The sequence below is a fragment of the Salibacterium aidingense DSM 18341 genome, from assembly GCF_000429685.1.
Lineage (GTDB): Bacteria > Bacillota > Bacilli > Bacillales > Marinococcaceae > Salibacterium > Salibacterium aidingense.
The window spans coordinates 1-115,343 of the sequence record NZ_AUCI01000014.1; the positions used below are offsets into that span (position 1 = coordinate 1).

101 protein-coding genes and 1 pseudogene (1 of these 102 running past the window's edge) are annotated in these 115,343 nt (G+C 46.6%); 79 read left to right on the forward strand and 23 right to left on the reverse strand.

Going from position 1 to position 115,343, the window contains the following annotated elements:
- Positions 1-352 precede the first annotated feature (352 nt).
- On the reverse strand, positions 353-874 hold the full coding sequence (locus tag G475_RS0113955; protein WP_026701817.1) for a DUF2529 family protein: 522 nt from the start codon (positions 872-874) through the stop codon (positions 353-355).
- Between the two features lie 184 nt (positions 875-1,058).
- On the opposite strand from G475_RS0113955, the gene G475_RS0113965 reads away from it, so the two are divergent.
- From G475_RS0113965 to G475_RS0114020, 11 genes are all read left to right on the forward strand, one after another.
- Entirely contained in the window at positions 1,059-1,421 is a 363-nt protein-coding gene (locus tag G475_RS0113965; protein ID WP_026701818.1) for a response regulator, read from the forward strand.
- Between the two features lie 288 nt (positions 1,422-1,709).
- Positions 1,710-2,573 (forward strand): class II fructose-1,6-bisphosphate aldolase, encoded by an 864-nt coding sequence (gene fba, locus G475_RS0113970; RefSeq protein WP_026701819.1) that lies wholly within the window; start codon positions 1,710-1,712, stop codon positions 2,571-2,573.
- Between the two features lie 162 nt (positions 2,574-2,735).
- Complete coding sequence (fsa, locus tag G475_RS0113975; RefSeq protein ID WP_026701820.1) at positions 2,736-3,374, forward strand: fructose-6-phosphate aldolase; 639 nt, start codon at positions 2,736-2,738, stop codon at positions 3,372-3,374.
- A 135-nt stretch (positions 3,375-3,509) separates the two neighbouring features.
- Complete coding sequence (locus G475_RS0113980) at positions 3,510-4,796, forward strand: UDP-N-acetylglucosamine 1-carboxyvinyltransferase (RefSeq protein WP_026701821.1); 1,287 nt, start codon at positions 3,510-3,512, stop codon at positions 4,794-4,796.
- Between the two features lie 18 nt (positions 4,797-4,814).
- The gene (gene glpX / locus G475_RS0113985) at positions 4,815-5,780 is read left to right on the forward strand and encodes a class II fructose-bisphosphatase (RefSeq protein WP_026701822.1); all 966 of its coding nucleotides are present in this window, start codon (positions 4,815-4,817) and stop codon (positions 5,778-5,780) included.
- 344 nt (positions 5,781-6,124) lie between these two features.
- Entirely contained in the window at positions 6,125-7,405 is a 1,281-nt protein-coding gene (rho, locus tag G475_RS0113995; protein WP_026701823.1) for a transcription termination factor Rho, read from the forward strand.
- 165 nt (positions 7,406-7,570) lie between these two features.
- Positions 7,571-7,816 carry a type B 50S ribosomal protein L31 gene (locus tag G475_RS0114000; RefSeq protein ID WP_026701824.1) on the forward strand — a complete coding sequence of 82 codons (246 nt, stop codon included), beginning with the start codon at positions 7,571-7,573 and terminating at the stop codon, positions 7,814-7,816.
- A 275-nt stretch (positions 7,817-8,091) separates the two neighbouring features.
- Positions 8,092-8,712 (forward strand): thymidine kinase, encoded by a 621-nt coding sequence (locus tag G475_RS0114005; protein WP_026701825.1) that lies wholly within the window; start codon positions 8,092-8,094, stop codon positions 8,710-8,712.
- A 436-nt stretch (positions 8,713-9,148) separates the two neighbouring features.
- Positions 9,149-9,703: an RNA polymerase sigma factor gene (locus G475_RS0114010; RefSeq protein ID WP_233275787.1), complete on the forward strand. Its 555-nt coding sequence runs from the start codon at positions 9,149-9,151 to the stop codon at positions 9,701-9,703.
- Positions 9,700-10,539, forward strand: a complete 840-nt coding sequence (locus G475_RS0114015) for a hypothetical protein (RefSeq protein WP_026701827.1) — start codon at positions 9,700-9,702, stop codon at positions 10,537-10,539. Before G475_RS0114010 ends, G475_RS0114015 begins: the two co-directional genes overlap by 4 nt.
- A gap of 82 nt (positions 10,540-10,621) precedes the next feature.
- Complete coding sequence (locus tag G475_RS0114020; RefSeq protein ID WP_026701828.1) at positions 10,622-11,047, forward strand: hypothetical protein; 426 nt, start codon at positions 10,622-10,624, stop codon at positions 11,045-11,047.
- 480 nt (positions 11,048-11,527) lie between these two features.
- On the opposite strand, the gene G475_RS0114025 is transcribed toward G475_RS0114020, so the two are convergent.
- The gene (locus G475_RS0114025) at positions 11,528-12,856 is read right to left on the reverse strand and encodes an FAD-dependent oxidoreductase (RefSeq protein WP_026701829.1); all 1,329 of its coding nucleotides are present in this window, start codon (positions 12,854-12,856) and stop codon (positions 11,528-11,530) included.
- Positions 12,857-12,929: 73 nt separating this feature from the next.
- The gene (locus tag G475_RS25155) at positions 12,930-13,424 is read right to left on the reverse strand and encodes an NAD(P)H-dependent flavin oxidoreductase (RefSeq protein WP_084414128.1); all 495 of its coding nucleotides are present in this window, start codon (positions 13,422-13,424) and stop codon (positions 12,930-12,932) included.
- A 107-nt stretch (positions 13,425-13,531) separates the two neighbouring features.
- On the opposite strand from G475_RS25155, the gene G475_RS26435 reads away from it, so the two are divergent.
- The 40 genes from G475_RS26435 (at position 13,532) to G475_RS27265 (ending at position 51,693) form a co-directional block, all read left to right on the forward strand.
- The gene (locus G475_RS26435; RefSeq protein ID WP_051302533.1) at positions 13,532-15,559 is read left to right on the forward strand and encodes an S-layer homology domain-containing protein; all 2,028 of its coding nucleotides are present in this window, start codon (positions 13,532-13,534) and stop codon (positions 15,557-15,559) included.
- Between the two features lie 169 nt (positions 15,560-15,728).
- The gene (gene prfA, locus G475_RS0114040) at positions 15,729-16,802 is read left to right on the forward strand and encodes a peptide chain release factor 1 (protein WP_026701830.1); all 1,074 of its coding nucleotides are present in this window, start codon (positions 15,729-15,731) and stop codon (positions 16,800-16,802) included.
- A complete protein-coding gene (gene prmC, locus G475_RS0114045; protein WP_026701831.1) occupies positions 16,803-17,666 on the forward strand; it encodes a peptide chain release factor N(5)-glutamine methyltransferase in 864 nt (287 codons plus the stop codon).
- An 85-nt stretch (positions 17,667-17,751) separates the two neighbouring features.
- On the forward strand, positions 17,752-18,417 hold the full coding sequence (gene spoIIR / locus G475_RS0114050) for a stage II sporulation protein R (RefSeq protein ID WP_026701832.1): 666 nt from the start codon (positions 17,752-17,754) through the stop codon (positions 18,415-18,417).
- A 134-nt stretch (positions 18,418-18,551) separates the two neighbouring features.
- Positions 18,552-19,589, forward strand: coding sequence for an L-threonylcarbamoyladenylate synthase (locus G475_RS0114055; RefSeq protein ID WP_026701833.1), 1,038 nt, complete (start codon positions 18,552-18,554; stop codon positions 19,587-19,589).
- Positions 19,590-19,647: 58 nt separating this feature from the next.
- The gene (locus tag G475_RS0114060) at positions 19,648-20,190 is read left to right on the forward strand and encodes a manganese efflux pump MntP (protein WP_026701834.1); all 543 of its coding nucleotides are present in this window, start codon (positions 19,648-19,650) and stop codon (positions 20,188-20,190) included.
- Positions 20,191-20,259: 69 nt separating this feature from the next.
- Positions 20,260-20,712, forward strand: a complete 453-nt coding sequence (locus G475_RS0114065) for a low molecular weight protein arginine phosphatase (RefSeq protein WP_026701835.1) — start codon at positions 20,260-20,262, stop codon at positions 20,710-20,712.
- A gap of 6 nt (positions 20,713-20,718) precedes the next feature.
- Positions 20,719-22,023, forward strand: a complete 1,305-nt coding sequence (locus tag G475_RS0114070) for a methyl-accepting chemotaxis protein (protein ID WP_026701836.1) — start codon at positions 20,719-20,721, stop codon at positions 22,021-22,023.
- Positions 22,024-22,060: 37 nt separating this feature from the next.
- A complete protein-coding gene (rpiB, locus tag G475_RS0114075; protein WP_026701837.1) occupies positions 22,061-22,501 on the forward strand; it encodes a ribose 5-phosphate isomerase B in 441 nt (146 codons plus the stop codon).
- 112 nt (positions 22,502-22,613) lie between these two features.
- On the forward strand, positions 22,614-23,168 hold the full coding sequence (locus tag G475_RS0114080) for a TIGR01440 family protein (protein WP_026701838.1): 555 nt from the start codon (positions 22,614-22,616) through the stop codon (positions 23,166-23,168).
- A gap of 129 nt (positions 23,169-23,297) precedes the next feature.
- The gene (glyA, locus tag G475_RS0114085) at positions 23,298-24,539 is read left to right on the forward strand and encodes a serine hydroxymethyltransferase (RefSeq protein ID WP_026701839.1); all 1,242 of its coding nucleotides are present in this window, start codon (positions 23,298-23,300) and stop codon (positions 24,537-24,539) included.
- 479 nt (positions 24,540-25,018) lie between these two features.
- On the forward strand, positions 25,019-25,648 hold the full coding sequence (gene upp, locus G475_RS0114090; RefSeq protein WP_026701840.1) for a uracil phosphoribosyltransferase: 630 nt from the start codon (positions 25,019-25,021) through the stop codon (positions 25,646-25,648).
- Positions 25,649-25,792: 144 nt separating this feature from the next.
- Positions 25,793-28,057, forward strand: coding sequence for a S8 family serine peptidase (locus G475_RS25165; RefSeq protein WP_051302535.1), 2,265 nt, complete (start codon positions 25,793-25,795; stop codon positions 28,055-28,057).
- Between the two features lie 440 nt (positions 28,058-28,497).
- Positions 28,498-28,737, forward strand: coding sequence for an AtpZ/AtpI family protein (locus G475_RS0114110; RefSeq protein ID WP_026701841.1), 240 nt, complete (start codon positions 28,498-28,500; stop codon positions 28,735-28,737).
- Positions 28,734-29,102 (forward strand): ATP synthase subunit I, encoded by a 369-nt coding sequence (locus tag G475_RS0114115; protein WP_026701842.1) that lies wholly within the window; start codon positions 28,734-28,736, stop codon positions 29,100-29,102. Before G475_RS0114110 ends, G475_RS0114115 begins: the two co-directional genes overlap by 4 nt.
- A gap of 101 nt (positions 29,103-29,203) precedes the next feature.
- Positions 29,204-29,932 carry a F0F1 ATP synthase subunit A gene (atpB, locus tag G475_RS0114120; protein WP_026701843.1) on the forward strand — a complete coding sequence of 243 codons (729 nt, stop codon included), beginning with the start codon at positions 29,204-29,206 and terminating at the stop codon, positions 29,930-29,932.
- 51 nt (positions 29,933-29,983) lie between these two features.
- Complete coding sequence (gene atpE / locus G475_RS0114125; protein WP_026701844.1) at positions 29,984-30,196, forward strand: F0F1 ATP synthase subunit C; 213 nt, start codon at positions 29,984-29,986, stop codon at positions 30,194-30,196.
- A gap of 93 nt (positions 30,197-30,289) precedes the next feature.
- Positions 30,290-30,781, forward strand: a complete 492-nt coding sequence (gene atpF / locus G475_RS0114130) for a F0F1 ATP synthase subunit B (RefSeq protein WP_051302537.1) — start codon at positions 30,290-30,292, stop codon at positions 30,779-30,781.
- Positions 30,778-31,320, forward strand: a complete 543-nt coding sequence (locus tag G475_RS0114135) for a F0F1 ATP synthase subunit delta (RefSeq protein ID WP_026701846.1) — start codon at positions 30,778-30,780, stop codon at positions 31,318-31,320. Before atpF ends, G475_RS0114135 begins: the two co-directional genes overlap by 4 nt.
- Positions 31,321-31,339: 19 nt before the next feature.
- The gene (gene atpA, locus G475_RS0114140; protein ID WP_026701847.1) at positions 31,340-32,848 is read left to right on the forward strand and encodes a F0F1 ATP synthase subunit alpha; all 1,509 of its coding nucleotides are present in this window, start codon (positions 31,340-31,342) and stop codon (positions 32,846-32,848) included.
- A gap of 78 nt (positions 32,849-32,926) precedes the next feature.
- Positions 32,927-33,787 (forward strand): ATP synthase F1 subunit gamma, encoded by an 861-nt coding sequence (atpG, locus tag G475_RS0114145; protein WP_026701848.1) that lies wholly within the window; start codon positions 32,927-32,929, stop codon positions 33,785-33,787.
- A 38-nt stretch (positions 33,788-33,825) separates the two neighbouring features.
- Entirely contained in the window at positions 33,826-35,238 is a 1,413-nt protein-coding gene (gene atpD, locus G475_RS0114150) for a F0F1 ATP synthase subunit beta (RefSeq protein ID WP_026701849.1), read from the forward strand.
- A 28-nt stretch (positions 35,239-35,266) separates the two neighbouring features.
- A complete protein-coding gene (locus tag G475_RS0114155) occupies positions 35,267-35,668 on the forward strand; it encodes a F0F1 ATP synthase subunit epsilon (RefSeq protein ID WP_026701850.1) in 402 nt (133 codons plus the stop codon).
- 1,282 nt (positions 35,669-36,950) lie between these two features.
- The gene (locus G475_RS0114160) at positions 36,951-37,181 is read left to right on the forward strand and encodes a DUF1146 family protein (RefSeq protein WP_026701851.1); all 231 of its coding nucleotides are present in this window, start codon (positions 36,951-36,953) and stop codon (positions 37,179-37,181) included.
- A gap of 468 nt (positions 37,182-37,649) precedes the next feature.
- A complete protein-coding gene (murA, locus tag G475_RS0114170; RefSeq protein WP_026701852.1) occupies positions 37,650-38,978 on the forward strand; it encodes a UDP-N-acetylglucosamine 1-carboxyvinyltransferase in 1,329 nt (442 codons plus the stop codon).
- A 116-nt stretch (positions 38,979-39,094) separates the two neighbouring features.
- Positions 39,095-39,220, forward strand: a complete 126-nt coding sequence (locus G475_RS27910) for a hypothetical protein (RefSeq protein ID WP_267880108.1) — start codon at positions 39,095-39,097, stop codon at positions 39,218-39,220.
- Entirely contained in the window at positions 39,217-40,209 is a 993-nt protein-coding gene (gene spoIID, locus G475_RS0114180; protein WP_026701853.1) for a stage II sporulation protein D, read from the forward strand. Before G475_RS27910 ends, spoIID begins: the two co-directional genes overlap by 4 nt.
- Before the next feature lie 701 nt (positions 40,210-40,910).
- On the forward strand, positions 40,911-41,792 hold the full coding sequence (locus G475_RS25170; protein ID WP_035711279.1) for a M23 family metallopeptidase: 882 nt from the start codon (positions 40,911-40,913) through the stop codon (positions 41,790-41,792).
- Between the two features lie 483 nt (positions 41,793-42,275).
- On the forward strand, positions 42,276-42,458 hold the full coding sequence (locus tag G475_RS0114190; RefSeq protein ID WP_026701854.1) for a hypothetical protein: 183 nt from the start codon (positions 42,276-42,278) through the stop codon (positions 42,456-42,458).
- A 106-nt stretch (positions 42,459-42,564) separates the two neighbouring features.
- Positions 42,565-42,867 carry a DUF4212 domain-containing protein gene (locus G475_RS0114195; protein ID WP_026701855.1) on the forward strand — a complete coding sequence of 101 codons (303 nt, stop codon included), beginning with the start codon at positions 42,565-42,567 and terminating at the stop codon, positions 42,865-42,867.
- A 32-nt stretch (positions 42,868-42,899) separates the two neighbouring features.
- Positions 42,900-44,561 (forward strand): sodium:solute symporter family protein, encoded by a 1,662-nt coding sequence (locus tag G475_RS0114200; RefSeq protein ID WP_026701856.1) that lies wholly within the window; start codon positions 42,900-42,902, stop codon positions 44,559-44,561.
- On the forward strand, positions 44,545-46,482 hold the full coding sequence (locus G475_RS0114205) for a DUF294 nucleotidyltransferase-like domain-containing protein (protein ID WP_035711280.1): 1,938 nt from the start codon (positions 44,545-44,547) through the stop codon (positions 46,480-46,482). The genes G475_RS0114200 and G475_RS0114205 overlap by 17 nt, the downstream gene beginning before the upstream one ends.
- Positions 46,483-46,500: 18 nt before the next feature.
- Positions 46,501-47,163 (forward strand): 3'-5' exonuclease, encoded by a 663-nt coding sequence (locus G475_RS25175; protein ID WP_035711282.1) that lies wholly within the window; start codon positions 46,501-46,503, stop codon positions 47,161-47,163.
- 174 nt (positions 47,164-47,337) lie between these two features.
- A complete protein-coding gene (spoIIID, locus tag G475_RS0114215) occupies positions 47,338-47,616 on the forward strand; it encodes a sporulation transcriptional regulator SpoIIID (protein ID WP_026701858.1) in 279 nt (92 codons plus the stop codon).
- 240 nt (positions 47,617-47,856) lie between these two features.
- Positions 47,857-48,861: a rod shape-determining protein MreB gene (mreB, locus tag G475_RS0114220; RefSeq protein WP_026701859.1), complete on the forward strand. Its 1,005-nt coding sequence runs from the start codon at positions 47,857-47,859 to the stop codon at positions 48,859-48,861.
- Positions 48,862-48,886: 25 nt separating this feature from the next.
- On the forward strand, positions 48,887-49,717 hold the full coding sequence (locus tag G475_RS0114225; protein ID WP_026701860.1) for a flagellar hook-basal body protein: 831 nt from the start codon (positions 48,887-48,889) through the stop codon (positions 49,715-49,717).
- A gap of 48 nt (positions 49,718-49,765) precedes the next feature.
- A complete protein-coding gene (locus G475_RS0114230; protein ID WP_026701861.1) occupies positions 49,766-50,608 on the forward strand; it encodes a flagellar hook-basal body protein in 843 nt (280 codons plus the stop codon).
- A gap of 33 nt (positions 50,609-50,641) precedes the next feature.
- Entirely contained in the window at positions 50,642-50,929 is a 288-nt protein-coding gene (locus G475_RS0114235) for a DNA-directed RNA polymerase subunit beta (RefSeq protein WP_051302539.1), read from the forward strand.
- A gap of 143 nt (positions 50,930-51,072) precedes the next feature.
- Positions 51,073-51,504 (forward strand): 3-hydroxyacyl-ACP dehydratase FabZ, encoded by a 432-nt coding sequence (fabZ, locus tag G475_RS0114245; protein ID WP_026701863.1) that lies wholly within the window; start codon positions 51,073-51,075, stop codon positions 51,502-51,504.
- Between the two features lie 18 nt (positions 51,505-51,522).
- Positions 51,523-51,693 carry a hypothetical protein gene (locus G475_RS27265; protein ID WP_156911711.1) on the forward strand — a complete coding sequence of 57 codons (171 nt, stop codon included), beginning with the start codon at positions 51,523-51,525 and terminating at the stop codon, positions 51,691-51,693.
- A gap of 287 nt (positions 51,694-51,980) precedes the next feature.
- Here the strand turns inward: G475_RS27265 and G475_RS0114255 are convergent, their stop codons facing one another.
- Both G475_RS0114255 and G475_RS0114265 read right to left on the reverse strand, forming a co-directional pair.
- Positions 51,981-53,600 (reverse strand): response regulator transcription factor, encoded by a 1,620-nt coding sequence (locus G475_RS0114255; RefSeq protein ID WP_026701864.1) that lies wholly within the window; start codon positions 53,598-53,600, stop codon positions 51,981-51,983.
- 357 nt (positions 53,601-53,957) lie between these two features.
- Positions 53,958-55,748, reverse strand: coding sequence for a sensor histidine kinase (locus tag G475_RS0114265; protein ID WP_156911713.1), 1,791 nt, complete (start codon positions 55,746-55,748; stop codon positions 53,958-53,960).
- A gap of 152 nt (positions 55,749-55,900) precedes the next feature.
- Between G475_RS0114265 and G475_RS0114270 the strand changes: the two genes are divergently transcribed.
- Complete coding sequence (locus G475_RS0114270) at positions 55,901-57,517, forward strand: MGH1-like glycoside hydrolase domain-containing protein (RefSeq protein WP_026701866.1); 1,617 nt, start codon at positions 55,901-55,903, stop codon at positions 57,515-57,517.
- A gap of 36 nt (positions 57,518-57,553) precedes the next feature.
- Here the strand turns inward: G475_RS0114270 and G475_RS0114275 are convergent, their stop codons facing one another.
- The 6 genes from G475_RS0114275 to G475_RS26440 all read right to left on the reverse strand — a co-directional run bounded on the left by G475_RS0114275 (position 57,554) and on the right by G475_RS26440 (position 65,238).
- Positions 57,554-58,843, reverse strand: coding sequence for a Gfo/Idh/MocA family oxidoreductase (locus tag G475_RS0114275; protein WP_026701867.1), 1,290 nt, complete (start codon positions 58,841-58,843; stop codon positions 57,554-57,556).
- A 37-nt stretch (positions 58,844-58,880) separates the two neighbouring features.
- Positions 58,881-59,753 (reverse strand): glycoside hydrolase family 43 protein, encoded by an 873-nt coding sequence (locus tag G475_RS0114280; RefSeq protein ID WP_026701868.1) that lies wholly within the window; start codon positions 59,751-59,753, stop codon positions 58,881-58,883.
- 28 nt (positions 59,754-59,781) lie between these two features.
- A complete protein-coding gene (locus G475_RS0114285; RefSeq protein ID WP_026701869.1) occupies positions 59,782-60,624 on the reverse strand; it encodes a carbohydrate ABC transporter permease in 843 nt (280 codons plus the stop codon).
- Positions 60,625-60,626: 2 nt separating this feature from the next.
- On the reverse strand, positions 60,627-61,517 hold the full coding sequence (locus tag G475_RS0114290; protein WP_026701870.1) for a carbohydrate ABC transporter permease: 891 nt from the start codon (positions 61,515-61,517) through the stop codon (positions 60,627-60,629).
- A gap of 65 nt (positions 61,518-61,582) precedes the next feature.
- A complete protein-coding gene (locus tag G475_RS25180) occupies positions 61,583-62,890 on the reverse strand; it encodes an ABC transporter substrate-binding protein (RefSeq protein WP_051302542.1) in 1,308 nt (435 codons plus the stop codon).
- 689 nt (positions 62,891-63,579) lie between these two features.
- Positions 63,580-65,238 carry an S-layer homology domain-containing protein gene (locus tag G475_RS26440; protein WP_051302544.1) on the reverse strand — a complete coding sequence of 553 codons (1,659 nt, stop codon included), beginning with the start codon at positions 65,236-65,238 and terminating at the stop codon, positions 63,580-63,582.
- A gap of 288 nt (positions 65,239-65,526) precedes the next feature.
- Here G475_RS26440 and G475_RS25190 point away from each other — a divergent pair.
- Both G475_RS25190 and G475_RS0114315 read left to right on the forward strand, forming a co-directional pair.
- A pseudogene (locus G475_RS25190) lies at positions 65,527-66,304 on the forward strand (ZinT/AdcA family metal-binding protein).
- Between the two features lie 107 nt (positions 66,305-66,411).
- Positions 66,412-67,461: a C40 family peptidase gene (locus tag G475_RS0114315; protein ID WP_233275788.1), complete on the forward strand. Its 1,050-nt coding sequence runs from the start codon at positions 66,412-66,414 to the stop codon at positions 67,459-67,461.
- A 245-nt stretch (positions 67,462-67,706) separates the two neighbouring features.
- Here the strand turns inward: G475_RS0114315 and G475_RS0114320 are convergent, their stop codons facing one another.
- From G475_RS0114320 to G475_RS0114335, 4 genes are read right to left on the reverse strand one after another with little or no spacing between them, the layout of a single operon-like run.
- A complete protein-coding gene (locus tag G475_RS0114320) occupies positions 67,707-69,173 on the reverse strand; it encodes a tripartite tricarboxylate transporter permease (RefSeq protein ID WP_026701873.1) in 1,467 nt (488 codons plus the stop codon).
- A gap of 18 nt (positions 69,174-69,191) precedes the next feature.
- Positions 69,192-69,647: a tripartite tricarboxylate transporter TctB family protein gene (locus tag G475_RS0114325; RefSeq protein WP_026701874.1), complete on the reverse strand. Its 456-nt coding sequence runs from the start codon at positions 69,645-69,647 to the stop codon at positions 69,192-69,194.
- Between the two features lie 21 nt (positions 69,648-69,668).
- A complete protein-coding gene (locus tag G475_RS25195; RefSeq protein ID WP_035711285.1) occupies positions 69,669-70,715 on the reverse strand; it encodes a tripartite tricarboxylate transporter substrate binding protein in 1,047 nt (348 codons plus the stop codon).
- Positions 70,716-70,734: 19 nt separating this feature from the next.
- On the reverse strand, positions 70,735-71,373 hold the full coding sequence (locus G475_RS0114335) for a GntR family transcriptional regulator (protein WP_026701875.1): 639 nt from the start codon (positions 71,371-71,373) through the stop codon (positions 70,735-70,737).
- A 213-nt stretch (positions 71,374-71,586) separates the two neighbouring features.
- On the opposite strand from G475_RS0114335, the gene G475_RS0114340 reads away from it, so the two are divergent.
- The 4 genes from G475_RS0114340 (at position 71,587) to gucD (ending at position 75,700) form a co-directional block, all read left to right on the forward strand.
- Positions 71,587-72,489, forward strand: coding sequence for a dihydrodipicolinate synthase family protein (locus G475_RS0114340; protein WP_026701876.1), 903 nt, complete (start codon positions 71,587-71,589; stop codon positions 72,487-72,489).
- Positions 72,490-72,568: 79 nt separating this feature from the next.
- A complete protein-coding gene (locus G475_RS0114345; RefSeq protein ID WP_026701877.1) occupies positions 72,569-73,576 on the forward strand; it encodes a dihydroxyacetone kinase subunit DhaK in 1,008 nt (335 codons plus the stop codon).
- 15 nt (positions 73,577-73,591) lie between these two features.
- Positions 73,592-74,236: a dihydroxyacetone kinase subunit DhaL gene (dhaL, locus tag G475_RS25200; protein ID WP_035711287.1), complete on the forward strand. Its 645-nt coding sequence runs from the start codon at positions 73,592-73,594 to the stop codon at positions 74,234-74,236.
- A 12-nt stretch (positions 74,237-74,248) separates the two neighbouring features.
- Positions 74,249-75,700 carry an alpha-ketoglutaric semialdehyde dehydrogenase GucD gene (gucD, locus tag G475_RS0114355; RefSeq protein WP_026701878.1) on the forward strand — a complete coding sequence of 484 codons (1,452 nt, stop codon included), beginning with the start codon at positions 74,249-74,251 and terminating at the stop codon, positions 75,698-75,700.
- 168 nt (positions 75,701-75,868) lie between these two features.
- Here the strand turns inward: gucD and prpB are convergent, their stop codons facing one another.
- Genes prpB through mmgD form a run of 3 tightly spaced genes read right to left on the reverse strand, consistent with a single transcriptional unit; the run spans position 75,869 to position 79,360 of the window.
- Positions 75,869-76,777, reverse strand: coding sequence for a methylisocitrate lyase (gene prpB / locus G475_RS0114360; RefSeq protein WP_026701879.1), 909 nt, complete (start codon positions 76,775-76,777; stop codon positions 75,869-75,871).
- A gap of 13 nt (positions 76,778-76,790) precedes the next feature.
- Entirely contained in the window at positions 76,791-78,218 is a 1,428-nt protein-coding gene (locus G475_RS0114365; RefSeq protein ID WP_026701880.1) for a bifunctional 2-methylcitrate dehydratase/aconitate hydratase, read from the reverse strand.
- 26 nt (positions 78,219-78,244) lie between these two features.
- Complete coding sequence (gene mmgD, locus G475_RS0114370; protein ID WP_026701881.1) at positions 78,245-79,360, reverse strand: citrate synthase; 1,116 nt, start codon at positions 79,358-79,360, stop codon at positions 78,245-78,247.
- Between the two features lie 122 nt (positions 79,361-79,482).
- Here mmgD and G475_RS0114375 point away from each other — a divergent pair, with 122 nt between their 5' ends.
- The gene (locus tag G475_RS0114375; protein ID WP_026701882.1) at positions 79,483-80,352 is read left to right on the forward strand and encodes a LysR family transcriptional regulator; all 870 of its coding nucleotides are present in this window, start codon (positions 79,483-79,485) and stop codon (positions 80,350-80,352) included.
- Positions 80,353-80,587: 235 nt separating this feature from the next.
- Here the strand turns inward: G475_RS0114375 and G475_RS27270 are convergent, their stop codons facing one another.
- Both G475_RS27270 and G475_RS0114390 read right to left on the reverse strand, forming a co-directional pair.
- Complete coding sequence (locus G475_RS27270) at positions 80,588-80,755, reverse strand: hypothetical protein (RefSeq protein ID WP_156911717.1); 168 nt, start codon at positions 80,753-80,755, stop codon at positions 80,588-80,590.
- A 114-nt stretch (positions 80,756-80,869) separates the two neighbouring features.
- Positions 80,870-82,150, reverse strand: coding sequence for a DUF2254 domain-containing protein (locus G475_RS0114390; RefSeq protein ID WP_026701883.1), 1,281 nt, complete (start codon positions 82,148-82,150; stop codon positions 80,870-80,872).
- Positions 82,151-82,352: 202 nt separating this feature from the next.
- On the opposite strand from G475_RS0114390, the gene G475_RS0114395 reads away from it, so the two are divergent.
- Positions 82,353-83,882 carry a C40 family peptidase gene (locus G475_RS0114395; RefSeq protein ID WP_169728527.1) on the forward strand — a complete coding sequence of 510 codons (1,530 nt, stop codon included), beginning with the start codon at positions 82,353-82,355 and terminating at the stop codon, positions 83,880-83,882.
- Positions 83,883-84,277: 395 nt separating this feature from the next.
- Complete coding sequence (locus G475_RS0114400; protein WP_026701885.1) at positions 84,278-84,733, forward strand: hypothetical protein; 456 nt, start codon at positions 84,278-84,280, stop codon at positions 84,731-84,733.
- A gap of 32 nt (positions 84,734-84,765) precedes the next feature.
- Here G475_RS0114400 and G475_RS26445 read toward each other — a convergent pair whose 3' ends face one another.
- Entirely contained in the window at positions 84,766-85,398 is a 633-nt protein-coding gene (locus tag G475_RS26445) for a helix-turn-helix domain-containing protein (RefSeq protein WP_051302546.1), read from the reverse strand.
- Positions 85,399-85,569: 171 nt separating this feature from the next.
- On the opposite strand from G475_RS26445, the gene G475_RS27275 reads away from it, so the two are divergent.
- The 14 genes from G475_RS27275 to G475_RS25220 all read left to right on the forward strand — a co-directional run bounded on the left by G475_RS27275 (position 85,570) and on the right by G475_RS25220 (position 101,792).
- Complete coding sequence (locus tag G475_RS27275) at positions 85,570-85,731, forward strand: hypothetical protein (protein WP_156911719.1); 162 nt, start codon at positions 85,570-85,572, stop codon at positions 85,729-85,731.
- A gap of 166 nt (positions 85,732-85,897) precedes the next feature.
- Positions 85,898-86,467: a hypothetical protein gene (locus G475_RS0114415; RefSeq protein WP_026701886.1), complete on the forward strand. Its 570-nt coding sequence runs from the start codon at positions 85,898-85,900 to the stop codon at positions 86,465-86,467.
- Positions 86,468-86,799: 332 nt separating this feature from the next.
- Positions 86,800-87,816, forward strand: a complete 1,017-nt coding sequence (locus tag G475_RS0114420) for a LacI family DNA-binding transcriptional regulator (RefSeq protein ID WP_035711288.1) — start codon at positions 86,800-86,802, stop codon at positions 87,814-87,816.
- A gap of 120 nt (positions 87,817-87,936) precedes the next feature.
- Entirely contained in the window at positions 87,937-88,995 is a 1,059-nt protein-coding gene (locus G475_RS0114425) for a TRAP transporter substrate-binding protein (protein WP_026701888.1), read from the forward strand.
- 48 nt (positions 88,996-89,043) lie between these two features.
- Complete coding sequence (locus G475_RS0114430) at positions 89,044-89,553, forward strand: TRAP transporter small permease (protein ID WP_026701889.1); 510 nt, start codon at positions 89,044-89,046, stop codon at positions 89,551-89,553.
- Positions 89,554-90,834, forward strand: a complete 1,281-nt coding sequence (locus tag G475_RS0114435) for a TRAP transporter large permease (protein ID WP_026701890.1) — start codon at positions 89,554-89,556, stop codon at positions 90,832-90,834. It abuts the gene before it with no gap.
- A 29-nt stretch (positions 90,835-90,863) separates the two neighbouring features.
- Positions 90,864-92,363, forward strand: coding sequence for a UxaA family hydrolase (locus tag G475_RS0114440; protein ID WP_026701891.1), 1,500 nt, complete (start codon positions 90,864-90,866; stop codon positions 92,361-92,363).
- Between the two features lie 12 nt (positions 92,364-92,375).
- The gene (locus G475_RS25210) at positions 92,376-93,887 is read left to right on the forward strand and encodes a tagaturonate reductase (protein WP_051302548.1); all 1,512 of its coding nucleotides are present in this window, start codon (positions 92,376-92,378) and stop codon (positions 93,885-93,887) included.
- Positions 93,884-95,140, forward strand: a complete 1,257-nt coding sequence (locus G475_RS0114450; protein ID WP_026701892.1) for a glucuronate isomerase — start codon at positions 93,884-93,886, stop codon at positions 95,138-95,140. The genes G475_RS25210 and G475_RS0114450 overlap by 4 nt, the downstream gene beginning before the upstream one ends.
- Entirely contained in the window at positions 95,140-95,358 is a 219-nt protein-coding gene (locus G475_RS0114455) for a hypothetical protein (RefSeq protein ID WP_026701893.1), read from the forward strand. The genes G475_RS0114450 and G475_RS0114455 overlap by 1 nt, the downstream gene beginning before the upstream one ends.
- A 312-nt stretch (positions 95,359-95,670) precedes the next feature.
- A complete protein-coding gene (locus tag G475_RS0114460; RefSeq protein WP_026701894.1) occupies positions 95,671-96,339 on the forward strand; it encodes a GntR family transcriptional regulator in 669 nt (222 codons plus the stop codon).
- A gap of 28 nt (positions 96,340-96,367) precedes the next feature.
- Complete coding sequence (gene ilvD / locus G475_RS0114465) at positions 96,368-98,035, forward strand: dihydroxy-acid dehydratase (protein ID WP_026701895.1); 1,668 nt, start codon at positions 96,368-96,370, stop codon at positions 98,033-98,035.
- A gap of 315 nt (positions 98,036-98,350) precedes the next feature.
- On the forward strand, positions 98,351-98,671 hold the full coding sequence (locus G475_RS26850) for a four-helix bundle copper-binding protein (RefSeq protein ID WP_084414134.1): 321 nt from the start codon (positions 98,351-98,353) through the stop codon (positions 98,669-98,671).
- Positions 98,672-99,716: 1,045 nt separating this feature from the next.
- Entirely contained in the window at positions 99,717-101,792 is a 2,076-nt protein-coding gene (locus G475_RS25220; protein ID WP_051302552.1) for a copper-translocating P-type ATPase, read from the forward strand.
- 192 nt (positions 101,793-101,984) lie between these two features.
- On the opposite strand, the gene G475_RS26450 is transcribed toward G475_RS25220, so the two are convergent.
- Both G475_RS26450 and G475_RS0114495 read right to left on the reverse strand, forming a co-directional pair.
- On the reverse strand, positions 101,985-104,060 hold the full coding sequence (locus tag G475_RS26450) for a S8 family peptidase (RefSeq protein WP_051302555.1): 2,076 nt from the start codon (positions 104,058-104,060) through the stop codon (positions 101,985-101,987).
- A 405-nt stretch (positions 104,061-104,465) separates the two neighbouring features.
- Positions 104,466-105,512 carry a C40 family peptidase gene (locus G475_RS0114495; RefSeq protein WP_026701897.1) on the reverse strand — a complete coding sequence of 349 codons (1,047 nt, stop codon included), beginning with the start codon at positions 105,510-105,512 and terminating at the stop codon, positions 104,466-104,468.
- A gap of 459 nt (positions 105,513-105,971) precedes the next feature.
- On the opposite strand from G475_RS0114495, the gene G475_RS0114500 reads away from it, so the two are divergent.
- The 4 genes from G475_RS0114500 to G475_RS0114530 form a co-directional block, all read left to right on the forward strand.
- Entirely contained in the window at positions 105,972-106,817 is an 846-nt protein-coding gene (locus G475_RS0114500; protein WP_026701898.1) for a DUF6612 family protein, read from the forward strand.
- Between the two features lie 659 nt (positions 106,818-107,476).
- On the forward strand, positions 107,477-111,958 hold the full coding sequence (locus tag G475_RS0114505) for an S-layer homology domain-containing protein (protein WP_026701899.1): 4,482 nt from the start codon (positions 107,477-107,479) through the stop codon (positions 111,956-111,958).
- Between the two features lie 1,012 nt (positions 111,959-112,970).
- On the forward strand, positions 112,971-113,231 hold the full coding sequence (locus tag G475_RS0114515) for a hypothetical protein (RefSeq protein WP_026701900.1): 261 nt from the start codon (positions 112,971-112,973) through the stop codon (positions 113,229-113,231).
- An 839-nt stretch (positions 113,232-114,070) separates the two neighbouring features.
- Positions 114,071-115,343, forward strand: partial view of a hypothetical protein gene (locus G475_RS0114530; RefSeq protein ID WP_026701901.1) — the 5' portion only. It continues 473 nt past the right edge of the window; only the first 1,273 of its 1,746 coding nucleotides appear in the window; it begins with the start codon at positions 114,071-114,073; its stop codon lies off the right edge, out of view.

Genomic DNA, 115,343 nt, shown 5'->3' on the forward strand with positions numbered 1-115,343 from the left:
GGGTTCCTCCTTTTGATGAATTTTCGTGTTATTTCAAAGGGTACCCTACCTTTTTTTATGCTTTCAAGTCTTACACAAAATATTTTACGTCATCCCTTTTGAAGGGGGAAGCGGACATTTGTGCCGTTATTTCCCCTTTTCAGCGTAAAAGAAGCGCTCCACAGCCCGGATAGCGGAACAAATGTCCGAAAACGCTGTCACAGGCCAGTTATTCCGCCATTTAAAGGAATAAATGTCCGCAAGAGACTCCGCCCTGGAGCTGCCTTTCTCTATCTCCCATCAGCACGAAATCGTCCTCCGGTATCCTTATCGGGACGCCACGAAAAAGGTTCCGCTTGTAGTTCTGTCTATGTCACCCCAACTCATCAAGCATTTCTTTCATATTTAGGAAAAGGAGTTGTCCGGCAAAAAGGGTGCACAGAGCGGAAGGATCCCCGGTCCGCTCCCCATTTTCATCAGGAACAATGCCCCCCTTAACATGAGTCTGCAGCCAGACATCGGTAGGTTCAAGAGTGATGCTGAGGTCTTCTTCCGGAAAAGGAGCCACGATGACAACCGGCACTTCCTGATGCATGAGAGGTTCGAGAACGGCTGTTAATTGTCTTTTTTCCCCGGGACCGGCCAATAAGAGCACCCGGTCTGCCGCGGCAGGTGGTTCTTCCGAATAGGGCGTGAAATACCACGTGTTTTCCGGAGCGTCAGGATGAGAGGCCAATATGGAAGCAATTCCTTCTAAGGAAGAAGTGCTGTAAATCAACAGCCTTCCTGCCCCTCCAGGTCCTTGTGCCAAAAGCCTGGCGCCGTTTTCTACGGCCTCTTCCTCTGCTAAAATGTTTTGAAAAGCCCCCTGCAGTTGAGTAGCGAATATTTTCACACGGTTTCCCGCCTTTCTGGAATCTTTTAGGTATATGGTAAACGAGATTGTTCCTGCTGTAAAAAATGAAAAATACAGGGGCGGAGAAGGAAAAAAGATGCTAAATATGGAACCAGTATAGACATGAGAAAATGAGCGGCATACAGAAAAAGACGGTTTCTAGAGAAAAAGGGGGAAGGTTCAGATGAAAAAGATATTGATAGTAGATGACCAGTATGGAATAAGGGTGTTATTACAGGAGATCCTGCAAAAAGACGGGCATGAAATTTTACAGGCCTCTAATGGAGTGCAGGCTCTGGATTTATTGGAGGAAGAGGATCCGGATCTCTTGCTGCTTGATATGAAAATCCCGGGGATGGATGGTGTGGAAATCTTACAGCAGCGTTCCGAACGCCAACTTGCCCCGGATACAATGGTTATCCTAATGACGGCATACGGAGAGCTGAGCATGATGAAAGAAGCGGAAAACCTCGGGGCTGCTTCGTATATTTCCAAACCTTTTGATATTGATCAAGTCAGAGAAGAAATTCATAAGTATCTCACCTAAAAAAACTGGAAAATTTCTTCCTTTCAGCACGAACCCTGCAGAAAAAAGAATGAAAGCGATAACGTGGCGGCAGTGCCATAACTTTTACCCGGGGGGCGGATGAAAATCTGTTATTATATGCTATAATGAAGCAAGGAACTAATGGGAGATCGTTGTTTTGTGCCTTGTTACATATAACATTGCCGGAGAGGTTCCGCATGGAACAGAATATCGCGTCGTACTACGAGGTACGCTGCTGGGAGATCTACCTCCATTTAGTCCCAATGTCAACGGAAGGAGGGCTTTGTCATGCCGCTGGTATCGATGAAAGAGATGCTGGACGAGGCAAAAGCAAACCACTATGCGATAGGCCAGTATAATTTGAATAATATGGAGTTTATCCAAGCGATTCTGCAGGCGGCCGAAGAAGAAAAATCTCCGCTGATCTGCGGAGTATCAGAGGGAGCTGCCCGCTATATGGGTGGTTTTAAACCAGTAGTGGATATGGTAGAAACGTTTATGGAAGCCTACAATATAACGATACCTGCTGCCATTCATCTGGATCACGGCTCTAGTTTTGAGAAGTGTGTGGAAGCGATCCGTGCCGGTTTCACCTCTGTTATGATTGATGGTTCCCATTATCCGCTGGAAGAAAATATTGCGTTAACAAAGCGTGTGGTGGAAGTCGCTCATTCCGTCGGAGTGTCTGTCGAAGCAGAACTTGGACGAATCGGCGGTCAGGAAGACGACGTTGTGGTGGAAAATGCAGAAGAAACGTATGCGATTCCGTCCGAATGTAAGCAGCTGGTCGAACAGACTGGAGTAGACTGCTTTGCTCCTGCCCTTGGTTCGGTTCATGGCCCTTATAAAGGCGAACCCAATCTTGGATTCGACCGTATGAAAGAAATTGACAGCTTTGCAGGTGTTCCGCTTGTACTGCATGGAGGTACAGGTATTCCTGCCGGTGATGTGCAGAAAGCAATCGGCTTTGGCCATGCTAAAATCAATGTGAATACGGAAAGCCAAATTTCCTCGGCCGCAGCTGTTCGCAAGACACTGGAGCAAAAGCCGGAACTTTATGACCCGCGCAAATACATGGGTCCTGCCCGGGATGCAGTAAAAGAAACCGTTCAGGCGAAAATGCGTGAATTCGGTTCTTCCAATCGTGTGTAACAGCCGCTGTAAGAAGTGAAAAAGGAAGAGTTAATAGTGCCATTCGACAGGAGTGGACCTGTTAACTCTTTCCTTTATCCCGGTGCCGATTGTCCATGCCCGCACTTCTGTGAGCGGGAAATAACGGGAAGCTAACTTTACGAAAAAAAGGGAGGGCCACCTATGAAGTTTTTCATTGATTCAGCAAACATGGAACAGATCAAGGAAGCCCATGATCTGGGAATTTTATCTGGAGTCACCACCAATCCCAGTCTGGTAGCGAAAGAAGGCGCTGATTTTCAGGAAAGGCTGAAAGAGATCACAAGTCTGGTGAAAGGTTCCGTGAGCGCAGAAGTTATTTCCACCCAGGCAGACGGCATGCTTGCAGAAGGGCGGGAACTGGCTCAGGTTGCCCCCAATATAACTGTAAAAGTCCCTATGACTGAAGAAGGTTTGAAAGCGGTTAAGGTGTTCTCCGAAGAGAATATTAAAACAAACGTAACCCTTGTATTTTCTGCAGTTCAGGCCCTGCTGGCTGCAAGAGCGGGAGCTTCGTATGTATCTCCTTTTTTGGGCCGGCTGGACGACATAGGGCATAACGGTCTCGAGCTGATCAGCGAAATTTCCGGCATTTTCAACGAACACGATATTGCAGCGGAAATTATTGCCGCCTCAATCCGCCATCCCCTGCATGTATCGGAATCAGCGAAAAGAGGAGCTCATATTGCCACTCTTCCTTTAAATGTGATTCAGCAGCTCGTCAAACATCCATTGACAGATCAGGGAATTGAGAAATTTTTAAGCGATTGGGAGAACCGCTGATTTTTCACCGAATAAAACGCGAGGGATAGACCCTCTGGAGGGTCTATCTGCTTCTGATATTGTCTATACTAAAGAATATCCCTCTTACGATCGGATAATGACATCACAAGACAAAGGATGAGGAAGTGAACGCTCATGGAAAAGTTGATGGTTGAAGGAGGACATCCTTTATATGGAAGCATACATATCAGCGGCGCTAAAAACAGCGCAGTAGCGTTGATCCCCGCAGCTATCCTGGCGGATTCAAACGTCTCGATAGAAAACCTTCCTAAGATCTCTGATGTAGAAACACTGGCTTCCTTATTGGAGGACATTGGGGGTTCTGTAACATATGACGGGACCCTTATGAGTATTGACCCCCGCAGTATCATTCCAATGCCGCTTCCAAACGGTAGAGTAAAAACGCTTCGTGCTTCCTACTATATGATGGGGGCGATGCTGGGTAAGTTTAAACGGGCCGCCATCGGCCTCCCCGGGGGATGTAACTTAGGACCCCGTCCGATTGACCAGCATATCAAGGGGTTTGAAGCATTAGGAGCGAAAGTGACAAATGAGCATGGGGCCATTTACCTGCGTGCGGAGAAGCTGACCGGAGCCCGTATTTACCTTGATGTTGTCAGTGTTGGAGCAACGATCAATATTATGCTGGCAGCGGTGAAAGCAGAAGGACGGACCACCATCGAAAATGCAGCAAAAGAACCCGAGATTATTGACGTAGCTACCCTGTTGACAAGCATGGGCGCGAAAATAAAAGGGGTCGGAACAAATGTTATACGGATAGACGGGGTTAAAGAATTAAATGGGTGTGCTCATTCTATCATCCCGGACAGAATTGAAGCCGGCACCTACATGATTGCAGCAGCTGCTATGGGAAAAGAAGTACTAATCAACAATATCATTCCCGACCACTTGGAATCTCTTATGGCAAAGCTTCGGGAAATGGGAGTTAACATTGAAACAAAAGATGAACAGATGAGAATCGGCACGTCTCCCGAGCTGGCTAGCGTTGATATAAAAACCCTGGTTTATCCGGGTTTTGCCACGGATCTGCAGCAGCCGGTTACCGCCTTGTTAACAAGAGCGCAGGGGACAAGTGTAGTAACGGATACGATCTACACGGCAAGGTTTAAGCATGTAGATGAACTGCGCCGGATGGGGGCAGAGATTAAGGTGGAAGGCCGATCTGCCTTAATTCATGGAAAGGCCTCCCTTCAAGGGGCTAAGGTAAAAGCAAGTGATCTTCGAGCTGGTGCTGCCCTGGTTGTAGCAGCATTGATGGCAGAAGGTGTGACGGAAATTACAGGGTTGGAGCATATTGACCGGGGTTATGAAGACCTGGAGGATAAATTATTGGCGCTGGGCGCCAGGGTATGGAGAGAAGAGCTTACGACAGAAGAAATAGACCAAGTAAAAAGTTCGTAATTTTGGGAGGGGAAACTGTTGGAAAGAAGTTTATCAATGGAACTGGTACGTGTTACAGAAGCAGCGGCTTTATCCTCAGCACGCTGGATGGGACGTGGAAAAAAAGAAGAAGCCGATGATGCTGCCACAAGTGCGATGAGAGATGTTTTTGACACCATCCCCATGAAAGGGACGGTCGTGATCGGAGAAGGAGAAAAAGATGAAGCACCGATGCTTTATATTGGTGAAAAATTAGGGACCGGCTTCGGCCCGAGAGTAGATGTAGCGGTGGATCCGGTGGAAGGTACCGATATCGTAGCCACCGGCATGGAAAACGCCCTTACTGTCATTGCCGTTGCTGATCAGGGATGTCTCCTGAACGCACCGGACATGTATATGGAAAAGATCGCGGTTGGGGCGGAAGCTGTCGGTAAAATTGATATAGATGCCCCGGTACTTGATAATCTGCAGGCGGTAGCCAAAGCGAAAGGCAAAGATGTGGAGGATGTCGTTGTTACGATGTTAAATCGTGAGCGTCATGCCAGCTTGGTTCAAGAGGTACGGGATGCAGGTGCCAGGATCAAGTTTATTCAGGCAGGCGATGTGGCCGCGGCTATTAATACAGCATTTGATGAAACCGGCATTGATATTCTGCTTGGTTCCGGCGGGGCACCGGAAGGCGTTCTCTCAGCCGTTGGATTGAAATGTCTGGGAGGCGAACAACAGGGCAAACTGCTCCCCAAAGACGAACCAGAACGGATCCGCTGTGAACAGATGGGAATTGCTGATGTTTCACGGGTGCTGTATATGGAAGATATGGTGGGAGGAGACGATGCAATCTTTGCAGCCACCGGGGTTACGGACGGCGGCCTGCTGCAGGGTGTCCACTACAAAGGGGCCAATGCGACGACTCAGTCCCTTGTAATGAGGGCTCAGTCGGGGACCGTGAGATTTGTAGACGGCACCCATAATGTAAAGAAAAAGCCGGAATTTGTGATCAAGTAACCAACGGAGTTCAGCGGAAAAACTGCTTTTCATCCCGGGAAAGCAGTTTTTTCTCTGTAAGAATAGACACGATTCTTTGTTATTTCCCAGAATTCATTGTTGCTATTCCAGGAAAAACGTGTTTACAATATGTGATAGACGGGAAATATAGAATGATAAAGTCAACCCCCCTCTCATGAATATTTTGGATCCGGGTCTTTTTATGGCGCGGGCCGCTGCCCCCACCCCAAAGAGCAAAAGGTTATCCATATAAAGATGAAAACTCCTATCTATTATCGATTCACAGGAAGGAAAGAAACATAGATGAATATTGATTTCACATTGCAGAAAAGTGGTGACGTTGATTGAGTGTTAACTTAGCGGAATTAGAAAATAAAACGCTGAAGGAATTATATGCTCTGGCCAAAGAGTATAAAGTTTCCTATTATAGCAAATTAACAAAACGAGAGTTGATCTTTGCTATTTTAAAAGGCCAGGCAGAAAAAGACGGATATATGTTTATGGAAGGAATTCTGGAAATTATTCAGACCGAAGGATATGGATTTCTCCGGCCTATCAATTACCTCCCCAGCTCGGAGGATATTTATATATCGGCCTCTCAGATCCGGCGGTTTGATTTAAGAAATGGAGATAAGGTATCTGGTAAAGTCCGTCCTCCCAAGGATTCTGAACGCTATCACGGACTGTTGATGGTGGAAGCAGTCAACGGGGATGACCCGGATTCTTCCAAAGAACGCCCTCATTTTCCTGCCCTTACACCACTTTATCCGGAACACAGAATGAATTTGGAAAATAAACCGGGACGAGCCGGCACTCGCATTATGGATATGGTCACTCCTGTCGGGTTTGGCCAGCGCGGCCTTATTGTCGCCCAGCCTAAGGCAGGGAAGACCTCTTTGCTGAAAGAAGTCGCAAACAGTATCACGGAGAATCATCCTGATACGGAATTAATTGTGCTTCTTATCGATGAACGCCCGGAAGAAGTAACTGATATTGAACGATCGGTAGATGGGGATATTGCCAGTTCCACCTTTGATGAAGTGCCGGAGAATCACATAAAAGTTTCGGAGCTTGTATTGGAGCGGGCTATGAGGCTTGTCGAGCACAAGAAAGATGTGGTTATTTTAATGGACAGTATTACACGCCTGGCACGGGCTTATAACCTAGTCATTCCGCCAAGCGGCCGAACCCTCTCCGGCGGGATAGACCCAGCTGCCCTGCATCGCCCAAAACGCTTTTTTGGGGCAGCGCGGAACATTGAGGAAGGCGGAAGCCTGACCATTTTAGCCACCGCATTGGTGGAAACCGGGTCCCGCATGGATGATGTTATCTATGAAGAGTTTAAAGGTACCGGCAATATGGAACTTCATCTGGACCGCCGCCTTGCGGAACGCCGCATTTTCCCGGCCATCGACATCCGCCGTTCCAGTACGAGAAAAGAAGAACTTCTGCTCTCCAAGGAACATCTCGAAAACCTATGGGCGATGCGTAAAACGATGAATGATTCCCCGGACTTTATCGATCACTTTATCCGCAAAGTCAAGCAGACGAAAACCAACGATGAATTTTTTGAAGAACTGGAAAAAGATAAGCAGAAAGGAAGAACAGCAAACCGGCGCGCCTGATGGAAAGTGAAAGAAGTGGTTGAAAAAAACCAGTGCGCTTGTTATAATCTCGTTATGTGTGACATCAAACTCTGACGAATGGATAGAGTGTATGCCGACAGAGAGCCGGATAGATACGATCATTCCGGCTGCTTTGCACCATCAGAGCAAAAGGAGTGAAAACAAATGAAACAAGATATCCATCCGGATTTCCAGAAAGTCGTATTCCTGGATACAAGTACAGGCTTCAAATTTTTGAGTGGTTCTACCAAATCCTCCGATGAAACGATTGAGTGGGAAGACGGTAATACGTATCCGCTGCTGAAAGTAGAGATCAGCTCCGACTCCCATCCGTTTTACACTGGAAAACAGAAGATGGCAGATGCGGGCGGACGCATCGACCGTTTCAAGAAGAAATACAACCTCGATTAATAGGTTCGAACAGGCAGGGGACCACCTCTCTTGCCTGTTTTTTTATGAAATGAAGCCAGCGTGAAAGCGGCCTGCGGCCTGATACGTCTTCTTCGGCCATGCATTAATTAAAAGAAGACAGCGTGATATTTTTCATGCCGGGCTTAAGGAGAGAAGGAGAAACAAGCAGCGGCGCGCAGCAGAAATACATAGAAAAAAGGACCTATTGATTACATAATGGAATTCGGAGAAAATAATAAAAAGACACATAACGGGATGTAGTAAGGGGAACGAATATGTATATGGTTAGAAAAGAGGGCTGGATGGAAGTCATCTGCGGCAGCATGTTTTCCGGCAAATCAGAGGAACTCATCCGCCGGATCCGCCGGGCGGCTTATGGAAATTTAAACGTGGTAGTATTTAAACCGGCGCTGGATGACCGATACAGTGAAGAAGAAGTTGTTTCACATAATGGAACGAAAATCTGGGCGAAGGCCGTGGCTCATTCGGGAGATATTGCTCCCATGCTGGAAGACGGGGTGCAGATGGTGGCAGTAGATGAAGCCCAGTTTTTTGACAAGGAGATTGTGGCGGTGGCTCAGCAGCTGGCAGATGACGGTATTCGTGTCGTACTCGCGGGGCTGGACCAGGATTTCCGGGGAGAACCATTTACCCAGGTGCAGGAACTGATGGCTGTAGCCGAAGAAGTAACAAAATTGCAGGCGGTCTGTCCGTGCTGCGGCTCGCCGGCTTCCCGGACGCAGCGTCTGATAGAAGGGCGTCCCGCTCATTTTGAGGATGAAATCATACTCGTCGGAGCGGACGAAGCCTATGAGCCCCGCTGCCGCCACTGTCACGAAGTCCCCGGCAAACCAGAACCCGGGCGCTCTGTTGTCAAAAAACAAAAATCGGGATAACCAAAACTTCCGCTGCGGCATACAGCGGAAGTTTTTTTGATAGGAGGGACAGGGAAGGGCGCTAATGGCTGTCCTTTAAAAGGAGGGAGGACGGGAAAATCTAAGCGCCCGGAAAAAATGATCAATAAATCAATTTGAAAGATATTTGGCGAACCGTCTGTCTGTGACAATCCCATTTTCGAAAATAGTTGGAAAAAGTAACGCTTAGAACGTGCGTTGGCATCCCTTTTAGTCACAGGATTCTCAATAGGGATGGTTAACCCCAAGTTAATCGTCACCACGACAGCTGTTAAGGGAAATTGTCATTCTTAGCAAGTGCAGTGCGGGAATTCACTGAAGAAAACGGCGTCCTGTTAAATATAATATCTGTGGGAAAATGGCAGAATGAAATATTTTTGTTACGTTTTGCTGAATCTCCACGTCTCACAAGGAGAACATGAAAAACGGAGGGACTGTGATGACGGATCATGAATTGGTGGAACAGGCACGCTCCGGAAATGACGAGGCGTTTCAGGATTTAATTGAAAAGCATTACCGCACGGTGCAGAAATTCGCATTTCAAATCGGAGTGCACCGCACGGATGTAGAAGATATCACACAGGATGTCTTTTTAAAAGTATACCGGTCGCTCTCCTCATTTACGGGGAAAACACTTACGACCTGGCTGTATTCCATAACCCTGAATGCGGCCCGCGATCACATGCGCAGAGAGAAACGACAGCGCCGCAACGTGGAGGTTATGAAGGGAAAACAACCAGCGAAACCTTATGCTGAGCTTGGTTCCAGGGAGGCCTCCTGGGAATTACACGATATGCTGCTTCGACTGGAAGAAAAATACCGGATTCCGCTCATTCTTCATTATTTTCATGACCAGTCATTTAAGGAAATTGGGGACGTGATCGGGAAATCGGAGTCTGCTGTGAAAACACGAGTCATGAGGGCACGCAGACAGCTGAAAAAAGAATGGGAGAAAGTAGGTGTTGAGGCATGAGACAGTCCTGGGAAGATCAGATGAAACAGTTAAAAGAAGAATATGACCACATGCCTGATGAAACAAATCCGGAACAAATCTGGGATCATGTGCAGTCTGCCAGGCGCACCAGAAAACGCCGTGCTCCCTGGATGGGTGCGATTGCCGGAGTGGTGGCAGCGGCGTCCATCGCTGGTTTATTAGTAATGTCTCAAACCACCCTCCCGCCCGATGATCGAGGCGCAGGAGAGGTAGCGTCCGATGACCGGGAACCGGAAGAAAAGACCGATGTCCCTGATCCAGAATCTGAGCAGGAAGAGGACGTGGCAGAGCAGCCTCCTGGAGAGCCCGAAAATGAGCCTGCTAATTCAAACAGGGAGCCGGAAAAAGAAATAACGTACCTGATTGAAGGAACCAATGATACAGGAACATTTCAACTTTTGGAGGAACCCGGTTTTTCATTCACCACCTACATTCCTGAATTTTTTGAAACAAACGTTACGGAAGAAGGGAAATTGGCTGTATATGCTGCGTTTTCAGCAGATCAGGAGCCGACGGAGGAACCGGTGTGGACGATAACCGAACACACGGATGGCAGCGCCCTTGAAACAAAGGCAGAGGAAATTCTAACCCGTTATGCCCAACAAGAATGGGAGCTTGCCAATCAGCAGTCAAACGACCTGGAGTACGGTGATTATGCAGCCACATTCGAAGGAGAAACAGGGGAGAGAAGTACCGTCATTCTGCTGCAGCACGATGACACGATTGTCGAATGGGAACAAAGCTATCCCGTGGAAATGGGGGATGGATTAAGTGCGCGCCAGCAGGTGGTCATGGATGAATGGGAATGGAAATAATCAGTGCTTCGGCGCCGGAATGAATCCAGTCAACATGGAAACCCTAAGAGTACAAAACCTTTAATAGAAAGGGAGGGTATCCATGAAGAGTTTATTCCTCATCATGACAGGAATCGCGATATGTGTTACCTCCGCCTGCAAGCAGGATTATTCTCCGGAAGCAGGGGGGACAGCTGCCGAGCAGTTGAGAGGGCCGGGACCTGCTCAGATACAGTCGGAGGAAAAGGGAGTTACTCCCTCCGATTATAATCAGGGACCGGGAGATGTATCCATGACAACCAAGAAACAGAATCAGGGCAATGACAAAGCCAGGGTAAGAGCCATTGCGGAAAACCTTGGTTTCTCTCCGATGTATGTTACGTTTGGAGGCCGTCATGCCTATGTGTACACCAATTCAGATCAATCCTGGAGCAAACAGGAAAAGAAGGAAAAGCAGCAGGAGCTGAAGCAGAAGTATAAACAGGAGCTGCCGCGCTATCAGGTGCATGTCAACGTGTTAAACGGATAACGAAGAGAGAGTGTCCTAAAGGCAAGGAAACTCTAAAAGCTTTTTTAAAAATGATCATAGGCGTCCAGGAGATCTGCCGTGAATTATGGAGGACACGAGCCAATAAAATGAATCTCTTAGTGTCCTCCAGCTTAGCTTTTGAACCCATCAATAGAGAGAAAAGAAGAAGGGCCGGCCTCCAAAGGCTTTTGGCAGCCACGAGACGAAAAAAGGGAAGACTACTGGTCTCCAACCTCCCATGGAACCTATTAGAACAAAATCATTCCGCTGTACTGTCCTCCAGGTTTCCCTGTAGGCTCCCCGTCAGATCGGTCGGATGGTTTGACCTGTACTGACAGATCTCAGCCCATTACAAACAAAAAGTGTGTCCAGACTGCACTTGAATTTCATTATCAAAGCAAGTAGATATATGCTCCCCTTGTAGTGTTTAAGACAAGGAGGAGCGTTTTTCTTAAGGAGGCTGCCGCATTGATGAAGCGGTTATTTGGCACGTCGTACCGTCTGCTGCAGTGGATCCCATACGCCGTTATAAGGAGGGGCGTAGGACAAATCGAGATCTTCAAATTCATTTAAGGTCATGCGGTGGAATAAAGCGGTGGCAAGCACATCGATTCGTTTGGCCGCGCCTGATTCTCCAATCACCTGGCCGCCGATAACTTCATCCGTATCGGTCCGGTAAAGGATTTTCATGTGAAGCGGCTTTTTGCTTTCGAAATAACCAGCGATATCGGTGCCTTTGTGGACTACAGTATCATATGGAAACTTCATCGCTTCGGCTTCTGCTTCATTCAGCCCGGTTTTGGCAAGAGTGAGCCGGAAAAAGCGTAAAATCGAGGTGCCGACGATCCCTTGAAACGTTTTGGGACGCCCCGCCATATTCTGACCGGCCACCCGCCCCTGTTTATTGGCATGCGTGCCGAGCGGAACGTAATCATCTTTCTCTTTCATTCGGTGATACTGGACCGCACAGTCCCCGGCAGCATAGACATGTTCAATATTGGTTTCCATGTAAGCATTGACTTTAATCGCTCCATTGTTCAGCCGATTGATCCCGGTATGCTGTAAAAAGCCAGTGTTGGGTCTGATTCCTGTGGCCACAATAACCAGTTCTGTCCTGTAGCGGTTGGTTTCAGTTTGTACAGCCTCAACTCTTTCTTCTCCTTCTATTACTGTTACTGATTCTTCCAGGCACAACTCGACTCCGTGCTCTTCTGCTTCCTCATGAACCAGCGGGGACATGTCTTCGTCGAACATTTTGGCCGCCCGGTCATTGCGTTCAATCAGCCGAACCTTCCGTCCTGTTTCCTTGATGTTTTCTGCCACCTCGAGTCCGATGTAACCTCCGCCGATAATCGTAACATCCCGCACTCCCGCAAGATCATCCACAATCCCTTCAATGTCCGGGATCGTTTTTAAAGCGTGAACTCCTTTTAACTCACGTCCCGGCCAGGCTGGAATCACAGGAGACCCGCCGGTTGCCACCAGCAGTTTATCATACGGTATCTCAAACGACTGCCCGGATTCCAGGTTTCGCCCGGTAACCAGCTTTTTTTCGATATCTACGGCTTCCACATGATAAAAGACTCTCGCATCAATGCCGTATTTCTCCCGAAACGTGCTTACTTCCCGTGCGATAAGCTTATCCGTGCTTTCCACTTCCCCGCCGATGATATAGGGCAGCCCGCATTGGGCGTACGAATAGATATTTCCTGATTCGAGGGTAGTGATGTCCGCTTTTTCTGTGTTCCTTACAATCTGCATCGCCGCACTCATCCCGGCAGCATCCCCGCCGATTATGACGTATTTCATAAGAAAACCCCTTTTACTATATGTACTGGTCTCAGTATTCCCTGCCTAAAAAAATAGAAACATATCATGATTTTTATGTTGAAAAAAGGGTTATCTTTTTTGTTAATGTATGCTGCAGTGGGTAAGGAAGGAAAGAGTCATGATAGTGTTTCATATTTCTAATAAAGGCAATGTTGATCCCTCTGGCCGGTTTGCCGCTAAATGCTGACGTGACTACCGGTGCCTTTTCTGAACTGTTCAAAATCGCTTCTTTATGCTTGAAATGGGCGCCGCTTTCCTCGCTTGTAACAAAGGCAGTTCCCATTTGTGCCGCATCAGCTCCCAATGCAAAGGCAGCCAGCACCCCTCTGCCATCCATGATTCCGCCAGAGGCGATGACCGGAATGCGGATGTGATCGACCACCTGGGGAACAAGCGCCATGGTTCCAATCATCGTTTCTTCCAAGGAGCCTGAAAAAGTACCGCGGTGACCGCCTGCTTCACTTTCTTGAACTACCACCATATCCATCCCTCTCTCCTGATTAAGCAGCGCTTCGTCGACCGTTGTTGCTGTGCCGATTACTGTGATACCGTTAAATAAAAATAAAGGGCTCGGATGTAAAAACGTTCAATGATAGATATAGGAAGGAACGAAGAGATGTTAGAATTGGTTAAGAAAGAAGGGAGAGATGGGGAATGAAAAAAAGGAAAGCGCTGCTGTTTAGTTTGACAGCTGTAGGAATATGGTTTGCTGTTCCTGAAAAGGAGATGGAGGCAGCATTTTCAGATGTAAACAAAGATTTTTGGGCCGAGGAAAGCATCGAATATTTAAATGAAGAGGGTATTATTGGAGGGTATCCGGACGGAACATTCAGGCCGGGAGAATCCATCACCAGGATTCAGGCAGCATCAATGATGGTGAAAGCTTTGAATTTGGAAACTACTGGCCGTTCTGCCCCGGATTACGAAGATATTTCAGTTGGATATGCCCGTAGCGGCATTGTAGCTGCCGTGAATGAGGAAGGAATAATGAGCGGAAACGGAAATCAATTTCGTCCCGGAGAGAAGATAACCAGAGCACAAATGGCGGCCGTTCTTCGTCGTGGTTTTGAGCTGGGGGAGTATTCCGAAATTTTGTTTACTGATATAGACCGCTCCTATTGGAGTTTCACTGATATTACCACCATCGCCTATCATGGTATTACAACAGGTTATGAGGATGGAACATTTCGCCCCGGAAATGAAACCACGCGAGCGCAATTTGCTGTATTTCTGGATAATGTAATGAATCTTGGAGAAAACAGCGCCGGAAATTATGATGGCATCTATCCGCTTCAAGGAGGGGAAGTGAGCAGAAATGGCTGGACATACACCATTCGGAATCATGAATTAGTCCGGTATACAGAGGAAGAAGAAGAAAAAGAAGTGATTCTGTCAGACGAAGAGGTGACCGGGGATTATTTTCACGATGGCGGTGACTGGGATGCAAATGACGCAGATGGCTTAACAGAGGGGACTCCTTTAACGATAAAGGGAGATTGGATCTACTATACCATTCATTACCGGACCGGCACGCATTCCGGTAATAAAAATTTCCACCTGTACCGTGTTCGGACCGATGGTACGGAAAAAGAACAAATACTGAATGAACCGGTAGATCACTATTACATTGCTGATCGTCATATTTACTATATTGGCTATGAAGATCACAGGGAAATGCAGGACTCGTACTGGAAGCGGGCCCGCCTGGATGGATCAGCACGTACAAAGTTGACTTCCCTGCAGCCGGAAGAACGCCAGTACTATTTTGATAAACATGCCAATAATAAATATGCCCTGGAAGCAGATGGCGATAGTGTGTATTACAGCACGGAAAGTGCTATTTTTCAAATGAATCTAAACGGACAGAAACAGCAGCGTCTGATAAATGTGCCAGGCCGGGATATGCTTCTTCATAAGCGCAGCTTGTATGCAGGGTCGTATCGTGGGTTTTATAAAATCAGCCCTGATGGCAGCGGACATGAACAGCTTTCCGATGAACCTGTCCTGGATATAGCAGAAATAGGCGATTGCCTGATCGTGTTAACAGAAAATAAAGTGTATTCTTACGAGGAAGAAACGTCCGAACTGAAAATCGTGGACGAACTTCCCGTGCCGGCGACAGACTTTTCAAGAAGAGATGTGGCACTGGAGAGAACCACGGGAAACAATGCCCTTCTGTATTTTGTGAATAGTAATGGAAAAGATCCTTTTTACCTTATTCAAGAAGGAGAAGTGACTAGTTCTATTACGATGGAAGAAGGTTTTTTCCAGAATGTACTGGCTAAAGAACGAGGAAATTATTATTTCACATTTGGCGCAGAGAGCGAAGGAATGATTTACAAAGCAGAAGGCTCTACAAAGCAATGGAAATCACTTGGAACGATCAGAGATGATCTGCTCCATCTTTATCAGGATGATACCTTTATTGCGGTTGGAAAAACAAAGGCTGATGAACCGAATTTAACAATTATCGCCGATGCCGTAAACCAGGAGCCAAAAACCTTCGAGGTATCTCTCCCGCTTGTTTCAGCCAGAAGGATAGAAGGATTGGAGAAAGACGGTCAAATAATAACCTTCCAACTGTTGGGAGCAGAAGAAACAGAGCAGCAAATGCGCGACCGATATGAGATAACTTTTGATCTTGCTTCAGGAGAGCTTATGAAAATGGAAAAAAGAGAATAGGCATAGGCGGTTCATTTGTATAATGGGGGATAGAATATGGGTTACATGTTCGTACCAATCCACCGTAAAAAAATGAGCACTCTCCTCAGGAACGGAAGGGCATTTTGACGGGGAAGCGGCATTATACTATAATTAGAATGTTATGCAACCGATAAAGAGGTGAAAGCTTGTGTTAGAACGTTTACAAGCCGTGGAAGACCGTTATGAACAGTTAAATGAATGGCTGAGCGATCCGGATGTCGTGAACGATACGACGAAATTAAGAGAATACTCGAAAGAGCAGGCGGAAATTTCGGAAATCGTCCAGAAATACCGTGAATATAGAGACACAACCACGCAGCTGAAAGACGCGAAAACGATGCTGCAGGATAACCTTGATGAAGAGATGGAAGACATGGTGAAGATGGAAATTGAGGAGCTTTCAGAGAAAAAGGAAGAACTGGAAGAAACGCTCCGTATTCTCCTGCTTCCCAAAGACCCGAACGATGATAAAAACGTTATTGTTGAAGTCCGCGGGGCAGCCGGCGGCGATGAAGCTTCTTTGTTTGCGGCCGATCTGTATAAAATGTACAGCCGTTTTGCCGAGAAAAACAACTGGAAAGCAGAAGTCATTGAATCGACGCCGACCGAACTCGGCGGCTTCAGTAAAATCATTTTTATGATAAACGGAGAAGGCGCTTATTCTAAAATGAAGTATGAGAACGGCGCCCACCGGGTACAGCGGGTGCCGAGCACGGAATCGGGCGGCCGCATTCACACTTCTACAGCAACGGTGGCTGTCCTGCCGGAAGCCGAAGAAGTCGAGGTCGATATCCAAGAAAAAGACATTCGTGTCGATACCTTTGCTTCCAGCGGTCCGGGCGGACAGAGCGTCAACACGACGATGTCAGCGGTACGGCTTACTCATGAACCGACAGGGATCGTTGTTTCCTGTCAGGATGAAAAATCGCAGATCAAAAACAAAGATAAAGCGATGAAAGTGTTGCGTGCCCGTATTTATGACATGTACCAGAAAGAAGCGGAGGCGGAATACGCAGAAAACCGTAAATCTGCGGTTGGTACCGGGGACCGTTCTGAGCGGATCCGGACGTACAATTTTCCACAGAGCCGTGTGACGGATCACCGCATCGGCCTGACGGTCCAGAAGCTTGATCAAGTGCTGCAGGGTGAACTGGAGCAAATCATTGAAGCGCTCATCGTCGAGGAGCAGGCAGAAATGATGGAAGAGGCAGGCGAAGCATAAATGAAGCCGGCATATGTCTACGAAGCCCTCAACTGGGCTTCTTCTTTTTTAGAAAAAAAGGGGCGGGAGCCAAGAGCGGCAGAACTGTTGATGAAACATCATCTGGATAAAGACTGGACCGACTTCCACCTATCCCGGCGTGATAAACTGTCAGCTTCTGCATGGGAGGCGTTTGCCGAAGATGTGAGGCAGCACGGCAAAGGCGTCCCCATCCAGCAATTGATGGGGTATGAAGAATTTTACGGCCGCCGCTTTCATGTGAACAGCAGCGTCTTGATACCAAGACCGGAAACAGAAGAATTGGTGCAGGGGGTCCTCGAGTGGATTCGAAAACAAAACCTTTCCACCCTGCAGATAGCAGATATCGGAACAGGCAGCGGGGCGATCGCCACTACCCTGGCCCTAGAGGCTCCCAATACGACGGTGGAAGCGGTAGAACTGGAGGAGAAAGCCCTCGCTGCAGCGGAGGAAAATGCATCCGATTTGGGAGCAAAGGTAACTTTTTTTCAAGGGAATTTGATGGATCCCCTCCTCCAAACCGATAAAAAATACGACGTTATCGTTTCCAATCCCCCTTATATTCCAGAAAGGGAATGGCATCACCTTGACCCGCTCGTACGGGACTATGAACCGAAACAGGCTTTGGTGGGAGAGGAAGAGGGGCTGGCCTGCTACAGGAAAATAGCTGCTCATCTGCCGGCCCTTTTGCAGCCCCGCGGACTGGCAGCTTTTGAAATCGGGGAACGGCAGGCGGAAGCGGTCGCGGCGATCCTGCAGACAGCACTTCCCGCAGCCGACATCGAGGTTCGACGGGATCTTAACGGAAAACAGAGAATGGTATTTTGCGAAAGAAATGACGTATAACGCGTGGGGAATTTGTCGAGCGATTCTGCGTTTATAACCACCGGGCCCTGTCCACAATGACTCATGAAAGGACGGTGTTCTCCTCATGCGTTATAAAGCACTTATTTATTTATTTTTTCTTGTTCTAATCTCCTGGCTGCAAATGGAGCAGCAACAAAATGCAGCCGCATCGAATACAGGGGTCCAGGCTATTCCCGAAGAAGCCATCCGCCTCCGGATTCTTGCTCATGACAATTCACCGGAAGAACAGCTGATCAAAACAGAAGTCCGTGATGCTGTTAACGTAAAAATACGTTCGCTGGTGGAAGAAGTGAAGGAAAAAGAAGAGGCAAGATCTACAATCCGCAGCGCCCTTCCGGAGCTCGAGGGTATTATCCGTGAAGTACTTGAGGATCACGACCGGGCCTCCCGTTCGTTTTCTATCGATCTGAAAACAGATGTGGAATTCCCTACTAGAATTTACGGACCGCTCGTCTATCCAGCCGGCTCCTATGAAGCACTTGTTATATCTATCGGCAAAGCCGAAGGAGCTAATTGGTGGTGTGTGTTGTTCCCCCCGCTTTGTTTTCTATCCGCTGAGGATGGAGAGGGTGTGGAAAATTCGGCTCCGTCTGTGGAAAAACCAGAGGAAAAACAGGAGGATGTGGAAAACCCTGAGAGTTCTGTGGAAGAAAACGGAGAATATTCATTTTTCATTGTGGAAAAGTGGAACAGCTGGTTTGGGGATAAGGAAGAGCAGAGAATTAAATGATTGTTATAACAGGCGTTATGAGAATTATCCACAACTTTGGAGGAGGTTGTGGGTATTTTTTCGTGTTTGCCTGATTAAAGGATTTATTCTTATAATAATAGGGGTCATTGGAACGAGCAGAAAGGGGTCTTACGGTGAGTTATAAACAAACAAACTTATGGAATGTGGATAATTGGAAGGAAGAACAGCCGCTTCCCCCTGAAGTAAAGGAAGCAGGGCTGTGTATAAAAAACGGAGAAACAGTAGCTTTTCCGACGGAGACGGTGTACGGTCTCGGGGCAAACGCTTTAAGTGACGCGGCTGTGGATAAAATATATCAAGCCAAGGGCAGGCCGGGAGACAACCCACTTATTGTTCATATTGGAAAGAAAGAACAGTGGAATGATTTGTGCTCCAGTATCCCGGCCATGGCCGAAACACTGGCGGAAGCTTTTTGGCCGGGACCGCTCACCCTGGTTGTTCCGCGAAGCAGTACTGTATCGGATAAGGTCACGGCCGGTCTTTCTACAGTTGGGATACGGATGCCGGATCATATAGTCGCACGCGCTTTAATTAACACGGCTGGTGTCCCGGTGGCCGCGCCAAGTGCCAACCGTTCAGGACGTCCCAGCCCAACAAAAGCCGAACACGTTCATTATGACCTGAATGGAAGAATTGCCGGGATTTTGCAGGGCGGAGAAGCGGGGTATGGACTTGAATCCACCGTGGTGGATTGTACAGGCGGACAGGCGGTTATTCTGAGGCCGGGCGGGGTAACCCTGGAGCAGATTACCGAGGTTCTGGGGGACGATCTTGTTTTTCAGAAAGAGCATTCTGAGAAAAGAGAAGCCCCGAAAGCCCCGGGAATGAAATACCGGCATTATGCCCCGTCTTCGCCGCTGGTATTAATGGAAGGCGATATGCACGGGCGGCTGATAGAGGAAAAAAAACAGGGAAGCAAAGTAGGAGTAATGGCTGTCGAGGAAAACAAACCGGCCTATCAGAACGAGGCCGATGTCTTTATTTCCCTGGGTTCCCGGCATGATCTTCGTGAAATCGCTTCGCGCTTATACGATAGCCTCCGCACCGCAGATCAAAGTCAGGTGGACATGATATTTTGTGAAACCTTTCCAGAAACAGAAATCGGAGCAGCCATCATGAATCGTTTACGGAAAGCGGCTTCCAGTTCCTGAATGTTCCGGCCCGGACATGCATAAAGTGTATAAGCATGTCTGGAAAGGAGCGCATCAAATGGAAGGCTGGATCGTGTTAAGTGGAATCGCTGCTGCGCTGAGCATGGATGCTTTTTCTATGTCTCTGGCCGTGGCAATGAACCAGACAAAACATATCAATAGGATGAAAACAGCGCTTACCGTTGGTTTTTTTCATATGGTCATGCCGTGTTTTGGGCTGTTTGGCGGGCGCTGGATAGCAGCATCCTTTGAAAAAGCTGCATTAATGACAGGGGGCTTTCTTCTTCTTATCGTAGGATTACAGATGGTGTGGTCTGCTTCCAGGAAGGGAGAGGAAAGTGAAGTTCCTATTGTCCCAAGAGGGATCGGTATTTTATTTTTTTCGCTGCTGGTCAGTCTGGACAGTTTTTCGATCGGGATCACCCTCGGCATTCTTCAGACCTCCTGGATGAAAGTGCTCGTCCTGTTCGGATTGTTTAGTGCATTTTTTACATGGACAGGGCTTGTGCTCGGGGGAAGACTGCAAAGCATGTTTGGCAGCTTAGGAGAGATTGCCGGAGGGATGATACTGCTTGGACTTGGTTTAAAACTTATCCTTTAAACGGCATACCCTGCCAGATGTGATAAAATAATGAATAAATAAGACTATCGTTAAAGGAAGGATTCGAGCATGATTCATGTGCTGTTTGTCTGTACCGGTAATACGTGCCGCAGCCCGATGGCAGAAGCTCTGCTTCAGGCAAAAGGAAAAGAAAATATAGAAGTGTTATCTGCAGGAGTCGCGGCCCAGCCAGGCATGCTTGCCTCCAAGGAAACCATAGAGATTTTAAAAGAAAGGGATATCTCCTTTCGCCATGCCGCCAGACCGTTGACGAAGGAACGGGTGGAGTGGGCGGATATTATACTGACGATGACAAAAAATCATCACGAAATGGCCGTTCAACATTTCCCGGAAGCAGCCGATAAAATATTTACCATGAGAGAGTTTGCCGCGGATACAGAGAACGAAAAAGGAGACATCAAGGATCCGATTGGCGGAACGATGGAAACGTATCGGAGTACCGCCAAAGAAGTGGAGCAGCTCATAGAAGCGGTACTTGAAAAACTGGAAAAGGAATGGTGACGGCTTGTGAAGGGAAAGCGAAAAAAATACTCATTCAGTATTCGGAAAAAACTGGTCCTTGGTATCAGCGTTTTATCCATTGTGACGTACGGGACCAGTGCTTTTTTCATTTTTGTATTAGGGGACATGCTCCCGGAAGCTTTAGGAATTTCTAATGATTTATTTATTGTTACTACCCTTGTGCTGGGATGGCTGTGGAGCGGTATATTAGCGTTTGCCTCCGCCCCGCTGATCACACGGCCGTTAAAACGCCTTGAAACTTCGGCCAGAAAGGCGGCGGCGGGTCATTTGGAAGACGATGTGCAGGTCATCAAATCAGATGACGAATTCCGGGCTCTCGGCCTGGCCTACAATGACATGCTGGAAAACCTGCGAACCATGGTTAACGATATTGAAAATAATTTTACTGAAACGAATAAACAAGTATTGGAGATAACGAAAGCTTCGGAGGAGGCCTCCGCTCAGGCGGAAACCATTACCGGCACCGTCCATGATATTGCTTCGGGGGCGGAAAATTCCGCGAATGCAATACAGAATACAGCCGAATCCATGGAAGAAGTGACGGACCTCGCCGGTCAGGTGCAGGCCAAAGCCCGGAATTCCCAGGAATCTGCAGCACAGATGGTGACGACCCTTGATGAGAACAAACAGGTGATTCATTCTCTCGTAGAAGGGATCAAGCAGCTGGAAGAGGACAATAAGGAATCACGCTCTGCTGTGAAATCCCTCGATCAGCAGGCCCAGAAAATCGGAGAAATTATTGGACTGGTCGGCGATATCTCGGATCAGACCAACCTGCTTGCTTTAAACGCATCTATTGAAGCGGCCCGGGCCGGTGAATATGGAAAAGGGTTTGCTGTGGTGGCAGACGAAGTTAGAAAACTGGCTGATGAAAGTGCGAAAGCAGTACAGGACGTCCGCGGCTTAATTCAAAGCATCCAGTCAGAAGTCGGAAATGTAGTAGGAAAAATAGAAAACCAGATGGAAGTAGCCAGCCGCGAGTCGCAGAAGGGCAGCGAAACAAACAGTGCCTTTGAACAAATGGAAAGTTCCGTGCAGACGGTGGCTTCGTCGGTAGAACAAATAACCGGGCTGATTGACCGCCAGATGGAGGCTATTGAACAAACGTCCAGGGAATCTCAGGAAGTAGCTGCGATTGCCGAACAAACCTCGGCGGGAGCCATGGAAGTGACGTCTGCAGCAGATACCCAGTCTGAGATCATAAAAAACAGTGCCGGCACCGCCGAATACCTTTCCCGGGAGTCCGAAAAATTGAAAAAAACGATTGATAAATTTACAACATCAGCCTAACGTGAGAACATAAGAGAAAAGACAGGAGGTTGGTCGAATGAAATTAGCAATCGGCTCGGACCATGCTGGTCATAAATTAAAAGCAGAAGTCGTAAAAATCCTCAAAGAAATGGAGATAGAAATCGAAGATCACGGCTGCAATTGTGAGGATTCGGTGGATTATCCGGATTATGCCGCGCCAGTTGCGGAAAGTGTTGCGGCAGGCACCGTGGATAAAGGAATATTAATTTGCGGGACTGGTATCGGCATTTCCATTTCTGCGAACAAAATAAAGGGGATCCGCTGTGCCCTTTGTCACGATGTGTTCAGCGCCAAAGCATCAAGGGCCCATAATAACAGCAATATTCTTGCGATGGGAGAGCGGGTCGTGGGACCCGGCCATGCCGGAGAAATCGTGAAAGCATGGCTCGACACAGAGTTTGAAGGGGGCCGCCATGCCGACCGAGTGGAGAAAATGATGGCGATGGAGGAAAAATAAACAAGCGGGGCCGGCCTCGGGCCCTGCTTTTTTGTATCTTTAGCCGCTTTCAGGGCCGAATTATTCCGAGCCGTCCGGATGTGTGGTATCTTAGAAATAAGAGGTGATCCAGATGAACGATCAAATGAAAGAGTGGCAGACGTCTCTTCAATCATGTCTGGAACTGCTGCGTGAACGGTCGGTACTGGATAACACTAAATTATTGGTGATTGGAGCCAGTACAAGTGAGGTGATAGGCAGCCAGATCGGTTCTGCCGGTTCAGAAGAAGCAGCAGAAGCACTATATGATGTGCTGGCCGCCTTTCAGCAAAAGACAGGGGTTCATCTTGTCTTTCAGGGCTGTGAGCATATCAACCGCGCCCTGGTCATGGAAAGAGCGGCAGCCACGGAATTCCGCTGGGAGGAAGTCACCGTTATCCCGCACCGCCGGGCCGGAGGTGCCATGGCAGCCCACGCTTATGCTTCGCTTTCCGACCCGGTTGTTGTGGAACACGTTCAGGCTGATGCAGGCATTGATATTGGCGATACCTTCATCGGCATGCATCTGAAACATGTAGCCGTACCAGTCCGGGGAAGCGTCTCTTCCATTGGAGAAGCGCATGTTACGATGGCTGTCACAAGACCGAAACTGATTGGCGGAGCACGCGCTAGATACCCAGAAGCTTAATATTTTTATGATTTTTTTAAATAAAATACGGGTTTAAGGAAAATATTCATGTTACAATACCCTATGAATGATGTTAAGGACTTGAAAAAACGAAAGAGAGAGTTCAAGGAGAGAAAGGAGTTACCTCTGATGGAAACAATCAAAACCCAGGATCCGGGAGTATATGCCGCCATGCAGGATGAACTGCAGCGCCAGCGTGATAAAATCGAATTAATCGCATCTGAAAACTTTGTCAGCCAGGCGGTGATGGAGGCGCAAGGTTCGGTGCTGACCAATAAATATGCGGAAGGCTACCCGGGGCGCCGCTACTACGGCGGCTGTGAGTACGTCGATGTGGTGGAAGACCTTGCCCGCGACCGGGCCAAAGAATTGTTCGGAGCAGAACATGTAAATGTTCAGCCTCACTCCGGGGCTCAGGCAAACATGGCCGTTTATTATACGGCACTGGAGCCGGGGGATACCGTACTCGGCATGAATTTGTCCCACGGCGGCCATCTTACTCACGGCAGTCCTGTTAACTTTAGCGGCGTGCAGTACAATTTTGTGGATTACGGAGTAACAAAAGAAGATCAGGTGATCGACTATGATGCGGTCCTCGAAGCGGCCAAAGAACATCAGCCAAAACTGATCGTAGCCGGGGCCAGCGCGTACCCCCGTTCCATCGACTTTAAAAAATTCCGTGAAATTGCGGACGAAGTCGGAGCCTACTTAATGGTGGATATGGCTCATATTGCAGGACTGGTGGCAGCAGGGGTTCACCAGAATCCAGTCCCGCATTCTCATTTTGTAACCACAACCACTCATAAAACGCTGCGTGGTCCCCGCGGAGGACTTGTCCTGTGCGAAGAACAGTTTGCCAAAAAGATTGACAAAGCTGTCTTTCCAGGACTTCAGGGCGGACCGCTGATGCACGTGATTGCTGCCAAAGCAGTTGCCTTTGGGGAAGCGCTGCAGGATGAATTCAAGACATACTCCGAAAACATCGTGAAAAATTCAAAGCGTCTTGGTTCCGCCCTCCAGCACGCCGGCATCGATCTTGTCTCCGGCGGCTCCGACAATCATTTGCTGCTGCTTGATCTGCAAAGCCTCGGCATCACTGGTAAAATTGCTGAAAAAGCACTGGATGAAGTTGGCTTAACCACAAATAAAAACGCTATTCCATTTGATCCGGAAAGCCCGTTTGTCACCAGCGGCATTCGAATAGGAACAGCAGCGGTGACCTCCCGCGGTTTTGGAGAAGAAGAAATGGATGAAGTTGGGGCTGTAATGGCGCTCACATTGAAAAATCATGATCACGAAGAAAAGCTAAAAGAAGCAGCCGAGCGCGTCGATGCCCTCACCGCCAAATTCCCCATGTACCCGAATCTATAAGATAACAATAGGCCGAACGATTCTGATGAATCGTTCGGTTTGTCTTAGGGCGTCGGGGCAACGCGGGCCCTTGGAAGGACAGAGATGCGCTGTGCTGAGCAGGAAGGCGCGTTTAGAGTCTCCTGGGTTGCTGCCAGCTGATTATTGGTCGGACATTTATTCCTCTATTGCTTCGATTTCCCCCATTTTGAAGGCGGGATGGGACATTTATTCCGTTATTTCCTCTTTTTAGCTTAAAAAAAGCGCTCCGGAGCCCTGATAGCGGAAAAAATGTCCGCAAGGGGCCTCGCCTTTAATTTTCACTCTGACCTGTATCCTGTGAAGCACAGTTTAAAAAAATAATCAGAATCGTGGGGCTTTTCCTCACCTCTTGAAGGGAATTTTGTTTTTCTGTAGAATTTCAAAAGAATGGTGTGGTGCGTTTCCAGCACCATTATTATATACCGGGAGGATTCCGGCACAAAGGAGCTAAGCATTATATGGGAAAAGTACATGTATTAGATCATCCGCTGATTCAACATAAGCTGACTTTTATTAGGGATGTTTCTACAGGAACGAAAGAGTTTCGGGAACTCGTGGACGAAGTGGCGACCCTGATGGCTTTTGAGATTACGCGTCATCTCCAGCTTCAGGAAGTGACCGTGGAAACTCCGGTAGGTCCAGCTCAGTCCCATACGCTCGCCGGGAAAAAATTAGGGGTTGTCCCGATTTTACGGGCGGGCCTCGGAATGTCAGACGGCATTTTAAAGCTGATTCCGGCTGCTAAAGTGGGTCACGTAGGATTATATCGTGATCCGGAAACATTAAAGCCGGTGGAATATTATGTGAAGCTTCCCAGCGATGTCGAGGAACGAGAATTTATTGTAGTCGATCCGATGCTGGCGACGGGAGGCTCTGCGGTAGATGCCATCGCAAGCCTGAAAAAACGCGGTGCAACAAATATTAAATTAATGTGTTTGATCGCCGCACCGGAGGGGACGGAAGAAGTGCAGCAGGCCCACCCGGATGTGGATATTTACCTGGCTTCGCTTGATGAAAAATTAAATGAAAAAGGTTATATCGTACCGGGGCTTGGAGATGCAGGAGACCGCCTCTTCGGCACGAAATAAGACAAAAAATGCTTCAGCTGAAGGCTGGAGCTTTTTTGTGTAATAAGAGCGGCGGTCTTTCTGCAAAGGCGGGAAAAGCAGCCTCTGTATAAATCTGTCTCAATGCTGCAACCTAAAACCAAGAGACAGACAGGAGGCAGAGCTATGGGAGCAGAAGCCAGGAGAAAGATCACCACCGTATGTTTGGCAGCATGGATTGTGATCACTTGTTGGGCGGCCGGCGGTCAAAACGCGGAAGCCGAAGAAGAAGCGGCGCTTATAGTAGCGGTCGAGGAAAACGCGTCCTTGGCTGAAGTGCGGCAGAACATGGAAAAGGAAATTCCCGGATTAACCGTGAAGACCACTTATGAAAAAGGCTTCCGGGGCTTTGCCGTAGAAATACCCGGGAATCAAACAGGCGGTTTAAATAAGATAGAAGGAATAGAAAGAACAGACCCTGCGGTAGCTTACGAAACAGAAATAAATGACAGTGTTCCATTTATAGGGGCAGAAGCTGTTCGCGGAGCGTTGGAGGAAAGAGGGGCCAGGCTGACGGGAAAAGGGATAAAAGTTGGTATTATTGATACTGGGATCGATTATAATCATCCGGACTTACACAATAATTATAAGGGCGGGTACGATTTTGTGGATCAGGACAGGGACCCGGTAGAGGGAAAATCTTCAGACGGCGAAGAGCCCACCGTGCATGGAACCCATGTAGCTGGAATTATAGCTGCCAACGGCTCCGTCCGCGGCGTGGCCCCGGAAGCAGACTTATATATGTACCGGGCTCTTGGCCCCGGCGGCCAAGGGTCGACGGAGCAGATTCTGGCTGCTGTCGAAAAAGCAATTGAAGATGAAGTAGATGTGTTGAATCTATCTCTGGGGAGTCCGATCAACGGGCCGGACTGGCCGACGAGCAAGGCCCTGGATAAAGCAGCCGAAGCTGGAATAGTGGCTGTGACTTCAAGTGGCAACAGCGGTCCGTCCATGTGGAGCGTCGGCTCGCCGGGCACGTCAAATAAAGCTATCTCGGTGGGAGCTTCCATCCCGCCGCTTCGCATGCCAAAGCTGACACTGTTTGAACAGCCTGAGCTTTCGATTGATCTCCAGCCCGTACAGGGGACGGCCCCGTGGGAATTTAAACGGGATCTCCCGCTGGTAGACGGGGGGCTGGGTCTGAAAGAAGACCTGCAAAATGTGAGAGGGAAGGCCGTTCTGATTGAACGCGGAGGGATCCCGCTTGTTCGCAAGATTGTAAACGCGAGAAAATCCGGCGCCGATGCGGTGATCATTTATAATAACGTCGCCGGCGGTTTTTTAGCGAAAACGAACGAAGTTCAGCCACTGCCGGCGATCACCATAGCAAAGGAAGAGGGAGAAAAGTTAAAGGAGGCTGTCCAAGCCAACAACGAAGATTATGCTCCAGTACTGCGGACTATTTTGGAAGAAGAAACGGATCATATGGCTTTTTTCAGTTCCAGAGGGCCCGTTACCCAATCGTGGGCGATTAAACCGGACATTGTTGCTCCCGGAGTGGATATTGACTCTACGGTTCCTCAAGGCTACCTTTCCTTAAATGGAACGAGTATGGCTGCCCCGCATATTGCCGGCGCAGCAGCTTTATTGAAACAGGCTCATCCGGAGTGGGAACCGGAACAGGTTAAGGCGGCTCTCATGAATACGGCAGTCACGTTAACAGACGAAGAAGGCAGTGCGTATCCGCCGTTTGTTCAGGGAGCGGGCAGAGTAGATCTTGCCAGGGCTGTGAAAGCCGATACGCTGATTCAGCCCGGCACCCTCTCATTTGGGGTCTGGTCTCTCGGAAAAACAGAAACGGCCCATGAACAGAAAATACTGGTGGAGAATCATTCAAACCAAACCCGCACGTATTCTTTCCAGGTCGATAGAGAACCATTTTTGGGGGTGCGCTGGCAATTGCCGGCAAGTGTTACGATTCCGCCGGGCGAAACAAAAGAAGTAACGATACAGGTGGACATTGACGCGGGGGCTGTGGACTATGATCATCTGCACGGGACAGTACAGGTACGGGGCGGCAGAGAGCCGGTGGAAGTCCCTTATCTGTTGTTTATTAATGAACCCGGATACCCAAGAATCGGCGCGTTTGAACTGCAGCCCTCTTCTGGTTCCGGCTTTCAGTATGAAGCCTATATGCCGGGAGGGGCGGAAGAGTTCCAAATCGCCCTTTATGATCCAGATACCTTTGCCTACGAAGGGATCCTGGATCAGGAGGAAAATGTGGAATCCGGATTGTTCAAAAAGAAACTAAAAAAAGAAGACATTGACGTGCCGGAAGGGTTGTACCGCGCGGTGGTTTATGCAAAATCCGGAAATAAAGAAGAAACCCTTGAAACATTCGTTCAATTAGAACGAAAAACCTTGAACCGCTCCCCGGCACCCCGCTCCTAACAGTTTTCTATATTTCCGCATAAGTTCAAGGCGTCCTTTGCTCTGCCTTGAATTTATGCCGTTTGTAAACTTTTCAAAATAAAGAAAAAAATGGAATAAATCAGCACAGTCTACAATAAATTTGCAGCTATTGGAACTGTTTATTTTCTTGTAAAAATTGTCACTTAATTGCCACAAAAGAAAAACGGGAAAAGCCTATTATGACAAGGACTTTTTCTGTATTAAGGATTGACAGAAGGGGTTGGCTATTGTACGATGACAAAGGGTATGTGAGAGGGTTTACATATTTCGATACTTGCTGATAAGAATGAACGAATTAGCTGACATCGATCTCTGTACAAAACGGATGCTGCCATTTTTCGGCATTTTCTGTTACACGGCCCACTACAGGAAATACCCTTTTCCGGGCTGCCGGGATGTTATGGCGAATGGAGGGCGACATGGCAGACAAGCAAAAGTCTCCAAAACCGTTCCAGTCTGCGGCTTTAACATCAGCCGTGTTGTCGTATTTAGTTGGGCCTCTGTTAATCGGGGTCTTTGGCGGCAGATGGCTCGATGATCAATGGGGCACAGCCCCCTTATTTATGGTCATTGGTCTCCTGGCAGGACTTGGAGGCGGAGTATACGGACTAGTCCGTCTGCTCAACCGTTATCTGGGAAACGGGGACGACCAGAAATGAGCACCTTTGCAGCAGAGACGAGGCGTTATGTTCAGTTGACGTTGTATGTATTAGCGTTGTATGTGGTCGGATGGGGGTTTACTCCATACAGCAGCTTTTTTGCAAGTTTGGTTCTCGGGGCGGTTATCGGCCTTTTTAATATGTGGAGTATGTACCGCGATGTAAAAAAAATTGGAGACGCCGCCGAGAAACAGAAGAAAGCTTTTACCATAGGATTGTTGGCAAGGCTCGCCACAGGAGCGCTTATAGCAGCTCTTTTCCTGCAATTTCCTGAACACTTTCACCTTGCAGGACTTGTTACCGGCATAATGACACCATACATTATCATTCTTCTTCACTCCTTGTTTAAAAAAAAGACCACATAAACATGGACAACCCTTTTCATCGATGACAAACAAAGAGCGAAGAAGCGGCAACAGGGATAGGAAATCAGCATGCCAGTATATAGTAAGGGGGGTAATATGCAATGGACCATGAATCACCAATAGTCCATGATCTGTTTGGGATCTCCGGGTTTCATATCAATCTGTCGAATGTTCTCATGCTTACAATAGCTGCACTTATTGTATTCTGTATCGGTTTTTTCAGTGCCAGAAACTTAAAGATGAAGCCAACCGGGATACAAAATGCATTCGAATGGATTATCGACTTTATAAAGAACACCATTAACAGTACGATGGATTGGAAAACCGGCGAGCGTTTTTTCGGGCTGGGCATCACTATCTTTTTACTCATCTTTGTGGCCAATATGCTCGGTATTCCATTTATGCTGGTCAACCAGGAAACCCATGAATTGTGGTGGAAATCGCCGACGGCCGATCCTGTGATTACGATGACGTTTGCTGTCATGGTTATCGTTCTTACTCATTTTTACGGTATAAAAATGAAGGGTATGAAAGAATACGGCAAGGATTATTTGAGGCCGGTTCCCTTCCTTTTACCACTGAACATTTTAGAGGAATTTGCCAACACGCTGACCCTGGGAATGCGGCTTTTCGGTAACTTGTATGCGAAGGAAATTCTTCTGACGCTGCTTACCAGCGTAGGGGGAGCCAGTCTGCTTGGGGCCCTTGGTGCCGGAATTCCGATGATTGCCTGGCAGGCATTCAGTATATTCATTGGTGCCATTCAGGCGTTTATCTTTTTAATGCTTACCATGGTCTATCTGTCACACAAGGTTTCAGATGAACACTAAAGGATGGAATATCATTATTCATTTATATTTAAATTAAGGGAGGATATTTAAATGGGATTATTAGCAGCAGCAATTGCAGCAGGTCTAGGAGCAATCGGTGCAGGTATTGGTAACGGGTTAATCGTAAAAGGTACATTAGAAGGGGTAGCTCGTCAGCCGGAACTAAAAGGTACGCTTCAGACACTCATGTTTATTGGTATTGCCCTTGTTGAGGCCCTTCCGATCATCGCGATCGTTATTGCATTTATCGTTATGGGGCAGTAGAGCGGCACCGTCAAATGGTTAATGTTAATGGCGAAGTCCGTAGAGCGACGCTTCGCCATTCCTTTTGTATAACAACCGAAAGGAGTGAATTCCGTGCCAGAAGTCATTTATTGGGGAGATGTAGTATTTTCTCTTGTAACCTTTATTATCCTTCTGCTGATCCTCCGCAAATACGCGTGGGGACCTATTATGAACATGATGAAGGAACGGGAAGAACATATTGCTTCTGAAATTGAAACGGCCGAGAAAAACCGTCAGGACTCAGAAAAATATTTAGAAGAACAGCGCCGGGAAGTGGAACGCGCGCGCGATGAAGCGCAGTCCATTATAGAGAATGCGAAAAAGACCAGTGAAAAACAGGGAGAAGACATTATTGCCCAATCGAGAGCAGAAGCTGAGCGTCTCAAAGAAAATGCACAGGCCGATATTGCCCGTGAAAAAGAGCAGGCTATAGCCGAATTGCGCGAACAAGTTGGAACCCTCTCTGTGATGATTGCATCGAAAATCATCGAAAAAGAGCTGGACGAAAAAGAACAGGAACAGCTCATTGAAGATTATGTCAAAGAGGCAGGCGACCGGCTATGACAAGAGCAGCAGCAAATCGGTACGCTCAGGCCCTGTTTGAACTTTCAAAAGAAAAGAACATGCTGGAGCAGCATCGTTCTGAACTGACAGCGGTGAAGGAAGTATTTACGGAAAATAAGGAGCTTCTTGAACTGCTTGAACACCCAAAGGTAACGAAAGAGAAGAAGGAAACTCTGCTTAACGATGGGTTTGCTGCTGTCAGCGACTCAGTACAGCGGCTTCTTATGCTTATGCTGGAAAAGAAAAGAATCGATTCCGTGGTTTATATGATAGACAAGTTTGAAGAACTGGTGGACGAAGAGTGGAAAGTAGGGCACGCTCTTGTGACTACGGTTAAACCACTTTCAGAAGAAGAGCGGGACATGATTTCTAAAACATTCGCTGAAAAAGCCGGCAAAGACACCCTTTATATTAAAAATGAACTGGATCCTGATCTGATCGGCGGTCTGAAAGTTCATCTGGGAGATATGATTTTTGACGGCAGTATAAAAGGTCAGCTGAATCGAATGGAACGTAATCTGGTCTCCGGAAAACGATAGAGGATAGGGGTGAACGTTAATGAGCATTAAATCGGATGAGATTAGCTCTCTCATAAAGCAGCAGATTGAAAATTTTCAATCTGATGTCAAAGCGAACGAAGTAGGAACTGTCATCCAGATTGGTGACGGGATTGCGCGTGCTCATGGCCTGGAGAACGTCATGGCCGGGGAACTGGTTGAATTCTCTAACGGCGTCATGGGAATGGCGCAGAACCTGGAAGAAAATAATGTTGGTATTATTATTCTTGGACCATATACAGACATCCGCGAAGGCGATGAAGTAAAACGGACCGGACGTATAATGGAGGTACCGGTCGGCGAAGAACTGCTGGGGCGCGTTGTAAACCCGCTGGGGCAGCCTTTGGACGGCCAGGGTGCAATTGAAACCACAAGAACCCGACCGATCGAAAGTCCGGCGCCCGGGGTCATGGACCGTAAATCTGTGCATGAACCGCTGCAGACAGGTATTAAGGCCATTGACTCCATGATTCCAATCGGCCGCGGCCAGCGTGAATTGATTATCGGGGACCGCCAGATTGGGAAAACATCTATTGCCATGGATACTATTATCAATCAGAAAGAGGAAGATATTCTCTGTATTTATGTTGCGATCGGCCAGAAAGAATCCACGGTTTCCGGAGTGGTGGAAACGTTCCGTCAGAAAGGCGCCCTGGATTACACGATTGTTGTTAACGCAGGGGCTTCCGACCCCGCACCGCTTCTATACCTTGCGCCGTATGCCGGGGTTTCCATGGGTGAAGATTTTATGTACAACGGAAAGCACGTACTTGTCGTTTATGATGACCTGACCAAGCAGGCAGCGGCTTATCGTGAACTTTCTCTCTTGCTCCGTCGTCCGCCGGGACGTGAAGCATTTCCAGGGGACGTATTCTACCTGCATTCCCGCTTGTTGGAACGTTCCGCGAAATTAAGTGATGAAAAAGGAGCCGGATCGTTAACCGCGCTTCCATTTATTGAAACCCAGGCCGGGGACGTTGGTGCTTATATTCCAACAAACGTCATTTCCATTACCGACGGTCAGATATTCCTGCAGTCCGATTTATTCCACTCTGGTGTCAGACCTGCGGTGAACCCGGGAATTTCAGTATCCCGTGTCGGCGGTTCCGCCCAAATCAAAGCGATGAAAAAGGTCTCCGGGACTCTGCGTCTGGATCTGGCATCCTTCCGTGAATTGGAAGCTTTTGCTCAGTTCGGTTCTGATCTTGATGAATCTACGCAGGCGAAACTCTCCCGCGGGGAACGTACCGTTGAAGTGCTGAAGCAGGGACTGCATCAGCCGCAGCCGGTAGAAAAACAGGTGGCTATATTATACGCCCTCACAAGCGGCTTCCTGGATGACATTCCGGTAAAAGACATTCAGCGTTTTGAGTCTGATCTTTTTGTTTACCTGGATTCCAACCATAAGGAACTGCTGAATTCGATCCGCGAAACCGGCCAGCTTCCTGAAAGCGAAGACTTCAATAATGCGATTGAAGGATTCAAAAAGACATTTAATGTATCGAAATAACAGCGGGGAAGCACGCTTCTCCGCCCACTCCTAACGTTTGTTCAGCGGTACCAGTGTAAAAAAAGGTGGTGAAAACAGGTGGCCTCTTTACGTGAGATTAAAAACCGCATTGGCTCAACAAAGAAAACGAAACAAATCACCAAGGCAATGGAGATGGTTTCAGCAGCAAAGCTGAACCGGGCTCAAACCAATGCGCAGGCTTATGAACCTTACACGAAAAAGATCCGGGAAGTGGTAGCCGGTATTGCATCCGGTAATTCCGGTGCCAGCCATCCGATGCTGGAAGAAAGGCCCGTGAAAAAAACAGCATATATTATGATGTTTTCCGACCGGGGTTTGGCTGGGGGTTATAATGCCAGTCTGCTTCGCTCTTTTCTCGATAAGATTGAAGAGCGGCATAATTCCAAAGAGGAATACGGTGTTATCGTTTTAGGCCGGATCGGAAGGGATCTCCTCAAAAAACGCGATATCCCGGTGTTTGACGAAATTAGCGGACTTCCGGATGAGCCTTCTTTTCAGGATATTAAAAATATTACACGGCTGGCAGTGAATATGTTTGCGGAGGAAGAAATCGACGAACTGTATATGTGGTATAACCATTTCGTCAGTGCGATACAGCAGGTAGTTACCGAGACAAAACTGCTTCCGTTGATAGATCTGTCGGAAGACACAGAAACCACGTATAGTTACGAATATGAACCTTCCGAAGATGCCATTTTAGAACAGCTGCTGCCACAGTACGCAGAAAGTTTGATTTATGGGGCGCTGCTTGATGCCAAGGCTAGTGAATTCGGTGCCAGAATGACAGCCATGAGTTCGGCAAGTGATAATGCGGATGAGATTATAGATAACCTGACGCTGTCTTATAATCGGGCGAGACAAGCTGCGGTCACCCAGGAAATCAGTGAAATTGTCGGCGGCGCAGCTGCCCTTGAATGATAGTTTGGTTGCACAAGACTTAGATAGGAGGGAAAAATATGAGCAAAGGACGCGTTACCCAGGTTATGGGACCGGTAGTTGACGTTAGTTTTCAAAGCGGCGAACTGCCGGAACTGAATAACGCTCTAACTGTTTCCCAGAAAGGGCAGTCCGAGGACATTAAAGACGTAGAAGTCGCCCTTGAAGTTGCGCTGCATCTAGGAAACGATACAGTACGCACGGTTGCCATGGGTTCCACAGACGGACTGATCCGGGGAGCAGAAGTAACAAATGAAGGCGGCCCTATTTCTGTTCCCGTAGGGGAAGAAACCCTTGGACGAGTATTTAACGTACTCGGGGAAACAATTGATGAAAGAGAACCAATTGGACCGGAAGTGAAAAAGGATCCTATCCACCGGGAGGCTCCAGCCTTTGACGAGCTGTCCACAGAGACCGAAATTCTTGAAACTGGAATAAAAGTCGTTGATCTGCTTGCTCCATATGTTAAAGGTGGTAAGATCGGCTTGTTCGGCGGTGCCGGTGTTGGAAAGACCGTTTTGATTCAGGAATTAATCAATAACATTGCCCAGGAACACGGCGGTATCTCCGTTTTCGCAGGGGTCGGGGAACGGACCCGGGAAGGGAACGACCTATACTTTGAAATGCAGGAGTCCGGGGTTATTAATAAAGCAACCATGGTGTTTGGTCAAATGAACGAGCCGCCTGGTGCCCGTATGCGTGTTGCATTGACAGGTCTAACCCTCGCGGAACATTTCCGTGATGTCGACGGGGCCGACGTACTGCTCTTTATTGATAATATCTATCGTTTTACACAGGCCGGCTCAGAGGTTTCCGCCCTGCTTGGCCGTATGCCGTCAGCGGTTGGTTACCAGCCGACGCTTGCAACAGAAATGGGGCAGCTGCAGGAACGTATTACTTCCACCAAGAAAGGGTCTGTTACATCGATCCAGGCTATCTATGTACCGGCAGACGACTACACAGACCCAGCCCCGGCCACTACCTTTGCCCACCTGGATGCTACGACAAACCTGGAGCGCCGTTTGACAGAGATGGGGATTTATCCAGCGGTGGATCCGCTCGACTCCACCTCGCGGGCCCTGGCTCCTGAATATGTTGGAGACGACCATTATCAGGTGGCTCAGGAAGTACAGCAGACTCTTCAAAAATACAAGGAACTGCAGGACATCATCGCAATTCTTGGTATGGATGAATTGTCAGAAGAGGACAAACTGGTGGTACACCGCGCACGCCGTATCCAGTTTTTCCTTTCTCAGAACTTCCACGTGGCGGAACAGTTTACAGGACAACCCGGCTCCTATGTACCGGTAAAAGAAACAGTACGCGGTTTCCGTGAAATATTGGACGGCAAGCATGATGATGTTCCGGAAGATGCTTTCCGCCTCTGCGGCCCGATCGAAGACGTCACGGAAAAAGCCAAGGCGTTGTCCTAAGCGGGAATGCGGATAAGGAGGATTAATCATGTCGACGATAAATGTCAATGTTGTCACTCCTGATGGCGCGATTTATGAAGGGGACGTAGAAATGGTGAGTGCTCGTTCTCAAAGTGGCGAACTGGGCATTCTCCCGGGACACGTCCCACTGGTAGCACCGCTTTCGGTAGGCGCCGTCCGCCTTAAATATGAATCAAGAATCAATCTTGTTTCGGTAAGCGGCGGCTTTATTGAAGTTCGTCCGGACAGCGTTACGATTCTCGCTGAAGCGGCTGAAAACCCGTCGGAAATTGACGTCGAACGTGCCCAACGAGCGAAGGAACGGGCAGAGGACCGGCTCGACCGTGCCACGCAGGAAGATATCGACTTTAAAAGAGCACAGCTTGCACTAAAACGAGCCTCAACCAGACTCGATGTAGCAGGCAGATAATGGATAAATTCATATCATAAAGTACAAAGGCTGCATTACAAACTCGTCCTGCCCCGCCTTTGTGCTCCGCCTCGTGCAGGCCCAAACCAAATGGTGTAAGCCGCGTTCGCCAACTCCCGCTCATGGGAAATCGGGAGTTTTAAGGACGCTTGAAATCGGGGGGAATATCAAAAAGCTGTTCCACGCTTGTATGATAGCGCCAGGAACAGCTTTTTTTTGAAGAAATGGAGAAGCAGTGTCCTCCAGGATGCCCATGGAGCCCGTTAATTCAATATAGTTCCATTGTAGCGTCCTCCAGTACCTCCGGCTGATCCAGCAACAGCTCTGTCCATCAGCTGATGACAGCCTCCACTGCGACAGAGGTAAGCACTGCAAACAAAAGCTGCCCGGGTTTCTTCGTCGTTTTTTATAAGGTACCTATTTTCCACATGTGGTCGCCATATACGACAAAGGCTCCCTTTCTATTCTGTATTTTTTCGGGATATTTCTCGGGAAATAATAAACGGCTTTGGGGTAAATAAGGCTGCGGGTATTTTTGAAGAAGAGACGAGTAAAGGGACAAAGGCATGCACGATGTAAACAATGGAAAAAATAATTTTTTCATGCTGCAGGGCTTCTTTTTTTATGTCTCCCTACATATGTTCCATTGTATTGATATACGCACGAAATATGGTAATATTTTCCTTTCCATAATACACAGTGTCTGCATAAATAAAGAAATATCTAGAAAATTTATTATTTTCCCTGCCTTCCCAGCATATTCTTTGTAGAATTGATACCCTTATGCATTATCTCATATTTCCGGGAAGCTCAGACTTTTTCCATAACCAAAGCAGCTATCTTTACATTTTTTACGTATTCATGTCTTCCCTTTCTATGGGAAGGGACTAAATACCTACGAACATAAGATTGGAAAAAGAGGTGAAATCCTTGAAAATATAGGGTTTATAAACCGTTCTCATTTTTAATTTGATATTACAACTAAGTTACAACTTTGCTCTTGAATGTAATATAAATTTAAAAAATATTCATTTTATATACAAACGTCTGTTTATTTTTATTATAATGGTGGTATATCTTTTGTGTCATGGTAATGAAGACTAAAATTTTGCTGAAAATTCCGGAGTTCACTTTTATTACAAATCTCTATATGTAAGATTTAAACAATTCATGGTATAATGAGTTGATGTGATTGATGGGTAAAAGGGCTCTTTTTATTTTCAGGAAAATGCCCTATGATACATTTCGGACTGTCAAACAAGGCGGTTAAGGAGTTTTCAAAATGAATCCTGAAGGGCAGGAAGCGGTCTTACATATTACTGTGAATCTTATCTTTTTAGTGATTGTCTGGTGGAGTTTACAATCCTTTCGATTTGATGTTTTTGTCCGCAACCCGGAAGGACCGAAAGCGAAACTGCTTATGGTGCTTGTTACCATCGCGGTCAGCCACCTGGTCAGTTCGTTTTTTATTGAATATTTACAGGGGTCCTTAATGTTAAGGTATCTTTTTTAAGATGCCCCTTCATCTTCCATGTATGTCCTTCTTTGCAACGGTGAAAATGAATAATAAGAGGATATATGATGGAAAAGGTGAATCCCGGTAAGTATGTCAATGTTTGTCCGTTTACAGGCAAAGTTTTCATGAAAGCCGCTGAACTTTTGCTTGTATTCATTTTTACTGCTTTTTTTTGTCGAAGAAAGAAGATTTAAGAAGAATCGGGTCGGGAAATAAAGGCACCAGGTTAAATGAATGTGTAACCCCTGATGAAATACAACGACTCATAAATGGCAGCTTCCACAGGATACAGAAGAATGGGCACCCGTTTCCTAATCGGACAGGGCACGCCTAATTGGACTAATGAATATGTATAAAACAAAGTGATTTATCCTGCCTGTATCAAAAGATAAAAGCTGAGCAGGAGACCCAGTTTTTATTTTCAGAATCAATATAGAACAATAAACGGACGCGGAGGGGAATACGTTGGAAAAAATATTAGTAAAAGGAGGGAAGCGGCTGAAAGGAAAGGTAAAAGCAGAAGGAGCAAAAAATTCTGTACTTCCGGTGATAGCCGCTTCTCTCCTTGCTGAAGAAGGAACGAGCACTATATATGATGTCCCAACTTTAGCTGATGTATTTACAATGAAAAATGTACTGACCTATATGGATGCGGATGTGACTTTTGATAACGGAGTATTCACTTCGAACGCAAGCGGGTCACTGACAACAGAAGCTCCGTTTGAGTATGTTCGTAAAATGAGGGCTTCCTTTTTAGTAATGGGACCGCTGCTTGCAAGAAAAGGCTGCGCTCATATTGCGCTCCCCGGCGGCTGCGCTATTGGATCCCGCCCCATTGACCAGCATTTAAAAGGATTTGAAGCAATGGGGGCAACGGTGGAAATCGGAAATGGCTATATTGAAGCCAAAGTGAAAGGCCGGCTGCAGGGAGCCCGGATTTATCTGGATTTCCCAAGTGTAGGAGCCACGGAAAATATAATGATGGCTGCTACCTTGGCTGAAGGCACCACCATTCTGGAAAACGTGGCAGAGGAGCCGGAGATTGTTGATCTTGCCAATTATTTAAACGCGATGGGCGCAAAGGTTCGCGGAGCCGGCACCGGCACGATCCGGATTGAAGGGGTCGAACGAATGCAGGGCGCTGTTCATTCCATCATCCCTGACCGGATTGAAGCGGGATCCTTTATGATCGCCGCAGCGATTACCGGCGGCGAGGTGTTTGTTGAAGGAGCGATTCACGAGCATATCCGTCCGCTTGTGGCTAAACTTCGGGAAATGGGCGTGATCATTGAGGATCATGATAATGGTATGAACGTTATCGGACCGGATATTTTACGTCCTGTTGATTTAAAAACAATGCCGCATCCCGGTTTCCCAACTGATATGCAGGCCCAGTTTATGGCTCTGCTAACCCAGGCCAAAGGTACGGCTGTTATCACAGAAACCGTGTTTGAAAACCGCTTTATGCATGTGGAAGAATTCCGCCGTATGAATGCGGATGTAAAGATTGAAGGAAGAGCAGCTATTGTAAGCGGGCCGACCCGCCTGCAGGGAGCCGAAGTGGCAGCGACCGATCTTCGCGCCGGTGCTGCACTGATCATTGCCGGCCTGGTGGCAGAAGGGGAAACAGCGTTAACCGAACTCAGACATCTGGACCGCGGTTACGTGGACTTTCACAAAAAACTGCAGAGTCTGGGAGCAAGAATTGAACGGGTCGAAGTAGCAGAAACCTCCGACATGGATGAAACAGCCGCCGCCACAGAACAAGAAGTACTACGAACCGTTAACAATTAAAAAATCAAACAGCCAGCTGCTATATAGCAGCTGGTTTTTTTTGTTTTGTGGAAATGATTACGTTCCTGCTGCTTTTGTAAAAAAGGCTCTGCCGGTGGAGGGAAGTGGAAAGACTCATGAAAATAACGGAATATTATAAAAGAACGACAGCTGCTTCGATGGGCGGTCATACCTTCAGGGAACGCGGCATACAGATAAAAGGTGTCGGCAGTATGTTTAGGAACAGGAGGCTGTTTGCATGAAAAAGGGAGTTCTTGTCTCCGTGCTTCTCATTACCCTTTTTTTTCTTATCCCCGTGTTGTTTGTGGGACTTCCGGATAAGAGTGAAAAAACATGGACTGAATCCGGGGAGACGGCAGAGGATTCAGAGCAAAAGCCATTAACTCAGCTGGAACAAGAAGAAAGGGAAAAAAGCATACCGGTCTTCCGGAGTGAGACAGAAACGGTCGAACAAATGAATTTAGAAGAATATGTAGCCGGGGTAGTGGCCTCGGAAATGCCGGCAGAATTTGAAATGGAAGCACTGAAAGCCCAGGCGCTGACGGCAAGAACCTATGCCGCCAAACAAATGGCTTCCCCCGCTGAAATTAACCTTCCAGAAGGAGCTTTGGTGACAGATACTCCCATGCATCAAGTATATCAAAGTGAAGAGGAACTAAAGGAAAAATGGGGAGAAGACTATGAGTGGAAGATGGATAAGGTGAAAGAAGCTGTACTTGCCACAGCAGGGCAGGTGTTAACGTTTGAGGGACAACCAATTACAGCAGCTTTTTTTTCAACGAGCAATGGGTATACGGAGAATGCGGAGGACTACTGGCAAAACTCTGAGCCTTATTTGCAAAGTGTGGAAAGTCCCTGGGACAAAGGATCTCCCCGTTACGAAAACGTAACACGAATTCCGGTGGAAGAACTGGAGCAGACCCTGGGTGTTTCTCTGCAAAACGGCGAAGCAGGAACGATTCTAAGCCGTACCGATGGAAATCGGGTGGAAGAACTGGAACTGGGGGATCAAACGTTTAACGGGCGGGAAATTCGCGAGAAGCTGGAACTGGACTCAGCAGATTTTTCGATCACCCGCGAAGGCAATAACGTGATTTTTTCAACCAAAGGCTGGGGTCACGGGGTCGGGATGAGTCAGTATGGCGCGGATGGAATGGCGAAAGAAGGAAAAAATTATAGAGAAATCGTAAAGCATTATTATAAAGGCGTGGAAATATCCAGTTTATCGTAGGGAAAGCAGAAGTCTAAGTAACGTTCGTGCCCACGGCAAAGGAGACACGGCGATCCAAAGGGAGCCGATGTCGCTCTTGTGCTCTGGAGTGCAAAGGAGACACAGCCATCCGAAAGGAGCTGATACGACGCTTGTACGCTGGAGTGCAAGAGCGGCGAGTACAAGAGCCGAAATCGCCCTTGTGCTCTGGCAGTCAACTTCTAAGTGACAAGGACGGTGGTTAAGCGGGGTTCTCAACGGCCGTTTTTCGAAGGAATTGGCACAGTTCAAAGAGGTATCGGACATTCTCTGGATCAAAATGTCTATAAATAGCTGTATTAGAGACACAAGATGGAAGAAAGAAGATAAAATGGCTGATTGTGAGATATAAAGGACAAAATAAAAAGCCAACGCTTGCCAAATGGCATTAATATTCGTTTATTGAACACTTTCAAATCGCTCCTGTCTCGAAACACCAATCGTGTAAGCCAGGAAGGTTTCAGCTCGCCGTGTTGAGGTTCCGCTGACGTACAGGTTTTAATAGAAGAACCTTTATTCAGGCGGACGCCTTGCGCTTTTCTTATGAAAAACAGCTAAGGAGAGCAAATTCGGCCGTTTCCATCCTTACAGAAGAAACCAAATAACAAAAATTTCTTATAATTTTAAAGGAAAAGGTATAATTTTCCTCGCACCTGATCACAATGGGTGCTGAGGTGATAATTATGAAAGATAAAGAAAAACAGCAGTCTGCTGCCCGCGAAACCAAAGGAGCGAAAAGCAAGCTGCGGAAATGGTCAAAAAATAAATGGTTTTGGCCGGCGGCTTACTTGAGTGCCTGTGCTGTTCTGTTAGGTACTTACTTCCTTATTCAAAGTCCGGCAGGAACAGATCAGGCAGAAGAGGAACAAGAGCCGATTGGAGAAGAAGAAGACTTTGCAGGTGGTAATGGCGAGACAGGCGAAGAGGACAGTATGCCGACTGCTTCCGGGGATGAGACGATGCAAATGCCGGTTACTGATGAAGAGAGTGTAGATATCATAGGGTATTATTACGATCATGATGCAGCAGCTGAAGAACAACAGGACGCTCTCGTGTATTATAATAATATGTACTATCAGAACAAAGGCATTGATATCGCCGGCAGCGACGGCGAATCATTTGAAGTTACAGCAGCAGCTACTGGCGAGGTTGTGAATGTAGAAGAAGACGAAATTCTTGGACAGGTCGTAGATGTTAAGCATACTGAAGATATTGTCACATCTTACAGCAGTCTCGAAGATGTAAAAGTGGAAGAAGGAGATACGATTACGCAGGGGTCGGTTCTTGGAATGGCGGCAAAAAATTTGTATAACAGTGACGCTGGGGTTCATGCCCATTTTGAAATCCGCAAAGACGGCGATCCGCTTAATCCAAACGATGCGTTTCATCAGTCTCTCCAGGCATTAAGCACCTCTGACAATAATGAGGAAGAACTTGCTCAGGATGAAGAGGCTAATCCGGATGAAGATTCCTCCACCCTGGAAGAATTCCCGATTTTAGACGGAGATGAAGAAGGGGAAGAGGGAGAGAAAGAGAAAGAAGAAGACAAAGATACCGAAGAATAATGATCGAAAAGGGCCGTGCCAAAAAGGACGGCCTTTTTTTTGTTAGATAAGATAGTTTAAAAAGTTGGTGTTTTCGAGAGCCAGCTTCAGCGCCCATAGAGTCCGAATAGCGGCACAAATGTCCGAAAAAGATGCCACAGCCCGTTTATACGGCCACTTAACGGAATAAATGTCCGCATCGTCCATACAAAGGCAAGGGCAGGATCTTCCGGGGGTATGCCTGATGGGCGGTTGCTTTTAGGGATTTTACCGGTCTGAGTCCCCGTCAGAGTTCCATTCTCTTATCTTTGTTTACATAAAAAACGAAGTGTATCAAAAAAGTGAACTTTTTGTTAATTTTTTAGAAAAAATTAGTTGACGATACCACAGAAAATTTGAAATAATGTGTATTATAACAAACAACAAACTGATTAGAAACAGTTAGCCGGTAAACGAACCTTTGCCAAACTGTATAGTCCTTCATAAAAAGAGAGGTGTAGATAGATGGCGATACTTATCAGTTTCTGGGTGTTGGCGATTGCTTCGATAGTCGGCATGATCAAGTGGAAAAAACCACTGTTATTAACTGTCCCATTTGCAGCAATGGGAATTTACCTCCTTATCCAAATTATAATGGTTCCCCTTCCATTCTGGGACACCATTCAGATGATATTTGGATTAAGGTAATGTTACAAGGCATTTTTGAAAGCGATTACAAATAAGGAGGGATGCAGTTTATAAGGGAGTGGACGTCCGTAGTAAGAGATTAACATACTAAATGGAGGTGTTTACGTTGAAAAAAGTGGAAAAGGATGTGGCAGAGGCGTATTTCCGCACAAGGACCCTACTAATTATTGTATTTTTGAGTATCGGTTTCCTGGTGTCATTTGGTGTGGCAGCATTTGCTGAATTTTTCTCCCAATTCAAATTTTTAGGAGTGGAGTTCCATTATTATATGGGCTCGCAGGGGGCTGTCATTGTCTTCATATTATGCCTGTTTTTAAATGCCATATTAAGTGACCGTATCGATAAGAAGTACGGAATAGATGAAACAGCAAATACAGCAATCAGTAATAGAAAAACCAGCGAAGAATAACTGCTTAAAAAACAAAAATGGGGGGAAATTTAATGGATTCGCAGATGCTGGTATCATTAGGTTTAATTTTAGCAACGTTTGCATTATATATTGGCATTTCGGTATATAATAAAGCAAAAGCTACTTCCGATTTTTACGTGGCAAGCCGCGGCATCCCGCCTTTGTGGAACGGGATGGCGATCGGCGGGGACTGGATGAGCGCTGCCTCCTTCATTGGTATGGCAGGTACTCTGATGGCGCTTGGTTATGATGGTCTTGCCTATATTATGGGGTGGACGGGGGGCTATCTGCTGCTTACCTTCTTATTAGCCCCGCAGCTTAGGAAATACGGCCGGTTTACGGTGCCTGAATTTATTGGGGACAGGTTTTTGAGTAATACAGCACGGTTGATCGCTGCCATTGCGACCGTTATTATTAGTTTTACTTATATTATCGGGCAGTTGTCCGGTTCCGGGGTGGTTATAGGAAGACTGTTTAATATCCCGGCGATGTACGGCACGATGATCGGGGTGGTCATCATTGCGATTTATGCCACCCTCGGCGGAATGAAGGGGGTAACCTGGACACAGGTCGCCCAATACCTGATTTTGATCATTGCCTATATTATTCCCATTATATTCATGTCTCTGCAGGTTACTCAAAATCCCCTGCCCTGGCTCACATATGGAACGGTGGTAGATGAAATTGGGCAGATTGATCAAGAGCTGGGATTGTCAGAATATTTCGCTCCTTTTGCCGAAAGTGATAAAAGTCAGTTTATTGCCCTATTGTTTACTTTAATGGTTGGCACATCAGCGCTTCCGCACGTCATTGTCCGTTTCTTCACGGTAAGTACAATGAAAGCGGCGCGCTGGAGCGGTGCGTTTGCCCTGCTTTTTATCGGGGTTCTTTACTTGTCGGCACCGGCGTATGCCGCCTTTTCCCGGTTCATTTTGATGACACAGGTGGCCGGAAGCCCGATGGATGAACTGCCGGGCTGGACACAGAGCTGGATTAATACGGGGCTTCTGGAAACGGCGGATCAAAACGGGGACGGTATTTTACAATGGACAGAGCTTTCCGTTGGGGAAGATATCGTGGTCATGGCAACGCCGGAGATTGCCAACCTTGGAATGTTTGTGATCGGACTTGTGGCTGCCGGAGCTATGGCTGCTGCCTTATCGACGGCAGGCGGCTTGTTAATCACTATCTCGTCTTCCTTTGCGCATGACATTTACTACCGTCTCTTGAAGCCGGATGCAACAGATGCCAAACGGTTGAGAGCGGGAAGAATTGCGATTGTCCTGTCTACCGTTATAGCTGGTCTGGTCGCCCTGGATCCTCCGGGAGTTATCACTCAAATTGTGGCCTGGGCCTTCGCGCTGGCGGGCGGAACATTCTTCCCCGTATTGTTCCTTGGAATCTGGTGGAAACGAATGAACACCCAGGGAGCCATTGCCGGCATGCTGATTGGTCTGGCCAGTACGCTCACTTATATTTTCCTGGCGATGAATGGTATCATGCTGTTTGGCATTCAGGATACAGGGGCCGGCTTAATCGGCGTACCAATCAACTTCCTGGCCTGCGTTCTTGTTTCCAAAAATACACCGGCCCCGCCGCAGCATCTTCAGGATGATGTCATTGATCTGCGGTATCCGGAACAAATGACCTACAAAGATGGTGAGGTATGGATGAACGATGGAACAGGAAATTAATCCGTATTTTAAGCAAGTGAATCAACATCCCTTATTCAGCGGCACAAGTGCCGCTGAATTTGGTGATTTAATGGAACGCTGCCAGCTCCGGGAATATCAAACGGCCGAAAAAATTTTATATTCCCAAAGCCCGAGAGACGGCTTTCTTTTGATGCTGGAAGGCGTAACTGAAGTGTATGTGTCCTTTCACGAAAATGATAGGAAGAATGAAGTGCTGGAAGTGCTTGAACCAGGTGAAATTATTGGTTTTTCCAGTCTTGCTGATTTTCTGGGGGAACCGGCAGTTAGGGAGAACCCATACACGGTCGAGGTACAGGCGGTGGAAAAAGCCGTTTGTCTGCACATTCCAAATGATGTCCTGCAGGCCGTCTGGCATCGGGAAGAAGTACGGGATTATGTGCTTCGACAGGTATCGGTTCGTCTCCGGGATATCTACACGTCGCTTGCGGAACAGGTTCACTTAGCCGCCAGGTGGGGAGAAAGCGATCCCTTTATTCAGCGGGTACAGGACATGATGACAACGCCTCCGGTGATTGTTTCAGAATCCACTCCTGTATCCGAAGCAGCCGAGAAAATGATACAGAAAAGTGCCAGTTCCATTATTGTGGAGGCAGATTCTGGGGAGATGACTGGGATCATTACGGAAAAGGACTTGGTACAGCGGATCGCAGCTTCGCAAAAAGCAGGAACAGAGACCGTGGCATCTATCATGAGCCGGGAACCATACGTTATAACCAGACAGGCCTATTATTATGAAGCGATGTCAAGTTTTTTAATGAACGGAGTTAAGCACCTGCCTGTTACGGACGATTATAATAGCAGCAAAGTGGTCGGCGTGATCACCCTTTCTGACTTATTAAAAAATAAAAACCGCGGCAAATTCGATATTCTTAAAGAAATTGAGACAGCGGATGCCGCGCATCTTCCGGATATTAAATATGCTATTTACGATATTCTGGAGACCCTGCTGCACGATAGGATCCCAGCTCTGCATATTCTCAGAGTGGTGACCAGGCTGTATGACCGGCTGGTCCGGCAGTGCGCAGATATAGCAGAAAGAGAAATACGGAAGAAACACGGAGAGCCTCCCCTGCCTTACGCATTTTATTTAATGGGAAGCGGCGGCCGCGGCGAACAATTTATGCTTTCTGATCAGGACCATTTTCTCGTCTACGGAGAACCCGGGAATGAAGAGGAAAAACGGGAAGCAGAGCAATATTTTCGTGCCCTTGGAAATGAAATTGTCCTTTATCTGGAAAAGGCTGGCTATAAGCGCTGCGATGGCAATATGATGGCTAGTGAATCGAATTGGAGGGGGTCCGTTTCTGATTGGGGGGACCGTCTTCGGATATGGGGGCTTAGGGCCACCAACCAAAACATTCTGCTTGGCCATAATTTCCTGGCCTTTCGGTTTTTATACGGAAATCGGCACCTTCATCAGCAGTTTCTTACTGCTGTGGAGCAGCAGTTTGAACGTTCCAGGATCTTTTTATACCGGGCGGCGGGACAGGAAAGACTTCAGCCTGTCCCTTCCCTGGATCACCCTGTTCGTGCGTTATTCCGGGTAAAAAGACATCACATCGATATAAAAAAACATGCACTTTTCCCTTTTCATCACTGCCTTCAGATTCTTGCCGCCCATCATAATATCTTTGGGAAAATGCCGCTGGACATGATAGAAGCCCTCCAGGAAAAACATGAAATGGAGGAGACATTTGCAGAAGACCTGAGATTCGCTTACGAAACAGTGATACGAATACGAATGGAACAATCGTGGAGCCGGTACCAGCGAAAAGAAGGAAATTCAAGTGAGATCCTCTTTACGCAGATGAAAACCAGTGACAAAGAAGCTCTCATTATCGCCTTAAAAACACTGCGTTCTTTGCAGACAAAAGTGTTAACTACGTTTGGGATGACATAATAAAGGAGTCGGCAGACCATGTTTTGGAAAAAAAGAAATCTCCCTTACAGGTTAAATAAACAAATACCGCTGAACACCCTTTTAGAAGACATGACATTTACGGTTTTTGATACGGAAACGACTGGATTTGCCGTGAGCGGCGGGGACCGGCTGATTGAAATTGGCGCTGTGCAGGTGAAGGGTCTGCAGATGACAGAACATACTTTTCAGACATATGTCAATCCGGATCGCGATATTCCCCGGGAAATAATGGACCTCACCGGCATTCGACAAACCCATGTGAAGGATGCGCCCCGTTCTCTCGAAGCGGTAAATAGGTTTTACCAGTTTGTGGAAGATAACCAAAGCCAAGGATGGATTGGCCATTATCTGGCCTTTGATCTCATGGTGCTGAAAAAAGAACTGCAGCGCTGGCAGCATACATGCCAAGAACCAATAGGTGTGGATACCCTCGATATCATTGGTTATTTAAATCCCTCATGGGATATGAGGGATCTGACTCATTATGCGCGTCAGTTTGGTGCTAATATATACGAACGCCACAGCGCGCTTGGGGACGCCCTGACTACCGCTTCCTTGTTTATTGAATTATGTTATCATCTCAAATACCGCAACAAGCAGACCCTCGGTGATTTATTAGAGGCAGCGGGAAAAAATTCCGGAAAAACCACTTCTTATTAAACCCTATCCAATGCTCACCAGCAAGGGATTGGGCGGGCATCTCTTCAGAATTTTTCGGTTATTAAAAAATTTATATCCTTTAACCCCTTGTCCTATCAGACTTTTTGGTATATCTGCCGCCTCTCTTTAATAAACTGTACTAATTCACCAAGAATGCAGTAGGAGGCGAGTGGTGTGCATGATTACATCAAAGAACGGACCATCAAGATGGGCAGGTATGTTGTCGAAACTCGCAAAACCGTTCGAACAATAGCTAAAGAATTTGGAGTCTCGAAGAGCACTGTTCATAAAGATTTAACAGAAAGGTTGGCGGATATTAATCCGGAGCTTGCAGAAGAAGTGAAACATGTGCTGGAGTATCATAAATCCATTCGTCATTTGCGAGGAGGAGAAGCGACAAGAACCAAATATGAGAAGGACCGTCAGACTCTGGAAAAGGAGCCCTCCCTCTAAACCTACCCGGTGAAGGCTGTCTTAAAAGAACAAGCCCCTTTCTTTTAGACAGTCTTTGTAAATCAATTCTTCGACATTAGCATTTGATATATTCCGCTTTTCGCAAAAATATGATAAAATAACAATTTAGAGACTAACGTCTTATAGAACGAAGCATGAACGGTGTCTTTTTATGCAATACTAAGCAGAAAAGCGTCGGCTCATCATATGCGGTTGTAAATCGATAGGAGGAATGAGGGCATGTTTGGCAGGGATATTGGCATTGATTTGGGAACAGCAAATGTGCTTATACATATAAAAGGACAAGGTATTGTATTAGATGAGCCTTCCGTCGTAGCTATTGACAGGCAGAGCGGCAGCGTCATGGCTGTGGGGGAGGAAGCGTTTCGCATGGTTGGCAGAACACCTGGAAATATTATAGCGACAAGACCAATGAAAGACGGTGTTATTGCCGACTTTGATCATACCGAAGCAATGCTGAATCATTTCCTTGTAAAGGTCAATGCCAAGAGTATGATGTCGAAACCGAGAATACTAATATGCTGCCCAACCAATATTACATCAGTGGAACAAAAAGCGATTATAGAAGCGGCGGAAAAGAGCGGCAGCAGGAATGTATTTATTGAGGAAGAGCCGAAGGTTGCCGCGGTCGGAGCAGGAATGGATATATTCCAGCCAAGCGGAAACATGGTCGTGGATATCGGAGGAGGCACAACGGACGTTGCCGTGTTATCGATGGGATCCGTTGTAACGGCTAATTCGATAAAAACAGCCGGTGATCAATTTGACCTGGATATATTGAACTATATTAAAAAGAATTACAAGTTATTAATCGGCGAACGCACAGCGGAAACAGTGAAAAAAGAGGTGGCTACCGTGGCACCGAATGGTCCCGGCCGCGAAATGGAAATCCGCGGACGTGATATGGTGAATGGCCTTCCCCGTACGATTGCAATCGATTCCCGGGAAATATTTGAAGCATTGATGGAATCTGTGAATCATATTGTCCAGGCCGCGAAAAACGTATTGGAACAGACCCCTCCCGAATTGTCCGCTGATATTATTGACCGCGGCGTAATTCTGACCGGAGGCGGAGCTCTTCTGAACGGGATCGATGAGCTGCTTGGTGAAGAGCTTAAGGTTCCTGTCATTATTGCGGAAGAGCCAATGAATTGTGTTGCGAACGGCACAGGCATTATTTTAGAAAACCTGGATAAAATGTCGAACAAAAAAGTGAAGATTTAAAAGCGGGAAGAAAGGGGTTCTATCCATGCTCAGAGGTTTTTACGGTGCAGCTTCAGGTATGCTGGCCCAGCAGCGGCAGACGGAAAGACTGTCAGATAACATGTCGAATATTAACACGCCGGGGTATAAAGAAGATCAAGGCTCTAACCGTACATTTCCAGAGATGCTGATTCAGGCACAGAACCTGGATCATGTGCCGGGCCGCCGTTCTACTCCGATTGGAGAATTGGCCACGGGTGTTTATATGCAGGACCGCTCCCAGAACTTCAGTCAGGGGGACCTGCGGGAAACAGAAAACCAGACGGATGCGGCTCTTTGGCAGGAAGCTCTTCCAGAAGGAGAGGAAGGAGAACCGGGAGCTTTATTTTTTAGAGCTGTGAATGCAGATGGAGAAGAGCGTTATACCAGAAATGGAAACTGGGCTGTGGATGGACAAGGGTTTCTTACGACGAGTCAAGGCAACTATGTCCTTGGAGAAGACGGAGACCCCCTAAATGTCGGCAATGAGAATTTTACGATAGCAGCGGATGGAACCGTGACCGATGAAGAGGGAGAAGAAATCGGCCAGCTGGCTGTTGCATACGCGGAAAATGCCAATGATCTTGTCAAAGAAGGCGGCGGTCTTCTGCGTTTGGAAGGGGAAGAGGAAGGAGCTGTTCTTCCCAGTGCCATCGGCAATGAAGAGATCGACTATCAGGTGAACCAGGGCTTTTTAGAACGGTCTAATGTGGATCCGGGCGAAACGATGACACAGCTTATGAATTCGTACAGAATCTTTGAGTCCAATCAGCGGATGCTGCAGACCTACGATCAGAGCATGCAGCGTGCAGCAAACGATATTGGCAGATTAGGTTAAACACGAGTACTTTGCGTTGGGTATTATCTATAGAGGAGGACAAGCATCATGTATGCATCCGTTTTATCATCGGCCAATACGATGGGACAGCTTCAGCAAAAGCTGGACGGCATTTCCAACAATTTGGCCAACAGCGATCGGACCGGCTATAAGCGGAGGGAGACTACGTTTTCGGACATGTTATTTCAACAGGTAAACAACCAGACGGATCCCCGAAATGATGCGGGCAGAATAACTCCCGGCGGGCTGAGGACCGGCACTGGAGCGGCAGTGGCCCAAACGGCGCTGCGCCTGGAACAGGGCAGTATAAAAGAGACAGAGAGAGAATTGGATTTTGCCATTACGGAACGAGACCAGTTTTTCCAGGTAGAATCGATGGCGGACGGGGAAGCTGAGACCCAGTATACCCGCGACGGATCATTTTATTTATCTGAAAACCCGGAAAACCCGGGAACATGGACGCTCGTAAATAATCAGGGGGATTATCTGCTGGGAGCAGACGGGGAAAGAATGAATATCCCAGCCGGAGCCGGTGATTTTTCCCTGCAGAAAGATGGAACCTTGGAGGCAGTATTGGAAAATGGAGAAGAAGTAGAAGTTGGTCAATTGGAACTGGCCCGTATTACAAAGCCTCAATTGCTTGAAAGCGCGGGCGGCAACAATTATTCCCTCCCGGATCTGGCAGAGCTTGGCTTTGCGGAAGCAGATGTCATCGAGTTCGCTGCTGGTGAAGAAGCCCAGGTGACACAGGGTTCTCTGGAGCAGTCCAATGTCGATATGGGACAGGAAATGACCGATATGATGAATACACAGCGCCATTATTCTTTTAACGCCCGGGCTATTAGTCAGGGAGATCAGATGATGGGCTTGATAAACAGTATCCGCGGCTAGTGGATGGTATTATACTTAACGGAGATTATGATTATGACTCATAACGAAGAAACATCACAAACCCAATCTAGACAAGCAAAAACCCAAGAAAACGATAAACAGGAACAAGAAGCCTCGTCTGATACCAGAACGCGCCAAAAAAAGGAACGTCTACGTCTGGTTCCCATCTGGGCCCGGCTCCTGATCGTCCTGGCCGTGCTGGCAGTCAGTTTATTGGGAGGTTTGATTACAGGCTACGCGCTGGTGGGAGAAGGAGATTCTTTTCAGATCCTGAAGTGGGAAACCTGGGAACAATTTTTCGAATTCATTCATGGAGAATAATACTCGCGGACAGACTCTTGTGGTACATGAGAGTCTTTTTTTAAAAAAAGTTCTTCTCTTAGAAGGAAGGAAAGATCGTAATCCAGTCAGAAGCGGAAGACAGGGGCTTCGCGAAAAAAAGATACGTAAGGAGGAGGATATGGATGCTCTCGATTGATGATATTAAAGATATAATCCCGCACCGCTACCCTTTTTTGCTTATTGATCAAATCACGGAACTGGAAGAAGGAAGGCGGGCGGTAGGCCTGAAAAATGTTTCGGTGAACGAAGAATTTTTTAACGGACACTTCCCGGATTATCCAGTAATGCCCGGAGTTCTTATTATTGAAGCGTTAGCGCAGACGGGAGCGGTAGCGATATTGAAAAAAGAAGAAAACAAGGGCAAGCTGGCATTGTTTGCAGGTGTCGAGAACTGCCGTTTTAAATCGCAGGTGAAACCCGGAGACCAGCTTACCCTGGAAACAGAAATCACAAAACTGCGCGGAAAAATAGGCAAAGGCAAAGGAACAGCGAAAGTAGGCGACACGACAGCCGCGGAGCTTGAGCTGATGTTTGCCATCCAGGATCCCGAATAAGAAAAGGAGACCCTTGAAATGAAAGCATGTATGATAGCAGCGGTCCTATTCATTGCCGTCACCATTATCGGCTCTATGTTAGGTGCCACGAACCCAGAGGCTGATGACATCATAGCTCCGGCAGCGGGCAGCATGGTTACGAGTGCTATCTTTCTCGGGCTGATGACCTGGGAGAACCGAAAGCAATAGATACCGGCAAGGACATAATGGACATTCTCCGAATCAAAATGTCTATAACCAACCTATTGGAGACACAGGAAAGAAATAAGGTAATCATAATGGTCATTAATGAGATATATTGGACAATATAACAAGCTGAAGCTTGCAGAATGGCTCTTTTCTTCGTTTCTTAGACACGTTCCACCGACTCCTGTCTCTAATAGGCTTGATCGAAATTTATTATGGGCGTCATCCAGGAGGCTTTGGAGAATATACGTGACAGGAGGCTCCAGCTTTCCTCTCTCCCCTTATTTTTCTTATTTGTAAAAGGAAGAAGGGCTGACGCCGGTGATAGACTTGAACACCTGGCTGAAGTAAGTGGGGTTCTGATAGCCGACCATTTCACTTACTTCATAAATCATGTATTGGTTTTCTTTTAAGATGTCTTTGGCTTTTTCGATTCGATGTTCGTTTAAATACGTACCGAATGTTTTCCCGGTACCTTTGTTAAACAATTGAGATAAATAGTTTCTGTTCACATATAAAGAACCGGCAATATCGGACAGGGTCAGCTCCTGATCATAATACTGGTCGATGTGCTCTTTCACCGCCTCAATTAACTTGTGGCTTTTTTTACTGTTTAATTCCGCTTTTGTGCTCCTGCTCCATTCCGAAATAATATCTTCCAGCCACTCCACGATTTCCTCCGGGGAAGATTTCGCGTACATGTCTTCGATATAATGAGCCATGATTTGGGAGCTGCTTTCGTTCTCCCGGTTTTTATTTTCCTGGAGAATGATCGTGCTTATAATACTGAGACACAGGTTTTGGATGAGAATAAAAGGATACCTCTGCTCCATGGCGATATCGTGTTCTAAACGGTGCCATACGTCAAATATATTGTTATACTCTTTTTGGTGCACGGCATCTTGAACATCCTTTACCAGTTCAATGGGATACCTTATCTCTTCCCCCGGCTGTTCTTCCGAATAATCCTGCGGACTATATACCTTATTGATCTCCCTGTATTCCCCGATTTCTAACACTTTCTGGCTCTCCCAGAAGGACTCCGTGATTTGAAATAAGTCGGGCCTTTCTTTGCTGATCCCCGCTACGGCAGAAATTTTCATGAATATTAAAATGTTTTTCAATATCGCCTCGGAGATATCCTTACACAGGTCGGGAAAGGCAGGAGGATCTGCCTTCGTAAGAAAAATAATAACAAACATGGAATCGGAGTAGTCGATGATCTGCGTATCGATATCGTTAGCTCCCGCTTCTTTCGTAATGGTTTCCTTAATAATATTTTCTGAGCCAAATTTTTTAAGCTGCCACTCTTTTTCTTTCGATTTTTTTAGGTACGGCGGACGGATGAATGAAATACTTAACACTACGTTGGTTAAGTTTTTCTGAAGATGAAGCAAATCGAGCTTCTCTGCAGGAACATCCGCACTTTTCATTTGTTTAGCTAACATTTCCCGGAACAGAGACTGCCGCATCTGTTCATGGTACTCAGCTACATGTTCTTTATAATGTTTCATCAAGGCGTGCTGCGTTTCGTGAACCTCGATATCTTCTGTAATTTCACGGACCACCGTGGAGATTTCTTCTACAGTACTCGGTTTTAAAAGAAAATGCTGGACGCCGTATTTCATGGCCTGGCGGGCGTTTTCAAAATGATCGAACCCGCTGTGGATCACAATATAGATGTCGGGAAAAGCGGAACGAATGTTTTTTATAAGCTGCAGTCCGTCCATGCCGGGCATGTAAATATCGGTTATCAAAATATCCGGCGGGTCTTGTTTCATTTGTTCGAAGGCCTCTTCGCCCGTCACAGCCGAAGCTTTTACAAACGTATGCAATGTGTCCCAGGGCACGTGCTCAACTAAGCCGTCAATGACGTGTGCATTGTCATCTACAATAAAGACAGACCTCATCTTATCTTTCCTTTCCTTTCTAGAATGCTATGAAAATGTATATAGCGCTTTCTTAGTTATAAGAATAGATACAATTTTTGCTGATTTTCCGGGTGTGTAACCCAAGGAGTGTAAAAAAATGAAAAAAGTAAAGTCAGCAGTCTTTAATGTGGCAGGTTGAATAAAAGGACGGTAATCCTGCGCAGATTCGCTTTCCGCGGGCATGGCCTCAGTCTCCTCCAACGAGCCTGAATGGCTCGAGTCGTGCCCGCGGAAAGCGTCCCGTCTGCAGCGGATGCTGTAAATACAGCAGAATTCTTAGGTGAAGCAGAAGTTAAAAAGGACGAAGCTAGGACGGTTTTCCCGGATTCGTTTTTCTTATCGTTCATTTAAATAGTCCTCTGCTTCTGTCTGCGTTTTAATAATGGGGAGAGTGATCTCCACGATGACTCCCTGTGTGTCTCTGCTGTACAGGGTGGCCCCGAACGTAGAGCCGCAATAGAGCCAGATTCGTTCCTGGGTATTTTTGATCCCGATTCCTGAAGCTTCTTGCGCAGGCAGTTCCTCAGGGAGCCCTTTTCCATTATCGATGATTTGAAGTTTTAACGTATCTTCTTTATAAAAAGCGGTGACACGTATTTCCGGCCGGGTCTCGGGCATGCGGGGAAAGCCGTGTTTAATAGAGTTTTCGATAAAGGGCTGGAGAATAATTTTGGAGACATATAATCGTTTCATGGCCGCGGGGATATCGATGGTATAGCTGATGTCCATATGAAAACGGGCTTTTTGAATATTGATGTAACAGTCCGCATGCACCAGTTCGTCCCGCAGAGGGATAAATTTCCGTCCGCCGGTCACGCCAATGCGGAACATTTTACTTAATTGGTTCACCATATAGCTGATGTCCTCCGCCTTATAATCCAGTGCTCTCCAGTGTACCATTTCCAGGGTATTATAAAGAAAATGAGGTGAGATCTGAGCCTGTAATGCTTTGACCTCCGCTTCGCGCTTTCCTTTATGCTCTTTATCTATTTGTTTGATGCTTTCTTCTAACCTTTCCGCCATGTTATTGAAATTTTTTGAAAGAATGTTATATTCCTCAATATAATGACTTCCCAGCCGGTAATGAAAATTCCCTTTTTCGACTTCCCGCATCCCGCGGATCATTTTGTTGATGGGAAAAATGAGTTTTCTTCCTGCCCAAATGGCCAAAGGAATAGAAAAAAGCAGCCCGATGAGTCCGATGACCATGACACTCCAGCCAATTTTTTTGGTTTCTTCGTAGAGGACATCCATCGGTGTAATGTGCACGAGCCGCCAATGATTGTACGTTTCACTTGAAATCATAAACAAGTAATTCAGATTTCCTTCCTTTAAAATGTTGTGGTAATTAAAATCGTCTGCATACCTTGGTTTTATTTTGTTATAGGTTCCATTCTGCCTCGAAACCACCTGGTTTGTGATCGATTCCTCGGTGCTGCCATCGTCCTGCAGAATAACCCGTTCTCCCGCATCCACCAAAATGTAAGAATCCTTGTTTGGATGAATGTTTTCTCCGCCAGACATCGCTTCTATAATCGTACTTACCAGAACATTCACCTTCACATACCCGATCGTGTTCCCGTAGTTGTCTGATAAACGATGAATGTAACTGATAATTTCCTCTCCGTTCCTGGAGGTATGGTTAGGAACCCAGCCATTATCCATTTCATTAATGACTTGAAACCAATCCTCCTCTTTCGGCGTATCAGAAGAATACACAGCGCTGCCGGAGACCGTAGGGTACTCCTCATAACGATCCGTGTAAATATTGATCGAATGAATATTTCGTTTAAAGCTTAATAAGGTATTTAATAGTTCCGTCAGCTCCCGCTGTTCCACAATCGCTTCATAGCTCGTTAATTGTGTGTTGGAAAAAATTTGTTTCACGTCATTATTCAGTGCCACATACACCCCGGCATCACTGATACTATTTATAAAATTAGATACCTTTTCTACCCTTTCATTTAATAACGTAAGTCGGGTTTCACTGATTTCCTCTGACGTGAATTCGAAAAAAACTTTATAGGAGATATACGTGACACTGGTTAAAAATAAGACGTGAATCACAACAAAACTGATCACCGTCACCATCGTAAGGTTATTACACATGGATAAAAATTTCTTCATTATTTTCACCGGAAACCTTTCTTTCTTAAAATACTAAGCATAGAAGCACAAAGTATTATTTTTGTTGAGGAAACGCTTACTTTTTTTTATTTCCTACAGACAAAGCTCCCGTTATACTTATAATCAATAAAGGAAAGGGGTGGACTTCTGTCATGTTTGATACCATTCGCAAACGATTGAAAAAGCCGCTGCCGCTGCAGGAAAATAACCCGCTGCATAGAGAATTTCTTGAATCCGGGGTACATTTCGTTTGTAATAATAGGGAATTGGAGAGAACGTTTGAACGTGCCGTCGAAGAATTATTTGAATGTATAACGTTTGATTTCAATGGAACCCCGGTCCTGCTGGAAGGCGGGGTTTATCCGGGGTGCTGGCTGGAGAGCACGGGTACCATCAGCGCGGAAGTATTATCACGATTCATGCCGTCCGTATCAAAAGCGACGTTTGAAATGTTTGCCGATAACCAGCTGGAGGATGGACTGCTTCCCTATAAAGTAACGGCGGACGGCCCCGCTTACCGGCAGATTCAAATGGTTACTCCTTTAGCAAGATCAGTATGGAATCATTATTTATTGCATCCGGACGAATCATTTTTACATAAAATGTATCAGGCTGTTGAAAGGTTTGATCGGTGGCTGGTTCAGTATAGAGATACAAGGAAGACAGGCTGCGTGGAAGCTTTTTGTACCTTTGATACTGGGCATGATTTATCCCCGCGGTTTTGGCATATTCCGGATACTCCCTATTTACAAGACCCCCGCCGCTGCCATCCCCATTCTCCAGTCCTGCCTTTTCTGGCACCGGATTTAACAGCGAATGTTTTCTGTCAGCGAACGTATAGCGACGTCATGGCCGAAGAGCTAAACTTACCGAATCAGTGGAAGGAAGCGGCCGAAGCCTCGTTTCATAGTTTAATGACGTATTGTTTCGATGAGGAAGACCATTTTTTCTATGATATCGATCGAAATGGGAAGAAAGTAAAGATTCAATCGGATATTCTTCTGCGTGTGATGGCGTGTGAAGTTGGAGACGCCGCTTTCTTTCAAGAAGCACTGCAGCGCTATCTGCTGAATACGAGAAAATTCTATGCGAATTATCCGTTGACCTCGATCGCAATGGATGATCCGAGGTTTGACCCGTTTTCGCATTATAACAGCTGGGCCGGTCCTACCAATTTCTTATCCGTGCTGCGCACCCCTCATGCATTTGAATATCATCAGCATCACGTGGAACTTTCCTGGATCTCTCAACAAATATTGGACGCGTTCACGAGAATGACCCATTTCTCGCAGTGTATCAGTCCGTGGACAGGAGAAGCCGGTTTTACAAGTGGTTATTCTCCGGCTATTATCAGCACCCTGGATATCATCGAACGCTACTGTGGCATCATGGTACGCCCCGATAGCAAGATTTGGTTCACCGGTTTAGTCCCGCCATGTGTGGAGAAGGGGGCGGAAGGAAGCCGCAGCACCGCCTACCGCAGGAAAATAGATGGTGATGAGTATGAATTAGTGAACACCCCTCAGGAATCCAGAGTTTACAAAAATGACAGGCTGCTCTATCAATTCCCGAATGGTATCCGGGTAGCCGCAGACCGGGAAGGTCGTTTGCAATCCATTACTGGGATGAGTATCCAGACGATAACAGGCAGCCTTTTTTATCAGGAGGAGCCGTATTCCTTCACGATTCATGGAAACCAGGAGCTGACCTTCAGTGCAGCGGGATTTACAACGAGATCGGATGTTGGGGTAGTTACCCCCTCCTATTAGGAGCAGGGTATAAAAAACAGGGCGAGCCCTGCTTCTTCACCTTTTAAAACTTACTAATTCATCTACATTTACGGCTTGGCCGGTACGTAATGATTGGTTTCCGGCGATTCCGGTTAATATCGACAGCGCCCCATCGATATGAGAAGCAGACCGTTCATCCCGGACGCCCAATGGCTCCCCGAAAAGGTCGTGGAGCAGAAGAGGATCCCCGCCGCCGTGTCCACCGGCCCCCTCTTCTATATCGACGTCATACGGGGGAGCAAACATAGGCATCACCGTAATGGATTTTTCGGCAATGGCCCCTTCTTCTGTTTTGGCTCCGCCGGAATTAATATAAGACTGTTCCCTGATACGCATCTCGATCCGGCCTTTGCTCCCATTGAACGAAACGATAAAGCCTTCCCACGGCAGGTAAGCGTTTAAGGAATACGTAAGAATAGCCTTATTTTTGTACGTAACCAGCACTCCGAGTGTGTCCTCGATGCTGATTCCATCACTGAATACACTTTGATCCCGCTGGTAGCCATCTTCGTGTTCGGCATCGAGATACATCGCTTTCAGATGGGGATGTTGATCCAGCTGCAGGGCAAAAGGATCTTCCTTTGCCGCTTCACTGCCTGTGCCGCGTTGATAAAAGGTGGTTTCTCCCCGCGATTCCGCGTTTTCCTTCCCATAAAACCGTAACCCGCCATTGGCATAAACCACGTCGGGTTCTGTATTCAGCCAGTAATGAACGAGGTCAAAATGATGGGTCGATTTGTGAACGAGTAAACCCCCGCTGTTGTTTTTATCACGATGCCAGCGCCGGAAGTAATCAGCCCCGTGCCTCGTGTCCAGCGCCCATTCAAAATGAACCGAGTAAATGTCACCGATGATGCCGGATTCGATCAGTTCTTTCATTTTCGTATTATGAGGGGCATACCGGTAATTGAAAGTAACCCGGACGCTGCGGTTGGTGCGTTGCACCGCATCCAGAATCTCCTGGCATTTTTCTTCATCGATGGTCATCGGTTTTTCGGTGATGACATCGCATCCCAATTCCAGGGCCTGTATAATATAGGCATGATGCGTCCGGTCCACACTGGTAACTATGACGATGTCCGGTTTTTCTTCTTCTATCATGTTTTTAAAGGCAGCGGTGGGATACACAGCTACTGGGGGATGGTCATACCGCTTTTGTAATAAGGAATTCGCATAATTCATTCTTGTATGGTTTATATCACAAAACGCCGCTAGTATAGCAGTATCTTTGAAGTCCCGGGCAATAGCTCCATAAAAAAATTCAGCCCTTCCTCCGGTACCTACCACTACATACTTCTTTTTCATATCATCCGCCAACTCCTTTCTTCTCGTATAACTTTTTTCAAACTTTCAGCTCGTTTACCTGGACAAAGATAGGCCGCTCATTGGGCGTAGTGTTTGGGGCGTGTAAAGCCAACCGCAGATTGTTTTCAAAATCCCGGAACAGCATGCCGTGGCCGCCGTCGTTTGTATATACCGGCTGTGGTCTGTGTTCCCAGGGGCCGGTAATGTGGCCGCTGATAGATTTGGAGATACCCAACGCATAGGCGTTTTCCCTAAAACTGGACCAGAGCAGAAGAAGGTCATCATTTGTATTTTTATAAAGGAACGGACCGTCCGTCACATAATTGCTGACAGATGTTTTGTGGCGGGGATGTTGAAAAGGGGTGGGCCAGGGCACCTCGGAAGCGCGGAATAATAGTTCCGGCTCTCCATCTCTTTCTTTTAAGTCCCTTGTCATGGGAACGGCACATATTTCGCCATCCCCGACCTGCACCCATTCGTGACAAAAAACCATCCACGGTTTTTCCTTCTCATCCACATACAGGGTCCCATCGAGTGAAAACCAGGAGGCAGGGGTAATGGGACCGTCGCTGTGCGGAAGAAACGGCCCCAGTAAATCATTGGATTTCAACACAGCAGTACCGCGTTTGTTATTGTCTTTTCGTAAAAAGGTGGAAAACATATAATAGTCTCCGTTATAGGGATATACCTCCGGAGCCCAGAAGTTATCCTCGGAAAAAAAGGAAGTTTCCGGCCGGAAGACGGGGAAAGGGCCCTCCCAATTCTCAAGGTCCTTTCCTATATAAACATCAAATCCCGTTCCTTTTCCCCATATGTCAGGGTCCGTGCTGCCGAATAGATAATATTTCTTCTCTTCCGGCTCCGGGTACACAAACGGATCCCGGATTTGTATCTCGTGGTTCTTGACCATAACGGTTTTCTCCTTTCCGCTAAAATCATTACCCCTTTACTCCCGTGGTGGCAATCCCTTCCACAATCTGCCGCTGAAATAAGAAGAATAAGATCATGATCGGCAGCAGGGATAAAACGGACATCGCAAAAACCGCTCCCCACAACGATTCTCCCTGCGAATCCAAAAATAAACGTAATCCTAAAGGCACGGTAAAGTTCTCCACGGTGTTCAAGTACAGGAGCTGACTGAAAAAGTCATCCCATGTCCAGATGAAAGTGAAAATGGCGGTAGTCAGCAGCGCCGGTTCCGCCAAAGGCAGAATGATGCGGGAATAGATTTGAAACGGGCCGCAGCCATCGATAATGGCACTTTCATCCAATTCTTTTGGGATTCCCCGGAAAAACTGCACCATCAAAAAAATGAAAAACGCATCGGTTGCTAAAAGCTTGGGCACGGTTAAGGGCAGGATCGTATTGATCCAGCCAAGGTTATGAAAGATGGCATACTGCGGTACCAATGTGACATGGGTGGGAAGCATGATGGTCAACAGCATGCAGGAAAAAAACACTTTCTTCAGAGGAAAATCCAGCCTGGAAAAAGCAAAGGCTGCCATTGAACAGGTAAGAAGATTGCCCAGGACAGCAATAATACTTATTACAAAAGAATTTTTGAAAAACAGGCCGAAGGTAACGTCCCCTACGGCATTCCACCCCTTTACATAGTTTTCAAGGGTAAATTCCGACGGCCATAACCCCGGCTCTGAAAAAATAAGGCTCTCCGGTTTTAAAGAACTCGCCAGCAGCCATATGATCGGGTACAGCATAACGAAACCAAAGATGATAATAAACGCATAGAGCAGGAATTTTCTAAGCGGTAAGGACCAAGTCATGTTCAGGACCCTCCATTTTCATAATGCACCCAATATTTTGATGAAAAGAAGATCAGGGCTGTTAACGTTGCTAATACAAGGACCAGGATCCACGCCATCGCAGAGGCATAGCCCATTTCAAAGTAGGAAAAGCCTTTCTGATACAGCAGCAGGGTATAGAATAATGTAGAGCCGCTCGGTCCTCCAGTGCCTTCACTCACGATGTATGCCGGCGTGAATACCTGCAGCGCTTTAATTAATTCAATCACGAGATTAAACAGGATAACCGGGGTTAACATCGGAATCGTAATAGATTTAAATTGAGAAAATTTCCCGGCTCCATCTACCGCAGAGGCGTCATACAGTTCGCCTGGAATTTGCTTTAACCCGGCGAGAAAGATGACCATCGAAGCTCCAAACTGCCACACGGCTAAAATAATTAGCGTATACAGCGCGTAATCGGGGTGAGACACCCAGCTTCTTCCTTCAATTCCGAGAATGGCTAGAAAATCATTCACAATTCCTTCGAATCCAAAAATATTTTTCCAGAGCAGGGCAATCGCTACACTGCCGCCGAGCAGCGAGGGAATGTAATAAACGGTCCGGTAAAGCCCGATCCCTTTTAAACCTTTGTTTAAGAGTAACGCAATGAACAACGCAAAAAATAACTGGCCCGGCACACCGATCAGAACAAAACCTAAGGTCACGCGGACCGACTGCCAGAAATTCGAGTCCTGGAACATTTCAATAAAATTTTGCAGGCCCACCCATTCAGGTGCAGTCAACAGGTCATATTCTGTGAAGGACAAGTACAACGAGCTGACCATCGGTCCTAAGACAAGACCGAAGAAGCCGATAAGCCAAGGAAGTAAAAATAAATAAGCCGTAATGGTATTTTTTCGTATATGACGCATGAATAACTCCCCTATGCACGGAAATGAATGAGGGAGGATCGGAGTAAAAGTCCGATCCTTCTAGATTAATCCTCGGTATTATTTTCCACAATCTCTTGCAGAGACTGCCAATATTCTGCTGCCCCTTCTTCAATACTGATTTGATCAAAGGCAATGCTTTCGCTCATTTCCTGGAAAAGGGCTTCCGTTTCATTGTAGCCGGGAAGATTAGGCACGTACGGGGAATCAGAAGTGCTGCTGACCCAGTCCACATATTCATACATGACCTTGTCTTCCTCTGAGGCAGACTCTATTAAATTTGCCCTTACTTCTGCGTTCACCGGGACTCCCCGGTTGCTGCCTAAAATCTCGGTGGCCTCCGGATCATTAACCATAAAATCCAGAAATTCAGCCACTTCCTGCGGGTGCTCGGTTTCCGAATAACCGGCCATAAATTGGCTCGGTCTCAAGGAAACACCGTGCCGGCCTTCTTCATTATAGGGATGAATATGGAACGCAAGGTCATCTTCGGTCGCGTTGTTATGCGCCCCGTATAAATTACTCGGAATGAGCTGCATCGCTACTTCTCCCTGTACGATCATAGACTGTTCCGGCGTCGTAGAGGAAGCAGCCTGTATCTCGGGCAGTACCACTCCGCCGTGATCTCTAATGGCTTCCCAGTGGCTGAACCAGGCTTCTACATCCTCCTGATTAATCCCCAGTTCCCCATCTTCATGTAAAATCTTGCCGCGCTGATCCACAAAAATACCAAATCCGTTATGGTCAAAATATTCCGTTCCATAAACGCCGTCTAAAGCCTCGGTTAACTCTGCCGCGGTTTGATCAAAATCGTCCCATGTCCATTCTTCCCCGGGGAGGGACACGTTTGCTTCTTCAAATAACGTCTCATTGATGAGAACCCCCCAGGCATTGGTTCCTAAGGTGACACCGTAAAACTGATCATCAAATGTTCCTGCCTCCACCATCGCTTCATCATGATTGCTGAGATCCAGTTCTTCCCCGACATAATCATCTAACGGCAGCACCACATCGCGGGAGACAAAGTCATTCAAGTTCCCGCCGTATTGAATAATATCCGGGGCATTGCCGGCGGCAAACTGGGTGGAGAGCTGGTCAAAGTAACCGTCAAAGCCCGAATATTCCGCTTCTATCGTGACATCTGGATTTTTTTCTTCATAAAGCTCAATCATTTCGAGCGTTTGATCATGTCTTTCCTGGCCGCCCCACCACGCCACACGCAATTCGATCTGATCTGCATCGGAGGATTGGTCCTGTTCTTCCGACTCACTATCGGCATTTTCTTCTCCGCCGCAGGCGCTTAATAGAAAGACACCCAGGAAAGAAAATATCAACCCCCTGTTTTTGATCTGCATCCCTTCATCTCCTCCTTTATCGTTGATTTCACAGGAATTCCCCTCCTTTCACCGGGTGATAGTAAATGTAAGGTAAGTGTAATACGTAAACGCTTTCATTAAAATAAACAAATGTTATGATAGATGTAAGAAAAGTTAGAATTTAAAGATAAAGAAAGTCGGCGACGCAAGGTGAGAAGTTTTTCTTTTTTCGTAATCCAAAAGTAAGATGCTGATGGCTGCCCCCCCAGGGCCCGGATGGCCTGGATGCTTAGGGAGCAGTAATTGGAGAGGACGCGAACGAGAGCCTTGACTTCGTTTCCTCGACCTTCACTGGCAGATCCAGCAGCAGTGGGGGAGGACGTGAACCACTGTTACGAAGCTCTTAGTGTCCTCCAACTTAGCTGTTGAACCCAATGGCAAAGGGATAAGAAAAGGGATTGGTTTCCAAACGATTTTGGGGCCCACAAAAAGCAAAAAAGGAAAGCCTCGTGATCTCCATTTCCCAGTGGAGGCCACGAGGACAAAGTGTTTTCGCACTGCTGTCCTCCAGTTTCCCAGCATGCCTTCCGCTAGACGGTATATCGGATGCTTCCCTGTGCTGAAGACTTTGGATGAAATCAGCAGAAAGCTTCTGCCTGCGGCGAAAGCGCTGTAAAAGTAATCAAAAAAACAACCCTTCCAAAAAAGGAAGGGTCGTTTTTTTGATATTACTCCAGGTTTTCTAAATCTTCTTCTTCGATTTCTTCAAAGTCCTGCATTTGTTCTTCCTGCCAATCCATCAGCTCATCATAGGAGATGATGTCATCTTCGCTCTCCGGCAGGCCGTATTCAAAGGTGACGTCCTCATTGAAGCCGCTGGAAGCAAGCCCATAGTTGAAACCAAAGGACATGTCGCCCTGCTCTTCATCGCTGTAGCTTACTTCGACTTCGCCGGCGTCATAGACAATGTTATTATCCTCATTAATCGCCTGATGCATTTCAAAGGTTTCGAGATTCAGATTTTCCAAGAGTTCTTCGATATCTTCTTCCGAAATGTCTTCTTCCGGAATCGCATTTTCTTCATCTAAGGCCTGCACGTTTGAGCCAACGGCACTGAAGACAGAAGACGCGGACCCCGGATTTTCAAGGATCGGCTCCAGTTCCGGCAATACTTCTTCTTCAAGAATGGTAGTTAATTCATCCAGGTCGTCATTGGTAATTTCAAACGTCAGCACCTGCTCATAGTCGACATCTTCCGGAATCGCTTCATGACTGTCCTGCAGCTCAAAGTACTGGGTTCCGAAGTTTTCAAGCAGCACGTCATAGACTTCTTCCATCATTTCCTGCTGCTGCTCCATATCATAGAGGTTTTCCGGAGTTTCCCCGTCAAATATATCTTCATACTTCATTTCAATATATTTATCCTGCCAGTCTTCCGGATATCCCATGAAGGCAGCATCGGTAATATATTGATAGCTGGCATCCTCGGTTGCCAGGGAAACATTTTCGACCGTTTCATCGAATTGTGGAATCTCCTGTTCGACAATAGCCTCTGTAAGGAGAGGATCTTTCTGGAATGTGCCGCGGATATCCATTTCCATATTCATGGATTCTTCCAGCATCTCCTGCTCTTCCTCGGATAGATTTTCATCTTCCATTGGAACATCCAGGATCAAACCAACCGATCCATCAAAAGTGTAAGAGTCGAGTTCCTGCTGCTGGGCCATGACATCTTCAAGGACTCCGGCGATTTCTTCATCTACTTCTGGAGTTGATTCATTGTCCTCCCCATCATCTATGCTGTTACGGACGAATGTAGCAAATTGGGCTCTTGTTGTTGTGTCTCCAGGTTGATAAGTACCGTCTTCATAACCGCTTGCGATATCGTTGGCGGCAAGGGCATCAATGTATTCATAGGCCCAGAAATCTTCGGAGATATCCGAAAACTCACTGTCGCCGTTTCCGGATAAATCATAGGCTTCCGCCAGAACCTTGGCCATTTGGGCCCGTGTCAGCGGTTCATTCGGCTGGAATTCATCGTCGTAGCCTTCGATAATTCCTTCATCGGCGACCGCTGCAACGGCCGCATACCATTCAGAATCTTCGTCAATGTCAGAGAAACCGGGATCCGGACGATTGGCTGTGTTTAACTCCATCGCTTCAGCAAGCATCAACGCAGCCTGGCCTCGGGTTACCTCATCATTCGGCCCAAACGAGCCATCGCTGTAGCCGGTAATGATCCCCTGCTCCTGTAAGTGGCTGATGGCGTCTTTTGCCCAGAAACTATCACCTATATCGCTGAAAGAATCCTGAGCTCCTGCTGCAGCCGGGAATGTTAAAGAAGCAGCAAGCGTGGCGGATAAAGCAATTCCGCTAAATTTTTTCATGTTGTACCCTCCTATAGTAAATGTAAATAACATTTCTTGCCATTGTTAGTATACAACGGATGGAACTGGAATTTCCATAAGGAAATGGCAAGTTGTTCTACTTTTTATGTACGGAAAGCGAAGCCAATCGATTCACTCTTTCATAGATTGCTACTTTTGTCTCGCCCTAGCGTTTTCTCGTAGGAAGTAAATTTTCGGGGAATTTGGTGTGTTTTTCCTTGACGTTTCCAGCAAGAAGTATATATAATTTAAATCGTAACTATTACGATTTAAAAAGGAGTGCTGGAAGTGAGAATATCATTTGCCAAAGGGGTTTCTTCGTTAGCTATCAGTTCCATCCTGGCCGTGGGGTGCCAGACGTCAGATTCCTCCGAAGAAGGGTCTGCCGATAATGAAGCAAATTCTTCTTCAGAAGAATCTACGGAAGAAAAGGAACAACCATCGGAAAACAATACGCAGGAAGAGGAGGAGCACGGTCATGACCATGACCATGAGCACGATCATAGTCATGCAGAGGATGAAGAAGCCCAGCAGATCTATGAAGGCTATTTTGAAGACAGCCAGGTCGAGGATCGTTCTCTTTCTGAATGGGAAGGGGACTGGCAGTCGGTCTACCCATACCTGCAGGACGGCACGCTGGACGAGGTGTTTGCTTACAAAGCGGAACAGGATGAGGAGATGACCGAAGAAGAATATAAGGAATATTACGAGGAAGGGTATGAAACTGAGGTGGACCGCATCGTGATGAGAGGAAGGGACGGTAACATTTTTTGAAGACGGTGAAGAATATTCTGGAGAATATACCTACGACGGGTATGAAATTTTAACATATGAGGCGGGAAATAGAGGAGTAAGGTATATATTTCAGCTGGAAGAAGAAGCGGACCAAGCTCCCGAGTACATTCAATTCAGCGATCATAGTATTTATCCGACAGAAGCGGACCACTACCACCTGTATTGGGGAGATGATCGGGAAGCCTTGCTGGATGAAGTCACAAACTGGCCGACATACTATCCTTCAGAAATGGATGGACATGAAATTGCTCATGAAATGATGGCGCATTAAAGGAGGAATGGGAAAGGGGGAAGATCCCTCTTTCCATTTTTTCTTTTCTCCGGATGTGGAAGGAGGATTGTAGATAGATAGGAAACCTTTTATAATGAAAACTATCATTGTTACATAAAAGAAGGAGGCTGCCTGTTATTTTTCTGAAGAATATCATTGCATTTTCCCTTGCCGGCCTCATGCTGCCGCCCGTCTTTGCCGAAAAAATATCCTCCCAGCAGACGGAACCGGTTATGGAGGAACCCCAGCATTATGTGGATGTCTCGGTTTTGTCTGTCTGGTCGGACCCGGAGGCGCCGAGAGAGGTGGATGCTCCGGCGCTCACCAACCCGGTGGAACCGTGGGAATGGACGGAATCTATGTCGGCAGAACAGAAGCGGGGGCTGCTTGGGAATTTAGATACCCAGGCATTGTACGGAATGGAAGTGGAAGTGCTGGAAGAAGGGGGAGAGTGGGCGAAAATAGCAGTAGAGGAGCAGGACACCCCGCTTCATGAGGCAGGATACCCGGGATGGGTGCCGAAAGAACAAATCACGGAAAGCCCGCGGTTTGAAGCGCTGCAGCAGCAAAGTACGGCCTCGGTAACCGCTCCAACCACCTACCTTTATGACGAACGCTCCCTCCATACGGAAAGCCTTGAGGTTAGTTTTAATACCAGGCTTCCCGTTGTTTTTAAAAACGAGGAAAAAGTGCTGGTTGCCACGCCCTCCGACGGAAACAAATGGGCGTCCCGGGACGATCTGGTGATCTATGAAAAGGAGGAGGACATTCCGGCTCCGGACCGGGAAGATCTCGTGGAGACTGCGGCCTCCTTTATGGATCTGCCTTACTTGTGGGCAGGGGTGTCCGGTTTCGGCTTTGACTGCTCCGGCTTTACGCATACGATCTTCAAAGCCCATGGGATCAATATTCCGCGTGATTCCAAAGATCAGGCCCGGCAGGGAACGTCGGTGGAAAGGGAAAACCTTCAGGCCGGAGATTTGGTTTTCTTTGCCCGTAACGGCGGAACCGGAGAGGTCCACCATGTCGGCATGTACATCGGAAACGGCCGCATGATTCATTCGCCTAACTCGGACAGAACGGTGGAAAAAGTGATGATTTCAGAATCAGACTATGCCGGCAGCTATCACAGTGCCAGACGATACGTACAGGAATAAAAGAAAGTCCCGGCAGGCCTTGGCCCTGGGACTTTTTAGAAGCAAGCTAGTTTTAATTTTTTTTGGGTTGAACCTTCCATGCCGCCCGACTTAATTGGTGCCTTCTCATTGAATTAATACTACAAAACAGAGTAGTACATTAATTTTCTACATTGCAGAGCCATAGAAAAGCAGAAGAGAAGTCATAGTCGAATTGTTAAAAAAACACTAATCTATCTACAAAAAACTAGTAGAGTAGAAAGATATTACACTTCTTGAGGAGTTTTTTTTCTAAGGACTAGTGTGATGATAAGCATGACTATTCCTATACCCATAATAGTCAGAAATAACGGTCTAGCGAAAAACATAAGAAAATTTCCATTTTCAATTAATAATCCACGCATGAGATTTTTTTCTATCATCGGCGCTAAAATCAAAGCTAGCATCAACGGAGGAATAGGAAATTCCGTTTTCTTCATTAAAAATCCTAAGACACCAAAACAAAACATTACATAAACATCAAATATGTTATTGTTAATAGCAAATGCTCCTACTAAACAAAACATGATCACAGCTGGATAGATGAACATTAATGGTTGATTTACTATCTTAATAATCAACGTACTTAAAGATAACCCGTAAATTATAACTAACAGACTGGCTAAGAATACACTAGCAAACATGGCCCATACTAGCGTAGATTGATTTTCAAAAATCAATGGGCCGGGATCTAAACCATGAATGAGAAGAAAAGCGATCAACATCGCTGTTTGGCCATCACCAGGTATTCCAAATGTCATCATTGGAATAAGTGCCCCACCCACGTTAGCATTATTAGCAGACTCTGATGCAATGACTCCTTTCATTTCCCCACGCCCATATTTATCCCCTTTTTTAGCAAACTTTTGAGCAACATCATAACTTGTCCATGATGCTATATCCGCGCCTGCTCCAGGAATAGAACCTATAAATGTTCCGATAGTTGAAGATCTAAAAAAAGTGGGAATAAATCTTTTCCAATTATTCATTTGTTTATTTTGTTGTTGGCTAATATCTCTGCTCTTTATTGTATTTTCAGTGAAATGAAAAACCTCAGAGAGACCAAATAATCCAATTAATGCTGGTATATATGAAATGCCCCCATTAAGTTCATACATTCCAAACGTAAATCGAGGTATACCGCTTGTAGGATCTGTTCCTATAAAAGCAATTGCAAAACCTATCAAAGCTGCTATGATCCCTCTTATCATATATTTACCTGATATAGAAATGATAATAGTAACGCCTAACATTCCTAAGGCAAAATATTCTGGAGCACTAAATAATAATCCAAATTGAGCTATGAGAGGAGCAAGAGTGACGAGTATAATACCACTAAAAATGACGCCTAACCCAGATACGAGAAAGGACATTTTTAAAGTATTGCTTTGATTTCCCTCTTTAAACAAACGATAGCCGTCAATGGCAGTGGCTGCAGATGCCGGGGTCCCAGGCATGTTCAGAGCAATCGCTGGTACTGCGCCTCCGGCAATTCCAGCGATATAAACCCCCATAAGCATACACAAAGCTAATAACGTATCAAACCCAAATGTTAAAGGAGCTAAAATAGCGAGTGCCATCGTTGAGGTCAACCCAGGCAGAGCCCCTAAAATGATTCCCAATAAAGCTCCTAATATGACAAATACTATTCCACCACTTGTGAAAACCGTTACAAATCCGTTTAGAAGTTCCATCCCTCCCTCCTCCTTTATTTAAATTAAGTTTAATGGTACACCTAATAACGACTGGAATAGAAAATATATGATAATGGGTAAAAAAACAGCCACAAGTAGAGGCTTGATCATACCTTTCATTCCATATAAGCGATTGATAAAAAATAATAAAGGGATGCTTGTTAATAAGAAACCAAAATGCCTAAGAACTAGTAAATAAATAATCAAGTAAATCACTAAAAGAAAATGTTTTTTGTCTATAGTGGGAGATGATTCATTTTCACCAGAGCTCGCTTGTTTCTTATTCTCTATTTGTTCATTTATTAAAAAGATCACACTGCAAATAATTAATAAACAACCTACTAAAATTGGGAGAAAAGAGGGACCTAAACTATTGGCCCCCCCGGGAAGTTGCATAGCTGCATATATATATATTACGGAGGCTGTTACTAGTAAAATCCCTATCATTGTGCTGTTATTAAAATAAATTTTCATCTACATCACCCGGAATTTCCTCTATTCTTCTTGTGCTTCTGCTTCTTGGGCTAATTGCTCAAAACGTGGGCGCTCATTTTCTACAAATTCAGTAAAATCTTCATTATTCATGAATCTGATATTCATTCCTTGTTCATCCATGAACTGTTCAAATTCTTCGGAGTTGATTGCTTGAGAGTATGCTTCTTCCAATTTAGTAACAATTTCATTAGGGGTATCCGATGGAACCCCGAGTCCTCTCCAGGTACCAATGGAAATTTCAATATCATTTTCAGAAAGTGTAGGTACATCTGGAAAATGTTCTGATCTTTCTTCCGCCATCGTTGCTAAAATGCGAAGTTCTCCTGCTTCCACTTGGGAGGCGACCTCTGGAGGACTTGCAACAAAGGAATCAATATGACCGCCTAAAGTTGCCTGTACTGTTTCAGCAGCTCCATCATATGGAACCTGTTTAAATTCAATTCCCGCCTCTTTTTCAAAGGCAGTGGCAGAAAGGTGCCATATGTTACCAAAACCTGAATTTCCAATACTTATCTGTCCAGGATTTTCTTCTGCTGCTTGAATAAAATCATCCAGGGTTTCGTATTCTGAATCTGCTGACACAACTATAGCTGCAGGGTCATGACTAATATTCAACAATGGTTTAAAATCTTCAGGTTTAAACCCTGTATTCTCCTGATATATTGGGAGAGTGAAAATTTCTGAGGTGTAAGAAAACAAATGGGAGCCATCTCCTTCATAATTTGCTGCTTCTGAAAACCCTACACTACCTCCAGAACCAGTAACGTTATTCACTACCACATTTCTATCTAAATATTCTTCAACAATATCTGCGAGGCCCCGGTGTGTTGTATCAGTGCCGCCCCCTTCAGCAACAGGAATCATGGTTTGAATATCTCCTTCAGGAAGTTCAGCTGAAGCGCTGTCATTATTTTCGGATTCTGACTCACTCCCTTGAGATTCCGCTTCCTCACCATTTCCTTCAGATGAAGAAGATTCACTTCCACAGGCTGCTATAAAAACGCTTACAAAAATAATTGTTACCAGTACAATCCACTTCTTATTCATAATACTTCTCCCCCTAATATTAAGATAAATAATACTCGTCAATATCTTCCAGTGTTGCTTCTTTTACCTCTTGAATGTGAATGCTCATTAATTCGCTTGCTAATTGTGTATCTTGGGCTATTACAGCATCTAAAATTTCTTTGTGTCGTTTACTTGATTTATAGGCTCTGGATTTACTCGTAGCCCCCAATATTCGATACCAGTGGACATGGGAATCAATCATTTCTTTGGTTCTTATAATGTATTCATTGGCGCTTTGATTGCAGATGAGCTTGTGCAGTTCAACATCGGTTTCAAAAAATTGATCAAATCTACCTTCTTCGATTTCCATATCAGCTTCATGGACTGCTTTCTGTAAATTGTTCAGCTCATCTTTAGAAATATTATTAATAGCGAGCTGGATTGCTTTCCATTCCACAGCTTCTCTAAGATCATAAATTTGAATTAATTTGTTTTTGTTAGGTTTTAGTACATAAGAGCCTGATCTAGGTTTAATGAATACAAAGCCTTCAAATTCTAGTTTTTGCAATGCTTCTTTTAAAGGTGTTTTACTTATACCTAAATCGTTTTGCAGTTTTTCAAAATCAATTTTTTCCCCTGGAGCAATTTCCACGTTGATAATTTTATTTTTTAAAATGTCAAAAACCTGGTCGGTCACCGTTTGATTTAATAAAATTTTTTATCCCTCCTTCAACTACAATCTGAAATCTAGAATATCACTTCTGGAATCTAGAATATCAAAAGGGTATTTTTATGTCAAAAAAATTTTTTGAAAATTTTTTATAAAAAGGTGTTTTATTATTTCTTTTTGTCCATTATAATATTTGTGAAATCTAGAATATCACATTTCAGATTATTAGGAGGAATTATTTTGAAACATGAAAAAGTTCAAGGCATTATTTCAACTATTGTAACCCCTTTCAATGACGATGATACGATCAATGAATCAATGCTAAGAAAAGAAGTCCAATATCTTCTTACTACAGATATCGATGGGATTTGTGCCTGTGGGTCAACCGGAGAGGGGCATACTTTATCGGCGGAAGAAAGTGCAAAAGTGTGCAAAATTGTAGTAGAAGAAGTCCAGGGAAAAATTCCTGTCGTAGGCGGTATCATTCAAAACTCTACTTATCAAGTAATTGAATATGGGAAAGCTTTAAAAAATGTAGGTGTGGATATATTACAGGTAACTCCAGTGCACTATCTTTTTAGTACCTCTAAAGAGGATACGATTAAATACTTTAAAGATATTGGTGAGGCTGTAGATTTACCAATTATAATTTATAATGTCGTACCCTGGGCTTTAGCATCCATTGATACGATTAAAGAGTTGGCCGATCTTCCATATATTATTGCTGTCAAACAAAGTGCTGGAGATATGGACCTTTTGGCTAATGAATTGGCAGAAGTAAAAGGGAAGATTTCTGTGCTAGCTGCTGTGGACAACTTGCATTTCCCCGCTTTTGCTATGGGAGCAGATGGAGCGCTGGCGGCTTTGCCAACTGTAACTCCTAATCTCACTATTGAGTTATGGAATAAAGTGCGAAATTTCAAATTTGAAGAAGCAAGAAAGCTACATGAAGATCTTCTAAAAGTATGGAACTCGGTTAAAGAACCTAATATGCCCGCAAAAATTAAAGAAGCTTTAAGGCTCCAAGGAAGAGATTGCGGTAAACCTAGGTCTCCTCATCAGCCAGTCTCAAATGAAGAATCTAAAAAAATAAGTGAAGCTTTAGAAAATGTTGGTTTACTTGGTGTTAAGCAAAATAAATAATTATATAGAAAAGGGAAAATATTCAACTTTTACAAATGTTGAGTGTTTTTCCTTCTATTATCAAGTGGGGTGGAAATCGATGAAAAAGTTTATGAATGAGCCTGAAAACTTTATAAATGAAACGTTAGAAGGGCTGTTATCGGCTCATCCTAATAAACTTCGTAGTGTGCGGGAAGATAATAAAGCATTAGTTCGGGCAGATGCCCCCGTCGAAAATAAAGTAGCAATTGTGACAGGGGGAGGAGCCGGACACTTGCCATTATTTCTTGGCTACATTGGGAAAGGAATGGTAGACGGAGCTTCCGTAGGTGAAGTCTTCACAGCCTCAAGTGCTCAGCAAATGTTAGATACGACAAAAGCAGTTGAATCGGGTAAAGGTGTTCTCTATATCTATGGAAATTATAGCGGAGATGTCATGAATTTTGATATGGCTGCTGAAATGGCAGAAGAAGATGGTATTCGAGTAGAAACGGTTATTGGTAAAGACGACATTGCTTCTATGCCCATTGAACAGAAGGAAGATAGAAGAGGCGTAGCCGGAATTTTTTATCTATATAAGCTTGCAGCAGCAAAAGCTGAACAAGGTGCCAATTTAGAAGAACTCAAAGAGTTTACTGAAAAGGTTAATAATCAAGTTAAAACAATAGGGGTGGCATTATCTCCCTGCGTCCTTCCAAATGTCGGGAAGCCAGCTTTTACGATTGAAGAGGATTCTATGGAAATTGGGATGGGCATCCACGGAGAACCAGGTATCGAAAAAGGTTCATTACAAACAGCCGATGAAATTGCTTCCAATTTAATAGAGAAAATCTTACAAGATTATGGTAACGAAAAAGTAGAAAACGTTTCTGTTTTAATTAATGGGCTGGGCTCTACACCTCTCGAAGAGTTGTATATAGTATATAGAAAAGTTTCTCTTATTCTTAAAGATAAAGGAATAGATATTTGTAAAGCTTACGTAGGGCAGTATGCAACGTCATTGGAAATGACAGGGCTCTCCATTTCCCTCTTAAATACTAATGAAGAAATAAGAAGTTTATTAGAACTACCTTTTAGTACTCCTTTTCATGAACAATCGTCTTTGTAAATTAGGAGGTTAGGTATGAATTCATTAAATATAGACGACTTTAAAAACATTTTTTCTGAAATCAGCACCTTAATGAACGATAATAAAAATTATCTTTGTGAACTTGACGGGGTCTTAGGGGATGGAGATATTGGTGTAACGATGGCCTCTGGATTTTCGTTTGTTAAGAAGGAACTGCAAGAAAAACAGTCTTTGGGCGATTTCGGACAATTTTTTAGGACCTGTGGGTCTGTTATGTCAGAAAAAGCCCCTTCAACAATGGGAACCTTGCTTGGATCTGGTTTTATAAAAGCAAGTAAATCATTAAAAGGGAAAGAATCTTTAGATCAATCAGATTTAGTTGAGTTATTTAACCAAATAAATGATGGTATTCAATCACGTGGCAAGGCAGAAATAGGCGATAAAACGATTTTAGATGCTCTAACTCCTGCTGTAAAAGCATTAGAAAAGGAAAAAAATGCATCCATTGAGACAATGATTTTAGAAGCTTACAAGGCTGCTGAAGTTGGAATGAAACAAACGATAGAAATGCAGTCTAATAAAGGAAGAGGGGCACGTTACCAAGAAAATTCAAAAGGGAAACAAGATCCGGGAGCAACGGTCGCTAAACTAATATTTGAAGGTTTTCGTATCTATATTAATCAGCATAAGGCTATATAGGAGGATTTGTTTATGGTTGACTCTTTTTATAATTATATAGAAGGACAGTGGGCATCATCCACGACTGATCGGTGGACGAAAGTAATTAATCCGGCTAATACAGATGATGTGCTCGGGAACGTACCTGCTTCTTCTTCTAAAGATGCAGAGAAAGCAATACTTGCCGCAAAAAAAGCTAAAACAGAATGGAAGAAAATGAGTGGCCCATCAAGAGGCGAGTATTTATATAAAGCGGCTGAGGTACTGGACGCAAACAAAGAAGATATTGCTAGAACTATGACTAGAGAAATGGGAAAAACATTTCCCGAAGCTTTAGGAGAAACAAATCGTGGTGTTGCTATATTAAGATATTACGCCGGGGAAGGTATGAGAAAGACCGGAGATGTTATCCCTTCAAGTGATAAAGATGCGTTAATGCACACGATTCGAGCTCCATTAGGGGTGGTCGGGGTGATCACACCTTGGAATTTTCCAGTAGCTATTCCAATTTGGAAAATGGCCCCTGCTCTTATTTATGGAAATACCGTTGTTATCAAACCAGCCAATGGAGCCTGTATTACCGCAATTAAAATATTTAAATGCTTAGAAGAAGCAGGTTTTCCTGAGGGGGTTATAAATCTTGTCTCTGGTTCTGGATCAGAAGTAGGTAATGCAATAACTACTAATGAGGAAGTAGCGGGCATTACATTTACAGGTTCAGATACTGTTGGTAAACAAATTGGACAGGAAGCGCTTAAAAGAGGGATTAAATACCAATTGGAAATGGGAGGGAAAAATCCTGTTATTGTGACGAAATCTGCTGATTTAGATTTAGCTGCTACAGCTACTGTTAGTGGGGGATTAAAATCCACCGGTCAAAAGTGTACAGCCACAAGTCGAGTGATAGTCGAAAAAGACGTATATGAAGAATTTAAAGAAAAGTTACTTCAAAAAGTTTCAGAAATTAATGTTGGCGATGGTTTGGAAGAAACAACATGGATGGGCCCCTGCGCTAGTGAATCTCAATTGGATAATGTTTTATCCTATATTGAAAAGGGTGTAAAAGAAGGCGCTGAACTAGTTGCGGGTGGTTCCAGGCTAACTCAAGGTAGTTTTGCAAAAGGATATTATGTTGAGCCTACTGTATTTGATAACGTAACCACAGACATGGCCATTGCCCAAGAAGAGATTTTTGGACCTGTATTAGCTTTAATAAAAGCTGACAATTTTGAAGAATCTATCGAATTAGCTAATAATGTAGAATTTGGATTAAGCGCTTCTGTGTTCACAAAAGATATTCAACAAATGCTTGACTTCATGGATGACATAGAAGCTGGTCTTGTAAGGGTGAATGCAGAAAGTGCTGGTGTTGAATTACAAGCCCCCTTTGGCGGTATGAAGAAATCCAGTTCTCATTCACGAGAACAAGGAGAAGCAGCTAAAGAATTTTTCACTTCTATAAAAACCGTATTTGTAAAGGGATAGATAGTATTTCTCTCTCTTTAAATCATAAAGTAAGGTAGCCCTCATTGGCCGGGGCTACCTTCACTCTATCCAAATTCATACGTTTCCATTGCAGCTGTCTCTCCTTTCCCAATATTACGGCACTGTTCTTAAGACCTGGTTATAAGCTGGCTGATTTGTAATGAAAAGTTAATCAACCGGAGGAAGTTCAGTTTTGGCAATTTTTTCATCGAGCGCTTCGTAGTCGAGATATCCGATGAGGTTATACAATTCTTCTCTTGTCTGCATGTCCTCAAGCCTCCCTTTTTGCGTACCGGTTTCCTGAATTTCTTTGAACACCCGTTCCACTGCTTTTGCTGCGGCACGGAGGGAGGTAACCGGATAGATTACCATTCGGTAGCCCCACTGTTCAAACTGTTCGGCTGTAAAATAAGGGGTTCGTCCAAATTCCGTCATATTAGCCAGGAGCGGAGCATCGACCCGCTCTTTCACATACTGGAACTCGTCTTCCGAAGTTAAGGCTTCCGGAAATATCCCGTCCGCTCCGGCGGCTGCATACGTTTTGGCCCTGGCAGCGGCTTCATCAATCCCTTCTACGCCTTTGGCATCCGTTCTTGCAATGACGGCCAGCGTAGGAGCAACTTCTTTTATCATGCGAATTTTATTGACCATTTCTTCTGCTTCGATTAAAACTTTCCCATTCAAATGCCCGCACTTTTTGGGCAGGGCCTGGTCCTCGATCTGAACGGCTGCGACGCCTGCTTCTGTCATCTCCCGTGCGGTACGTGCGGCATGCAGGACTCCGCCAAAGCCGGTGTCGATGTCAACCAGAAGGGGGAGTTTAGCGGCGCGGACGATATCCCGGGCCCGGTCCGCAAGTTCGGTGGAGTGGACGATCCCCAGATCCGGGAGGCCGCGGCTTGCTGTATAAGCAGCCCCGGACAAATACATGGCATCAAATCCTGTCTTTCTCGCCAGCAGGGCAGCCATGCTGTCATGCACGCCCGGAAGTTTAAGAATGCTGTCCTGCTGAATTCGCTGCTTGAATGCCTGAGCCAGCTGTTCCTGCGGGACAGACTGTTCTACATACCAACTCACTCTGCATTCCTCCTTATATTCTCCATTGTTTCATAAAATCCGGCACACTCATGGCAGCAAGGGAGGAGTTGTCCTCCAGGACGTCCATGAGCTCCTGAACCTGCTGAGCCGGGAAGCGGGTTTTCATATTGTTCCGGCATTTCTCAATCAAATATGGTTTTGCTTCTTCCCGGCGGTTTCGGTGGCCGAGGGGATATTCGATCATAACGGTATCCGTCTGGGTTCCGTCCGAAAAATGAACACTAACCGCATTGGGGATGGATCGTTTCGATGGCTCCAGATAATCCTGACTGAATGCTTTATTTTCTGTCACGCTCATCAAGGAGCGCAGCTGATCAATGCGGGGATCGGCCGCTGTCTCTTCTTCATAGTGATCAGCGTTTAATTCCCCACATAAGAGACCAATGGCTGTCATGTACTGAAGACAGTGGTCCCGGTCAGCTGGGTTAAAAAGCGGGCCTTCTTTATCGATAATTCGGATCGCTGCTTCGTGGGTGGTAATCTCGATGCTGTCAATATCATCAAGGCGGTCTTTGACCTCAGGATGAAGCTGAATCGCGCATTCCACCGCCGTCTGCCCGTGAAACTCCGCCGGGAATGACACTTTAAACAGGATGTTTTCCATCACATACGAGTCAAAAGGACGAGAGAGGGTGACCTCGTTTCCCTGTAACAAGACATCCTGAAATCCCCATTTTTCCGCACTTAAAGCGGAAGAATAGCCCATTTCACCACGGACCGCCATCAGCGCCAGCCATACAGCACGGCTGCCCGCATCTCCGGCAGCCCATGACTTGCGGGAGCCGGCATTCGGAAAGTGCCGGTAGGTTCGTAAGCTGGCATTATCGATCCAGGCGTTAGAAAGGGCATTGATGACATGCTGCCTGTTTCCGCCCAGCATACGGGTGACGACAGCCGTAGTGGCAACTTTCACTAATAGGACATGGTCGAGCCCTGCTTTATTAAAACTGTTATCGAGCGCAAGGATTCCCTGAATTTCATGAGCTTTAATCATGGCCGTCAAGACGTCCTGCATCAGGTACGGCGTTTTCCCTTCCGCAAGGCGCTGCCGGCTGATGTAATCCGCCGCAGCGAGAATCCCGCCGAGGTTATCGGAAGGGTGCCCCCATTCCTTGGCCAGCCAGGTGTCATTATAATCCAGCCAGCGGATCATCGCGCCGATATTAAAAGCGGCAAGGACAGGATCCAGCTCGAACTGGGTCCCTGGCACTCTGGTCCCGTTTGGCACAGACGTACCGGGTACGACAGGTCCCAGCAATTTGGTGCATTCCGGATATCGAAGCGCCAGCATCCCGCAGCCAAGTGTGTCCATCAACACATATCGTGCGGTATCATACGCTTCTTCCCTGGTAATGTCGTAGTCGCAGACATAATCCGCGATGTTGATTAATAGTGAATCTGTTTTCTGGGTATCTTTCATCGAATCCTCCTCTTTCTTTCCACGCTTCAAGGGTGTAATCCACGCGGACCGGTGTAGCGGACGCGCGGTCGGAACAGGCGGTTATTTTCCTGCTGCTCGATAATATGAGCGCCAATCCCGGCGGCCCGGGCAGCAAAAAAGACAGGGGTGTACAATTCAATTGGGATGCCGAGAAGGTAATAGACAGGTGCGGCATAGTAATCCAGATTGGGATAAAGTCCTTTCTTCTGAGCCATGATGGTTTCCCCCAGCTCGCATAATTCATAGAGGTCCATTCTATTTTTGTCCTGCGCGAGGTCGTATAATGATTTTTTCATTAAGGTAGCTCTTGGATCCATTTTTTTCATGTACACCCGGTGGCCAAATCCCATAATTCGTTCTTTGGCAGCCAGCCGGGCGTACAAAAGTTCTTTCAGTCCTTCCGGGGTTTGTGCTTGCAGCAGCATCTTCATGACTTCCTCATTGGCACCGCCGTGCAAAGGCCCCTTCAGGGAGGCCACCGCCCCTGTCATGGCCCCGTATATGTCGGAATTCGTGGAAGCAATTACACGGGCAGCGAACGTTGAATTCGGCAATTCATGTTCACTGTAAAGAGACAGGGACTGATCAAAGGTGTCGGCCTCTCGTTGGCTGGGTTCAGAGCCGGTCATCATATACAGAAAATTGGCACTAAAGGATAGCCGGGAGAGCGGTCGAAGAACTTCTTGTTTTGCCCTCGATCGGTAACTGCCTGCCACGAGGGACGGTAGAGCTCCTAAAAGATGCATTGTTTTTCTTTTATTGGCAGTTTTTGAACGGTCGTCCAGATCGAAAGCTTCCCCGGCCAGCATCGAAACTCCCGTGCGCAGCCGATCCATCATGCCCATAGATGATGGAAATAACGGAAACACAGAAGTAAGATAGTCCGGAAGCTCCAGGTAGTGGGAGATCTCCTGCTGCATCTCCTGCTGTTGCTGTCGTCCCGGTAATTCCCCGTTCAGCAGAAGACCGGCCACTTCGAGGTAGGATACTTTTTCAGCCAGTTCTATCAGGTTATATCCGCGGATAACAATTTCCTCTTGTTCGACATCCAGCAGTGATACCTTGGTTTCACTGGCAATAACCCCCTCCAGGCCGGGTTTGTAATCAGGTATTGTGCTCATCCTTCCCCTCCTTAATAGAACGCTATATGTTCATCCTAAGGTAGCCACAGAAATTGGAAAAATATAAAATAATGATATACAGCCATAGGAAAAATTAATGACAGAGAAAGCAGGTGAAAACCGTGCATTTCAGAGACTGGGAACTGCTTGATTCATTATATGCGACAAAAAATATTACTCATGCCGCCCAAATGTTGTATGTCTCCCAGCCGACCCTCACCGCCCGCCTCAAACATTTAGAAGAACACTACGGGATAACGATTATTAACCGGAAGAGAAGGGGGGTTTCTTTCACACCAGAGGGGGAGCAGTTAGCGCTTCATGCCGGAGAGGAGCTCCGCCGGCAGAGAGAATTAGAAGAAACAATAAACAATATGAAAAACAAGGTGGCAGGCACCCTGCGTGTCGGGGTTTCCAATTTTTTTGCAAAAAACAAAATGCCGCAGCTCCTGCGTCTATTCAACGAAAGGTATCCTGACGTGGAATGCCGGATTGTTACTGGATGGAGCAGTGAAATGCACCGCCTCGTTCTTAACCATGACGTTCACTTAAGCTTTATTAAAGGGGATTATCCCTGGCAGGAGCAGAAAGAGTTATTATATGAGGAAGAGGTTAGTGCGGCTTCCCCGTGGCCGTTTACGTGGGAAGACCTTCCGGAGATGCCGCGGATTGATTATTACACCGATGAACGGATGAAGCAGATCGTGGACCACTGGTGGTACAGCAGGTATAAAAAAAGACCCTATATCAACATACAGGTCAATCAAGTCGATACGTGCAAAGAAATGGTCGTCAACGGTCTTGGCTATGCCCTTCTAGCCAACCTCGTGGTCCGGCCGTACCCGGACCTTTACGTCAAACCGCTGAAACAGATGGATGGCACCCCTATTCTAAGGAAAACTTGGATGTATTACCATGAAGACTCCCTGCAAACGAACATCGTGAAGGCATTTGTGGAATTTGTCCAGGGGGTGGATGTCAAATCCCTCTAATAAGATACGCAGCTCAACGCTGGGGCGTTCCGGGAGGACATTTATTCCGTTATTTCTTCGATTTTTCCTATTTTGAAGGGAGGATGGGACATTTATTCCGTTATTTTCCCTTTTCCTCGTAAAAAAAGGAGTCCAGAACCCGGATAGCGGAACAAATGTCCGAAAAGACCGCCGAAGGCCGCTCTTTCTGCTATTTAACGGAATATATGTCCGAAAGAAAGTCCGTCTCCCTTTTTTAATTTCCGGTTTCCATTCCTTCCCCTGTATCCTTTTCCGGTTCCACTTCAAGTTCTTCCTGAGGTTCCACATCGGGGTTTCCATCGCCCGGTGAGCTGCAGGCGGAAAGTAGGCCGGCTGCAAGAAGCGCCGCCGCTGCTGTTAGTGTTGTGACGTTTCTATCCATCGTTTCTACCTCCATTGCTGCGGATTCTATCAGATGTCAAAGCGACTACGATAAATCTAGCAAAAAACCCGGCTGGCGTCTATCTCCTGTAGAAATATTTCATATTCTCTTAACCTAATTGTAAAGAGCCGATTCAAATTTTTGCAGACGCTCCTGCCAGTACTCATAATCCCAGGAGCTCAGCTCCTCTGCTTTAATGGCTTCTTTCATGTATTCAAAAAATGAACCTAAATCATCCTGGACGGTGTCTTTTCCTGTTTGTGCGACGATTGTCAGGGCATCAATACAGCCGCCGATGATGGAGATATCATTTTTTCCATACATCCGTATTTGAAAAAAGCTGCGGTGCAGGTAAGTGCGGAACGGCTTCGGGTATAAAATAAAACGAAGCCTGCCGTTGTCATCGGTGAAGTACCGGTGGGATTTATGACGAATACTGATTTCGGCGAGCAGAGCGGCCAGGCGGTTAATACAGTTCAGGGCCGTATGCGGATCATTGACGGACGGAGAAATCGCCCGGATCGCAATATCTACCAGTTTCTGCATGGAGAACTCGATATCCTGGGCGTTGCTGCGTTCATTTCCAATCAGCAGACAGTCCCGCAGTACCTCCAGATCCTGATCGGCATTGCCCGGCCAATACTGGAAAATCGGTTCTCCTTTATGGATATAGTCTCCGACCTCCATGAGACTTTCGATGATCACGTCATGCTTCTCGGCCCAGGCTACGATATTTTCTAGCTCAAGCAGCTGGGTGTAACCGGAACGATGGGCGTAGACAATGTGAGGGTCGTCTTCTGGAAACCGCTCGTCCCATTCGGCATAGGCGGTTAAATGAGGAAGATCGTAGGCATCTTCGATCACCCGGGACGCATCATTACGGATTTTACCTATCAAATGGTTCACCTGAACGTATTTTGTGGAGTGATAAATAAATAAGATAAAAGCGCCGAGACAGATAATGGCAATGGTGATCATGATGATCGGCATAAATAAATGATTGGTATCAGCCGGAGAAACAAGCAGTAAATTAATCACGGCAAAGATAAAGCCGAACGTGAACACCCCCAGCACATGCTGGGTAATCCGGCTCTGCATAAAATCCTGCAGGGCCCGGGGCGTAAATTGTGTCGAATAGGTGGTAAGTACCACCATCACCGAGGAAAAGCTGATGCTGGTCATAGTCAGTAAAGCAGTCACCAGCGCGCTGTAGAGAGAATTGGCGATACTTGATGTGATCAGCAGCATACTTGGGGCTTCTACATAAAAAGTGTTGGGGGCGAGACTGATAAGATAAGAAAATAATAAAATCGTGAGAAAAGAGAAAATGCTGTAAATGGTTGGGATGAACCAAAACTTTTCCCGCAGGTGGACGTACCATTTTTTATGTCTCATCGCAGTGAAAATCCTTTCTCTTTTTTAAATTTACGGTAATATTACAGAATTCCCTCTTTTTCCCCCTGTTTAATCATAAAAATTGTTCGATTTAGTGAAAAAAAGTTGGCGAAATAGGTAGAAAGCATGTACAATAATAGTTAGAAAATTCTATCGAAATGTATCATCGGTACTGACATACCTGGCAGAGGGGGGGATGGCTGTGTTTCATTCTACGGCTGACCTAAAGAAAGCAGCGGCTGCTTCAGCAGCTGTGACCGGTGCTGTATTAGCGGTTCCGGCAGCGGCAGATGCTGCTTTTGGTGATGACACGCTCTATCCTGATATGGAAAATGAAGACGTAGAACAGCTCCAGGGTCTTTTAAAGGAGAAAGGATACTATACATACGAGACAGCGACCGGGCGCTACGATGAGCATACCACCGCAGCCGTCAAATCGTACCAAAGAGACCAGCAGTTAATGGTTGACGGGATCGCGGGACCCCAGACCTTTGGTTCCCTGTTGAAAGAAGAAATAGAACCGCCCCGGGATACAGCTGCTGCGGCGAGAGAGGAAGAGAAGGTAAGCCTCGGAAGCACAACGGTCATGAAGACAGGGGAAGAAAGTCCGGCTGTAAAAGAATTGCAGCGCCGGCTGACTTCTCTTGGTTTTTATGAGGGAGAACAGCATGGATATTATGGAAGAAAGACGGCCCGTGCGGTGAAAAAATTCCAGGAGGATGCAGGCATTCGGGTAGACGGCATCGCCGGCCCGCAGACCTTTGCCGCCATGCAGGGCGTTCTTGGTTCGGCTGCTGCTGTCCTTACGGGAAGCCGGACTGACAGAGCGCCGGGCACGACGTTTAAGATTCTGGAAAGTGGAGACAGAGGCAGTGAGGTGTCCCTCCTGCAGCGGCAGCTGAAGGATTTAGGATATTATAATAAGGATGTGACGGGAATTTACGGGCCGATGACCGAAGAAGCCGTCCGTAAATTTCAGCACAATAATCAGCTGGAAGCAGATGGGCTGGCCGGCCCTAAAACCTTTAATGTTTTGAAAAAGGATCCGGCTCCGGCCGCCCGGTCGTCTGAAAAATCATCGGTTTCTGATGCATCATCTCGTTCCGGCGGTTTGCTGCGCTATGAATCCAGTGGAGAAAATGTGGAACAGCTGCAGCAAGATCTGCGGGAACTGGATTATATAAAAATGGAACCGACTGGTGTATTCGGAGAAGTGACAGAAAAAGCAGTGAAAGCTTTCCAGAAGGATCATGCCCTTGAGGTAGACGGCATCGCCGGTCCTCAAACGCATGAAAAAATAAAAGAAGTGGTGCAGGGCCCCGCTTCGGCCAATCCCACCCAGGAAACCGCTGCGGAGCAATCTACCAGCCAGAATGTCAATGCGACCAATCTGGTGGCAGATGCAGCAGAGCTGATCGGAACTCCCTATGTATGGGGCGGTACGTCGGAATCCGGGTTTGATTGCAGCGGCTTTCTGCAGTATGTCTTCGGAGAAAACGGCGTAGATCTGCCGCGGTCCGTTGCTGATATCTATGAGCAGGGGGAATCGGTAGAAAAACCGCAGGTAGGGGATATTGTTTTCTTCACGACATACAAAGACGGACCTTCCCATGCCGGCATTTATACGGGGAACGATCAATTTATCCATGCCGGGACATCCACGGGGGTAACGGTCAGCGATAAAACTGAAAGCTATTGGGATGAACGTTATCTTGGTGCCAAACGTTATTAGGGAATAAAACTCAGCTCTGTATGCATTACGGAGCTGGGTTTTTTTTACATTGAATAGAAATATATAGATAGTATGGAAATAAAAAAGGGGTCAGGGATCTTGTTATACTTGTCGAATTTTCTTCATAACGATATAAATTTTAGGTCTTATTGCTTGGGTGATAAATAGAATGAAACGCAGAGCAGCTGGAAAAAGTAGAAGGGGATAACACTATAAAATGTTCAGGGATATTTACACTTCATGAGAGGAAGTCGAAGGGTATAGAAACCATTTTCCTTTAAACAACAAATAATTTTACTTAGCGTACCAATAATAGCTGTCCTCTGTATTTATTTTAAGAACATTGTTATATAATTATATACAGAAGTCCTACTTTCGCCGCAGGAGGTTATTATATGGCGCCTGAGTCTCCTATTGAACTTGAAGCATTAGAAGTGTATCTGCAACCCAGCCTCGTATCACAGCGAGAGTGGGAAACATTATATAAGATTATCACGAAATATTTACGGGCAGTCGGAAAAGAAGATATGGTACGCTATCCTGAAAAAGCAACGGTGATCAGAAAAATAGAAGAGTGGCATATTCATATTCAGATAAAGAGGACATTCACGACGGATGTTATTTTGCTGTATTCCGATTTGTCTTCTTTTCTTAACCAATCGGAAGCTCTTATTTTATTAGGAGTGAGCAATGAACATGGAAGGATCTCCACGCCTTTGATCATCGATCTCATCGTATTGATCCAAACGAATATTCCCGGCATTATCCGGGTCAAAGGGTATCTCCATCCAGGGGACTGGGGGGCTGCGATTCTGCGGCTGCAGCGGAAAGGTCTGTTGTCCAAAAAGTAAGCTGTGCCACGTCCGGCACAGCTGAAGAGATACTATTTGTCATCAAATACGGCATAAATAAGGGCAATCAATTTTTCCTTGACCTGGTCATCAAGAGGAATATGGTCCAGTACCAGCGATTCGGAATGAAGGATATGACGAAGGTTTTTTGGGCGGGGCGCGGATGATGCCATTTCGTTAGGGTGTTCCGCATAGCCCGACAAATAATCGGGAGTGACTTTTAAAGCTGCAGCCAGTTTATAAACACTGATAATATCAGGACCTTGGTCGTTGGAAGTGCGGTATGTATTCGGACGCAGCCATCTATAAATCAACGTTTTTTCAATATTTGTTTTTATGGAGAGGGTTTCTTCAGTCCAAGTGCTTTGGGAGAAGATTTTCTGAAAGCGGGAAGAAAAAACATCCGGTTTTATGTCGTTGTTCTCATCTTCCTTTTCTTCAGGGACAGGCAGGTATCCGCCCAAACGAAGCAACTCATCGGGCAGCGCTCCCTCGAGGCCTTTGGAGAGTGCCACTACTACGTCCCGGGAAGGCATGACCCGTTCATTTTCAATGGAATGAATATACGAATAACTGAGGCCGGTTTCTTTGGCAAGGTCACGGAGGGATAAGTTATTTTTAAGTCGCATTTCATTCACGTAACGCCCGAGTGTTCTTTTTTCCATTGCTGCATCACCTGTTGTTATTTTACCTAGCAGAGAATTGTTATAACAGAGGAAGAGACAATTGTGTGTCTTTTTGGAGAACGATGTTCTTGATTTAATAACAAAAACCCGCCGGATTTTCTCTTGTGGTAAAATACAAGCAAAGACCCCATGTCAGGAGAGAGACTGGTTATGATGCTCACAGATTCTGAGAAAAAACACCTGTTGCGCGTCTTATGGAGAGATCAGCGCCGCCTGTTGACGTCTCCGTCGGAACGAGACAAATCAAAGCAGCTGTATGAAAAAATCAGGCAGACGCTGCGCAATGAAGAAGTAAACAAGGACCACCGTTAGCAGCGGGGCAGGCCGGGCGGATTCACTACAAACACAAATATTTTCTATTTGCGGGGAGCGTCCTGCTCCTTCCCGGCAGTTTGCTCCAAATGAACCCTTTCCTGCTTTTTACGGGCAGAAGGGTTTTTTCATGGTATAATACTTTTGAAAGAAAGGAGGGCAAGCCATGGAAGACATCTTAAAAGACATTCAAGAAGAGATAAGCGCAATGAATCATCGCTTTCACCAGTTTCAAGCTGGGCAGGATAATTTGCGTAAAGGCCAGGAAACGTTGAACTCCAAGCAGGAAGAGTTAGTGTCCAATCAAGTACAGCTGCAAAAAAGCCAGGAGAGGCTGGAGGCAGGCCAGGAGAAGCTGTGGACGAGCTACGAGAAGCTGGAAGAAGGCCAGGAGAAGCTATGGACGAGCTACGAGAAGCTGGAAGAAGGCCAGGAGAAGCTATGGACGAGCTACGAGAGGCTGGAGGAAAGCCAAGAGAAGTTATGGACGAGCTACGAGAGGCTGGAAGAAGGCCAGAAGAAGTTATGGTCCGGGCAGGAACAATTACAGCAGACGCTGGAACGGATCGAGAGAAAAATCGGCCGCATTCCGGAGACATATGAAAGCTTTGAACATTATATGGAAAGCCAGGACGCCATCATGCAGCAACAGCAGCGCACTTTACATTTATTGTCTGCCCGTTCTATTCAGCATGAAGCAGATATTGATATGTTAAAAAAGTTATCTAATAAATAATTCTCCTTTCATGAGATATGTTTCCTATACATGTTATCCCCTTGTGTTTAAACCCTTCCGATACAATCTTACCTAAGACCACCCGCTAATTCTCTTTCAAAAGAATACTCATACATCAGCCCCCTGTCTTTTCAATCGAACCTGTCTCCTGCGCACCTAAACTAATGAGTGCTGGATACGAGGACAACGGTTGAGCGGGGGCACTCCACCGTTGAGCCTGAGGCAGATTTTAAAATGCCTGTTGACTTCTTTTTTGGGATCGCTTACAATTCAGATAAATCGGTTTAGAAAAACCGGTTTAGTAAACCGGTTTAGGTAAAAGGTGAATCCAAATGAAAAACGGGAAGAAAATTACGATTTCAGATGTGGCCAAACATGCTGAGATTTCAAAGAGTACGGTATCCCAATATTTGAATAAACGTTTTGAATATATGGGGGAGGAGACCAAACAGCGCATCCGGGAAAGCATCATGGAACTGGGGTATTCTCCGAACTTTTTAGCACGAAGTTTAAAGCAGAAAAAAACATTTACGATAGGTATTATCGTTGCCAATATTTTACACGGCTTCTCGACTCATGTGATCCGGGCGGTGGAAGATGCCTGTAATGAACAGAATATTCATGTCATAGTCTGCAACACCGACGAAGATCCAAAGAAAGAACAAAAATATGTCCAAATGCTGCAGGCGAAACAGGTCGATGGGTTTATCATTTTTCCGGCGGGGGACAACGAAGCACTGTACCGGGAACTGCTGGAGCAGAATATCCCGCTGGTATTTGTAGACCGGATTATTCCGGAACTGCAGGTCAGCACAGTACTCACCGATAATGAACAGGCATCGGACATGGCGGTCTCTCATTTTGTTGAAAAAGGCCATCAGCATATAGGATTTGCCGTGCCGCCGCTGAAGCCGACGATGACACCTAGAACAGAAAGGCTTTCCGGATTTAAAAAAGCCATGCGTAAATACGGGCTTCCGCTGCAGGAAGAGTTTATCTATTCCCATGATTTAGAAACGATGCCGGCCCGGCTGAAAACAGAATTTCAGAAACAACATAAGCCGACAGCATTACTTGCAAGCAATGACTTGACCTTGATAGAAGTATTGAATTTCTGCAAGGAAGAGGGCATACGCATTCCTGAAGATTTAAGTATTATCAGCATTGATGATATGCCGCTGGCAAGTGTTTACAATCCAGCGATTACAGCCATAGACCAGCCGGCTTTTGCGATCGGTGAAAAAGCGGCTTCGCTCTTATTTGATCTCATGAACGAAGAAGAGGCGCCGCCCGCTGTACACCGATATGCCCCGGCCTTTCTGGAGAGGGATACGACAGCATCCCTCTAATGCTAAATATTGAAATCGCTTTATTGGAGAGAAGGAGGTTATATTATATTTTTTTCGCAGACTAAACCGATTTAGAAACTATAATGAAAAGGCTTACTAGAATGCAAGGGGGAGAAATAAATGCGAAAACTACTAATCTTTCTAATTTTAACAATGGTGATGGCAGTAGGAGCGGCTTGCGGGGAAAATTCACTGGAGGATGACTCGTCCGGAGAAACCACAGCAGAAGGCAATACAGAAGAAGGAGAAAGCGGAAATACAGAAGGCGATACGTATGAAATCCGCCTGGCGGAAAACCAGCCGGAGGATTACCCGACCACAGTCGGCGATGAAGCTTTTGCTGAAATGGTAGAAGAACGATCAGATGGACGTATACAGGTAGACGTATATGCCGGCGGGCAGCTGGGAGATGAAAGAAGTTCTATGGAACAGGTGCAGACCGGATCGATCGAAATGGTGAGAACAAACGCGAGTCCTCTGTCCGAGTTTTCAGACACAATCGGCGTGCTTGCCATGCCATATTTGTTTGAAAGCGAAGAAGCAAAATGGGAAGTGCTGAATTCAGAAGTCGGCGATGAGCTGCTTGATACCGTATTGGATGAAGCCAACATGCAGGGGCTGGCCTTCTATGACTCTGGCAGCCGCCATCTCTATAATTCCCAAAAGCCGGTAGAAAGTCCGGAAGATCTGGAAGGAATGCAGATACGGGTGCAGGAATCGGATTTAATGGTGACCTTAATGGAAGCGTTTGGTGCCTCACCGACCACGATGGCGTTTGAAGAAGTGTATTCCGGTCTCGAGCAGGGCGTGGTAGATGGAGCAGAAAATAATTTCCCGAGCTATTATTCGACCAACCATTATGAGGTAGCAGACTACTATACCCTGAACGCCCACTCCGGGGTGCCGGAAGTGCTGTTGATGTCAGGGGATCTCTGGAAGGAAATGAGTGAAGAAGATCAGGAACTGGTCAGACAGGCTGCCAAGGATTCTGTAGAAAAACAGCGCGAAGCCTGGGATGAACTAAGACAGGAAGCCAGAACTGCCATAGAAGACAACGGCAATGAAATCATTGAAATCGATGATACTTCGGAGTGGAGAGAAGCGGCTCAGCCCGTCTACGACGAGTATGGGGGAGAGTATCAGGAATGGATCGACCGTATTGAAGAAGCGCAGCAGTAAAGAGAAATACGAAGCAGCCGCTGCGCATAAATCGGCAGGAGGGATAACGTGAAAGTACTGAAGATCATCAGAGATTCTATCAACCGTGTTATTGAAAATATCTCTATCATTATGCTTACCCTGATGGTGCTGGTCATTACCTATCAGGTGTTCATGCGGCAGGTGTTTGAAACTTCACCCACCTGGGCGCAGGCACTGTCCTTGTTTTTATTCTTGTGGGTGGGATTTTTAGGGGTCTCCTACGGTTTCCGGGAAAAGACGCATATCAGTGTGGAAGTCTTTTATAACGTTTTTCCCTCCTCGCTGAAAAAAGCAGCGGCGCTATTCAATACGTTATTGATCATAGGGGTAGGGGTTGTGTTTACGTATTACGGCTTTCAGTTCGCTTTATCGAGCATGAGTGTAAATCTGCCCGGTTTAAACATTCCTACCGGTTATGAATATATGATTATTCCTATTGCGGGCATTCTGATGATTTTTTACGGGCTGGTCAGTCTTTTCAAAATGGAAGATGCAGCCGGGGACCAGGTCATAAATGGGGAGAAGGAGGGAAATTAAATGGACGTTATGATACTGCTGGGCAGTTTTATCTTTCTGCTCATTTTTAAAGTTCCGATCGCTCTGGCTCTCGTTGTTTCTTCCCTGGTAACCGGCTGGTATCTGGATATACCGATTCCGTCCCTGCTGGAACGGATGGCAGGCGGCCTGGACTCCTTCACGCTGCTTGCAATTCCGTTTTTCATCCTTGCCGGAGAAATCATGAATGAAGGCGGAATTTCGCGGCGTTTGATCAACCTTTCCAATTTAATTATCGGCAAGATCCGTGGCGGCCTGGCTCTTGTCAATATCACAGCGAGTACGTTTTTTGGCGGGATTAGCGGATCGGCGGTGGCTGATGTCTCTTCCGTCGGATCTGTCATGATTCCAATGATGCGTAAAAAGGGATATGATCAGGCTTATTCTGTCAGTGTGACCATTTCCAGCGCCGCCCAGGGAGTCATGCTTCCGCCAAGTCATAATATTATTATATATGCCACGGCTGCCGGAGGGCTTTCGATCAGCTCCTTATTTATGGGAGGCGTTCTGCCGGGGCTGCTTTTAGCCGGTGTTCTGTTGATTCTTTCCTATGTGATAGCCGTAAAGCGGAACTATCCCGTGAGTGAACCGATGAAAAAAGAAGACATACCAAAAGTGCTTCGGGAAGGCATTCTCGGCCTGTTAACGGCTGTGATTATTATCGGCGGTATTGTCAGCGGCATCTTCACCGCGACCGAATCTGCGGCCATCGGTGCCGTTTATGCGTTCATTATTACCTTTTTCGTCTACCGGGATGTGCCGCTTTCCCATTTCAGGATTGTGCTGCAGCGAACCTTCAAGACATTGTCCATGGTGCTGTTTTTAATCTCCGCTTCCTCCGGGTTTGGCTGGCTGCTTGCTTTTCTGCAGGTGCCGGATCTGGTGGCACAGTCCTTGATTGTCCTGTCCCCCAATGACATTGTTACGATGCTTCTTATTAACCTGATTCTTCTCGCCCTCGGTACGGTGATGGATATGGCGCCGCTGATTTTGATCGCGACTCCTATTTTTCTGCCGATCGTCATGCAGATAGGGATGGATCCTGTACACTTTGGCGTCATGTTGATTTTAAACCTGTCGATTGGACTAATCACCCCTCCGGTCGGCGCGGCCTTATTCGTGGGCTCAGCCATAGGGGAAATCCCCATGGAAAAAGTGCTGCGCACGCTGATGCCTTTTTACGCAGCAATGGTGGTTGTGTTGATGGCTGTGACATTCTGGGGAGATTTCGTCATGTGGCTTCCCGGTGTAGTCGGTAACTGAGTCTAATACGAAGAAAAGGAAGGGTATACATGAAAGAACCGATTATTAAAATTAACGAACTGGATAACGTAGCCGTGGTCATTGATGAAGCAGCCCAAGGGCAAGAACTGCGTTCCGGGGCAGCGGCGGTGACTCCGCTGGAAAACATCCCGGCCGGACACAAAGTCGCTCTCCAGCCGATCAAAGAAGGAGAGGATATACTGAAATACGGCAATCCGATCGGCCACGCAACAAGGGATATCAAGACAGGAGAATGGGTTCATTCCCATAACACCAAAACAAATCTGAGCGGCAAACTGGAGTACACCTATGAACCGAGAGAGCAGGCGGAGGCCGAGAAACCAAACGAAGAGCTGAGCTTCCAGGGCTACCGCCGCCCAAACGGGGAAGTCGGCATCCGCAATGAAATCTGGATCATTAACACCGTGGGCTGTATCAATAAGTCAGCCGAGCTGCTGGCAGACATGGCAACGAAAGAGCTGCAGGACAGTGATGAGGTGGACGGCGTTTATCATTTTCCCCACCCATTCGGCTGTTCCCAGCTCGGGGATGACCTCACCAACACGCAGCGTGTTCTTTCCAGCCTTGTGCTGCATCCGAACGCCGTCGGTGTCGTCGTCATGGGACTCGGCTGTGAAAACAACACCATTAAGTCCTTTCAGGAAATGGTAGGAGACAAGGAAAACGGAAAAGTCGTCTACCTCGGAGCCCAGGATGTGGAGGATGAAATTGAAGAAGGCCTGAATCTGATTGAGGAACTGGTCGAGTACGCCAACGGTTTCAAGCGGGAGCCGGTCCCGGTATCTGAGTTGAAAGTCGGTCTGAAATGCGGAGGTTCCGACGGTTTTTCCGGAATTACCGGCAACCCGCTTGTTGGTTCCTTCTCCAACCGCTTGATTTCCCACGGCGGCACGACCATCCTCACAGAGGTGCCGGAAATGTTTGGAGCCGAAAAATTGCTCATGAACCGGGCGGAAAGTGAAAGTGTTTTTGAAAATACTGTGAAACTCGTCAATGATTTTAAGCAGTATTTTCTTGATCATGATCAGAATGTGTACGAAAACCCGTCCCCCGGGAACAAGGACGGCGGCATTACCACGCTGGAAGAGAAATCGCTCGGCTGTGTCCAGAAGGGCGGAAACGCCACGGTCGTGGACGTACTCGAATATGCTGGACGGGTGAAGAAGAAAGGACTCAATCTGCTGCAGGGTCCGGGCAATGACTTGGTTTCAGTTACCAACCTGGCTGCCGCCGGGGCCCACATTGTCCTGTTTACTACGGGACGGGGCACCCCGTTTGGCGGCCCGGTGCCGACGGTGAAAATCTCTACCAATTCAGCGCTTGCCCAGAAGAAAAAGCGCTGGATTGATTTCAACGCCGGCGAATTTGTCGAAGGGAAGCCGCTGGAAACCCTGACGGATGAGTTTATGGACGAAATGATCGCCTGGGCTTCCGGCACGAAAGAAACCCGCAACGAAATGTATAACTTCAAGGAGATCGCCATCTTTAAAGACGGTGTCATTCTGTAAAGGAGGGCAAAGATGGAAAAATTATCGTATGAGTACCTGAAAAAAGTATCGCCGGATCAGCTCCAGGCCAACAAGGACCTGCCTGTGAAAGTGCTGCAGGTAGGCGAAGGCAATTTCATGAGAGCTTATTTTGATTGGATGATTGAGCATATGAACCGGCAGGGGCTGTTCAACGGCAGTGTTGTTGCGCTGCAGCCGACTCCGCACGGCCGCAAGCTCCCGGATCTGCAGGCTCAGGACAACGCCTACACCGTACAGCTCCGCGGTCAGCTTGATGGAAAAATCGTAGACCGCGCCGACGTGGTCACTGCCATTTCCACGTCCATCAATCCGTACGAACAGTGGGAGCAGGTGGTGGAAGCGGCGAAAGAGCCAACGCTTGAGATTCTGGCTTCCAACACGACAGAAGCAGGCTTGACGTATCAAGAAGAAGCCTGGAAACCGGAGGAATCGCCGCTGTCTTTTCCGGGAAAAGTCGCGCAGCTGCTCTATGAGCGTTTTCAAGCATTTAACGGCGATCCGGAGAAAGGACTTGTCCTGCTGCCGTGTGAACTGGTCGAGCGGAACGGGGACGTGCTGCAAGAACTGGTTCTTCGCAAAATCGACGACTGGTCACTGGGGGATGAATTCCGGCAGTGGGTGCTTGCGCACAACGAATTCTGCCAAACCCTCGTGGATCGCATTGTTACCGGGTATCCTGTTAATATTGAAGCGTTTCAGGAAAAACTCGGCTATGAAGACCGGCTCCTGACTGTGGCAGAACCGTATCACCTGTTTGTTATCGAAGGCGGTGAACGTGCCAGGCAGCTGCTGCCGCTGCAGGACGCCGGGTTAAACGTAGCGTATGCCCCAATCAAAGACTATGCTGAGCTGAAAATCCGGCTTTTAAATGCGCCGCACACGATGATGTTTGCCCTGGCCCATCTCTACGGCGTGGACACCGTGTATGAAGCTATGCAGAACGAGGATATCCGTGCCTTTATAGAGGGAGCCATGGATCATGCCATCAAGCCGGTGCTGCCGTATGACGAAAAGGAAAAGGACTCATTTGCCAAAGGCGTACTGGAGCGGTTTGAAAATCCATACCAGCGCCACATGCTGACGGATCTCGGACAGAACGCCGTGCAGAAATTCGGCACCCGCGTCCAGCCGCTCTGGACACGCTGGAAAAACGGAGAGGAAGCCAACCGTTATTTTGCCCTGGCCCTGGCATCCATCCTGGTATACTATCAACCGGAAGAAAAGGGACAGGAAAAAGTACAGGGGCAGGCCCTCGGCCGGGAAATGCCGCTGCGCGAATCTGCAGAAATGATCGATTTTATGTACAACAGCTGGCAGCAATTCCACAACGGCGATCTTTCCATTGCCGGCCTGGTGGACGCTTTCTTCGAAAAGCAGGAAGATCTGCCGCAGGACAGCAGGCAGAAAGAATGGATCGCCGGCTATGCTGCTGATCTGCTTGAACATGGCGCTGTGCAGAAACTGCAAACCTTTCACACACACATAAAGGAGGAAATCCAATGACCATCACCACCGAAAAAGCAATCCGGGAAACCGTGGAAGAGGCGATTGAGAACCAACAAATTACGGATATCCATACCCATTTATTTTCTCCCAACTTCGGGGATATTCTATTATGGGACATCGACGAACTGCTGACCTATCATTATCTGGTGGCAGAAGTGATGCGCTGGACCGACCTGGATCCGGAACTGTTTTGGAAAATGGAAAAGAAAGAACAGGCCGAGCTGATCTGGCAGAAATTATTTGTTGAACGCACCCCGGTGAGTGAAGCGGCCCGCGGCGTGCTGACCACCCTGAAAGAAATGGGCATCGATCCAAAGACGAAAAACCTGGAAACGTACCGGGCCGAGTTCGCCGGGCGCACCGCAGAATCCCAGGTCCAGGCCGTCATGGAACAGGCCAATGTGTCAAATATCGTGATGACCAACGATCCCTTTGACGAAAAAGAACGTGCCATCTGGCTGGATGGCAAAAGACCGCAGGACAACTTCCATGCCGTCCTCCGCATTGACCCGCTGCTGAATGATTTTCAAAATACAAAAGCATTGCTCCGTGAATGGGGATACGAAGTACAGGAGGATTGGAATGGAAATACAATTAAGGAAGTAAACCGGTTCCTCGAAGACTGGATTAACATCATGAACCCGCTTTACATGGCGGTCTCCCTGCCGCCAAGCTTTGCCTATCCGGAAAACAGTGACCGCGGTCGTGTTATCCGCGACTGCATCCTGCCGGTCACGAAAAAGCATAATATCCCATTTGCCCTCATGATCGGCGTGAAAAAACGGGTGAACCCGGCCCTGATTGACGCCGGCGACTTTGTCGGAAAAGCCGACATCCGGGCGCTGGAAAATCTGCTTGCCGAAAATCAGGAGAATAAATTTCTCGTCACGATGCTTTCACGCGAGAACCAGCACGAACTAGCCGTGCTCGCCCGCAAATTCCGTCATTTGATGGTCTTCGGATGCTGGTGGTTCATGAACAATCCTGTCATCGTGAACGAAGTCACCCGCATGCGCCTCGAACTGCTGAACACCAGCTTCATCCCGCAGCACTCCGACGCCCGTGTGCTCGAACAGGTCGTCTACAAATGGCGCCACACCAAAACCGTGCTCAAAGACGTCCTCACCGATAAATACGAAGACGTCCGCAGCACCGGCTGGCCCGTCACCAAAGAAGACATCGAAAAAGACATCGCCGCCATGTTCCACGAAAACTTCTGGAACTTTCTCGACAAAGACTACCGCAAATAATGGAAGAAACACGGTCCTGTTACATGAAACAGGGCCGTTTTAATATGGCATGCGGAAAAAGCGGCGGGGTGAGGAGAAAAGGAGCTGAGCCGAGGAGAAGAAACGGCGGGGTGAGGAGAAAAGAAGCTGAGATGAGGAGAAGAAATGGCGGGGCGAGGAGAAAAAGAGCTGAGCCGAAGAGAAGAAACGGCGGGTCGAGGAGAAAAAAGCTGAGATGAGGAGAAAAACCGGCGGGCCAAGGGAAAAGAGGCTGAGACAATAGAAAAAGGCATCGGACAAGTAGAAAAGAAACGGGGACAATAAGAAAAAGCCACCTCTCAAAGAGAAAAGCCGCGGACCTGAAAAAATGGACACGGACCCCTTCTCATGATCCATAATCTTTGCCTTGTTTGTAGTGAGGCGCCGCGGGAGAATAGCTGGTTCCTGCGATGACCGCTGCACCATCCTTTTTTTCTGAAAAAATAGGGTTGCAATAATAACCTATATGCGATATATTGCATATAATATATTTGTAAGAAAGGTGGTGCACTATGCCTGTTCCCAAAGATTTTGCATTACCGGCACGATTGTCAGCAAAAGAAAGAGCATTCGAGCAAATTCAAAAATGGATTATTGACGGTACACTTCAACCCGGGGAGAAAATTATGGATGCAGAGCTTGCGGAAACACTTGCTGTAAGCCGAACTCCGATCAGAGAAGCATTACAACTCTTGGAAATACAAGGACTGGTATCGATGTCTCCCGGCAAAGAAACCCGGGTGAAGCAAATTGAAAAAGACGACATTCTAACATTATATCCAACCCTGGCAGCCCTTCACGCGCTGGGAGCCGAGCACGCGGCCCAACGTATGTCGCCCGACAACATCGAACAATTGAAAAAGCTGAACATGCAGTTCGGGCAGGCGATCGAAAATGGACTTCCATTTGAAGCGATGGAAACCGATGAGCAGTTCCACAACCTGATTATAGAACTCTCTGAAAATGAATATGTTGCTTCCTTCAGCGCATCGCTGCAAATACACATCCGCAGATTTAAGTATGTGTTCTTAAAAGAAAAGTGTCACGCCACAAAGGCGTCCGTCGAAGAACATGAGGCCCTCATCACGGCTTTACAGCAGCAGGACGCAGAAGAGGCGGCCGTGAGGATGAAACAAAACATCATCCGGCCCATGCATGACCTGTATCACTTTATTCAATAAAAACGGAGGGATTCCTGTGCATCGTAAAATGAGGTCCAACGTGATCAAGGAAGGGGTAGACCGTGCGCCCCACCGCAGTTTATTACGGGCAGCCGGGGTAAAAGAGGAAGAGATGAATAAACCCTTTATCGGGATCTGTAACTCTTATATTGATATCATTCCCGGCCATATGCATCTTAATAAATTTGCAGAAGTAGTGAAAGAAGCTATTGTGGAAGCGGGAGGGATTCCGTTTGAATTTAATACCATCGGTGTGGATGATGGGATAGCCATGGGCCATATTGGCATGCGTTATTCACTGCCGAGCAGGGAAATCATTTGTGACGCAGCCGAAACAGTAATCAATGCCCATTGGTTTGATGGGGTTTTCTTTATTCCGAACTGTGATAAAATTACGCCGGGGATGCTGATGGCTGCCATGCGTACTAATGTTCCTTCCGTTTTTGTCTCCGGTGGACCAATGGAAGCAGGCCGGACAAAGGATGGGCAGAGCCTCTCCCTGGCTTCTGTATTTGAAGGAGTAGGCGCCCTCTCTTCAGGGAAAATCTCACGGGAAGAGCTGCTCGAAATCGAGCAGTCAGCCTGTCCGACCTGTGGTTCCTGCTCCGGCATGTTCACAGCCAACTCAATGAATTCACTAATGGAAATGCTGGGCCTTGCGTTACCAGGGAATGGTACACTTGTGGCAACCTCTCAGGAGCGGCACCACTTGATAAAAGATACGGCGAACTATTTAATGAATTTGATTGAAAAAGATATTAAACCGCGCGACATTGTGACCAAAGAAACCATCGACGATGCCTTTGCGCTTGATATGGCCATGGGCGGTTCGACGAATACCGTTTTACACACCCTGGCTATTGCCCATGAAGCAGAATTGGATTATGACTTAAATAGAGTGAACGAAGTGGCCGAACGCGTTCCGTATTTATGTAAAATAAGCCCCGCCTCCGATTACTCTATGGAGGATGTCCACCAAGCAGGCGGGGTCAGCTCCATCATTAAAGAGCTTTGCAGCATCGAAGGCGCTGTTCATCCAGATCGAATAACCATAACAGGGGAAAGTCTGTATGACACCGTGAAACATGCAGAAATCACAAATGATGTTGTCATCCGGAGAAAGGATAATCCGTACAGCCCGGTTGGCGGTCTCTCTATTCTATACGGCAATCTCGCTCCAGATGGCGCTGTCATCAAAGTTGGTGCTGTTGACCCCTCGATTCAGGCATTTGATGGAGAGGCCATCGTCTTTGATTCCCAGGAAGAAGCCCAAGAAGAGATCAATAAAGGGACAGTAAAAGAAGGGCATGTGGTGGTAATCCGCCACGAAGGGCCAAAAGGCGGCCCAGGGATGCCGGAAATGCTGGCACCGACGTCAGCTATTACAGGCCGGGGACTGGGCACCAAGGTCGCTCTTATCACGGACGGCCGCTTTTCAGGGGCATCCAGAGGGATTTCTATTGGCCACATCTCCCCGGAAGCAGCAGAAGGCGGCCCGATTGCGTTTGTGAAAAATGGAGATCGTGTGCGAATCGACTTAACCAACCGGTTCATCGAATGGCTCGTCAGCGAGGAAGAATACGCGAAACGGAAAGAAGGCTGGACGGAACCTGAACCAAAAGTGAAAAAGGGGTATCTTGCCCGCTATTCGAAGTTAGTCACCTCCGCGAGCACCGGCGGCGTCATGAAAATATAAGATAGGACTTTATTAAAAAAGCTGCCGGCAGAAACGGCAGCCTTTTTTATGAGAAAAATAGCTGAGACGATGAAAAAAAGCCGTCGGGTCATGAACAAAAAGGCTGGGACGATAGAAAAAGTCATTAGATAATAAGAAAAGAAACTCGGATAACGAAAAAAATCCTCCGAACGATAAGAAAACCCGTTCCTTTAATAGGTAACCCCCTCATCAATTCCATCCCCTTGAACGATCATATTTTTTAGCAGTATCATACATGAAATCGACGGAAAAAGGGTATTCCAATACCAAGAATGTAAAGAGGAGGCGGTTAGAATGACGTATGACGAATGCATACAGGCCTGCCTGGAGTGCATGGAGGCGTGCAATACCTGCTACCATGCGTGCCTGCAGGAAGAAGATGTGCAAATGATGGCGGAGTGCATCCGTCTGGATCGGGAATGCGCGGATATCTGCGGATTTGCAGCGCAGGCGATGCAGCGCAACAGTCCGTTTGCCAAGGAAATCTGCCAGGTCTGTGCCCACATCTGCCAGGCCTGCGGGGATGAGTGCGCCAAGCACGAACACGACCACTGCCAGCGCTGTGCCAAAGCATGCCACCATTGTGCCAATGTATGCCAGGACATGGCATCCTAAAGGAGAAGACCGGACTGTTCCAACCAGGAGCAGTCCTTTTTTAAATAGATAGGGAAGCTCCAAGCAGCTCGGGTTTGCAGGCTATGAGGTTCACAAAGCAAAATTTTCGAAAATAGGAAGCCTGATGTTGGGGCATTCCTCGATTCAGACAACGGAAGGTTACACGAAAAAGGAAAAGCAGCACGGGGGACATGCAGCGGCGAAAATTAAGCAGAAACGATTTCAATAACTTATAAAAGAGTCTACTTCACGCAACCGTTAACTCTGGGTTTTGGGTTGAACAGTGAGAGTAAATTCTAAAAAAAGAAGGAGCTGTATCAAAAGGTACAGCTCCTTTTCTATGTTCAAGAAAAACCACTTTGGGCAGGAGCGGAAGGCGGCGACTCCGGGCCAACAGGATGTTGGTCATACAGGCGTTGCCACATGATGTGGCGGTTTTAGCCTGTTTCCTTTTCAAGCAGCAGCCGAAGATCCCATCAAACGGAGGCTCCCACGATGGGAGTCAGATCGGCGTTGGCACAGGACGTGCCGAACTTAGCCGATCTTCCTTCAGGGATGAAGCTGAGGCGCTGCCCAGCGGCAAAGAAGACACGGCGATCCGCAGGGAGCCGATGTCGCCCTTGTGCTCTGGAGTGAAAGCATCCGCCTGCAGCGGATGCCCATGTACTTACGAAAGCCCCTGCCAATTTAAATAGACTTTTGATACAGCCCTTTCCTTATTAAGTTATCATGGAATAAATTCCTCCCCTGGATTGTCTAAGTCTCTTTCTAAATTTAGAATAATGAGATGTTTGCTAGATTTCCCTTGAGAATCCCACTCTAAAGGAATAACCTGTAGAATGAATGTAGATCTATCTGGTCTGTCATTGTTTATTATGACAGTGTGAATATCTGTAGGAGTATCGCTATTCAAGTAAAATATTAACATAAATAGTAACTAAGAATATTATTAAATATTCTTTAAAATAGAAGGGAACATTCATCGATAATCGTTTGAATACACAACCCAGGGGAAATAATGAAGACAAGAAAGGAGGCGGACATAATGGCAGAGGCAGAAGCTCACCACCACCATCACGAGCAGCACCATGGTCATGATAAACACGAGCACCACGGCCACGAGGATCATGACCACGGGGCGATGATCGATGATTTCAAACGCCGGTTTTATGTTTCGCTTGGGCTGACCATTCCTATCATGGCTCTGTCCCCGATGATTCAGGAATGGATGGGGGTAGACTGGAACTTCTCCGGCAGCCAGTACCTTCTTTTTGTCCTCGCTACCGTTGTTTTTGTATATGGCGGGAAACCATTTCTAACCGGAGCCTGGTCGGAGCTGAAGGGCCGGGAGCCGGGCATGATGACTTTAATTGCGTTTGCTATCGTGGTCGCTTACGGCTACAGTACACTGACCGTTTTCGGATTGGGAGCGTCGAATTTTTACTGGGAGCTGGCGACCTTGATTACGATTATGCTCGTCGGGCACTGGGTCGAGATGCGCTCCATCCAGGGAGCCTCCAGCGCTCTGGAGGAGTTGGTAAAATTAATGCCCTCTGAAGCCCACCGGCTGGATGAAAACGGCGATATCCATGATGCAGCGATTGAGGAGCTGGAACCGGGCGATCACGTTCTCGTCCGTCCGGGAGAAAAAATTCCCGCTGACGGTACCATTGTAAAAGGAGCCTCCACGGTCGATGAATCGATGATTACCGGGGAATCCATTCCTGTGGAAAAAACCACCGACGATACCCTCATTGCCGGAGCCATCAATAAAGAAGGCTCCCTGACGCTTTCCATTGAAAAAACCGGTTCTGATTCTTATCTCTCTCAAGTGGTGGACCTGGTCAAAAAAGCGCAGCAATCTAAGTCCCGTGCCCAGAATTTTTCCGACCGCGCGGCAAAATGGTTATTTTACATCGCCCTCGGTGCCGGGCTGCTGACTCTGATCGTCTGGCTCATCTCCGGGTTTGATTTTGCCTTCGCTCTTGAGCGGATGGTGACCGTGATGGTGATCGCCTGCCCACATGCGCTCGGCCTTGCGATCCCGCTCGTCGTTTCGGTCTCCACGTCCCTGTCCGCTCAAAAAGGCCTCTTTATCCGCAACCGCACCCAATTTGAAGAAGCACGCCGGGTGGATGCGATTCTTTTTGATAAAACCGGCACCCTCACGAAAGGCAGCTTCGGAGTAACAGATGTTGTGCTGGAAGCGGCAGAAAACGAAGAGGAGGTCCTCCGTCTTGCAGCTGCCCTGGAAAACGAATCCGAGCATCCGCTTGCGCGCGGCATTGTCGAAGCAGCCCGCGAGCGCGGTATCGACTGGCCGCAAGCCGAGTCCTTTGAAAATTTAACTGGAAAAGGACTGCAGGGGACGGTCGAGGGCCGCAGCATCCTTATAGTCAGTCCCGGTTACGCCAAGGACGAGGAGTGGAACTTTTCGGAAGAACAGTTTCAGGCCCTGGCTGACGAAGGAAAAACCGTTATTTTTGTCGCGGAAGAAAAACAGGTACTGGCGATGATAGCCCTGGCGGATCAAATCAGGGAAAGCTCTTTTGATGCGGTGAAACGGCTGAAAGAAATGGGCATTGAACCGATGATGCTCACAGGCGATAATCAGAAAGTTGCTCACTGGGTAGGGCGCCAGCTTGGCCTTGATTCCATTTATGCCGAAGTCCTGCCGGATGAAAAAGCCGCAAAAGTGAAGGAGCTGCAGCACCAGGGATACCGCACGGCCATGACCGGCGACGGTATCAATGACGCTCCGGCTCTGGCCGCCGCTGACCTTGGTATCGCGGTTGGGGCGGGGACAGACGTTGCGATGGAAACCGCCGACGTCGTCCTGGTCGAAAGCGATCCAGAAGATGTCGTCTCCATCCTCGAGCTATCGGAAGCCACCAGCCGCAAGATGAAGCAGAATCTGTGGTGGGCGGCAGGCTATAACATTATCGCCATTCCCCTGGCAGCCGGCGTGCTGTACAGTATCGGCGTTCTTATGAACCCGGCGGTCGGCGCCGTCCTCATGTCTTTAAGCACGATCATCGTCGCCATCAATGCCCGGCTACTCCGCCTGCCTGAAAGAAAAATCAGCCGGGGTGATGAGAAAATCGTCGGTGATGATGAATAAATACGCTGGGACGATAAGTAAACAGACAGTATAAGGAATAAATCATTTGGGACAAGGAATAAACGATAGTCCGTAATAAAAAATAAAGCAGATTGTCTCCGGCTTGAGCAGACTTGCAGCTAAAAAGGGAATGGGTCAGCCGCCGCATAACAAAAAGCCTGCCCTCCAAATTTTTGGAGGACAGGCTGTTCCTCATTTTTCCTGCAAATGCCCGCCCAGTTCATGGAAGATGCTGGCAAATTGAGCGCGGGACAAGGGGTCCCCGGGGCGGAAGGTACCATCGTCGTAACCGGTGACGATATGATGTTCCGCCAGGTAGGCAATCGCGCCGGCGCCGGTGGTGTCTTCCCCAACATCGCTGAAGCGATGCTCCTCCCCGACGAAGTCAAACACCCGGCCAAGCACGGCAGCCATCTGTCCGCGTGTCATGCTGTCGTTCGGACGGAAAGTACCGTCGGAAAACCCGGAAATAATGTCTTTCTCTACAGCTTCCTTAATAAATCCGGAACCGAAATACTCTTCCCCGACATCCGAGAAGGATGTATCGACAGGCTCCTCGTCCCATTCCAGCACGCGCCCGAGCATCGCGAGCGCCTGCCCGCGCCGCACGGTTTCCCCGGGGCGGAACTGGCCGTCACTGCCCTGGATGACTCCACGGCTGCTTAACTCCCGGATCGGTTCCGCGGCCCAATAATCGTCCCCGATATCTTCAAACGAGGGAGGGTCCTCTAACGCGTCAGGCCAGCTGAACGAGTCTTCTTCTACGACGACTTCTATCGTTTCACTTTTGTCTGATTCCTCTTCTTCCGAGTCAACCACCGTGACTTCATAACGGTACGTTCCCGGGGTCACATTTTCATCTTTAAACCGTCTGCCATTGTCCACCGCTTCGTAAAATCCACCGTTCCGGTAAACCCGGTGATGGCTGATGCCGTCTTCGGCCTGGTCCCAGAAAATATAAATATCGGTGGAGCCGTCTTCATTTGTTACAATTTCCGATTGCACATTAGAGGGGGGATCTTCGTCTGCCTCCTCCTCGGGCACATCGATCGGGTCGTCATCGATCGGATTCTCTTCAATATCCTCTTCCACCGGCTGTTCTGCGCCCTCCTCGTCAAAATCCTCTTTGGCATCTACTTCCGCATCTGACAAATCAGGAAGCTGCAGGAGTCCGTAACCGTACCGTTCGTCGCGGCCGTCCTCTCCCAGGTCGAGAGCTTCCTCCTGCAGCATGCTGCGGAGGGCAGGGGCCTCTTCCTCGGGATAGGCTTCTTTTAATAAGGCGAACGCCCCGGAGACAAAGGGAGTGGCCATGGAGGTGCCGCTCAACGGCCCATAGGAACTTCCTTCATATGTGCTGACGATATCCACTCCCGGAGCACTTAATTCCACGGCCTCCCCGGAGGCAGAAAAATACGCCCGTTCATTGTTGTCATCAACAGCAGCAACGGCCACTACCGAATCATAGCGTGCCGGGTATTCGACCCGGTCCGTGTCGTCTTCTCCTTCTCCGCGGTTGCCGGAAGCTGCGGCTACAATAATGCCATCCTCATAGGCTTCCTGCAGCATAGATTTCATCGAACTGGAGTCGGTCAGGGTGCCAAAGCTCATATTAATGATGTCCACGTCTTCTTCGATGGCCCATTCCATGCCGGTCAGTACCTGGGAAAGGGAGCCATTGCCCGATTCATCCAGCACTTTGACGGCAATTAAATCCGCATCGGGGGCCACGCCCATCAGCCCTGCCCTTGGCTGAGAGGCGCCAATGATGCCGGCCGTATGAGAGCCGTGCCCATTATCGTCGTCATAGGAGTCGGTATAGGAGACAGCGGAATAGCCGTCCTCTACGTCCAGAGAAGGGTGAGAAGTGCTGATGCCGGTGTCCACCACTGCTACCTCAACCCCCTCGCCTGTGACATTCTCCTCCCAGGCGTCCGGCGCCTGGACATGCTCCAGTCCCCAGTTGCGAAGCTCCTCCTCCGCCTGAATCTTCACCTCTTGATCCAGCTCCACATAAGCGACCTCCGACCGGGAAGCAAGCCGGGCCGCTTCTTTCTCTGTCATGACAGCTTCCGCAGCGTGAATTCGTTCCCACTGCTCGCCGATACGCCCCCCGGCGTTCTCAATCAATGCCGGCTCGAGGCTCTTCTCAAAACCGACCAAATATGTATCTTCCTCCGTGTCGTCCCCGGCCTCCGCCAGTCCGGCCGCAGGGAAAGAAACGAGAAGGACAGAAGCTCCCATAGTCTGCAGCGTTTGGCGCCACATGCACATCCCTACTTTCTATCTGTAATATGCCCCGCTCCCCCAATAGTAAAGGAAGATAAAGTAGATTGATAGAAGGGACATAAGATTTATAACGAACGCAGGGAAGAAAAAGTTTCACCCGCGGCGGAAAAATGATCAAAAAAAATTCCAAAAAAAGATGTTTAAAAAGAACGAGAAGCGGCAATACCTAGAACTAGAAAGACAAAGCTAAGAACAGCCCCATTACTTGGAAGTGCCTGCTTTTCTGTAACCAAAAACGCACGGAACCTATAAATAAAGGATACAGGCAATGAAGGTTTATTCCCAAATGGCCACCCCCACCATTGTTCCTTGTATGCCTGGATTCCATAAAAAAAGACCCGCCATCCCCGTGGCGGATCTCCCCAGAATTATTTCATTGTCGTTCTACTGTTCCAGTGCGTTTTCGAGGAAAACAGAGAAGTGGGCACGTGTTGTTTCCCTACCCGGTTCAAATTCTCCGGCTTCATTTCCGTTTGCAATTCCGCTTCCGGCAAGCGCCTGAATGTGCTTGGAATAGCGGTGCTCTTCCCCGACATCGGCAAAGGAGCCGTCATAGCTTGTCCCTTCCAAATCAAACGCGCGGTAGAACACAACCGCCATCTGCTGGCGTGTCATTGGCTCATTCGGCATGAAGTTTCCGTCGTCATCCCCGGTAATAAGCCCTGCTTCATTCACAGATTTAATAGCGGTCGCGTGAGTATGACCTTCTGAAACATCATTAAATCCAGTATCTTTGCCTGTCCGTTCTAAATCTAAAGCTTTCATAAGCAATGTGGCAGCTTGTCCGCGTGTAATGTTGTCCGAAGGCTTAAACGTGCTGTTTTCGTAACCGCTGATAATGCCTTCTTTTCCGAGTTTTGTGATGCTGCCGTGGGCCCAGTAATCTTCATCGACATCGTGGTACTCTCCGTCCGGAAGAGTTTCCAGGGTTTCTGACTTAACAGCCGAAGCCTGTGCGGTTTCTTCCTCTTCGGATTCGTCGGACAGCACGCGTTTGGCTCCGACATAGCGGTCGCCCCAGTAGTAAGGGTCGTTAATGCTGGAAATGCTGATTCCATTGGAAGATGAAGAATGAATGAACTGCCCGTCTCCTATGTAGATACCGTTATGTCCAATGCCGGATCCGTGGGAGAAGAAAACGAGATCCCCCTTCTGAAGATTGGACTTGGAAACCTTGCTTCCCTGTTGGTACTGGCTGGAAGCTGTTCTCGAAAGGCTGATGCCTTCCTGTTTGAATACATAACGTGTAAAACCGGAACAATCAAAGCCGCTTGGTGTTGTTCCTCCGTAACTGTACGGTGTTCCTAAATGCTTTCTCGCTTCTGCTTCTATCTGATCCCCGTTCGATGCGTCAGCCGCCCCAGGCTGCACCGCAAAAGCAGAGAGAAGCAGGACAAAGCTAAGCAATGCTGCCATACTCTTTCTGACCACAATGGCCACCCCTCTCATTATGTAATGTAAGCTTGTGTATAAATGAAGAATTTTTTTGTGTCTGATTTTGTTGTGATGGTATGTCTTGAAAACACAATTCATAGTCTAGCATGGAAAAACGGGTTCTGAGTTTACAGTTTAATAACAACTAAAAGACATAATGATACAAAAATCCCAGATATGCCTCTTCCATGGTTCGTCCAATTCTGCCTATTTTCGCGAAAAGGAAGTTCCTACCCCCGTCACCAAAGGGTGTAAAAAGTTGGATAACCTTTGTAATTTTTCTGTAACATAAATAACAATGTCACGGAATTGTCACAAAATATCCTGTAACTTTTTTGTTTTCAGGTACCAAAGTCTTACATTCCGGATGGTGTCTTCCCACCCTTTGCCTTTTCCAACCAGGCACTGTAAAATAGACGAGGAAAATCATCTAAAGAATTGTAGGAGACAGTACATATGAAAAAAATAAAAACCACGGCTGCTCTGCTTGCCGGATCGCTCCTGCTTCTGTTAAGCGCCTGCGGAGAGCGCCAGCTTCCCGAAGAGGTGTACGCGGATGCAATGGAAGAGATGGAAGCTCTCGACAGCGTGTATTTCACTCATTCCAATGTCCTGAACGCCGAACAGGAAGGAGTCAGCACGTTTACACGCGGGGCCCTGCAATATGAAGAACCGCTGCAGGGGTATCTGGAAACCAATATGAACCTGGTGGACCTGGAAAACCCGGTGGAAATGGAAGTGCGGATTGACGGAGAAGATATCGCGATCCGGGAAGACGACGAGTGGGAGCCACATGATACATCGGCGGAAGAAATCCAGACGATGCTCCGCCCGACCAAAGATCTTCAGTTTTTCCTGGAATTTGAAAACGAGTTTTTAATGAAAGAAGTGACAGATGTAGAAAACACCCCTGATTATTATGAAGTTTCCTTTAAAGGAACGGAGGAAAGACATTATTCCCTGGTGGAAAAGAAACTGGAATCGCTAGGAGTGATGCCGGAGGGCGGATTGAGTGAAGAACAGAAGAATGCAATCCAGCTGGACCGCATCGAAATGACAGCATTTATTGATAAGGAAACGAAGCTGCTGAATGGGTACGATACCCGCTTCACCTTTACGCTGCCGCTCGGCGGAGAACTCCGCTCCTTTGATGAACGAACCAATGTCCGCTATGAGAATCATAATGAAGTAACCGGCAGCCTCGAAACATTTATGGAAGAAAAAATAAAACAGATTGAGCAGGAACAGATGGAAGAACAGGAATCCGGGGACGAAGGTATGGATTCCGAAGACCCTGCATAAAAGTGGACCAGTCCGCGTAGTGTTACGAGGGCTGGTTTTTTTGTTACACAAGAACGCATAGAAGTATGGACCTTTTGAACTCCAGACCCTGTCGCGGTTCCCAGGGCGCTTGCGCTTTTCTTAAAAAATATAACAAAATTGAAATATTCCCGTGACAAATCTGTAAAAATCATGTTTCAATATGGGAGTAGCGGGAATCATTGGCATTGAAAGCATATTCCGGGCTGTCAGCAACTTGAGACCTGAGCGCATAGACTCTTAAAATATTATAAAATATAGGTGAAAATACGCAGATTCTATTAAAATGAGGTTACATTAGGAAAATAGGGTGGCAATCCTAAGGAAAATGTTGTAGAATTCTTGTAAATAGCGTCAGATTATGCTGTAATCTATCATACGTACTATTTTGTGCCACAATTCGAAAAGAATTGCCTACCCATGAATTGACAGCCCAGACTTTGGCACGTATAATAATTTTTGCAGTTTTTTAGCAGATTTATGAAAAACTAACGGACGGATGCGCTTTCACAGATGATTCCGATGACCCGATGATAGATCGTTGAGGAACCAGATGACGTGATATCGTCTCTGAAAGTTAGAAAATAGTATTCTATCAAAACTGAGATAGAATGCTGAATACAAAGGAGGAAGAATTGCATATGGCTTATCAACCTAAGTCTTACCGCAAGTTTCTTGCAACATCCGTATCTGCAGCAATGCTCGCTTCCGCTGCAGCAGTCGTACCGGCGGATGTGCAGCAAGCTGATGCAGCTGAATCTTTCAGTGATGTATCAAATGATTACTGGGCCTCGGAGTCTATCCAGCGCTTAGCTGATCAAGGTATCATCAACGGATACCCAGATGGTACATACGGCCCGGGAGAGGAGATCAACCGCGGTCAGGTAGCGGAGCTTCTCGTTAATGCTTTTGACCTAGACGTTGATCAGGACGCAGAATCTTCTTTTGAAGACCTGAACGATGAAAGTTATTACACTCCATTCGCGGAAGCAGTAAATGAAGCTGGTTACATCACAGGGCGTGAAAACGACACGATGTTCGCAGCTGGCATGGATCTGTCCCGTGAGCAAATGGCAACTATCCTGGTTCGTGCTTTCGAACTGGAAGCAAAAGAAGACAGCGATGCAACCGTAGGTGACCTCGACCAAGCACACGAGAGCCACCAGGAAAACATCGAAATCCTTGCACAGTATGACATCACTTCCACAGAAGACGGAAACTTCCGTCCGAAGGAAACTGTTACTCGTGCACAGTTCGCAACCTTCCTTGACCGTGCGCTTGAAGTACAGGAGCCGCTTGAAATTGCTAATATAAGTGCACTGACTGAAGACGGCCATATACTGGAAGTCGAATTCACTAGACCTTACACGGAAGATCTGGAAGCTTCAGACATCCGTATCACGGAAAGTGACAGCGGAGAGCGCGTTGGTGTTGATGAGGTAGAACTTTCATCAAACCGTACAACTGCTGAAATCACGTTGTATGACAATACAAGTGAGGGTGCTGCACCTGAAATTGAACGTCTTCAGGAATATGACATTCAAATCGGTGATTTGGAAACAACATGGGTACGTCCTGGATTCGAAGATGAAATCCGCGTAACTGATGTTGACCCAGAAGATGGAACTATCACTGCTGGCGGTACTACTTATAACGTCACAGATGAAGAGTTTGACTATTATCAAGCTCTCGGAAGTGAAATCAGCGTTTGGTTCGACCAAAACGACGACATCGTTGATTATGAATTTGAAGATGAAGATGTTGTAGAAGGTGCCATCGAAGTGAATGGCGACGCTGACGAAATTGAAGTTCTAAACGGCGGCGACACTTACGACATTGCTGATGAAGAAGACTTTAACTTCTACCTCAATGGCGAAAGTGAAGATCTCGAAGCTGATACTGAATATGATTACGCGAAGCTTTACTTCGACAACAGCGGCGATGTAGAAGCAGTTCACGCTTATAATTTCGAAGACAGCATTCTTGCTGATGAAGTAGACGACAATTATGTTCTTGGTTACGATGCCGATGAAGTTGACCTTGAAGATCACCTTATCGTGAAAAACGGTGAGCAAATCTCTATCGATGACATTCAGCATAATGACCTTGTCTTCTTCAATGAAGATGCAGAAGAAAACGGCATTGCTGTGGTAACGGATGAAACAGTTACAGGGGAAATCGATGGTGTATATCAGAACTCCTTCGACATTGACGGCGAAAACTTCTCTTACGACGGAGCTCAATATGTCAATGAAGACGGCGAAATCGAAAACCTCGATGATGATGGCGCTGAAATGCTTCAAGACAGCGGTGAAGAAGTAACTGCTCACTTTAACTGGAAAGGCGACCTCGTTATCGTTTCCGGTGGCCAAGAAGGTGAGCTGGAAGAGCAATTCGAAACTTCCTACACCACTGATTCGATCGTTGCTTATAATGATGTTAGAGGAAATGAAAGAGTAGAACTTTCGGTTGTCGACTCTGATGGAAATGAACATCTTTATGATTTTGATATTACTGATTTAGAAGAAATCGTGGTTGATGGTGAAGAATATGAAACTGGCGATGATCTGCCAAATGATGAAGACTTCGAAATTGATGAATTTGTGATTGATCCAGACAATGACCTAGATGAAGAAACTTCCTTCAGCATCGTAGCTCACGATGATGACGACAATCCATCAGATGATATAGTAGAAATCTCCGATGATCGTCGCCTTGTTGGTGTAGATACAAATGAAGACGGAGATGTAGTTGGACTTAAATTCTTTAGCGAAGACAGCTCTGATTTCAGCGAAACTGTTGAAACAGATGATGATTTTGTTGAAGCAGACAACGACAGCTCTTATCGTATTCAGAACAACACAAAAGTAGTAAACGTTGATGCTGATGAAGACGAATATCCAGATGCTGATGATGTCACTATCATGGATTGGGACGAAGTTCAAGACAATGGTACTAACATCAATGATGGAACGGTTTACTATGATGAAGATAACTATGCCACTCACATTGTTACTTCAGATCTTGAAGTTGAAAATACCACAGATTACAGTGCGGTTCTGACCCGTGTTGACGTTAACACTGATGATGAAATTGATCGCATTGAAGCACTTGTTAACGGAGAAAGAGAAACTTACGATGTTAATGATCTCGAAAGCGGCGACCTCGATTTCGCTGACTTTGATGACCTTGAACCTGGTAAATCCGTTGTTCTGGAAGTAAACGACGACAATGATCAGGTTACAGACATCAAGGAAGCAGATGATGGCGATGTTAATCGTCTTGAGTCTGGTGAAGTAACTGACATTGAAGTTGGTAATAACCGCATCGAAGTTGACGGCACTTGGTATGAGCTCGAATCCGATGCAGAAGTTTATGACGTTACCGATGACGATGCAGACGACTACTCTGTAGAAAACCTTCGTGACATCGAAGAAGGTGACTCTGTTGAATTGATTCTTGCTGCAGGCGGAAGCACATTTGTGGATGCCGTTGTAAGAACAGATGAAACTGACGGTGGTTCAGGCGGCAGCGGAGATGTTGAAACTGATGGTGAAGTAACTTATATTAACGGTGATGGAACTACTGTCGATCTTAATGATGAAGAGCAAATTGAATTAGTTGATGAATTAGGCGAGGATGGCCTACGTAACCTTGCTGATGATGATGATATTACTCTATTTGATGAGTATAGAGATGAGCTAGAAGGCGCTGAAATTGATTTTGAAACTAATGCTGCTGGAGAAGCTTACTCCATTAATTCCATTGTCTTAGAAGAAGCTGATTACAGTGATGATTTCATTGAAACATTGGTTCAAAACTTCGATGGCATTACCATTGATGGTCAAGGCCAAGCTGAAACTACCATTACTGGTGACGGTTTTGAAGTAACTGCTGATAATGTAACAATGAGCGACCTTTCTTCTGAAGGTACAGTAGTTATTGGTGATGTAGACGACTTCACTGCCGAAAACACAAACTTTGATGATTTAACAGTTAGTGGTGGTGGATCTGACTCTGTTGTTCTATCAGGTGTTAACGTGTCTGGAGATTTCACTGTAGACTCAGATAGCGCTGTTAGAGTAGAATTTGCAGGAACAACTTTACAAGGAACTACAGTAGTAAATACTGATCAAAATGTTGAATTTGATGCAGATAGTGGTTCTACATTTGAACAAGAAATACAAAATCAAGGTGCTGGTCAATTAACTCTTGCTGGTACGGTTAATGCAGAGTCAGGTTACAGTGGAGATAACATTGTTGTTGATGAAAATGCAGATGAGTCTACTCAAGAATCCTTTGCACTTGATGAAATCAATGAACTTGATTCTGAGAATCAATCAGAAGCGCTAACTTCTTTAAATAGTTTCGTTACTCAGTTTGAAGATTCTGAGCTGGAAACTGATGAAAAGGAAATTGCAGCTGGTTATGTACCGTTGAACCAACCTGAAGGTGGTTACAGCACCCTTGCTGAAGTTGAAGAACGAGTTGAAGCTGGCCTTACAGTCCGCTCTGCTTTTGAAAGTGCTGTAGATGCTGTATCAAACAATGATTCTGATTTATATCAGGATGTAGTTGTAAGTGTAGCTGAAGATCTAGAAAGCATCGGAGTAGAAAACTTTGAGCTTTATACTACAAACCCAGAAACTGAAGAAAATATTACAGTTCAAGAACTAGCTGAAAAGCTAAGAGACCTAGACGATGTCGAGAATATTGAAAGTATCGTAGACGAGGCTCTTAGTGATCAAACTTCCTACACTGAGATTACAACAGCTATCGGTGAAGCAGTAGCTGCTGCAGAAGTTGCAGAGGTTGCTGATGCTATTACCTTCGATACTATCTCAGGCGATAACGATTCAGCTGACGCAGTCACAACTGATTTAACTCTCCCTGAAAACGGCACTGAAGCTGACGCTGAGCTTCCTGATGTCGACATTTCATGGGCTAGTAACAACGAAGATGTGGTAGAAACTGATGGCACAGTTAATCAACCTGCAAGTGATGCTGAAGATGCCAACGTAACACTTACAGCTACTGTAGGTGAAGAAGGCGAAGTAACTGAAGATGTTGAAATTGATGTCACCGTTTCTGCACAAGAATCTGCTGGAACTACTGGAGAATAATCGAAACGTTCCTTTATAAACTAACAATCTAGTGAAAAAAGGAAAGAAATCCCCCGAGTGTTAAGTGCCTCGCACTCCTCGGGGTTTTTCTTTAACTGTTCTGTTGATGTGAAAGGTGAAAATCCTTTTCCTGTGAAACAGCCTACATTCGCAGGTGCCTGATCCTCCTGCATCCGATGCTGCCCTGCCGTGGCAGAAAGGGTGAAGTCAGGTGAAGACGTACTCTCGACAGAGAGGCGGGGCTCCTTCAAAGATGACTATGGCTAATGACGTGAACCCATGACGATCCAAGAAGAGGTAGTGAATACTAGGATAAGATGCTAGCAGGTTAGTATTCATCCCTGTATCTGTAAGGATACAGTGGCGATTGGAACAATTTAGGCTGTTACACCAGTCGTTCTCTCTCTTGAAAAGTGGGGGCCTACGGTCATCAAACATAGGGATAGACAGAACGGAACGTTTGAAGCTTTGCTGGTTGAGGTGGGGTAGCGCCGATGATCCTGTGAAGTGGCAGCGGGTTCGTAGTAGTGAGGAAGGCTGGCCGTTTGGATTGCTTTAGCAATAGAGCAAGAGGAGAAAACCAGCTGAGCGAAGGAACCCAGTCAGTGATTTTCTCGATACATTTATTTCCCTAAAAGAAAAAATAATTATTAGCTGTCTCTCCTAGTGAGGGGCAGCTTTTTTATTATTGGACACTTCCTTTCTTTTAGAAAAAGAAAGTATTTTTCACCTCATTTTAACGGCTGTCCTTTATTATCATCGATGTAGAAACAGGGAAAAAAAAGAATTGCTGATGGATCACTGTGTGCGGTAAAAGCCACCTGCATGGTGAAGACTCGTTATATTCGGAAAAAGAGAGAAAGATGAAAGCGAGAATAGCGAAGACTTCATAGAACTTGAGGTCGATGTGGAACCGGCTTTGGCTGAAGATGGAACAAGTGAAGTGACAGTAACAGCAACGGAGCAACAGGATAACTTAGTGTCCGGGCTGGATATAAAGTAGGACATTTCCATGACAAATGAAAATCCAACCGAAGAAGTATATCAAATCGATGGTGACTCCTATGATCAAAATAGTGACGACAACCTCGTAGAAACTACAGAAGAAGACGGTGCATACGATATCGAGGTTTTCCTCCCTTCTTCCCGTTTCCATCCAGCTCTTGATTGGGAAGGAGTATATATATGCGTATGCCTTGTCGGTACATCGGGAGCCGTGTGGAGGTGGGAGAATATAAAAAAAGGGATATGTTTTTATTTTATGTTAATATGACACCTGCTTTTTATTCCTAGGAAACGATGATGCAGTCCATGCTTCAGGTGATGGAGGCATACTCGCGAAAACGTGGAGCTTCCAGGATCGTGAGTTTTCATCCCGATGATGGCCTCATGGAATGAGTGACAAACAAAATGGAATGGACAAGCACCAAAAGTCAGACGCATTTTACTCTTGCGATGAAAAACATAAATCGCCCGATACACCCTCATGCGGGTACTTTTTTCATTCAGCCCTGCAGCGAATTACCCCATCGTTCTTTTCATACCCTAATGGAAAAGGTCGCTGCCTTGTCGGAGCAATGGAAGCAGCCATCTCCCCCTATTTCCGCCCTGCACCCACAAAGTAGTCATCTATTATTAAAAGAGAAAAAAATCATCAGCTGACTGCTGTTCGTGGAAAACCAGGATCCTTATACAGCAAGTGTCTCCCGTTATTTTGTATTCCCCTCATATCGGCTTTATCTATTCTCATTGCCGATATGCAATACAATCAAGGGTTTACGCACATGACGTTAGAGTGCCTGTCACCACCCGAAATATGTCGAAGGTGCTCTCTTTTAACTTTTCCCTAGTAAAAAATCCTATCGTTTTTAAATTAACGCAAAAAATAAGGAAATAAGACAAATGTATGAAAAAGCTGTGAATTAAAATAGGGAATCAGGGAAATGAAAAAGAGAAAAATCGCTGACGGATCGCCGTGTGCGGTGAAAGCCGCCTGCATGGTGAAGGCTCGTTATAAGACCAAGCAAGAAGGTATAAGACGAGAATAGCGTAAACACAGTTGAAAACAAGGAGGAGTTTTTAGCAGCAGTAAATAATCCATCAGTTGGAGAGATGACATTTCTATCTGATATTGGTGATGGCAGTTCTGTAGAGGTAAACCGTCTAACGGATATGAATGTAAACGGTTATGCCTTTAGGGGTGATTTAATGTTTGCCAGCGATGATAGTGGCAGGGCACAATTGACGAGTGCCGCTGCTGATGGCGAACTAGATGGGGATCTTACATTAGATATTCCCAATGCTGAATTTGAAGTAGGAGCCCATGTTACTGTGACTGGAAAAACGGTGATACATGATATAGCCGGGTCGACCTTTACGAACAACGGGGAGTTGCAGGAAGTTGAGATAAACGATAATAATGGGATGCGTATCATCAACCATTCAACTATTGCGGATGTGACGATTCAGAGTGAGAGCGGTATTATTCTTGAGGGATCTTATTCGAATGTCAGTATTCCATCAGATTTAGATGGGGCAGTCCTTACCCTTTCGGATGCTTCGGTCATTGAATCGCTTCATACAGATAGTGATATTACTATTAATGGAGAGGGTCTGATCGAAACGGTTGCGGATGATTCTACGGGGGCCGTAGAAGGGGCTCCAGCAGAAAAAGCATCCGCGATACGGGCGGTAAATCAAGCGGAAGCAGAGGAGATCGGCGAGAAAATTAATGATTTGGCGGATCTTGTGGGGGACAGTACAATACTGGATGCTGCTGCTTTTCAGGCGTCCAACGCGGAGGAATATGTTCACTCCCTGAACAATACCCCTGCTGAAACAGCAGAGGACGTTCAGCAGGTCATGGACAGTGTAAATGATCAAGTGCAGGAAATAGGAGAAGCAGTAAATGCTGTGAATGACGCAGATGCCGGAGGACTAAAGGAAGCCGTACAAAATTTAGCATCCTTGGTCTCCGAAGAAACGTTAAACCCGCAAGATTTTACAGATGAATATACTCAGTCCTATGTAGACGCATTGGAGGAAGAGCCAGCCGGTGATCCTTCAGATGTTCAAGAGATAATAGGGTCAGTGAATGAAGTGAACTCGCTTGTGGAGGACGTAAATGCTGCAGAAACATCCGCAGCACTGCAGACCGCTGTCACGGATCTGGCTGATCTTTCGGAAGCAGTAGATGCTTCTGCTTTCAATGCTGCTCATGCTGAGGCCTATATCGATCATTTCAGCAGTGAACAAGCCGATAATCCCGAAGACGTCCAGTCCGGCATAGAGCAAGTGAATGCTGATAGGTCGGAAGTAGAGGATGCGTTACAAGCAGTAAATGACGCAGAAGACGCAGATAGTTTCGGAGCTGCTCTCACGGATT

Excerpts from the sequence above, each read along its gene's own strand:
- G475_RS0113965 (WP_026701818.1), top strand. The coding sequence starts at position 1,059 with ATGAAAAAGATATTGATAGTAGATGACCAGTATGGAATAAGGGTGTTA.
- fba (WP_026701819.1), top strand. The coding sequence starts at position 1,710 with ATGCCGCTGGTATCGATGAAAGAGATGCTGGACGAGGCAAAAGCAAAC.
- fsa (WP_026701820.1), top strand. The coding sequence starts at position 2,736 with ATGAAGTTTTTCATTGATTCAGCAAACATGGAACAGATCAAGGAAGCC.
- G475_RS0113980 (WP_026701821.1), top strand. The coding sequence starts at position 3,510 with ATGGAAAAGTTGATGGTTGAAGGAGGACATCCTTTATATGGAAGCATA.
- G475_RS0114000 (WP_026701824.1), top strand. The coding sequence starts at position 7,571 with ATGAAACAAGATATCCATCCGGATTTCCAGAAAGTCGTATTCCTGGAT.
- G475_RS0114005 (WP_026701825.1), top strand. The coding sequence starts at position 8,092 with ATGTATATGGTTAGAAAAGAGGGCTGGATGGAAGTCATCTGCGGCAGC.
- G475_RS0114010 (WP_233275787.1), top strand. The coding sequence starts at position 9,149 with ATGAAAAACGGAGGGACTGTGATGACGGATCATGAATTGGTGGAACAG.
- G475_RS0114015 (WP_026701827.1), top strand. The coding sequence starts at position 9,700 with ATGAGACAGTCCTGGGAAGATCAGATGAAACAGTTAAAAGAAGAATAT.
- G475_RS0114020 (WP_026701828.1), top strand. The coding sequence starts at position 10,622 with ATGAAGAGTTTATTCCTCATCATGACAGGAATCGCGATATGTGTTACC.
- G475_RS0114025 (WP_026701829.1), bottom strand. The coding sequence starts at position 12,856 with ATGAAATACGTCATAATCGGCGGGGATGCTGCCGGGATGAGTGCGGCG.
- G475_RS26435 (WP_051302533.1), top strand. The coding sequence starts at position 13,532 with ATGAAAAAAAGGAAAGCGCTGCTGTTTAGTTTGACAGCTGTAGGAATA.
- prmC (WP_026701831.1), top strand. The coding sequence starts at position 16,803 with ATGAAGCCGGCATATGTCTACGAAGCCCTCAACTGGGCTTCTTCTTTT.
- spoIIR (WP_026701832.1), top strand. The coding sequence starts at position 17,752 with ATGCGTTATAAAGCACTTATTTATTTATTTTTTCTTGTTCTAATCTCC.
- G475_RS0114060 (WP_026701834.1), top strand. The coding sequence starts at position 19,648 with ATGGAAGGCTGGATCGTGTTAAGTGGAATCGCTGCTGCGCTGAGCATG.
- G475_RS0114065 (WP_026701835.1), top strand. The coding sequence starts at position 20,260 with ATGATTCATGTGCTGTTTGTCTGTACCGGTAATACGTGCCGCAGCCCG.
- rpiB (WP_026701837.1), top strand. The coding sequence starts at position 22,061 with ATGAAATTAGCAATCGGCTCGGACCATGCTGGTCATAAATTAAAAGCA.
- G475_RS0114080 (WP_026701838.1), top strand. The coding sequence starts at position 22,614 with ATGAACGATCAAATGAAAGAGTGGCAGACGTCTCTTCAATCATGTCTG.
- glyA (WP_026701839.1), top strand. The coding sequence starts at position 23,298 with ATGGAAACAATCAAAACCCAGGATCCGGGAGTATATGCCGCCATGCAG.
- upp (WP_026701840.1), top strand. The coding sequence starts at position 25,019 with ATGGGAAAAGTACATGTATTAGATCATCCGCTGATTCAACATAAGCTG.
- G475_RS25165 (WP_051302535.1), top strand. The coding sequence starts at position 25,793 with ATGGGAGCAGAAGCCAGGAGAAAGATCACCACCGTATGTTTGGCAGCA.
- G475_RS0114110 (WP_026701841.1), top strand. The coding sequence starts at position 28,498 with ATGGCAGACAAGCAAAAGTCTCCAAAACCGTTCCAGTCTGCGGCTTTA.
- G475_RS0114115 (WP_026701842.1), top strand. The coding sequence starts at position 28,734 with ATGAGCACCTTTGCAGCAGAGACGAGGCGTTATGTTCAGTTGACGTTG.
- atpB (WP_026701843.1), top strand. The coding sequence starts at position 29,204 with ATGGACCATGAATCACCAATAGTCCATGATCTGTTTGGGATCTCCGGG.
- atpE (WP_026701844.1), top strand. The coding sequence starts at position 29,984 with ATGGGATTATTAGCAGCAGCAATTGCAGCAGGTCTAGGAGCAATCGGT.
- G475_RS0114135 (WP_026701846.1), top strand. The coding sequence starts at position 30,778 with ATGACAAGAGCAGCAGCAAATCGGTACGCTCAGGCCCTGTTTGAACTT.
- atpA (WP_026701847.1), top strand. The coding sequence starts at position 31,340 with ATGAGCATTAAATCGGATGAGATTAGCTCTCTCATAAAGCAGCAGATT.
- atpD (WP_026701849.1), top strand. The coding sequence starts at position 33,826 with ATGAGCAAAGGACGCGTTACCCAGGTTATGGGACCGGTAGTTGACGTT.
- G475_RS0114155 (WP_026701850.1), top strand. The coding sequence starts at position 35,267 with ATGTCGACGATAAATGTCAATGTTGTCACTCCTGATGGCGCGATTTAT.
- G475_RS0114160 (WP_026701851.1), top strand. The coding sequence starts at position 36,951 with ATGAATCCTGAAGGGCAGGAAGCGGTCTTACATATTACTGTGAATCTT.
- G475_RS27910 (WP_267880108.1), top strand. The coding sequence starts at position 39,095 with ATGAAAATAACGGAATATTATAAAAGAACGACAGCTGCTTCGATGGGC.
- spoIID (WP_026701853.1), top strand. The coding sequence starts at position 39,217 with ATGAAAAAGGGAGTTCTTGTCTCCGTGCTTCTCATTACCCTTTTTTTT.
- G475_RS25170 (WP_035711279.1), top strand. The coding sequence starts at position 40,911 with ATGAAAGATAAAGAAAAACAGCAGTCTGCTGCCCGCGAAACCAAAGGA.
- G475_RS0114190 (WP_026701854.1), top strand. The coding sequence starts at position 42,276 with ATGGCGATACTTATCAGTTTCTGGGTGTTGGCGATTGCTTCGATAGTC.
- G475_RS0114200 (WP_026701856.1), top strand. The coding sequence starts at position 42,900 with ATGGATTCGCAGATGCTGGTATCATTAGGTTTAATTTTAGCAACGTTT.
- G475_RS0114205 (WP_035711280.1), top strand. The coding sequence starts at position 44,545 with ATGGAACAGGAAATTAATCCGTATTTTAAGCAAGTGAATCAACATCCC.
- G475_RS25175 (WP_035711282.1), top strand. The coding sequence starts at position 46,501 with ATGTTTTGGAAAAAAAGAAATCTCCCTTACAGGTTAAATAAACAAATA.
- mreB (WP_026701859.1), top strand. The coding sequence starts at position 47,857 with ATGTTTGGCAGGGATATTGGCATTGATTTGGGAACAGCAAATGTGCTT.
- G475_RS0114225 (WP_026701860.1), top strand. The coding sequence starts at position 48,887 with ATGCTCAGAGGTTTTTACGGTGCAGCTTCAGGTATGCTGGCCCAGCAG.
- G475_RS0114230 (WP_026701861.1), top strand. The coding sequence starts at position 49,766 with ATGTATGCATCCGTTTTATCATCGGCCAATACGATGGGACAGCTTCAG.
- G475_RS0114235 (WP_051302539.1), top strand. The coding sequence starts at position 50,642 with ATGACTCATAACGAAGAAACATCACAAACCCAATCTAGACAAGCAAAA.
- fabZ (WP_026701863.1), top strand. The coding sequence starts at position 51,073 with ATGCTCTCGATTGATGATATTAAAGATATAATCCCGCACCGCTACCCT.
- G475_RS27265 (WP_156911711.1), top strand. The coding sequence starts at position 51,523 with ATGAAAGCATGTATGATAGCAGCGGTCCTATTCATTGCCGTCACCATT.
- G475_RS0114255 (WP_026701864.1), bottom strand. The coding sequence starts at position 53,600 with ATGAGGTCTGTCTTTATTGTAGATGACAATGCACACGTCATTGACGGC.
- G475_RS0114265 (WP_156911713.1), bottom strand. The coding sequence starts at position 55,748 with ATGAAGAAATTTTTATCCATGTGTAATAACCTTACGATGGTGACGGTG.
- G475_RS0114270 (WP_026701866.1), top strand. The coding sequence starts at position 55,901 with ATGTTTGATACCATTCGCAAACGATTGAAAAAGCCGCTGCCGCTGCAG.
- G475_RS0114275 (WP_026701867.1), bottom strand. The coding sequence starts at position 58,843 with ATGAAAAAGAAGTATGTAGTGGTAGGTACCGGAGGAAGGGCTGAATTT.
- G475_RS0114280 (WP_026701868.1), bottom strand. The coding sequence starts at position 59,753 with ATGGTCAAGAACCACGAGATACAAATCCGGGATCCGTTTGTGTACCCG.
- G475_RS0114285 (WP_026701869.1), bottom strand. The coding sequence starts at position 60,624 with ATGACTTGGTCCTTACCGCTTAGAAAATTCCTGCTCTATGCGTTTATT.
- G475_RS0114290 (WP_026701870.1), bottom strand. The coding sequence starts at position 61,517 with ATGCGTCATATACGAAAAAATACCATTACGGCTTATTTATTTTTACTT.
- G475_RS25180 (WP_051302542.1), bottom strand. The coding sequence starts at position 62,890 with ATGCAGATCAAAAACAGGGGGTTGATATTTTCTTTCCTGGGTGTCTTT.
- G475_RS26440 (WP_051302544.1), bottom strand. The coding sequence starts at position 65,238 with ATGAAAAAATTTAGCGGAATTGCTTTATCCGCCACGCTTGCTGCTTCT.
- G475_RS0114320 (WP_026701873.1), bottom strand. The coding sequence starts at position 69,173 with ATGGAACTTCTAAACGGATTTGTAACGGTTTTCACAAGTGGTGGAATA.
- G475_RS0114325 (WP_026701874.1), bottom strand. The coding sequence starts at position 69,647 with ATGAAAATTTATTTTAATAACAGCACAATGATAGGGATTTTACTAGTA.
- G475_RS25195 (WP_035711285.1), bottom strand. The coding sequence starts at position 70,715 with ATGAATAAGAAGTGGATTGTACTGGTAACAATTATTTTTGTAAGCGTT.
- G475_RS0114345 (WP_026701877.1), top strand. The coding sequence starts at position 72,569 with ATGAAAAAGTTTATGAATGAGCCTGAAAACTTTATAAATGAAACGTTA.
- dhaL (WP_035711287.1), top strand. The coding sequence starts at position 73,592 with ATGAATTCATTAAATATAGACGACTTTAAAAACATTTTTTCTGAAATC.
- gucD (WP_026701878.1), top strand. The coding sequence starts at position 74,249 with ATGGTTGACTCTTTTTATAATTATATAGAAGGACAGTGGGCATCATCC.
- G475_RS0114365 (WP_026701880.1), bottom strand. The coding sequence starts at position 78,218 with ATGAAAGATACCCAGAAAACAGATTCACTATTAATCAACATCGCGGAT.
- mmgD (WP_026701881.1), bottom strand. The coding sequence starts at position 79,360 with ATGAGCACAATACCTGATTACAAACCCGGCCTGGAGGGGGTTATTGCC.
- G475_RS27270 (WP_156911717.1), bottom strand. The coding sequence starts at position 80,755 with ATGGATAGAAACGTCACAACACTAACAGCAGCGGCGGCGCTTCTTGCA.
- G475_RS0114390 (WP_026701883.1), bottom strand. The coding sequence starts at position 82,150 with ATGAGACATAAAAAATGGTACGTCCACCTGCGGGAAAAGTTTTGGTTC.
- G475_RS0114400 (WP_026701885.1), top strand. The coding sequence starts at position 84,278 with ATGGCGCCTGAGTCTCCTATTGAACTTGAAGCATTAGAAGTGTATCTG.
- G475_RS26445 (WP_051302546.1), bottom strand. The coding sequence starts at position 85,398 with ATGGAAAAAAGAACACTCGGGCGTTACGTGAATGAAATGCGACTTAAA.
- G475_RS27275 (WP_156911719.1), top strand. The coding sequence starts at position 85,570 with ATGATGCTCACAGATTCTGAGAAAAAACACCTGTTGCGCGTCTTATGG.
- G475_RS0114415 (WP_026701886.1), top strand. The coding sequence starts at position 85,898 with ATGGAAGACATCTTAAAAGACATTCAAGAAGAGATAAGCGCAATGAAT.
- G475_RS0114420 (WP_035711288.1), top strand. The coding sequence starts at position 86,800 with ATGAAAAACGGGAAGAAAATTACGATTTCAGATGTGGCCAAACATGCT.
- G475_RS0114425 (WP_026701888.1), top strand. The coding sequence starts at position 87,937 with ATGCGAAAACTACTAATCTTTCTAATTTTAACAATGGTGATGGCAGTA.
- G475_RS0114435 (WP_026701890.1), top strand. The coding sequence starts at position 89,554 with ATGGACGTTATGATACTGCTGGGCAGTTTTATCTTTCTGCTCATTTTT.
- G475_RS0114440 (WP_026701891.1), top strand. The coding sequence starts at position 90,864 with ATGAAAGAACCGATTATTAAAATTAACGAACTGGATAACGTAGCCGTG.
- G475_RS25210 (WP_051302548.1), top strand. The coding sequence starts at position 92,376 with ATGGAAAAATTATCGTATGAGTACCTGAAAAAAGTATCGCCGGATCAG.
- G475_RS0114450 (WP_026701892.1), top strand. The coding sequence starts at position 93,884 with ATGACCATCACCACCGAAAAAGCAATCCGGGAAACCGTGGAAGAGGCG.
- G475_RS0114455 (WP_026701893.1), top strand. The coding sequence starts at position 95,140 with ATGGAAGAAACACGGTCCTGTTACATGAAACAGGGCCGTTTTAATATG.
- G475_RS0114460 (WP_026701894.1), top strand. The coding sequence starts at position 95,671 with ATGCCTGTTCCCAAAGATTTTGCATTACCGGCACGATTGTCAGCAAAA.
- ilvD (WP_026701895.1), top strand. The coding sequence starts at position 96,368 with ATGAGGTCCAACGTGATCAAGGAAGGGGTAGACCGTGCGCCCCACCGC.
- G475_RS26850 (WP_084414134.1), top strand. The coding sequence starts at position 98,351 with ATGACGTATGACGAATGCATACAGGCCTGCCTGGAGTGCATGGAGGCG.
- G475_RS25220 (WP_051302552.1), top strand. The coding sequence starts at position 99,717 with ATGGCAGAGGCAGAAGCTCACCACCACCATCACGAGCAGCACCATGGT.
- G475_RS26450 (WP_051302555.1), bottom strand. The coding sequence starts at position 104,060 with ATGTGGCGCCAAACGCTGCAGACTATGGGAGCTTCTGTCCTTCTCGTT.
- G475_RS0114500 (WP_026701898.1), top strand. The coding sequence starts at position 105,972 with ATGAAAAAAATAAAAACCACGGCTGCTCTGCTTGCCGGATCGCTCCTG.
- G475_RS0114505 (WP_026701899.1), top strand. The coding sequence starts at position 107,477 with ATGGCTTATCAACCTAAGTCTTACCGCAAGTTTCTTGCAACATCCGTA.
- G475_RS0114515 (WP_026701900.1), top strand. The coding sequence starts at position 112,971 with ATGACAAATGAAAATCCAACCGAAGAAGTATATCAAATCGATGGTGAC.